At 74.2% G+C, this 113,052-nt stretch carries 90 protein-coding genes, 1 pseudogene and 1 riboswitch; of the genes and pseudogenes, 51 read left to right on the plus strand and 40 right to left on the minus strand.

The genetic code is table 11. The features are described 5' to 3' along the window. Window positions 1-314 (plus strand): Hsp33 family molecular chaperone HslO (locus tag IPL61_23180; protein MBK9034127.1); only part of this gene is annotated, 314 nt, incomplete at its 5' end. Here the strand turns inward: IPL61_23180 and IPL61_23185 are convergent. Then, on the minus strand, window positions 296-994 hold the full coding sequence (locus tag IPL61_23185; protein ID MBK9034128.1) for a hypothetical protein: 699 nt from the start codon (window positions 992-994) through the stop codon (window positions 296-298). The two genes, IPL61_23180 and IPL61_23185, sit on opposite strands and share 19 nt — an antisense overlap. Here IPL61_23185 and IPL61_23190 point away from each other — a divergent pair. Then, the gene (locus IPL61_23190; protein MBK9034129.1) at window positions 927-1,415 is read left to right on the plus strand and encodes a HupE/UreJ family protein; all 489 of its coding nucleotides are present in this window, start codon (window positions 927-929) and stop codon (window positions 1,413-1,415) included. The genes IPL61_23185 and IPL61_23190 overlap by 68 nt on opposite strands. A 65-nt stretch (window positions 1,416-1,480) precedes the next feature. After that, window positions 1,481-2,152: a hypothetical protein gene (locus IPL61_23195; GenBank protein ID MBK9034130.1), complete on the plus strand. Its 672-nt coding sequence runs from the start codon at window positions 1,481-1,483 to the stop codon at window positions 2,150-2,152. Window positions 2,153-2,161: 9 nt separating this feature from the next. Here IPL61_23195 and IPL61_23200 read toward each other — a convergent pair whose 3' ends face one another. After that, the gene (locus IPL61_23200; protein ID MBK9034131.1) at window positions 2,162-4,357 is read right to left on the minus strand and encodes a DUF1501 domain-containing protein; all 2,196 of its coding nucleotides are present in this window, start codon (window positions 4,355-4,357) and stop codon (window positions 2,162-2,164) included. On the opposite strand from IPL61_23200, the gene IPL61_23205 reads away from it, so the two are divergent. Then, window positions 4,338-4,577 (plus strand): hypothetical protein, encoded by a 240-nt coding sequence (locus IPL61_23205; protein ID MBK9034132.1) that lies wholly within the window; start codon window positions 4,338-4,340, stop codon window positions 4,575-4,577. The two genes, IPL61_23200 and IPL61_23205, sit on opposite strands and share 20 nt — an antisense overlap. Window positions 4,578-4,729: 152 nt before the next feature. Here IPL61_23205 and IPL61_23210 read toward each other — a convergent pair whose 3' ends face one another. The 4 genes from IPL61_23210 to IPL61_23225 form a co-directional block, all read right to left on the minus strand. Then, window positions 4,730-5,266: a hypothetical protein gene (locus tag IPL61_23210; protein ID MBK9034133.1), complete on the minus strand. Its 537-nt coding sequence runs from the start codon at window positions 5,264-5,266 to the stop codon at window positions 4,730-4,732. A gap of 479 nt (window positions 5,267-5,745) precedes the next feature. Next, window positions 5,746-7,368 carry a hypothetical protein gene (locus IPL61_23215; GenBank protein ID MBK9034134.1) on the minus strand — a complete coding sequence of 541 codons (1,623 nt, stop codon included), beginning with the start codon at window positions 7,366-7,368 and terminating at the stop codon, window positions 5,746-5,748. 313 nt (window positions 7,369-7,681) lie between these two features. Next, window positions 7,682-8,164: a hypothetical protein gene (locus IPL61_23220; GenBank protein ID MBK9034135.1), complete on the minus strand. Its 483-nt coding sequence runs from the start codon at window positions 8,162-8,164 to the stop codon at window positions 7,682-7,684. A 2-nt stretch (window positions 8,165-8,166) separates the two neighbouring features. Beyond that, window positions 8,167-9,156, minus strand: coding sequence for a hypothetical protein (locus IPL61_23225; protein MBK9034136.1), 990 nt, complete (start codon window positions 9,154-9,156; stop codon window positions 8,167-8,169). A 123-nt stretch (window positions 9,157-9,279) separates the two neighbouring features. Here IPL61_23225 and IPL61_23230 point away from each other — a divergent pair, with 123 nt between their 5' ends. Together IPL61_23230 and IPL61_23235 are read left to right on the plus strand one after the other, a co-directional pair. Then, window positions 9,280-12,309 (plus strand): EAL domain-containing protein, encoded by a 3,030-nt coding sequence (locus tag IPL61_23230; protein MBK9034137.1) that lies wholly within the window; start codon window positions 9,280-9,282, stop codon window positions 12,307-12,309. 946 nt (window positions 12,310-13,255) lie between these two features. After that, complete coding sequence (locus IPL61_23235; protein MBK9034138.1) at window positions 13,256-13,708, plus strand: GNAT family N-acetyltransferase; 453 nt, start codon at window positions 13,256-13,258, stop codon at window positions 13,706-13,708. 38 nt (window positions 13,709-13,746) lie between these two features. On the opposite strand, the gene IPL61_23240 is transcribed toward IPL61_23235, so the two are convergent. Beyond that, a complete protein-coding gene (locus IPL61_23240; protein MBK9034139.1) occupies window positions 13,747-14,529 on the minus strand; it encodes a hypothetical protein in 783 nt (260 codons plus the stop codon). A gap of 412 nt (window positions 14,530-14,941) precedes the next feature. Here IPL61_23240 and IPL61_23245 point away from each other — a divergent pair, with 412 nt between their 5' ends. The 4 genes from IPL61_23245 to IPL61_23260 all read left to right on the plus strand — a co-directional run bounded on the left by IPL61_23245 (window position 14,942) and on the right by IPL61_23260 (window position 21,050). After that, window positions 14,942-15,490, plus strand: a complete 549-nt coding sequence (locus IPL61_23245; GenBank protein ID MBK9034140.1) for a TIGR00730 family Rossman fold protein — start codon at window positions 14,942-14,944, stop codon at window positions 15,488-15,490. Between the two features lie 125 nt (window positions 15,491-15,615). Continuing rightward, window positions 15,616-17,412, plus strand: coding sequence for a hypothetical protein (locus IPL61_23250; GenBank protein MBK9034141.1), 1,797 nt, complete (start codon window positions 15,616-15,618; stop codon window positions 17,410-17,412). A gap of 168 nt (window positions 17,413-17,580) precedes the next feature. Further along, window positions 17,581-19,416 (plus strand): hypothetical protein, encoded by a 1,836-nt coding sequence (locus IPL61_23255; protein ID MBK9034142.1) that lies wholly within the window; start codon window positions 17,581-17,583, stop codon window positions 19,414-19,416. Further along, window positions 19,416-21,050 carry a hypothetical protein gene (locus IPL61_23260; protein ID MBK9034143.1) on the plus strand — a complete coding sequence of 545 codons (1,635 nt, stop codon included), beginning with the start codon at window positions 19,416-19,418 and terminating at the stop codon, window positions 21,048-21,050. The genes IPL61_23255 and IPL61_23260 overlap by 1 nt, the downstream gene beginning before the upstream one ends. Window positions 21,051-21,054: 4 nt before the next feature. Here IPL61_23260 and IPL61_23265 read toward each other — a convergent pair whose 3' ends face one another. Further along, on the minus strand, window positions 21,055-22,056 hold the full coding sequence (locus IPL61_23265; protein ID MBK9034144.1) for a cysteine synthase A: 1,002 nt from the start codon (window positions 22,054-22,056) through the stop codon (window positions 21,055-21,057). 149 nt (window positions 22,057-22,205) lie between these two features. On the opposite strand from IPL61_23265, the gene IPL61_23270 reads away from it, so the two are divergent. Next, entirely contained in the window at window positions 22,206-22,949 is a 744-nt protein-coding gene (locus tag IPL61_23270) for a hypothetical protein (protein MBK9034145.1), read from the plus strand. Further along, window positions 22,946-23,245: a hypothetical protein gene (locus IPL61_23275; GenBank protein MBK9034146.1), complete on the plus strand. Its 300-nt coding sequence runs from the start codon at window positions 22,946-22,948 to the stop codon at window positions 23,243-23,245. The genes IPL61_23270 and IPL61_23275 overlap by 4 nt, the downstream gene beginning before the upstream one ends. A gap of 13 nt (window positions 23,246-23,258) precedes the next feature. Here IPL61_23275 and IPL61_23280 read toward each other — a convergent pair whose 3' ends face one another. Next, window positions 23,259-23,690: a ribonuclease N1 gene (locus tag IPL61_23280; protein ID MBK9034147.1), complete on the minus strand. Its 432-nt coding sequence runs from the start codon at window positions 23,688-23,690 to the stop codon at window positions 23,259-23,261. Window positions 23,691-23,846: 156 nt separating this feature from the next. Here IPL61_23280 and IPL61_23285 point away from each other — a divergent pair, with 156 nt between their 5' ends. Next, window positions 23,847-24,587 (plus strand): DJ-1/PfpI family protein, encoded by a 741-nt coding sequence (locus tag IPL61_23285; protein ID MBK9034148.1) that lies wholly within the window; start codon window positions 23,847-23,849, stop codon window positions 24,585-24,587. Window positions 24,588-24,631: 44 nt separating this feature from the next. Further along, window positions 24,632-25,462 carry a GNAT family N-acetyltransferase gene (locus IPL61_23290; protein ID MBK9034149.1) on the plus strand — a complete coding sequence of 277 codons (831 nt, stop codon included), beginning with the start codon at window positions 24,632-24,634 and terminating at the stop codon, window positions 25,460-25,462. 565 nt (window positions 25,463-26,027) lie between these two features. Here IPL61_23290 and selD read toward each other — a convergent pair. The 4 genes from selD to IPL61_23310 form a co-directional block, all read right to left on the minus strand. Then, window positions 26,028-27,041, minus strand: coding sequence for a selenide, water dikinase SelD (selD, locus tag IPL61_23295; GenBank protein ID MBK9034150.1), 1,014 nt, complete (start codon window positions 27,039-27,041; stop codon window positions 26,028-26,030). Between the two features lie 94 nt (window positions 27,042-27,135). Further along, the gene (locus IPL61_23300) at window positions 27,136-27,873 is read right to left on the minus strand and encodes a hypothetical protein (protein MBK9034151.1); all 738 of its coding nucleotides are present in this window, start codon (window positions 27,871-27,873) and stop codon (window positions 27,136-27,138) included. Continuing rightward, a complete protein-coding gene (locus tag IPL61_23305; protein ID MBK9034152.1) occupies window positions 27,870-29,744 on the minus strand; it encodes a protein kinase in 1,875 nt (624 codons plus the stop codon). Before IPL61_23305 ends, IPL61_23300 begins: the two co-directional genes overlap by 4 nt. A gap of 34 nt (window positions 29,745-29,778) precedes the next feature. Continuing rightward, window positions 29,779-30,216 (minus strand): hypothetical protein, encoded by a 438-nt coding sequence (locus IPL61_23310; protein MBK9034153.1) that lies wholly within the window; start codon window positions 30,214-30,216, stop codon window positions 29,779-29,781. A 92-nt stretch (window positions 30,217-30,308) separates the two neighbouring features. Between IPL61_23310 and IPL61_23315 the strand changes: the two genes are divergently transcribed. From IPL61_23315 to IPL61_23325, 3 genes are read left to right on the plus strand one after another with little or no spacing between them, the layout of a single operon-like run. Beyond that, window positions 30,309-31,832 (plus strand): BamA/TamA family outer membrane protein, encoded by a 1,524-nt coding sequence (locus IPL61_23315; protein ID MBK9034154.1) that lies wholly within the window; start codon window positions 30,309-30,311, stop codon window positions 31,830-31,832. Further along, window positions 31,826-32,491: a hypothetical protein gene (locus IPL61_23320; protein ID MBK9034155.1), complete on the plus strand. Its 666-nt coding sequence runs from the start codon at window positions 31,826-31,828 to the stop codon at window positions 32,489-32,491. Before IPL61_23315 ends, IPL61_23320 begins: the two co-directional genes overlap by 7 nt. Then, window positions 32,488-33,957 carry a HAMP domain-containing protein gene (locus tag IPL61_23325; GenBank protein ID MBK9034156.1) on the plus strand — a complete coding sequence of 490 codons (1,470 nt, stop codon included), beginning with the start codon at window positions 32,488-32,490 and terminating at the stop codon, window positions 33,955-33,957. The genes IPL61_23320 and IPL61_23325 overlap by 4 nt, the downstream gene beginning before the upstream one ends. A gap of 286 nt (window positions 33,958-34,243) precedes the next feature. Here the strand turns inward: IPL61_23325 and IPL61_23330 are convergent, their stop codons facing one another. Continuing rightward, window positions 34,244-35,125 (minus strand): diguanylate cyclase, encoded by an 882-nt coding sequence (locus IPL61_23330; protein MBK9034157.1) that lies wholly within the window; start codon window positions 35,123-35,125, stop codon window positions 34,244-34,246. A gap of 102 nt (window positions 35,126-35,227) precedes the next feature. Between IPL61_23330 and IPL61_23335 the strand changes: the two genes are divergently transcribed. The 5 genes from IPL61_23335 to IPL61_23355 all read left to right on the plus strand — a co-directional run bounded on the left by IPL61_23335 (window position 35,228) and on the right by IPL61_23355 (window position 43,599). Continuing rightward, window positions 35,228-35,983, plus strand: coding sequence for an alpha/beta fold hydrolase (locus tag IPL61_23335; GenBank protein ID MBK9034158.1), 756 nt, complete (start codon window positions 35,228-35,230; stop codon window positions 35,981-35,983). An 11-nt stretch (window positions 35,984-35,994) separates the two neighbouring features. Beyond that, on the plus strand, window positions 35,995-37,470 hold the full coding sequence (gene glpK, locus IPL61_23340) for a glycerol kinase GlpK (GenBank protein ID MBK9034159.1): 1,476 nt from the start codon (window positions 35,995-35,997) through the stop codon (window positions 37,468-37,470). Window position 37,471: 1 nt separating this feature from the next. After that, window positions 37,472-38,047 (plus strand): hypothetical protein, encoded by a 576-nt coding sequence (locus tag IPL61_23345; GenBank protein ID MBK9034160.1) that lies wholly within the window; start codon window positions 37,472-37,474, stop codon window positions 38,045-38,047. Window positions 38,048-38,178: 131 nt separating this feature from the next. Then, window positions 38,179-39,576, plus strand: coding sequence for a hypothetical protein (locus tag IPL61_23350; protein ID MBK9034161.1), 1,398 nt, complete (start codon window positions 38,179-38,181; stop codon window positions 39,574-39,576). A gap of 111 nt (window positions 39,577-39,687) precedes the next feature. Beyond that, window positions 39,688-43,599 (plus strand): protein kinase, encoded by a 3,912-nt coding sequence (locus IPL61_23355; GenBank protein ID MBK9034162.1) that lies wholly within the window; start codon window positions 39,688-39,690, stop codon window positions 43,597-43,599. On the opposite strand, the gene IPL61_23360 is transcribed toward IPL61_23355, so the two are convergent. Further along, window positions 43,596-44,180, minus strand: a complete 585-nt coding sequence (locus tag IPL61_23360; GenBank protein ID MBK9034163.1) for a hypothetical protein — start codon at window positions 44,178-44,180, stop codon at window positions 43,596-43,598. The genes IPL61_23355 and IPL61_23360 overlap by 4 nt on opposite strands. A gap of 192 nt (window positions 44,181-44,372) precedes the next feature. Between IPL61_23360 and IPL61_23365 the strand changes: the two genes are divergently transcribed. The 3 genes from IPL61_23365 to IPL61_23375 are packed head-to-tail and all read left to right on the plus strand — an operon-like array spanning window position 44,373 to window position 45,535. Next, on the plus strand, window positions 44,373-44,729 hold the full coding sequence (locus tag IPL61_23365; GenBank protein MBK9034164.1) for a hypothetical protein: 357 nt from the start codon (window positions 44,373-44,375) through the stop codon (window positions 44,727-44,729). Between the two features lie 16 nt (window positions 44,730-44,745). Next, the gene (locus IPL61_23370; GenBank protein ID MBK9034165.1) at window positions 44,746-45,369 is read left to right on the plus strand and encodes a nucleotidyl transferase AbiEii/AbiGii toxin family protein; all 624 of its coding nucleotides are present in this window, start codon (window positions 44,746-44,748) and stop codon (window positions 45,367-45,369) included. Window positions 45,370-45,394: 25 nt separating this feature from the next. Next, window positions 45,395-45,535 (plus strand): hypothetical protein, encoded by a 141-nt coding sequence (locus tag IPL61_23375; protein MBK9034166.1) that lies wholly within the window; start codon window positions 45,395-45,397, stop codon window positions 45,533-45,535. Between the two features lie 200 nt (window positions 45,536-45,735). On the opposite strand, the gene IPL61_23380 is transcribed toward IPL61_23375, so the two are convergent. Continuing rightward, entirely contained in the window at window positions 45,736-46,365 is a 630-nt protein-coding gene (locus IPL61_23380) for a hypothetical protein (protein MBK9034167.1), read from the minus strand. Window positions 46,366-46,498: 133 nt separating this feature from the next. On the opposite strand from IPL61_23380, the gene IPL61_23385 reads away from it, so the two are divergent. After that, on the plus strand, window positions 46,499-47,029 hold the full coding sequence (locus tag IPL61_23385; GenBank protein MBK9034168.1) for a hypothetical protein: 531 nt from the start codon (window positions 46,499-46,501) through the stop codon (window positions 47,027-47,029). Window positions 47,030-47,036: 7 nt separating this feature from the next. On the opposite strand, the gene IPL61_23390 is transcribed toward IPL61_23385, so the two are convergent. Both IPL61_23390 and IPL61_23395 read right to left on the minus strand, forming a co-directional pair. After that, window positions 47,037-48,899, minus strand: coding sequence for a serine/threonine protein kinase (locus IPL61_23390; GenBank protein ID MBK9034169.1), 1,863 nt, complete (start codon window positions 48,897-48,899; stop codon window positions 47,037-47,039). Window positions 48,900-48,938: 39 nt separating this feature from the next. Beyond that, window positions 48,939-51,530, minus strand: a complete 2,592-nt coding sequence (locus IPL61_23395) for a neutral/alkaline non-lysosomal ceramidase N-terminal domain-containing protein (GenBank protein ID MBK9034170.1) — start codon at window positions 51,528-51,530, stop codon at window positions 48,939-48,941. A gap of 100 nt (window positions 51,531-51,630) precedes the next feature. Here IPL61_23395 and IPL61_23400 point away from each other — a divergent pair, with 100 nt between their 5' ends. Further along, window positions 51,631-52,683 (plus strand): DNA alkylation repair protein, encoded by a 1,053-nt coding sequence (locus IPL61_23400; GenBank protein MBK9034171.1) that lies wholly within the window; start codon window positions 51,631-51,633, stop codon window positions 52,681-52,683. Between the two features lie 37 nt (window positions 52,684-52,720). Here IPL61_23400 and IPL61_23405 read toward each other — a convergent pair whose 3' ends face one another. Beyond that, window positions 52,721-59,668: a VCBS repeat-containing protein gene (locus IPL61_23405; protein MBK9034172.1), complete on the minus strand. Its 6,948-nt coding sequence runs from the start codon at window positions 59,666-59,668 to the stop codon at window positions 52,721-52,723. 217 nt (window positions 59,669-59,885) lie between these two features. Here IPL61_23405 and IPL61_23410 point away from each other — a divergent pair, with 217 nt between their 5' ends. Both IPL61_23410 and clpP read left to right on the plus strand, forming a co-directional pair. After that, entirely contained in the window at window positions 59,886-60,311 is a 426-nt protein-coding gene (locus tag IPL61_23410; protein MBK9034173.1) for a helix-turn-helix domain-containing protein, read from the plus strand. Further along, complete coding sequence (gene clpP / locus IPL61_23415) at window positions 60,308-60,904, plus strand: ATP-dependent Clp endopeptidase proteolytic subunit ClpP (protein ID MBK9034174.1); 597 nt, start codon at window positions 60,308-60,310, stop codon at window positions 60,902-60,904. The genes IPL61_23410 and clpP overlap by 4 nt, the downstream gene beginning before the upstream one ends. Before the next feature lie 57 nt (window positions 60,905-60,961). Here the strand turns inward: clpP and thrC are convergent, their stop codons facing one another. Then, window positions 60,962-62,452: a threonine synthase gene (gene thrC / locus IPL61_23420; GenBank protein ID MBK9034175.1), complete on the minus strand. Its 1,491-nt coding sequence runs from the start codon at window positions 62,450-62,452 to the stop codon at window positions 60,962-60,964. Window positions 62,453-62,468: 16 nt separating this feature from the next. Here thrC and IPL61_23425 point away from each other — a divergent pair, with 16 nt between their 5' ends. The 9 genes and pseudogenes from IPL61_23425 (at window position 62,469) to IPL61_23465 (ending at window position 71,651) form a co-directional block, all read left to right on the plus strand. Next, complete coding sequence (locus IPL61_23425; protein ID MBK9034176.1) at window positions 62,469-64,202, plus strand: hypothetical protein; 1,734 nt, start codon at window positions 62,469-62,471, stop codon at window positions 64,200-64,202. A 189-nt stretch (window positions 64,203-64,391) separates the two neighbouring features. Next, the gene (locus IPL61_23430; protein MBK9034177.1) at window positions 64,392-65,195 is read left to right on the plus strand and encodes an SDR family NAD(P)-dependent oxidoreductase; all 804 of its coding nucleotides are present in this window, start codon (window positions 64,392-64,394) and stop codon (window positions 65,193-65,195) included. Window positions 65,196-65,425: 230 nt separating this feature from the next. Then, a complete protein-coding gene (locus IPL61_23435) occupies window positions 65,426-65,821 on the plus strand; it encodes a hypothetical protein (protein ID MBK9034178.1) in 396 nt (131 codons plus the stop codon). 61 nt (window positions 65,822-65,882) lie between these two features. Beyond that, window positions 65,883-66,536, plus strand: coding sequence for a hypothetical protein (locus tag IPL61_23440; protein MBK9034179.1), 654 nt, complete (start codon window positions 65,883-65,885; stop codon window positions 66,534-66,536). 357 nt (window positions 66,537-66,893) lie between these two features. Beyond that, window positions 66,894-67,364: pseudogene (locus IPL61_23445) on the plus strand (Hsp70 family protein). A 73-nt stretch (window positions 67,365-67,437) separates the two neighbouring features. Beyond that, complete coding sequence (locus tag IPL61_23450; protein ID MBK9034180.1) at window positions 67,438-68,022, plus strand: Hsp70 family protein; 585 nt, start codon at window positions 67,438-67,440, stop codon at window positions 68,020-68,022. A 175-nt stretch (window positions 68,023-68,197) separates the two neighbouring features. Further along, window positions 68,198-70,081: an iron-containing alcohol dehydrogenase gene (locus IPL61_23455; protein MBK9034181.1), complete on the plus strand. Its 1,884-nt coding sequence runs from the start codon at window positions 68,198-68,200 to the stop codon at window positions 70,079-70,081. Further along, a complete protein-coding gene (locus tag IPL61_23460; protein ID MBK9034182.1) occupies window positions 70,078-70,821 on the plus strand; it encodes an SDR family oxidoreductase in 744 nt (247 codons plus the stop codon). Before IPL61_23455 ends, IPL61_23460 begins: the two co-directional genes overlap by 4 nt. Continuing rightward, window positions 70,818-71,651 carry a sugar kinase gene (locus tag IPL61_23465; protein ID MBK9034183.1) on the plus strand — a complete coding sequence of 278 codons (834 nt, stop codon included), beginning with the start codon at window positions 70,818-70,820 and terminating at the stop codon, window positions 71,649-71,651. Before IPL61_23460 ends, IPL61_23465 begins: the two co-directional genes overlap by 4 nt. A 58-nt stretch (window positions 71,652-71,709) precedes the next feature. Here the strand turns inward: IPL61_23465 and IPL61_23470 are convergent, their stop codons facing one another. Then, window positions 71,710-73,833, minus strand: a complete 2,124-nt coding sequence (locus IPL61_23470; GenBank protein MBK9034184.1) for a carboxy terminal-processing peptidase — start codon at window positions 73,831-73,833, stop codon at window positions 71,710-71,712. A 292-nt stretch (window positions 73,834-74,125) separates the two neighbouring features. After that, window positions 74,126-74,200: riboswitch (cyclic di-GMP riboswitch) on the plus strand. A gap of 70 nt (window positions 74,201-74,270) precedes the next feature. Here IPL61_23470 and IPL61_23475 point away from each other — a divergent pair. Together IPL61_23475 and IPL61_23480 are read left to right on the plus strand one after the other, a co-directional pair. Then, on the plus strand, window positions 74,271-74,990 hold the full coding sequence (locus IPL61_23475) for a hypothetical protein (GenBank protein ID MBK9034185.1): 720 nt from the start codon (window positions 74,271-74,273) through the stop codon (window positions 74,988-74,990). Between the two features lie 260 nt (window positions 74,991-75,250). After that, window positions 75,251-76,606 (plus strand): sigma 54-interacting transcriptional regulator, encoded by a 1,356-nt coding sequence (locus IPL61_23480; GenBank protein MBK9034186.1) that lies wholly within the window; start codon window positions 75,251-75,253, stop codon window positions 76,604-76,606. A gap of 9 nt (window positions 76,607-76,615) precedes the next feature. On the opposite strand, the gene IPL61_23485 is transcribed toward IPL61_23480, so the two are convergent. After that, window positions 76,616-79,072: a YncE family protein gene (locus IPL61_23485; protein MBK9034187.1), complete on the minus strand. Its 2,457-nt coding sequence runs from the start codon at window positions 79,070-79,072 to the stop codon at window positions 76,616-76,618. A gap of 210 nt (window positions 79,073-79,282) precedes the next feature. Between IPL61_23485 and IPL61_23490 the strand changes: the two genes are divergently transcribed. Together IPL61_23490 and IPL61_23495 are read left to right on the plus strand one after the other, a co-directional pair. Next, window positions 79,283-82,663 (plus strand): protein kinase, encoded by a 3,381-nt coding sequence (locus IPL61_23490; protein MBK9034188.1) that lies wholly within the window; start codon window positions 79,283-79,285, stop codon window positions 82,661-82,663. Further along, entirely contained in the window at window positions 82,660-83,292 is a 633-nt protein-coding gene (locus IPL61_23495) for a 4'-phosphopantetheinyl transferase superfamily protein (GenBank protein MBK9034189.1), read from the plus strand. The genes IPL61_23490 and IPL61_23495 overlap by 4 nt, the downstream gene beginning before the upstream one ends. An 8-nt stretch (window positions 83,293-83,300) precedes the next feature. On the opposite strand, the gene IPL61_23500 is transcribed toward IPL61_23495, so the two are convergent. Together IPL61_23500 and IPL61_23505 are read right to left on the minus strand one after the other, a co-directional pair. Then, window positions 83,301-84,269, minus strand: a complete 969-nt coding sequence (locus IPL61_23500) for a VWA domain-containing protein (GenBank protein MBK9034190.1) — start codon at window positions 84,267-84,269, stop codon at window positions 83,301-83,303. Between the two features lie 53 nt (window positions 84,270-84,322). Further along, the gene (locus tag IPL61_23505; protein ID MBK9034191.1) at window positions 84,323-84,952 is read right to left on the minus strand and encodes a hypothetical protein; all 630 of its coding nucleotides are present in this window, start codon (window positions 84,950-84,952) and stop codon (window positions 84,323-84,325) included. A 152-nt stretch (window positions 84,953-85,104) separates the two neighbouring features. Between IPL61_23505 and IPL61_23510 the strand changes: the two genes are divergently transcribed. Further along, window positions 85,105-85,803: a pirin family protein gene (locus tag IPL61_23510; GenBank protein ID MBK9034192.1), complete on the plus strand. Its 699-nt coding sequence runs from the start codon at window positions 85,105-85,107 to the stop codon at window positions 85,801-85,803. 92 nt (window positions 85,804-85,895) lie between these two features. Beyond that, a complete protein-coding gene (locus tag IPL61_23515; protein MBK9034193.1) occupies window positions 85,896-86,615 on the plus strand; it encodes a hypothetical protein in 720 nt (239 codons plus the stop codon). Between the two features lie 76 nt (window positions 86,616-86,691). Here the strand turns inward: IPL61_23515 and IPL61_23520 are convergent, their stop codons facing one another. Then, window positions 86,692-87,939 (minus strand): D-alanyl-D-alanine carboxypeptidase family protein, encoded by a 1,248-nt coding sequence (locus IPL61_23520; GenBank protein MBK9034194.1) that lies wholly within the window; start codon window positions 87,937-87,939, stop codon window positions 86,692-86,694. A 450-nt stretch (window positions 87,940-88,389) separates the two neighbouring features. On the opposite strand from IPL61_23520, the gene IPL61_23525 reads away from it, so the two are divergent. The 3 genes from IPL61_23525 to IPL61_23535 all read left to right on the plus strand — a co-directional run bounded on the left by IPL61_23525 (window position 88,390) and on the right by IPL61_23535 (window position 93,031). Continuing rightward, window positions 88,390-90,396 (plus strand): VWA domain-containing protein, encoded by a 2,007-nt coding sequence (locus tag IPL61_23525; GenBank protein ID MBK9034195.1) that lies wholly within the window; start codon window positions 88,390-88,392, stop codon window positions 90,394-90,396. Between the two features lie 152 nt (window positions 90,397-90,548). Next, window positions 90,549-91,130, plus strand: coding sequence for a lysophospholipid acyltransferase family protein (locus IPL61_23530; GenBank protein MBK9034196.1), 582 nt, complete (start codon window positions 90,549-90,551; stop codon window positions 91,128-91,130). A 395-nt stretch (window positions 91,131-91,525) separates the two neighbouring features. Further along, window positions 91,526-93,031 carry a serine/threonine-protein kinase PknK gene (locus IPL61_23535; GenBank protein MBK9034197.1) on the plus strand — a complete coding sequence of 502 codons (1,506 nt, stop codon included), beginning with the start codon at window positions 91,526-91,528 and terminating at the stop codon, window positions 93,029-93,031. Between the two features lie 30 nt (window positions 93,032-93,061). Here the strand turns inward: IPL61_23535 and IPL61_23540 are convergent, their stop codons facing one another. From IPL61_23540 to IPL61_23555, 4 genes are read right to left on the minus strand one after another with little or no spacing between them, the layout of a single operon-like run. Further along, a complete protein-coding gene (locus IPL61_23540) occupies window positions 93,062-93,862 on the minus strand; it encodes a hypothetical protein (protein MBK9034198.1) in 801 nt (266 codons plus the stop codon). 46 nt (window positions 93,863-93,908) lie between these two features. Continuing rightward, entirely contained in the window at window positions 93,909-94,970 is a 1,062-nt protein-coding gene (locus IPL61_23545) for a nicotinamidase (protein MBK9034199.1), read from the minus strand. Window positions 94,971-94,978: 8 nt separating this feature from the next. Further along, a complete protein-coding gene (locus IPL61_23550) occupies window positions 94,979-96,670 on the minus strand; it encodes a hypothetical protein (GenBank protein MBK9034200.1) in 1,692 nt (563 codons plus the stop codon). Continuing rightward, window positions 96,667-97,518, minus strand: coding sequence for a protein phosphatase 2C domain-containing protein (locus IPL61_23555; GenBank protein ID MBK9034201.1), 852 nt, complete (start codon window positions 97,516-97,518; stop codon window positions 96,667-96,669). Before IPL61_23555 ends, IPL61_23550 begins: the two co-directional genes overlap by 4 nt. 120 nt (window positions 97,519-97,638) lie before the next feature. On the opposite strand from IPL61_23555, the gene IPL61_23560 reads away from it, so the two are divergent. Together IPL61_23560 and IPL61_23565 are read left to right on the plus strand one after the other, a co-directional pair. Then, window positions 97,639-97,812: a hypothetical protein gene (locus tag IPL61_23560; GenBank protein ID MBK9034202.1), complete on the plus strand. Its 174-nt coding sequence runs from the start codon at window positions 97,639-97,641 to the stop codon at window positions 97,810-97,812. Window positions 97,813-97,827: 15 nt separating this feature from the next. Next, on the plus strand, window positions 97,828-98,388 hold the full coding sequence (locus IPL61_23565) for an NUDIX domain-containing protein (GenBank protein MBK9034203.1): 561 nt from the start codon (window positions 97,828-97,830) through the stop codon (window positions 98,386-98,388). Window positions 98,389-98,585: 197 nt separating this feature from the next. Here IPL61_23565 and htpG read toward each other — a convergent pair whose 3' ends face one another. The 8 genes from htpG to moaB form a co-directional block, all read right to left on the minus strand. After that, window positions 98,586-100,472 carry a molecular chaperone HtpG gene (gene htpG, locus IPL61_23570; protein ID MBK9034204.1) on the minus strand — a complete coding sequence of 629 codons (1,887 nt, stop codon included), beginning with the start codon at window positions 100,470-100,472 and terminating at the stop codon, window positions 98,586-98,588. Window positions 100,473-100,553: 81 nt separating this feature from the next. After that, a complete protein-coding gene (locus tag IPL61_23575; protein MBK9034205.1) occupies window positions 100,554-101,102 on the minus strand; it encodes a hypothetical protein in 549 nt (182 codons plus the stop codon). Window positions 101,103-101,335: 233 nt separating this feature from the next. After that, a complete protein-coding gene (gene pdxH, locus IPL61_23580; protein ID MBK9034206.1) occupies window positions 101,336-101,977 on the minus strand; it encodes a pyridoxamine 5'-phosphate oxidase in 642 nt (213 codons plus the stop codon). A gap of 2 nt (window positions 101,978-101,979) precedes the next feature. Beyond that, window positions 101,980-102,423: a hypothetical protein gene (locus IPL61_23585; GenBank protein ID MBK9034207.1), complete on the minus strand. Its 444-nt coding sequence runs from the start codon at window positions 102,421-102,423 to the stop codon at window positions 101,980-101,982. A gap of 52 nt (window positions 102,424-102,475) precedes the next feature. Further along, on the minus strand, window positions 102,476-104,038 hold the full coding sequence (locus IPL61_23590) for a peptide chain release factor-like protein (protein MBK9034208.1): 1,563 nt from the start codon (window positions 104,036-104,038) through the stop codon (window positions 102,476-102,478). A 110-nt stretch (window positions 104,039-104,148) separates the two neighbouring features. Then, on the minus strand, window positions 104,149-105,231 hold the full coding sequence (locus IPL61_23595) for a hypothetical protein (protein MBK9034209.1): 1,083 nt from the start codon (window positions 105,229-105,231) through the stop codon (window positions 104,149-104,151). A 233-nt stretch (window positions 105,232-105,464) separates the two neighbouring features. Further along, window positions 105,465-105,797, minus strand: a complete 333-nt coding sequence (locus IPL61_23600) for a hypothetical protein (protein ID MBK9034210.1) — start codon at window positions 105,795-105,797, stop codon at window positions 105,465-105,467. A 405-nt stretch (window positions 105,798-106,202) separates the two neighbouring features. Continuing rightward, window positions 106,203-106,742: a molybdenum cofactor biosynthesis protein B gene (gene moaB / locus IPL61_23605; GenBank protein MBK9034211.1), complete on the minus strand. Its 540-nt coding sequence runs from the start codon at window positions 106,740-106,742 to the stop codon at window positions 106,203-106,205. Between the two features lie 106 nt (window positions 106,743-106,848). On the opposite strand from moaB, the gene IPL61_23610 reads away from it, so the two are divergent. Both IPL61_23610 and IPL61_23615 read left to right on the plus strand, forming a co-directional pair. Next, a complete protein-coding gene (locus tag IPL61_23610; GenBank protein ID MBK9034212.1) occupies window positions 106,849-107,100 on the plus strand; it encodes a hypothetical protein in 252 nt (83 codons plus the stop codon). Between the two features lie 211 nt (window positions 107,101-107,311). Next, the gene (locus IPL61_23615; protein MBK9034213.1) at window positions 107,312-108,289 is read left to right on the plus strand and encodes a glycosyl hydrolase; all 978 of its coding nucleotides are present in this window, start codon (window positions 107,312-107,314) and stop codon (window positions 108,287-108,289) included. 28 nt (window positions 108,290-108,317) lie between these two features. Here the strand turns inward: IPL61_23615 and IPL61_23620 are convergent, their stop codons facing one another. The 3 genes from IPL61_23620 to IPL61_23630 form a co-directional block, all read right to left on the minus strand. Then, a complete protein-coding gene (locus IPL61_23620; protein MBK9034214.1) occupies window positions 108,318-109,298 on the minus strand; it encodes a hypothetical protein in 981 nt (326 codons plus the stop codon). A gap of 148 nt (window positions 109,299-109,446) precedes the next feature. Next, window positions 109,447-110,292 carry a hypothetical protein gene (locus tag IPL61_23625; GenBank protein MBK9034215.1) on the minus strand — a complete coding sequence of 282 codons (846 nt, stop codon included), beginning with the start codon at window positions 110,290-110,292 and terminating at the stop codon, window positions 109,447-109,449. Window position 110,293: 1 nt separating this feature from the next. After that, on the minus strand, window positions 110,294-112,825 hold the full coding sequence (locus IPL61_23630; GenBank protein MBK9034216.1) for a leucine--tRNA ligase: 2,532 nt from the start codon (window positions 112,823-112,825) through the stop codon (window positions 110,294-110,296). Between the last annotated feature and the right edge of the window lie 227 nt (window positions 112,826-113,052).

The raw sequence follows: 113,052 nt of genomic DNA on the forward strand, positions 1-113,052 counted from the left end.
CGATGACCGACCACCTCGGCGGCCTGGAGCCGATCGGCATCCTGCTCGAGGGCCGCGGCAAGACCGCGCCCGAGCTGGCCAAGGCGGTGTTCGCCGGCTTCGAGTACGCGGACCTGGCGTCGTCCGAGCTGCGCTTCGGCTGCACCTGCAGCGAGGTGCGGGTGATGACGAGCATCCTGACCCTGCCCGACGGCGAGGTCGAGTCGATGCTGGGCGGCGATCCGCTCGAGGTGCGCTGCGACGCCTGCGGCCGGCAGTACCGGATCACGCCCGACGCGCTGCGCGGCTTCCGCGATCAGGCCGCCCGGGCGTGAGGCGCGCGGCGCTGGCGGCGCTGGTGGGGCTGGCGGCGCTGGCCGCCCCCGCCGCCGCGCACCAGGCCTCGGTCACCTACTCGACCGCCACCGTCGACGGCGCCGCGGTCGACTACCGGATCCAGATCGCCGCGGCCGATCTGGCCGAGCCGGCCGGCCTCGACCCGACGGCGCCGATCCGCGTGGCCGAGCTCGACCCCGCGGCGTGGCGGACGATCGCCGGGTACGTCACCGCGCGGATCGGGATCGCCAGCGACGCGGGCCCGTGCGCCGCCGGGCCCGCCACCGCCCGCGCCGACGGCAGCGACGCGCTGATCACGTGGCGCGCCACCTGCGCGCGCCCGCTGGCCACGCTGGCGATCACCTACGACCTGTTCTTCGACCTCGACCCCGGCCACGACGCCGCGCTGCGGGTGATCGTCCCCGGTCAGGCGCCGGCCGACACCATCCTGGTGGTCGACGCCAACCGCTTCGTCTGGGATCTCGCCGAGCCGCCGCCGTCGGGCGCGCTGGCGTTCGTCCGCGCCGGCGTGCACCACGTCGCGACCGGCCTCGATCACGTCGCGTTCGTGCTGGCGCTCTTGATCGCGGTGGTGATCGTCGGCGCCGGCGGTGGCTGGGAGCGGCGCGCGCTGGTCGCGGCGCTGCGCGCGCACCGCGGTGCTGGTGTCGGCGTTCACGATCGCGCACTCGCTGACGCTGATCGCCGCGGCGCTCGGCTGGGTGTCGCTGCCGGCGCAGCTGGTGGAGTGCGCGATCGCGGCGTCGATCGTATGGACGGCCGCGGCGTCGGCGATCCGCCCGGGCGCGCGCGGCGGCTGGGCGGTCGCGTTCGGCTTCGGGCTGATGCACGGCCTCGGCTTCGCGCGCATGCTCACGCCGCTCCTGCCGCCCGGCGACGTGATCGTGCCGCTGCTGTGCTTCAACGTCGGCGTCGAGCTGGCCCAGCTGACGATCGTGGCGGTCGCGTTGCCGGTGACCTGGGCGCTGGCCCGCGCGATCGGCGCCCCGGCCTACCGCCGCTACGCGCGCTGCCGGCGTTCGCCGCGGTGCTCGGCGCGCTGGGCCTGGTGTGGCTCGTCGAGCGGCTGTGCGCGGTGACGCTGCTCGGCCTGTAGCCATCGCCGCGCTGGCGCTCGCCACCGCCGCCGCGCTACCGTCGCGCCATGGCTCGTGCCCGTCGCACCCAGTTCGCCACGCCGCTGGTGATGGTCGTCGCCAGCGCCTGCGGCAGCAGCAAGGCGCCCGATCCCAAGCCCGAGCCGCAGCCGACGGACACGCGACCCCGCTGGACGCTCACGCGCCAAGGTGATCGCTGCACCGCGCTGCAGCAGCGTGACTGCCCCCCTGGCGCATCGTGCAACCCGCCGCCACCGTTCGCGATCGCGTGCGCGGACCTCCCCGAGGGCGCCACCCGCATCGTCGAGCTCAAGCCGGGGCGCTGCGTCGTCGACGGCGGCAACCGCCTGGTGACGTGCCCGGTCGAGCTGCCACCGCCGCCACCACCACCGTCGACCGTCGACGCCGGAGTCGCGGCCGCGGCGAGCGACGCGAGCGCCGCGGTCGCCGTCGCACAGGTCCGCTGGCAGGTCCAGCGCTCGCCCAAGGGCTGCGCCGCGTTCGAGGACGTGTGCAGCCAGGCCAACTTCCCGCCCGGTCAGCCGGTCCCGCCGTGCAACCCGCCGGCGCCGATCAAGATCGAGTGCCCGCCCGACGACGTCGTCGCGATCCGCGAGGTCAGCCCGGGCCGGTGCATGACCCAGGTCAAGGACGACTGCCCGCCCGACGTGAAGTGCAACCCGCCGCCGCCCGAGGACATCGCCTGCCCGAAGCGCTGAGCGCGCCGCTCAATCGCGCGTCGGCTGCTCGCGCGCGCCGGCCGCCACCAGCGCGGCCTTCTCGTCGGTGCTGACCGCGGCGGTGAGCCGGCCGAAGTCGGCGCCCCACACGCCGGTCCACGCGGCGACGCGCTCGACGGTCATCGCGCTGGCGCCGAGCGCGAGCGGGTACACCAGCACCGTGGCCGGGTCCTTGGTGCCGAGCAGGCCGAGGATCTGCGGGACGCTGCGTGCCATGGCCGGTTGAGTACCGCGCCGGTACGACATCGCGACGGCGACCTCAGCGGCTGACGCGGTACTGCGGTGATCGATCAGCGTTCGGTACAGCGCGCCCCAGTCGTAGCCGCCGGCGGCGAACGCGGCGGTCGCCTGCGGCATCCAGGTCAGCGTCTCGTCGGCGGTGAGCTCGCGGCCGAGCAGCGTCTGCGCCAGCGTGCGCACCGCGCACTCGCCGACCTTGGCCTGCTCGGCCGGCTCGTCGACCAGCCCGGCCGGGCCGCGATCGATCGCCATCGCCTCGGCGTCGCTCAGGTACGCGCGCGCCTGGGGCCAGCCCTTCCACGCGGCGAGCTCGTCGGGGTGGGTCGAGTTGCGGTCGGTGATGAAGTACGCGTCGCAGAACGCGCGGCTGCCGGCGGGGGTCGCGGTGGCGCACTCGGCGCGCGCCGCGGTGAAGTCGACGTCGGCCGGCGCCAGGTAGCCGACCTGCGAGGTGTTGCGCCAGCGGCCCCAATGCGCCGCGGCGCGCTCGATCGTGTCGTGGCAGCCGCCGCAGCCGTTGCGGGTGCGCAGGTTGGGATCGGGCAGGCCGGGCGGCTCGGGCGGCAGGCCGCCGGCCGGCGGCAGGAACGGCTCGCAGCGGAACGCGGAGTACCAGCGGTTGACCCGGGCCCGGTTCGACGCGAACCGCAGCATGAAGCCGGCCGTGGTGAGCGCGCCGGCGTGCGCGACGTCGCGCTCGACCGGCATCCAGGTGTCGCGCTCGGCGAACCCCAGCGCCGGCAAGGTGGCCGGCATCCGCCCGTCGTAGCCGATCGCCCCGCCCTGCCGCAGCGCCACCGCCGGCCCCGACAGCTGGCCGTAGAACTGCACCAGCGGGCCGTTCACGAACGACTGCCGGGTCGTGAACGTGTCGAAGTACGAGCCGCGCGCGCGGACCACGCTCTCGAAGATGCGCGGCGCCTCGTCGGCCAGCGCGGCGCGGACCGCCGCGTGGTTGGCGTCGCCGGCGCCGGGCAGACAGTGCCGCAGCCCCGCGCCGCAGCCGCAGCCGGCGTTGATCGTGTACGGCCCGCAGGTCGGCGGCGTCGCGCCGGTGCCGGTGGCCAGCGCCTGGGCGTCGAACGCGCACACCTTCACCGGCGTGGTCGCCCAGTACGGCGTGACCATCACGTAGCCCTCTTGCCGGCACGTGCCGCCGGCGCAGGTGGGATCGGCGAAGGTCGAGATCGGCAGCGGCCGGCCGGCCGCGTCGAACTGGATCTGGGCCTGGTCCAGGCAGGTGACGTCGGGCCGGCCGCGGAACGTCGCGCGCAGGTTGCCGGCGAAGTACAGGTTGGTCGTGGCCTGCCGGGTGATGACGCGCTGGGTGCCGACGACGCTCAGGTCGTCGGGCAGCCCGCCCCAGATCAGGTGGCGGAAGTAGTCGCGCGCGCCGACGAAGAACTCGTCGGTGGTGAACATCGCGTCGATCGCGGCGGCGTCGAGCGCGGGCCGCGCGGCCAGCGCCTGGTACTCCTCGAACGTCGGGATCCGTCCGTAGAGATCGAGCGTCAGCTGCCGCAGCAGGCGGAACTTGTCGGGCGGCGCGTCGGGCGCGCACACCAGCGGCGAGGCGGCGCGGCCGGGCGCGGCGGTGGCGGTGACGGCGACGAGTACGGTGCCAGCGTCGGACGGCGCGCCGGTGGCCAGATCGATCTTCTGGAGCCCGAGGTTGTCGGCGCCGGTCGCGCCGAACACGCCGGGCCGGAGCACGCCGCCGAACACCAGCAGCGAGTTGGCGAACCAGTGATCGCGCCCGCCGCGGCCGTTGAACTTGGGCGTGCGGGCGAACTCCGAGCTGACCAGCACGACGGTGCGCTCGAGGTCGGGGTCGAGCTCGCGCAGATCGGTGATCAGCGCGCCGACCGCGTCGAGCGCGGCCTTGAGCCGGGTCGGGTGCTGGGTGGCCCACTCGGCGCCGTGGGTGTCGAGGCTGGGCGCCATCGTCACGGTCACCGAGGCGGCTGACGCCGACCCGCACCAGCGGCGCCGCCAGCGCGGCGGTCATGCCGACGCTCAGCGGATCGGCGGTGACCGCGTTCGCGGCGAAGCCGAAGCGATCGCGGATCGCGACCATGTCGGCCGAGGCGCGCCGAAATCGAACTGCGCCGACAGGTTCTCGGCCATCAGCCGGCGCAGCCGCCCGCGGCTCGACGCCAGCTGATCGGCGGGGCGCGGCCCCGGTAGTGATCGGAGACGCAGCTCGCGGCCTGGTCCTGCGCGCTGGCCAGCAGCGCCTCGACGTCAGCGCCCAGCGGGGCGCTGGAGCGGCTTGAGCAGCCCCTGGATCTCCGACGCGGCGCAGCGACACCGCGGTCAACCTCGCGCGAGTACGCGGTGTTGTAGCTGGGGAAGCCGACGGTGACGTTGGGCAGGATCCGCTCGGCGGCCAGCTCTGCCGACGGCGGCCGCCGCGGTGGCCAGCGAGCTGCCGCGCACCACGGTGCCGGCCGGCGGGATGAACGAGTTCACGTAGGCGCGGCCGGTGGCGTGGGCGACGGTGTTCATGTTGACGCCGCGGAACACGGTGGCCTTGTCGGCGTGCGGCACCAGCCCGGCCATCGCCGCGCCCCACAGGGTCGGCGTCGACCCGACGGTGACGTCGAGCGGCGTCTGGAACTCGGGCGCGAGCCGGGCGGTGCCGAGGTCGAGCCCGGCGTAGGTGCCGGGCGCTCGAGTGTCGGGGCCTAGCGTCACGTCCCAGCCGCCGTTCAGGTACACGTGGACGAAGCGCAGCGACTCGTCGGGCGTCGCCGCCACCACGTCGCGGATGCGGCGGATGCCGAGCATGGCCGCGCCGAGGCCGAGCCCGCCGCCGAGCAACACGGAGCGTCGAGAGGGATGGAAGGTCATGGGTGCCTCGGGGTGGGCGTGATGGGGCGCATCAATACGTGACGAAGTCGGGGTGGGTGACCAGGCCGATGCACACCGCCTTCCAGCGGGTGGCCATCTCGACGTCGGTGGTCGGTGCCGGCGCGGCCTCGAGCAGCGTTAGCCACGGCGCCAGCCGCGGATCGTCCACCGCGTCGAGCTGCACGCCGAGGAAGCGCAGGAAGAGGTACTGCAGGTTCGCGACGTACTTCGCGTGGTCGCCGCGGTCGGCGGCGCGCGCCTCGCGCATGATCACCGTCGTGGCGGTGGTGCGATCGAGATCGACCGCGCGCCCGCAGGCCTCGCGGCCCGCGTCGTGGACCAGCTTGTCGAACGTCACCGAGAGGTCGGTGCCCTCATCGGTGAGCTCGCCGAAGTCGGGCTTGCCCAGCGCCTCGGCGTAGGTGGCGTAGCGGGTCCAGGCCTGGCCGGTCGCGACCTGCAGCGAGCGCGCGAACTGATCAGCGGTGAGGCGGCGGACCCGCCGGCCCGGCGCAGGGTCGGTGGGCCCGACCGGGTCGCGGTCGGGCGGATCCTCGGCGGCGCTGCCACAAGCGAGCAGGCCGAGCGCGAGCGCGAGCGTGAGTGGACGAACGATCATGGACGCATGCCTCCCTCGATCCAGTCGATGACGATGTCGATCGTGGCGCTGTCGAGCGGCGCCCGCTCGGCGGCATCTCGCCGCGCAAGAGCCGCTCGCGCACCCGACTGGCCTTCTGCCGCCAGCCCTCGTAGGTGGAGAGATCCACGCGGCCGCCGCCGGGGCTGGGGCCGTGGCAACGGCCGCCGGCGCAGCTCGCCTCGAAGATCGGCTGGACGTCGGTGGCCCACGACCGATCGGAGATCTGCAACAGGTTGTAGGCGAGCAGCCGCGACGCGCCGCCGGCACGGATCGTCAGCTGGTGCCAGCCGCCGTCGCCCAGCTCGACGTCGGCCAGCGCGGCCACGCCGTCGACCACCGGCGCCGACGCCACCGCCGCGCCGTCACGCTCGACCGCGACCTCGGCGACGCCGGCCGGCGGCGTGACCCGGAGCTGCGCCACCGACGCCACGCGCGGCTCGTAGGGGCGCAGGCCGTCGACGCGGATCGCCGGCGCCAGCGTCGCCCGGCACACCTGCGCGCCGATCTCGACCCACGCGCCGCCGCCGGCGTCGGGCCAGATCCGGGTCGGCGCGGCAGGCAGGCCGTCGACGATCGCCCACGCGCCGGCGGCCCGGACGAACGTCGTGCCGCCGGCCACCACCCACAGCCGCTCGCCGCCGCTGGCGACGTGAGCGACCGGCCCGGCGGTGAAGCCGACGCCGCGCCACGGCGGCCCGATCGTCAACGCGTCGCCCTGCCGGACCGCCGCGCCGAGCGCGGGCACGATCGCCACCTCGTCGACCGGCCCCGGCAGCGCCTCGGCGCGATCGCGGGTGATCCGCCACAGCGCGCCGTCGCCGGTGGTCAGCCACACGGCGTCGTCGGGGGCGGCGCACGCGCCGTCGACCCGGGCCAGGCCGCGCGCGCCGTCGAAGCCACCGCCGGTCGCCGCGGTCGGCGCCGACCACCTCCACCACAGCCCGGCCGAGCGCTCGAGCAGGCCGCCGGCGGTGGCGATGAACGTGCCGTGCTCGGCGATCGGCGGGCCGCACACCGCGGCGGCCGCGCCCAGCGTGGCCGGCGTCGGCACGAACTCGCGGGCGCCGTCGTCGAGGGTCCACACCTCGCCGCCGACGATCGCCGCGGCGGCGGTGGCGCTGCTCGGGTACAGCGCGGTGGCGTCGTCGATGCGCCACGGCAGATCGTGGCGCGCCCCGGTGGCGGTGAGCACGGTCGTCGTCGCGCCGCGCGCCAACCACAGGTCGCCGTCGGGCGAGTCGCCGCGCACGACCGCGCCGTCAGTCGCCGTGCAGGTCACGGTGGCCGCGACGTGCGCGACGTCGGCGCCGACCACCTCGTCGCCGCCGTCGCCGCCGCACGCGGCGCCCAGCGCGAACGCGGCCGTCGCGAGCGCGCCGGCGATGGGATGATGGAGGCGCAGCTCCGCTGGTGCATGGGGGACCACGCGAGCCAGAGCCGGGGGCGGGCCGAAGTAGCTCACGGCGCGAACGAAAGCACGGTGCGGGCCAATCCCGACGACGATCGCAAGCGCGCGACACCACGCCGGTCGAAACCGATCGGCGTTGCGCCAGCCGGCGTCGCGCCGGTGTCGATCGACCTGAGCCGCCGTGGTCTATCGACCCCGCTCAGATTTCCCTGGCCCGCCCACAGATCTTCGAGGGCCGCCGCGACAGTCGGTGTACCAACGATTCGGTGAGCCCGCGGATCCGACGACCGATCCGCGATGTGCGCTCGCACTCTGCGGGGCCCCACGTCTTGTGGGGGAGGGGCTTTGCGAAAGCCCCTCCAAGATCTCAGCGGCTGTCGCGCACGAACAGCAGGTACTGCTCTTCGAGATCGTCGACCTCCATCGGTCGACCGCAGCGCGGGCAGCGGGTCTCGGGCAGCTTGCCGCCGTTGGCGCGGCAGGCCGCGGTCTCGAACAGCTGATCGATCTGCTCGTCGCACTCGCTGCACACCATCGGCGCGAAGAACGACACCAGCGCGCCGTGGCCGAGGAAGCCCGAGACCATGTTGCACTGATCGACCACTGGCGGCGGGCACTGGACGAAGGTCAGCCGGGCCGACTGCGGCACCTTGCGGACCGCGTCGATCCAGGTGCGGACGCCGAACGAGTTGATCCGGCGGACCGCGCGCAGGTTGACCTCGATCGGGCGCTCGCCCAGCGTGGTCAGCGGCGTCAGGTCGGCGTTCTCGTCGATGATCCCGGCGATCGAGACCAGGTCGAGGTCGTCGCCGGCGACGATCTCGATCGCGAAGGTCGGACGCGCGGCCACGCTCAGGCGCCTCCCGGGGCGGCCGTCGGGTCCTGGATGAAGATGTGGAACGACTTGGCCTGCTGGCGGAAGCGCTTCATCGACAGCCGGAGATCGATCAGGCAGATGACCTCGGTCCGGCGCCCAGGCTCGACGTTGATCACGAACTTCGACAGCGACTGGAACACCCGGTACAGGCCGATGCCGGCGCCGCCCGAGGCCTCGGACAGCTGCTCGGGGCCCTTCACCAGGCAGCGGTTCAGGTAGCTGACGACGGTCTCCTGGGTCAGCGCGCCGAACGGATCGATCTGCGCGATCGCGATGTAGTCGCCGTCGCACGCGAACTCGAGGGTGCCGACCTCGTCGTCGGCCAGCTCGACCGGCTCGCGCCGGGACAGCCGCGCGTACTTGGGCTCGCCGCTCGTGGTCCGCGGGGCGTTGTAGATCGCGTTGGTGACCAGCTCATCGGCCACGGTCTCGACCAGCTCGACCACGCGCTCGTTGCACCCCAGCGCCTGGGCGTAGGTCGCGACCTCCTGCAGGTAGTCGAGCTTCTTGCGCGAGTCCCGGATCTCGATCCGGTAGGGCTCGACCCCCCACAGCAGGTACTTGCCGAGGCCGAACAGGTCCTGGCGCAGCAGCTTCTCGGCGGTGATGATCAGCTCGTCCGGCTCGATCGGCTCCTCGTTCTTGGCGATGATGTTGCGCAAGAACGGCCGCGTCGCCATCAGCGGCAGCGTCGCCTCGGTCGGCGCGGTCGCGTGCAGCACCAGCTTGGTGCCGGGGTAGCGCGCGTCGAACTGCTCGAGCCGCTCGGTCCAGCGCGGGTCGTCCCGCAGCGGCGGATCGTACGAGAGCATCATCAGGTCCCAGCGCTCGCTGTCCATCGCGGCCAGGACCGCCTCGCAGTCCGGCGCCGAGACGATGTCCGACCCGGTGGCCGCCAGGGCCCGCTCGGCGACGCGCCGGGCGCGCGCGTCGGGATCGAAGAACAAGATTCGCTTGCCGCGCATGAACTCTCGGAAAGAATCCTACCAGAATTCGCGCGCGCCTCGCGCCAGCGGCGCTGATCTCGACGGCGCGCACGTTCGCGCTTGCGCACCGCCCCGGCCCCTCCTCTATAATCGCCAGCGACATTGGCAGTATCTGACGATCCTCGCCCGACGCTTGAGGGAGCGTCCGACCCGGCTTCGACCGCGCCCGCGCGCCCGGTCATCCTGTGCGTCGACGACGAGCCCCACAACCTCGATCTGATCGATCGCGCCCTGCGGCGGCGGTTCGACGTGATCACCGAGGCCATGCCGGCGGCGGCGCTGGTCGCGCTCGAGCACCGGGCCGAGATCGCGGTGATCGTCGTCGACTTCCGGATGCCGGGCATGAACGGCGTCGAGCTCCTGGCCCGCGCCGCGCAGCTCCGCCCCGACGTCCGGCGCGTGCTGGTCACCGGCTACGCCGACGCCGACACCGTCATGGCCGCGGTCAACAACGGCGGCGTCCACTACGTCGTCCGCAAGCCGTGGCGGCCGCCCGAGCTGGTGACGCTGATCGCCGAGCTGGTCCACGCGCGCGACCTGGCGGTCGAGAACGCCCGCCTGGTCGAGGAGCTGCGCGACGCCAACGATCGCCTGCTCCTGCGCGAGCGCCAGCTGGTGCGCTCGCTCGAGAGCCAGGGCGCCGAGTTCGGCCAGACCGCGGCCCAGCTCGAGCGGGTGTCCGAGCAGCTCGCGACGGTGTCCTTCCGCGACGCCCTGACCGGGCTCTACAACCACGGCATCTTCCAGGAGCGGCTGCGCGAGGAGGTCGCGCGGGCCCAGCGCGGCGGCTCGACGCTCGCGCTCTTGCTGATCGACGTCGACGGCTTCGCCCAGGTGAACCACGCGCTCGGCTACCAGGCCGGCGACGGGATCCTGCGCCGGGTCGCCGAGCTGCTCACCGTCGGCGACTCGCCCGGACGGGTCCGGGGCAGCGACATCGCCGCGCGCTTCGGCGGCGAGGAGTTCGCGCTGATCCTGCCCGAGGCCAGCAAGGCCGGCGCGATCGCCAAGGCCAACCGCATCCGCGAGACCGTGGCGTCGGCGGATCTGGTCCGGGCCTGGGCCCGCGAGACCGGTGTGGTCGACGCCGGCGCCGACCGCGGGCTGACCGTGACCGTCGGCGTCGCCGCCATGCCCGACGACGCGACCGCGCCCGACGCGCTCCTGTCGGCGGCCGAGGCCGCGCTGCGGGCGGCCAAGTCGTCGGCCCGCGCCGACGGCGGCCGCGGCCGGGTCCACTTCCTCGCCGCCGACGGCAGCAGCCAGGCCGCGACGCTGGTGGCCGCGCCCGAGGCGCCGACCGACGCGTTCCGCGCCTACCACGACCGCATGAACGAGGTGATCGCGATCCTGCAGCGCGATCGGGCGATGAGCTGCCTGTACGTCGACCTGGCCCAGCTCGAGCGCGTCCGCGTCGAGCTCGGCGTCGCGTCCCACGCCGAGCTGTACGAGCGCGCCGGGCACGTCCTCGACCGGCTGCGCGGCCCGCTCCTGCGGCCCGGCGATCTGATCTGCCGCTCGAGCGACGACGACGCCTACGTGTGCCTGCTGTCGCCGCGCGACGCCAACCAGGTCGATCTCGAGCGCCTGGCCACCGCGGTGGCCGAGGCGGTGGCGGCGGCGCTGGCGCCGTCGGTGCGCGAGCTGCTCCGCGACGAGCCGCGGGTCCACGTCGGCTCGGCCCGGGTGCTGTCGAACCCGATGCTGCGCCACGAACGCCTGGTCGCCCGGCTGGTCAGCGAGGCCGCCTCGGCGGCGCGGCTGGCGCGCGAGCGCGGCGCGCTGCGCGACAAGGCGGTGCTGCAGGACATCATCCTCGGCGACGCCCTGGTCGCGGTGTACCAGCCGATCGTCTCGATCGAGACCGGCGAGATCTTCGGCCACGAGGCCCTGACCCGCGGCCCGCGCGGCACGCGGATGGAGTCGCCGGCGACGCTGTTCGCGGTCGCCGACGAGGTCGACCTGACCTTCGAGCTCGACCGCGCGTGCTTCCGCGGCGCCCTGCGGCGGGCGGTCGGCCTCGAGCCGATCCACCGGCTGTTCGTCAACCTGCTGCCGCTGTCGTTCTACGACGCCAGCTTCATCGAGCTCGAGGTCAGCCACCTGCTGGCCGCGGCGACGCTGACCCCGGCCCACATCGTCTTCGAGATCAGCGAGCGGCTGGCGATCGAGAACTTCGCCGCGTTCCGCCGCGCGCTGGCGATCTACACCAGCATGGGTTTCGGGGTGGCGATCGACGACGTCGGCACCCGCCACTCGAACCTCGAGACGGTGATGGCGCTGCGGCCGCACTTCATCAAGATCAGCGACGTGCTGACCCGCGGCGTGGCCCGGTCGACGGTCAAGCGCGAGATGTTGCGGTCGCTGGCCCACATCGCCGACGCGATCGACGCGGTGATCGTGGCCGAGGGCATCGAGACGATCGACGACCTCGTGGCGCTCCGCGAGCTCGGCATCCGCTACGGCCAGGGCTTCTACATGGCCCGCCCGGGCCCGCCGTTCCCGCGGATCAAGGCCAGCGTGCGGCGCGCGATCCAGGCCATCGGCGAGCGCCCGGCGCCGCCGCTGCCGGCCCCGCCGGCCTCGTTCGATCCCGACGACGGCGAGGACGGCGAGGACGACGACAGCGGCGATCTCGACGGTGATCTCGAGTCGGCGGTCGCGCGCGGCTCGGGCGAGGTCCGGCTCCCGAGCGCGGGCGACGGCGCCGCCCACACCCAGCCCCTGGTCGAGGCCCTGCGGCCCCTCGTCGCCCCCAATGACGCCGCCGCGGTCGAACCGATCGACGACGCCGACCGGGAGCCGGGCGAGGACACCCAGCCTCACCGGACGCCCGGCTGGCGCGAGCGGCGGGCCGCGGCCAGCGCGCCGCCCAGCCAGCGGCCCCTGATCGAGAGCTTGCGCCAGCGCGACGACGAGGTGCCCCCGGTGGTCGAGAATCCCCCCCAAGGGTGGGCTAAACTAGCCACGCGGCCTGCCGCCGCCGGGGAATCATGGACAAGGCGACCTTCCACAAGCTCCTTGCGTTCGGCATCGAGCGCGGCGTCTCGGACATCCACTTCGAGGTCGGCTACCCGCCCCACTATCGCCTGCACGGCGAGCTGCTCGGCGCGATCAAGGTCGCGCCGCTGACCGCCAGCGACACCGAGTCGATCGCGCGGCTGATCCTCGACGAGCGCTCGACCTCGATCGACTTCACGCGCCGGTTCGGCGAGATCGACGTGTCGTACGCGCTGGCCACGCGCGGCCGGTTCCGCGCGTCGATCTTCCGCCAGCGCGGCTCGGTCGGGATCGTGATGCGCCTGATCCCGGTGCAGGTGCAGTCGATCGATCAGCTCAACCTGCCGCCGGTGCTGGCCGAGATCGCCGACACGCGCCGCGGGCTGATCCTCGTCACCGGCGCGACCGGCAACGGCAAGACCACGTCGATCGCGGCGATGCTGCGCTACATCAACGACACCCGCCACGCGCACATCATCACGATCGAGGATCCGATCGAGTTCCTGCACGAGCCCGGCAAGTGCATGATCATCCAGCGCGAGGTCGGGGCCGACACCGAGAACTTCCGGGACGCGCTGGTCGCGGCGATGCGCCAGGATCCCGACGTGATCATGGTCGGCGAGATCCGCGATCGCGAGACCGCCGCGACCTGCCTCAAGGCGGCCGAGACCGGCCACCTGGTGATCTCGGCGATCCACACGCCCGACGCGGTCTCGACGATCCAGCGCTACGTCGGCCTGTTCGAGCCCGACGCCCAGGACGTGATCCGCGAGCGCCTCGGCGACTGCCTCCAGGCGGTGGTGTCGCTGCGCCTGCTCGTCGCCAAGGAGGGCCGCAAGCGCCTGCCCGCGGTCGAGATCCTGCGGGTCACCCGCACGATCCGCGAGTGCATCCGCGGCTCGGGCCGGCTCAACGACATCCCCGAGATGATCCGCAAGGGCCGCGACCTGTACTCGATGCAGCTGTTCGATCAGCACCTGCTCGATCTGGTCAACACCGGGCTGATCTCGATGGAGACCGCGATCTACGCCGCGTCGAACCCCGAGGAGCTCGAGCGGTCGCTGCGGATCGAGTAGCCATGACGACCTGGCGCTGCGAACCGTGGTCGCACCTGACCACCGACGAGCTCTACCGGATCCTGGCGCTGCGGCAGGAGGTGTTCGTCGTCGAGCAGGCCTGCCCATACCAGGATCTCGACGGCCGCGATCGCAGCGCCTACCACCTGTGGACCGACGCCAGCGACGGCGCGCGCGTGCTCGCCTACGCGCGGCTGTTCGGCCCCGGGGTCCGCTACGCCGAGGCCTGCATCGGGCGGGTCGTGACCGCGTCGGAGGTCCGGCGCAGCGGGCTCGGGCGCGCGCTCATGGCCGAGGCCATCGCTCGCCTGACCACCGATCACGGCCCGGTCGCGATCCGGATCGGCGCGCAGCGCTACCTCGAGCAGTTCTACCGCGACGCCGGGTTCGCGACGGTGTCGCCCGAGTACCTCGAGGACGGCATCCCGCACGTCGAGATGGTGCGGTCGGCGTAGGCGTCGGCCGCCGGCGCGCTCAGCGCACGCGCGGTGCCTCAGCCCCGGGCCTTCTTGCCGACGAGCGTCCACGCGATCGCGGCGCCGGCCATCGCCAGGAGCCCGCAGCCGACCCCGATGATCGCGAAGCCGGCGGCCGCCTTGTCGTCGTCGCCGGCGCTGGTGCCCGGCAGCTCGCGCAGCAACAGGTAGAAGCCCATGACCCCGGCCACGACGCCGAGCAGCGTCGCCACCAGCAACCGCCGCGGCGCCGAGGCCCCGACGGTCAGCCCGGTCAGGACCGAGCCCAGGGCCATCGCGCCGAAGAACAGCCCGGCCAGCGCGTCGTCGTCGGTCGCGCCGTGGGCCGCCCCGCCGACGAGCACCACCATGGCCACGATGCACGCGCCCAGCGCCGCGATCGCGATGTACACGGCCCACACCAGCGGGCTCGAGGAGTGTCCCGACCACAGCCGCTCGGCGCCGATCGCGCCGACGATCGCGCCGACCGCCGCGGCCGCCGCGGCGTAGCCCACGGTCTTGACGATCGCGTCCTTGGCGACGTGCCACAGGAGCTCGCCGATGCCGGTCCCGAGGAAGACGCCGACGAGGGTCGCGATCACCAGCACCGCGCCCAGCGCCGGCTCGATCACGGTCGAGCCGCGGCTGGCCCGGGCGGCGATGACGCCGCCGATCGCCCCGCCGAGGAACAGGACCCCGTACAGGCCGAGCTCGCTGGTCAGCTTGAGCTGGCCGGCCGCGAGCAGGCCGATGGCGATGCCCCCGGCGACCAGGAAGTAGCTGAGCAACACCGACGAGATCGAGAACCGCGATGAGGACATCGACCGATCCTACCCTCAGCGCTTGTAACTTTTTCGGTCGAGCACCGGTCGACGCGCCGGGAGTTTCGCGTCCTGGGTGGGGGCCCTCATCGGGGCTTGCCCCCGATGGGGGAGGGTTCGGCGACGACCCTCTGAAACTCAGCGGCGCCGGCCCGACCTCAGCGCGGTCTCAACTCGCGCGCGGATCTCGAGGTGCGGCGGCGCCGGCGCGCCGGCGGCACCGGCGCGCGGGGGAAAGCGATCGCGCGCACCGGCGGCCCCGACGCGTGCGCGATCAGGACATCGCGCACCGGCGCGTGCGCGACCAGCAGCGCGCGCGCCAGGGGGCCGGGCGCGTGCGCGGCCCGGCGATCGCGCACGACGGCGCCACGCGGCGGTCACCGCCGGCGAGCCCTGGGAGTAGAGTGCCGCCGTGCCCAGCATCTGTGTGTTCCTGGCCGGCAGCGTTGGCAACGATCCGATCTACGTCGAGGCCGCCCGCGCGACCGGCGCCGCGCTCGCCGCCCGCGGCTGGCCGCTGGTCTACGGCGGCGCCCACCGCGGCCTGATGGGCGCGCTGGCCGACGCGTGCCTGGCCGCCGGCGGCGAGGTCATCGGCGTCCTGCCGCGCGACCTCGAGGCCCGCGAGCAGGCGCACCGCGGCCTGACCCGCCTCGAGCTGGTCGACTCGATGGCCGAGCGCAAGGATCGCATGATGGCGTACGCCGACGGGTTCCTGACCTTGCCCGGCGGCTTCGGCACGCTCGACGAGCTGTTCGAGGTGCTGACCGCGGCCCAGCTCGGCTACCACGCCAAGCCGATCGCGGTCGCCGACGTCGGCGGCTACTACACGCCGCTGGTGGCGTGGCTCGACGGCGCGGCCGGGGCCGGGCTGCTCGCCGGCGCGCACCGGTCGTTGATCTCGGCCCACCCGACCCCGAGCGCCGCGCTCGACGCGCTCGGCCGCGCCCTCGGCGCCTGATCGGCCCGCCAAAAATCTGAGGCCGGTGTACCCTCGCGGTCACGGTCCTCGCAGCCGCGCGTCGACAAGTGCCTAGATCTGCGCACGCGACCCGCTGGCCGAGGTCTTGCTCGGAGGCGCCCCTGATGTCCTTGCCACGTCCGCTCTCCCTCGCCGCGCTCGCCCTCGCCAGCCTCACCCTCGGCACGCTCGCCTGCGGCGGCGGCGGCGAGCAGACCGTGGACGCCCGCGTGATCGACGCCGCGCCGCCGATCGACGCGCCGATGCTGCCGCCGTTCCGCAACCCGGTCGACCTCGCCGACCTGCCGCTGGCGCAGATGGCGGTCGCGCGCCTGGGCGTCGGCCCGCGCGACGCCTGTGACACCTGCCACGCGTTGACCCGCGAGCGCTTCCAGTCGTGGCTGACCGAGACCCGCGCCGCCGACGCGTGCATCCCCGCGACGACGCCGACGACGCCGGCCGAGGGGGTCGCGATCCTCGAGTGCCTGCGCGACGCGACCACCGGCCAGTGGGCGCCGGGCAAGCTCGGCATCTACACCACCGCCGCCGGGCTCGAGTACTTCTACGGCGTGGTCCAGCTGGCCTACGGCGGCAGCTTCGCGTCGGAGTGGATCACCTGGGCGGCGCGCATGCCGATGCCGCGCGGGGGCCAGCCGCTCCTGTCCCAGGCCGAGTTCGACATCGTCGCCGAGTGGTTCGCGCGCGGCCTGCCCGAGCTCGAGACGGTCGTGCCCGCGAACCCGGATCCGCCCGGCTGCACGCAGATGATCGGCGCCGAGGTCGGCGCCCACGTCGCCGCGATGCAGACCGACGGCTGGGCCGCGCGCAACAGCGACGCCGGCATCCTGATGCTCGGCTGCGCCGGCGCCACCGCGCCCGGCGAGTGCCTGAGCACGTTCCCGCTGGCCTCGACCCAGAGCTACGCGACCGGCTGGTCGGCCGCCGCGCCGACCACGACGCTGCGCCTGCTCCACACCTATCCGTACGCGTCGAGCTACTGGACCCGGTCGTCGGCCGACGGCCGGTTCGTCGCCCACGGCGGCGGCGCCGGCAGCGGCGCGACGATCATCGATCTCCAGGACAACCGGCGCATCCCGGCGGCGGCGAACTACGACCCCGGGTTCTTCCCCGACAACACCGGCTTCGTGATCCAGGGCGGCGCCAAGGCCTGGTGCCGGCAGTCGCTGCTCACCAGCAACCCGGCCCAGGTCACGTTCAACGAGCCGCAGTGCTCGGACGTCGCGGTGGTGGGCCTGTACCAGCACGTCGGCGCCGCCGCGGGCGGCGACTACTGGACCGTCAACGGCCAGTTCGTCAGCGACAACGCCGGCGGCGAGCCCCCGGCCTGGTTCGACGCCGGCTCGACCGACTACCTGACGCCGATGCTCTGGAACGGCACGGCCTACAGCGCGCGCGCGCACATCGCGGTCGGGGCGCCGTTCATGGGCGACACGATCATCTCGCCGTCGGCGAAGCTCCTGCTCAGCCGCGTCGCCGGATCGGGCAACTCCCAGAACGGGTTCATGCTGAAGAAGCTGGTCGCGACCCCGAGCGGCTCGACCTACACGATCACCACCCCGGAGGTCGGGCGCTACTGCGTCAACGGAGGCAAGCCGGCCTTCAGCTACGACGAGCGCTGGCTGGTCTATCACCACTGGGTCCAGGCCGGCGACTGGCAGGCCATGGGCTACGCCAGCGCCAGCGATCCCGAGTTCACGGCGCTGCTCGGCGCGTCGACCGCGAACGTGTTCTTGCTCGACATCACCACCGGGGTCTCGCGCCGGATCACCAGCATGGCCCCGGGCCAGGAGGCGCTGTTCCCGCACTTCCGCAGCGACGGCTGGATCTACTTCATCGTCAAGCACGCGACCGGCGGCGAGGTCGTCGTCGCCAGCGACGCCGCGCTGGTGTTCGGCACCTGAAGACCCCACTGGCGGGGGCCGCGCGCTGAGCGTCGGACGCCCGCCGACGTGTCGCACACGTCCGCACACCGATTGAGGCGGGAGGGCAGCATCGGGCCAGGCCCTCTCAGCCGGATCGGCTGCGGTTTTTGGTGACACCCCCGGGTCGCGGCGGGCACCCTTGGCCCCATGGTCTTTCGCACTGCGGTGTTCGCCGCGCTCGCGGCTTCGTTCCTGGCGTGCGGTGGCGGCGGCGGCGGTGGCATCGACGCGCCCCCGTCCGACAGCGCCCCGCCGGTCGACGCGCCGGTCGACGCGTTCATCATCCCGGTCCTGCGCAACCCGGTCGGGCTGGCCGACGATCAGCTCGCGATGCAGGCGTCGCTCTTGCTCGGCCAGGGCGGCTCGATGCGCTGCAACCAGTGCCACGCGATCAGCCGCGATCGCCTGCGCTCGTGGGAGACCGAGTCGAGCGCGGCGGTCAGCAACTGCCTGACCAACACCGCGCCGATGACCCAGGCCGAGGGCGCGGCGATCGTCGACTGCCTGCGCGCCACGCCGGGCGTCGTGACCTCGGGCTGGCCGCCCCACAACTTCGGCATCTACGCCACCGCGGCCCGCCTCGACTGGTTCCTCTACGTCTTCAACCTGGCGTTCGGCCCCACCGAGGGGCCGAACCAGCTCGCGATGTTCCAGGCCGAGACCGCGATGCCGCGCGGCGTCGGCGCGCCCTACACCCAGGGCGAGTTCGACATCGTCGCCGAGTGGTTCGCGCGCGGCCTGCCGATGCTCGACGTGGTCATCCCGGCCGACCCGCCGCCGACCGACTGCACGACCACCATCACCGCCGAGGTCACCACCCACGTCGCGACCATGGCGACCCAGGGCTGGCGCGCGCTCAACCGCACCAACGGCATCCTGATGTTCGGCTGCGCCGGCGCCGCCACGCCGCGCGACTGCCTGACCACCTACCCGAGCTCGAGCGCCAACGCGTGGAGCGCCGGCTGGGCGGCCGCGATGCCCAACCAGACGATCCGCGTGCTGCGCGAGAACAACTACAGCTCGAGCTACTGGACCCGCAGCTCGGCCGACGGCCGCTACGTCGCCCACGGCGGCGCGGCCGCGGCCAGCCAGACCTACCGCTCGACGATCATCGATCTGACGCGCGACGCCGAGATCCCCGCGGCGGCGCTCTACGATCCCGGGTTCTTCGCCGACAACTCGGGCTTCGTGCTCCAGGGCGGCAGCGCCAAGTTCTGCGAGCAGTCGCTCCTCGCCAGCGGCCCGGCGACGGTCGACTTCACCGAGGCCCAGTGCAGCACCACCACCGCGGTCGGGCTGTACCAGCACCTCGGCGCGGTCCACAACGGCGACTACTGGACCGTCGACGGCCAGTTCACCAACGACAACGGCGGCCACGGCGTCACGCTCGCGGATCCGTCGTCGACCTTCCAGTCGACCGCGTCGATCGACCTGACGCCGCTGGTCCACACCGGCACGGCGTACGTGCCCAAGCCCCGCACCCGGATCACGTTGCCGCGCGAGGGCGACGTCGTGATCTCGCCGTCGGCGCGGCTCCTGGTCAGCCGGGTCTCGGCCGGCGCCGGGCAGTCGCTGTACCTGATGCGCAAGATCGTCGCGACCCCCAACGGCACCGGCTACGACGTGCAGGTTCCGGAGATCGCGCGCTACTGCGTCCGCGGCGCCAAGCCGGCGCTCAGCTACGACGAGCGCTGGATGACCTGGGAGCACTACGTCGAGGCCAACGACTGGCAGGCGCTGGGCTACAGCAGCGCGACCGACCCCGGCTTCACCGCGCTGCGCGCCAGCGGCGCCGCGAACGTCTACGTCATGGACATCGCGACCGGGGCCATCCAGCGCGTCACGACGATGCAGCCGGGCCAGTACGCGCTGTACCCGCACTTCCGCAGCGACGGCTGGCTCTACTACCTGGTCCGCGACAACACCCGCGGCCGCGAGTACGTGGTGGCCAGCGACGCCGCGCTGGTGCTCGAGACCCAGTGATGCGTGGGGCGGTCGCGATCGCGGCGCTCGCGGCCACCGCCGCCTGCGCCGATCCGCCGCCGAGCTGCCCCGCGGACGGCACCACCGCCGCCGCGCTGACCGCCGCCGACCGCAAGCTGGTGGGCCAGGCGGCGCCGTACCCGGCCGACGGCGCGCTGCGCGGGCGCGACGACGAGCTGGCCCACGATCAGGCGGCGCGCCGGGCCGCGGCCTGGGCCGCGATCGAGCGCGCGGTCGCGCCGGTCGCGTTCGCGATCGCGCCCGGCCTGCCGAGCGGCGCGCTGCCGCGCTGGCACACCTGGTACGGCAAGGACGATCTGCGGCGCCTGTTCGATCACGGGTTCCGCGCGCTGACGCCCGAGGAGCAGCGCGCGCGGGCGCGCCTGTCCGACGAGCTCCTCGATCAGACCTTCGCGTGGAACCCGACCGCGGTCGACGAGCTGCCGACGTGGCCGCCCGAGCGCTTCGCCGAGTACGCCGCCGCGGTCGACACGCCCGAGGAGATCCACGGCGTCGGCGGGATCGACCGCGTCCAGTACAGCCCCGGCGCCGCCCGCCACCTGCTGACCAGCTACCCCGAGATCATCGCGTGCCTGGGCCAGCCGGCGCCGCCGGCGATCCTCGATCCGCCGACCGCGGGCCCCCGGCGGATGGTGCGTGAGCCGCTGGCGCTGGCCGCGTGCGCCGAGCGCGCCTACGGGCCCTACTTCGTCGGCGCCGGCGAGCGCCTGACCGCGCGGCTCGACGGCGCTGGCCAGGTCCGGGTCCGGGTCGGCGGCGCGCCCACCGCCGACACCTTCGACTGCGCCGGCGCCGTGTGCACGGTGGCCGGCGCCGGCCCGGTCTGGGTCACGGTCGTGGCTGACGGCGACGGCGGCGCGGCCACGCTGACGGTCGACTACCAGGAGGCCGACCCGACCTGGGCCGCGTGCCTGGCCGGGGCGTTCCCGCTCGACGCCGCGCTGGTCAAGGCCGACTGGCGCCGGGCCGAGCTCGGCTTCGGCGTGCCCATCGTCGACACCAGCGGGCCGGCCCTGGCGGCGATGCGCGCCGGCGACACCCGCGCCTGGATCGCCGACGGCGAGGCCGACCCCGGCCCCGAGCGCATCTACACCGCGGTCCTGCCCAACGGCAACCGCTACCGCCTGGCCGGGCTGCACCTGATGACCAAGGAGCTCGATCACTGGCTGTGGGTGACGCTGTGGTGGTCGGCCAGGCCCGACACCGACTTCGGCGCCGATCGCCCGGCGGCGCTGGCCGGCACGGTGTGGCGCAACTACAAGATGTGCGTCGTGACCGCGTTCGACGAGCGCGATCCCGATCCGCGCGGCGGCGCCGTCGATCCGTCGCTGGGCGACGCGCTGGCCGCGGTCCACGACGCGCCGTCGTGGTGCTCGAACCCGATGCTCGAGGCCGGCGCCCACAACGGGACCTCGAGCTGCGTCGGCTGCCACCAGCACGGCGGCACGACGCTGCGGGCCGAGGACATCCTCGCCGACGACGCGCGCTTCCCGCAGGACGGCCGCACCCAGCTCCGCAACAACTTCCCGACCGACTACTCGTTCGCGATCGTCACCGGCGACGAGGTCGGGCGGATGCTGGCCGACGAGGTCGAGTTCTGGACCCCGCCGTGACCGCTCACGAGACGAACGACAGATCGGTCGCGGTCGGCGTGAGGCCCTTGGCCGCCAGCCACTCGCTCGAGAACAGGCGCGACGCGTAGCGCTGGGCGCCGTCGCACAGGATCGTCGCGACCGTCGCGCCCGACCCGAGCACGCGCGCCAGCTTGACCGCGCCGACGCACGCGAGCGCCGCCGAGCCGCCGACGAACAGGCCGTCGTTAGCCAGGAGCCAGTGCACCATCTCGATCGCCTCGCGATCGGTGCCGGCGAACGCGCCGTCGAGCGTGGCGCCGGCGAAGTTGGCGGTGATCCGGCGGATGCCGATGCCCTCGAGGACGCTCGACCCGGCGGCGTCGAGGGTGCCGTGGATGACGTGGTTGTAGAGCGAGCTGCCCTCGCAGTCGATCAGCCAGCACTGCACGCGCGGCCGCGCCTCCTTGAGGTAGCGCGACACGCCGGCGATCGTGCCGCCGGTGCCCGCGCACGCGACGAAGCCGTCGAGCCGCGGCGCCTCGGCCAGGAGCTCGGGCCCGGTCGTGAGGTAGTGGGCGCGGGCGTTGGCCGGGTTCTCGAACTGATCGGCCCAGAACGCCCCGCGCTCGTCGGCCAGGCGCCGGGCCACGTGATAGTAGTTGCCGGGGTCGGCGAACGGCAGCGCCGGCACCAGGTGCACGACCGCGCCGAGCGCACGCAGGAGGTCGATCTTCTCGGGGCTCTGGGTCTCGGGGATGACGATGTGGCAGCCGTAGCCGCGGGCCCGCGCGACCAGCGCCAGGCCGATGCCGGTGTTGCCGGCGGTGCCCTCGACGATCTCGCGCGGCCCGCGGGCGCCGCCCAGCCGCCCGGCGGCCTCGGCGTCGAGGACGATCTGGCGCGCGGCCCGATCCTTGACGCTGCCGCCGGGGTTGAGGTGCTCGGCCTTGCCGAGGATGGTGCAGCCGGTCGCCTCCGACAGGCTGCCGATGCGGATGAGCGGGGTGGCCCCGACGGTGCCGACGAAGCCATCGCGGACGGGCATGGCGACAACCTACCGCAGGTGCCCGGGTTGGGCGCGCAACATCGCGAAGGGATTGGGCCATCGCCCGGTCGGCGGCCCGGACGCCCGAGCGAGCGTGGCGACCTGGCTTGACAGCGGCCGAGAGATAATGAAAATGACTTTCAATATCCATGAAGCGCCTCACCCTCGCCGCCGTCGCCCTCGTCGCCGTCCCCGCGATCGCGCACGCCGATCGCCGCTCGTTCAGCCGCACCTACGAGTACATGACCATGCCCGAGGGCCAGACCGAGGTCGAGGTCTACTCGACCTGGGCCCGGGCCACCTGGGACGACGGCGCGCTCGAGACCCACCAGCTGCAGCTCGAGATCGAGCACGGCCTCACCGACCGCTGGGACGTGTCGCTGTACCACGCGTTCGATCAGGCGTCGGGCGATCTCATGACCACCGTCCCGATGCACCTGTCGGCGATCAAGCTGCGCAGCCGCTACCGCTTCGCCGAGCGCGGGGAGCTGCCGGTCGACGTGCTGCTCTACGGCGAGGTCGCGCGCACGTTCGGCGCCAGCGCCTACGTCGGCGAGGCCAAGGCCGTCCTCGCCCGCGACTTCGGCCAGGTCACGGTCGCGGCCAACCTGATCGGTGAGGTCGAGTTCGGCGGCGAGGTCGACGCGACCGAGGTCGAGCTGGGCTGGGCGGCCGGGGCCACCTACGAGCTGTCGCCGACGTGGAAGGTCGGCGCCGAGAGCTGGGGCGACCTCGAGCCGACCGAGCTCGACGAGACCATCAGCGCCTACGCCGGGCCGGCGGCGTCGTGGGCGGCCAGCGGCGCGCTGTGGGTCACGACCACCGCCGGGTTCGGGCTCACCAGCAACGCCGACAAGTTCACGGTCCGCGCGATCATCGGGATGTCGCTGTGAGGGCGCTGGTGGTCATCGCGCTGGCCACGACCGCGGCCTGCCGCGGGCCGTGGCTGCCGGTCGCCACCGAGGCCGACGCCGTCCGGGTCCAGCGCCAGGTCGCCGACCTCAACCACGGCCGGACGCTGCTGATCCGCCACTGCAGCGGCTGTCACCTGACGCCGTCGCCGCGCGATCAGGCGGCCGGGGCCTGGCCGGGCGAGGTCGCCGACATGCAGGAGCGCTCGGGCCTCGAGCCCGGCGAGGCGTCGCTGATCACGCAGTACCTGATCGCGTTCGCGCCCACGCCGCGCTGACCTCGGGCGCCGGTCAGGGCGCGGCGGCGCGGACCGCGACGAACGCGCGGTAGTGATCGCGGGTGTAGTACAGCTCGCGCCGATCGCCCGCGACCAGGCGGCGCGCGCCGCGATCGTCCTCGGTCGGCGTCGGGACGGTGTACTCGCGCCAGTAGCCGCGCGCCCGGCGCGGCAGCCGTCCCTCGCGGTTCTCGAACACCGCGCCGTCCTTGCGGTAGGCGAACGGGCCGCCGCGATCGATCGCCGTGGCGACCGCGATGACCGCGGCGCGCTCCTCGGGGTCGGCGATCGAGCCGAGCGCGAGCGCGGCCGGCGTGGCCGGCGTGGGCGCGGCGATCGGCGGTGTCGCCGTGGGCGCGGCGCGCGGCGGTGTCGCCGTGGGCGCGACGCGCGGGCTCGGCGACGGCGACGGCGACGGCGACGCGCGCGGCGACGGCGTGGCCATCGGCGGCGCGGCCGGCGTCGGCGCGTCCGCGGGTGCGCCGCGCTGGGTCCACCACACCGCGATCAGCGCGACGACCACGACGGCCAGCGTCACCACCTGGTTGCCGCGACGTGGCGCCATCGCCGCGACCGTAGCAGATCGCGTAGCATCGCCGCGATGGCGCGCCTGTGGATGCCCCTGCCCGACCACGACTTCGACGTCACCGAGGTCGCGGTGCCGTGGAAGCTCGCGACCGAGGCCGGCCACGAGGTGGTGTTCGCCACCGAGGCGGGCGCGACGCCCGCCGCCGATCCGCTGCTCCTGCGCGGCGTGCTGTTCGGCAAGCTCGGCGCCTACCCCGAGCCCAAGGCGTTCTACCAGGAGCTGACCGAGGCCCCGGCGTTCATGCGCACCGTGCCCTGGGCCGACCTCGACGTCGCCGGCTTCGACGGGCTGATCCTGCCCGGCGGCCACGCGCCCGGGATGAAGCAGTACCTGGGCGCGCCCGCGCTGCACGCGCAGGTCGCGCGGTTCTGGCAGCTCGGGCGTCCGGTCGGCGCGATCTGTCACGGCGTCCTGGCGCTGGCCCGCAGCGTCGATCCGACCACCGGCGCCAGCGTGCTCGCGGGCGCGCGCACCACGTGCCTGCCGAAGTACATGGAGCGCTCCGCGTACCTGCTGACGTTCTGGAAGCTCGGGCGCTACTACCGGACCTACCCGGCCTACGTCGAGGACGAGGTCAAGGCCGCGCTGGCCGACCCGGCGCGGCAGTTCGAGCGCGGGCCGCGCACGACCACCCAGCGCGGCACCCGCGACGACGACGACGCGACGTTCGTGGTGGAGGACGGTCGCTACGTGTCGGCGCGCTGGCCCGGCGACGCCTACCGGTTCGCGCGCGCGTTCCTGGCGCGGCTGTGACCGCGGCGGTTGCATCGCGGCCGAGGTTCGACGAACCTCGGCCGATGTTCGTCGACGTCGCGCTCGCGGCCCGGATCGACGCGGGCGAGGCGGGCCTGGCGCAGGCGGTCGCCCACGGCGTCGCCTCCACCGGCGCGACCGTCGCGATCGATCCGATCGCCGGCGGCGTCGCCGTGCTGGCGCGCCCCGGGCTGCCGACCAACAAGGTCGCCGGCTGCGGCTTCGGCGCCGAGCTCGATCTCGACGCGCTGGCGGCGATCGAGGCCCGCTGGCACGCCGACGGCGAGCCGGTGCGGTTCGAGCTGGCGACGCTGGCGCCGCCGGCGCTGCACCAGGCCCTGCTCGGGCGCGGCTACCTGCTCGAGGGCTTCGAGCACGTGCTCGTGCGCCGGGTGCGCGCCGCCGACGCGGTGCCGGCCCTGGCCGCGGGCGTCACCGTCGAGCCCGTCACCGACGCCACCGCCGCCGACTGGCTGCGGGTGTCGATCGACGGGTTCGGCCACCCCGACCATGTCAGCCCGCTCGATCCGCCGATCGACCCCGCGGTCCTCGAGCGCATCTTCGCGGACCTCGGCACCGCCGCGGTGCCGCGCTACCTGGCGCGGGTCGACGGCGCGCCGGCCGGGATCGCCAGCGCGCGCTTCGCCGACGGCCTGGTCCAGCTGTGCGGCGCGGCCACCGCGCCGCGGTTCCGTCGCCGCGGCGTGCAGCGCGCGCTCCTGACCACGCGCCTGGCCGACGCGGTCGCCGCCGGCTGCGACCTCGCGGTGGTCACCACCGCGCCGGCGTCACAGTCCCAGGCCAACGTCATGCGGATCGGCTTCGCGCTCGCGTACGCCCGCGCGGTGCTGCTGCGGGCGCCGGTCGGCCGGTAGGCGCGGCCCGGGGACCCTGGCACACGCTTGCGGCGCGCGTGCAGGTCGCGTCGGCGTGAGCGTGAACGCGCAGGCGGGGGGCGGCCGCGAGCAGGACGCGGCCAGGTACCCCCGGCCGCCGGAGACACGACAGGGCGCCCCCGCGGACCGCACCTGGCCGACGAGCCGACTGAGAGCCGCACCCGGGAGAGGCGCCGAGACGCCGTGCCCGCGCCCAGCGAGGGGGCGCGGACGGCCGCGGGAGCGCGCCCTCCAGGGCTTGCCCAGACCGTAGCTTCTTCGGTCGAGCACCGGTCCACGCGCCGGGAGTTTCGCGTCTAGGACACCGACCGGTTTGAATGCTTTCGCGAGACGCGGACGTGCGAACGGCGACTGATCCGGCGCACGCCCGAAGCGCAGCGAGGAGCGTAGGGACCTACGTGACGAGCGAGCATCGGACGTACGCCCGGAGGTGCCCGCCAGGTCGCGTCGCAGCAGGCACTTCGACCCGGTCGGTGTTCTGGAGGGGAGGCGCGCCGGGCTTGCCCCGACGAGGGGAGGCCTGGCGACAGGCCGCCCAGGAGACTCAGGCGATCGCGATCGGCTGCGCGGCGTCGGCCGGCTGCGGCGCGTGCAACACGCCGATCGCCGCAGCCGGCAAGCCGCAGGCGCGCAGCGCCGCGACCGCGGCGTCGGCCCGGTCGGGCGGCACGCACAAGAGCAGGCCGCCGCTGGTCTGGGCGTCACACGCGATCGTCAACACGCGGTCGCGGTCGGCGTCGGGGCCGCGCCAGGCGACGCCGGGCTCGAGGAACGTGCGGTTGGTCTTGCTGCCGCCGGGCACGCGCCCGGCGACGATGTGGTCGTCCACGCCGGGCAACACCGGCAGCGCGGCGGCGGTCACGGTCGCCGCCAGGCCGCTGCCGCGGACGATGTTGCGCAGGTGCCCGATCAGGCCGAAGCCGGTGATGTCGGTCGCGGCGGTGACGCCGTGGGCGCGGCCGACCGCCGCGGCGTCGCGGTTGAGCGTCGTCATCGACGCGATCGCCGCCGCGGTCTCGGCCGCCGACGCGGCGCCCTGCTTGATCGCCTGGCCGAGCACGCCGGTGCCGAGCGCCTTCGTCAGCACCAGCACCTGGCCGGCCTGGGCCGCGGTGTTGGCCCAGATCGCGTCGAGCGCGACCTCGCCGGTGACCGACAGGCCGAACTTGAGCTCGGGATCGCGCACGGTGTGGCCGCCGACCACGGCCACGCCGGCGGCGCGGCAGACCGCGGCGGCGCCGCGCTGGATCGCCACGAGCACGTCGAGCGCGAGCTTGTCATCGGGGAAGAACGCCAGGTTGAGCGCGTATTTCGGCTCGCCGCCCATCGCGTAGACGTCGGACAGCGAGTTGCACGCGGCGATCGCGCCGAACGCCTCGGGGTCGTCGACCAGCGGCGCGATCACGTCGGCGGTCAGCACCAGCCCGTAGCCCGGGCGCGGCCCCGCCACCACCGCGGCGTCATCCTTGGCGCGGTGATCGACGACGATCCCGGACAGGGCTCCGCCGTCCGCGCCCGCGGGCGCGTCGTGATCGAGGACCTGCACGAGGTCCGGCAAGCGGAGCTTGGCGGCTCAACCACCGCCGCGCGCGAACTGGGTCAGGCGGATGGCGGCCTTGGCTTCGGCGGTCATGCGCGTGACGGTACGCCGATCAGAACGCGCCGACCACCGCCAGCCCGACCGAGTCGGCGGTGGCCGTCGGGGTCACCAGCACCGGCCGTCGGTGCCGCCAGCTCTGCTTGGGCAGCGTGTACAACGTCACGCCCGACACCACCGCGCCGAGCGCCAGCGACATGAGCGCGTCGCGCCACGAGTCCTCGACCACGACCAGGTAGGTCCCGGTCACGAGGTGCAGCGCGGCGCCGCCGCCGAGCTGCAGCCAGAAGGCGTTGCGCTCCTTGCGCCCGGCCACCGCGCGCGCGCGATCGATCGCGGCGGCGTCGACGCAGGCGTCGCCCGACGCGCGCACCCGCGGGATCCGCACCGGCAGGATCAGGCGCGACGCCATGCCGATCGCCGCCTTGCCGGCGCCGGTGTAGAGCGCCGCCGCCACCGGGGGACCGAACTCGCGTCCGGGCGAGAACTCGAGCAGCGCCAGTCCGACCTGGCCGACGGTGAACACGCCGAAGGCGATCGTCCAGCCCAGGTTCCAGTGGGCCGCGCTCGTGGCCTCGTCGTCGAGGATGCGGCGCTCGCGCTCGACGAGGTCGGGCTCACAGCCCACGCCCGCTGGCGGCGCCACCTGGGCCGCCGCCGGCGCGGCCGCCTCCGCTGGCGGCGCCACCTGGGCCGCCGCCGGCGCGGCCGCCTCCGCCGGCGGCGCCACCTGGGCCGCCGCCGGCGCGGCCGCGAGCACGAGCGCGGCCATGGCGGCCGCGACCGATCTCACGGCAACACGACGCTGGCGAAGAACCGCGCCCGGATCGCGCGCTGGCCGTCGAAGTCGCCGGTGACGCTGTAGAGCGCGGCGAGCAGCTGGGTCGAGCCGACGAAGAACCGCATCTCGACCCGCTCGCTGTCCTTGACCAGGATGCTGACGTAGCGGCCGGCGCCGTCGGTGACCGGGCCGTGATCGAGCAGCGTGGCCCCGAGCGAGGTCGCGACCGACTCGGCGACCGTCGCCAGCGCGTCGTCGTCCGCGCCGCGGGCGTCGCCCGGCAGGGCGTACATCGCGACGCCGGTGGCCGAGCCCTTGTGGAAGCCGGCGAACAGGCGCGTGCCGTCGGCCAGCACGTTCGGCGACGTCGGCAGGCCCGGCGGGACCTCGATCTGCCAGCCGGCGTCGGGATCGCGGAACGTGCCCCAGGCCGCCGCCGGCGGCGGTGGCGGCGGCGTCGGCCCCGGCCCGACGTTCCAGTCGTTGACGTCGTCGTCGTCGCCGTCGTCGGCCGTCGTCGACGGCTTGGTCGACCGCTGCTGGCTGATCACCACCGCCGCGGCGATACCGCCCGCGGCCAGCAGCCCGAGCAAGATCCACAGCCACAGGAGCGAGCCCCGGCGCGCGGGCGCCATCGACGGATACGGCGCCGGCGCCATCGGCGGATACGGCTGGGGCATCGGCCGCGGCGTCAGCACGCCCGGCGGGTACGACCGCGGCACGCCGGGCGGCGGACCGACCGGCGGCCCCATCATCCCCGGGCGGCTCGGCGCCGGCCCCGCTGGCGGCGGCCCGGGCGGCGCGGCCGTCGACGCGAACCCGGGCACCGGCGACGGCACCGCCATCGCCGTCGACGCGTGCCCCATCGGTCCGCCGAAGCCGGCCGCGGTGCCGCCGACGTGCGGCGCCAGCGCCGCCATCTGCTCGGCGTAGTGATCCATCGATGGTGGCCGCTGGCTCGGCTCCTTGGCCAGCGCCGCCATGATCAACGAGTCGAGCGCCGGCGCCAGCCCCAGGTCAGGCCGGCGCGCGGTCGGCGGCGGCGGGGTCTCGGTCAGGTGCTTCGACAGCACCGCCATCACGGTCGGCCCCTCGAACGGCAAGCGCCCGGTGACCATCTCGTAGAGCATCGCGCCGAGCGCGTAGACGTCGGTGCGGCCGTCGACCTCGTCGCCGCGGATCTGCTCGGGCGCCATGTACTGCGGCGTGCCGACGAGGTCGCCGGCCTGGGTCATCGCGTTGACGGTCTGGCGGTTGTCGTCGCGCAGCTTGGCGATGCCGAAGTCGAGCACGCGGACCACGTCGTGCTCCCGGCCGCGCTCGGTCAACATGACGTTGTCGGGCTTGAGATCGCGGTGGACGATGCCGTGGCCGTGCGCGTCGGACAGCGACGCCGCGATCTGCCGGCCGATCGCCAGCGCCCGCGCCGGCGGCAGCGGCCCCTCGGTGGTCACGACCTGCCGCAGCGATCGGCCCTCGAGGTACTCCATCGCGATGAACAGCGCGCCGGTGCCGTCCTGGCCGAAGTCGTAGATGTTGACGGTGTTGGGGTGGCTGAGCTTGGCCGCGAGCTCGGCCTCGGCGTTGAACCGCCGGACCAGCCCGGGGTTGGCCGACAGCTCGGGTCGCAACACCTTGATCGCGACCGTGCGCTTGAGCGAGATCTGCTCGCCGCGGTAGACCGCGCCCATGCCGCCCTCGCCGAGCTTGGACAGCACGCGGTAGCGCCCGGCGATGTCGCGCCCGGTGAGGTCGCCCGCGCCCGGCGGCCCCGGCGGGTTCAGGTCCTTGTAGGACGGCTCGGTCGCGGCGGTGGCGCGCCCGCACGCCCCGCAGAAGCGCGCGTCGGCGACGGTCTCGGCCCCGCAGTGCGGACACAGCACGCGCCGAGTATACGAGATCGGCGCGACCGCCGCGTCATCGGCGGAGATCGAAGATCGCGTAGACCGGCTGGCCGCCGCCCCGGATCAGCCGCACCTCGATCCGCCCGTCGTCGAACAGCGCGATGACGGCCAGCGCGTCGCCGCCGCCGTCGACGGTCGCGACCAGGCTCAGGTACACGCGCAGCGGCGCGCCGTCGAAGGTCAGGCTGGCCAGGCGATCGGCCTCGGCCCCGGGCAGCGGCGTGACCGCGGCCGCGGCGCACAACCCGGTGACCTCGAGCGTGCCGGTCAGCCCGAACCGATCGACCGTCGCGATCGTCAGCCGCGCCGTGGCGTCGCCGGCGACGCCGACCCGCACGACCGGCGTGTCGCCGACCCGGGGCCCGGCCCAGGCGCCGTCGAAGTCGCGGACGTCGGTGCAGGCGGTCAGCGTGATCAGGGCCACGACAGCGAGGCGCGCGAGGGTCGTCATGGCGCCAGGGTACCGCGCCGGCGGCGCGCCCGCGCACGGCGATTCCGGGCTGCGCGTTGGCGGCGGCGGCGCGCGCGCGTTACCGTACGCGGGTGCGGCGCCGCTCCTCGGTCTTCGCGTGCGCGGCCGCGATCGCCCTGGTCGTCGGCGGCGACCGGGACGCCCGCGCCCAGCCCGCCCCGCCGCTGGGCGCGCCGTCGCCGGGCGCGCCGCTGCCCGACGACGTGCTCGATCCCGAGGGCTCCTCGGGCGACATCGGCACCACGCTCGGCGCGTCGATCGGGCCCGTCGTCCAGATCGAGGACATCGTCGTGGTCGGCAACCGGTCGACCGCCCGGCGGGTGATCGAGCGCGCGCTGCCGTTCTCGCGCGGCGACATGCTGCGCCCGAGCGACCCGCGCCTGGCCCGCGCCCACTGGAAGCTGCTGGCGCTCGGCTACTTCCGCGAGGTCGACGTCGCGCTGCGCAAGGGCAGCGCCCACGGCCGGGTCATCGTCTCGATCACCGTGGCCGAGCGCGGCACCGTCGCGCTCAACCGGATGTGGTTCGGCTCGAGCGCGGTGGCGCCGTGGTGGCTCGGCGCCGACGTCAGCGATCGCAACTTCGCCGGCACCGGCCTCGTCGTCGGCGGCGGCGCGGTCTACGCCAGCCCGGGCTCGATCACCGGGGCGCGCGCGCAGTGGGCCGGCGAGCTGCGGCTGGCGGCGCCGGCGCTGCGCGGCAGCCGCTGGGGCGCCCACGTCGCGATGACCGGGCAGCACGGCAGCGAGCCGTTCCGCGTCACCGGCCCGGCCGGCACCGGCGAGCCCGACGACCTGCGCGCGTTCGCGTACCGGCGCCTGGGCGGGCGGGCCGGGCCGAGCCTGGCGCTGTCGGCGCTGACCTCGCTGTCCGCCGACGTCCGGGTCGAGGCCATCGACGCCGCGGTGCCGATCGCGCCGACGCGGACGCTGCCCGACGGCCGGGTCGCGGCGATCGATCTGGGCCTGCGCCGCGGCGACAGCCGGGTGGTGTCGTTCGGGTTCGGGCTGGTGCGCGACAACCGCCCCGATCCGGCGCTGCCGCACCGGGGCACCCGGGTCGAGGTGGTCGGCGAGCTGGGCACGTCGCTGCTCGGCGGCAGCTACGACTTCGCGGTGCTGCTGGGCCGCTACGATCGGTTCTGGCCGCTGACCCGGCGCCACGCGATCGGCCTGCGCCTCGCCGGCGGCACGGTCATCGGCGACGCGCCCCGGTTCGATCGCCTCCACATCGGCGACGTCGATCGGATGCTGTCGCCGCGGGTGCTGGGCATGACGACCGCGCTGACCGCGCCGCTCGATCTGCTGGGCACCGACAACGCCGACGCGGTCTACGGCGAGCTCGGCGGCTCGGTCGTGGCCGAGTACGCGTACCGGTGGTGGCGCCGGCCCAACCGGATCTACGGCGGCGACGTGTTCGTCGCGGTCGGGCTGTGGGGCCTGGCCACGACCGACGAGCTGCGGGTGCGCGATCGCGGCTGGTGGTCGGCGTTGCCGGTCGACGCCGTGGTCGACGTCGGCCTGCGCATCGACACCGAGATCGGCGTGTTCGAGTTCTCGATCGCCAACGGCCTCGGGCGCGTGCCGCGATGGTGACCGCGGCGCGGGCCGGGCGCGGCGCCGCGCTGGTGGCGGCCGCGCTCGCGGCGGCGCTGGCGACGGCGGCGGTCGCCGACGACGGCCCGGTCGTGCGCACGATGCGGTTCGGCGAGCGCGGCACGACGCTGTCGGTCACGACCGACATCACCAGCCTGTTCGACAAGCGCGCGTACGATCGGCTCGACGACGGGCTCCTGTCGACGGTGGTCATCCGGCTGTGGGTGTTCCCGAAGGGCAGCAAGCGGCCGATCTCGTTCCAGCTCCTGCACCGCGAGGTCGTCTACGACCTGTGGGGCGAGATCTACGAGATCGCGCTGAGCGGCCCCGGCGGCCGGCGCCTGTACCGGGTCAAGTACAAGGCCGAGGCGCTCAAGCTCGTGACCAACCTCGACCAGGTGGCGATCGCCGACGTCGCCAGCATCCCGTTCGAGCGCCAGTACGAGCTGGCGGTCGTGGCCGAGCTCAACCCGGTCAGCGCCGAGACCATGGCCGAGGTCCGGCGCTGGCTGTCGGACGGCGCCGGCGGCGGCCTCGATCGCGGCGGCTCGTTCTTCGGCTCGTTCGTGTCGGTGTTCGTCAACCTCAAGGTGCCCGACGCCGATCGGGTCCTGCGCCTGCAGTCGCAGCCGTTCTTCCGGCGCAGGCCGACGCCGTGAGCGCCAAGCCGCGGTTCGGGCGCGGGCTGAGCCTGCAGATCAAGCTGGTCGCGCTGTTGCTCGTGGTCGTCTTGATCCCGGCGGCGGCGTCGGCCTACCTGATCACGCGCGTGTCGCGCCTGGCCGCCAACTTCGCCGCGGTCGAGGCCGCGTCGCGCAACCGCTCGCTCGAGCGGGCGCTGCGCACCTACCGCGAGCTGATCGAGACCAAGAAGCTGCACCTCAACGAGATCGCGCGGCGGCTGGTCGACGACGACGGCATCGCGGCGCTCGATCCCGGCGCCCTCGAGCGGACGCTCGCGGCCGAGCCCGACGTCGCGCTCCTGGCGTACATCGATCGCGCCGGCCACGAGGTCACGCGGGCCCAGCGCGCGCCCCCGGCCGGCAGCGAGATCAAGACGATCAAGTTCCCGCTCGCCGCCGGCGGCTCGCTCGAGGTCGGCGTGCTGGTGCCGGCCGGGCTGCAGCAGGAGCTGCGGCAGCTGGCCGACTCGCTGGCGGCGGCCCGGACCGTGGCCAAGAACCGCAGCGCGCTGTCCGACGGGTACGTGCTCGCGTTCCTGGCGATCGTCGGCATCTCGGCGCTGGCCGCGATCGGGGTGGGCCTGTTCGCGGCCCGGCGCGTGACCGGGCGGATCGCGGCGCTGGTCGAGGTCGCGCGCGCGGTCTCGCGCGGCCAGCCCGAGGCCCGCGTGCGCCTGCACGGCGCCGACGAGATGTCCGAGCTGGGCACCGCGTTCGACACGATGCTCGACGACCTCAGCCGCCAGCGGACCGAGATCGAGTACCTGCAGCGCATCGGCGCCTGGCAGGACGTCGCGCGCCGGCTGGCCCACGAGATCAAGAACCCGCTCACGCCGATCCAGCTCGCGGTCCAGCAGTGCGTCGCGGCCTACCAGGGCGACGACCCGCGGATGAAGCGCCTGCTCGCCGACACCGGCGAGATCGTCGAGGAGGAGATCGCCAGCCTACGCCGGCTGGTCGACACCTTCCGCACGCTCGGCCAGCTGCCCCGGGTCGAGGCCGCGCCGATGCCGCTGGTCGAGCTGGTCGAGGAGCTCCGCCTCGATCCGACCGTGGCGACCCGGCTCGAGATCGTCGCGCCCGAGGCGCCGGTCCTGGTGCGCGCCGACAAGCTGCTGCTCAAGCGCGTGCTCGCCAACCTGGTCGAGAACGGCATGCACGCCGGCCAGGAGGCCGGCCGCGCCGGCGCGGTGACCGTGGCCTGGCGCGCGCTGCGCGACCACGTCGAGGTCACGATCGACGACGAGGGCAAGGGCGTCAGCGCCGAGGCCCGCGCCAAGATCTTCGAGCCCTACGTGACGACCAAGGCCACCGGCACCGGCCTGGGCCTGGCGATCGCCAAGAAGATCGCGCTCGAGCACGGCGGCACCCTCGACGTGGCCGCTGACCGCGCCCCGACCGGCGGCGCCCGGTTCGTGCTGACGATCCCGCTGGCGACCTGAGCCGGCGCGCCGCCTCACGCGGCGCGGCGCGCGGCCCGACCACGGGCCGCCGGGGCGAACCGCTGCGCCCACGCTCAGGTCGAGGTCGATCGCGCGGTCGCGGCCCAGGCCGCGTGCCCCCGCGGCTCAGCCGATCACGCGGTTGCGCCCACGATCCGGTCGAGCTCGATCGCGCGGTCGCGGCCCAGGCCGCGTGCCCCCGCGGCTCAGCCGATCACGCGGTTGCGCCCACGATCCGGTCGAGCTCGATCGCGCGGTCGCGGCCCAGGCCGCGTGCCCCCGCGGCTCAGCCGATCACGCGGTTGCGCCCCTCGCGCTTGGCCCGGTACAGGTTCTCGTCGGACATCTTGATGAAGCCGGGCGGATCGATGTCCTCGCCCTCGACGGTGGCGACCCCGACCGAGATCGTGACCGGGAACCGATCGCCCTCGTACTCGAACGGCTCGTCGGCGATCAGCCGGCGGATCTGCTCGCCGAAGATCATCGCGCCGGCGTGGTCGGTCTCGGGCAGGACCGCGGCGAACTCCTCGCCGCCGTAGCGGGCCAGCAGCTCCTCGCGCCGGACCCGCGCGAGCAGCCGCTTCGACAGCTCCTTGAGCACCGCGTCGCCGGTCAGGTGGCCGTGGGTGTCGTTGATGTTCTTGAAGTGGTCGATGTCGAACATCAAGAGCGACAGCGGCCGCCGGTGGCGCGCGCACCGCGCGATCTCGCGCTCGAGGAACTCGAGGAACGCCCGCTTGTTGTGGCACCCGGTGAGACCATCGATGATGGTCATCCGGTAGATCTCCTCGTAGTACGACGACTCGACGCCGGCGCCCGACAGGAACTTGAAGATCGCGGCGCCGATCTTCAGGAAGTCGTTGTCCTTGAGGATCGACCGCTGCACCGGCACGTCGTTGACGTAGCTGCCGTTGGTCGACTGCAGATCCTCGACCATCCACTGGTCGGCCTGGCGGAACACCCGCGCGTGGCGGCGCGACACCGAGTCGCGATCGACCTGGATGTCACAGTCGCTGCCGCGGCCGAGCACGATCTCCGAGCGCGACAGCGGGAACTTCTTGCCCATGTCCGCGCCCGGTGGATACACGAGCACGAGACACGCCTCGCCAGCCTCTGCTTTGGGCTTGACGACCTGGACCTTGGTGATGCGGGTCTTCCACTCGCTCATCGGAAGCGCGCGATTCTCCAGGGGATCAAAGCAACGCCGATCGCCCGTGTCAATGTGCGCAAGCAAACTACCGCGCGCGGACCGAACGGCTAGCATGCCCCCGTGCTCGGCGCCCCCTTCTTCCTCCCCGGCGATCGACGCGGCGTCCTTTGTATCCATGGGTTTACCGGGACGCCGTACGAGATGCGATACCTGGGCGACAGCCTGGCCGCCCGGGGCATGACGGTCCGCGGCCTGGCCCTGCCCGGCCACGCGACCCGGATCGACGATCTATACGGTGCGACCTGGCGGGGATGGAGCGACGCCGTGGTCGCGGCCTACGACGACCTCGCCGGGCGCTGCGACCGGGTCGCGGTGGTCGGGCAGTCGCTCGGCGGGCTGCTGGCGCTACACCTGGCGACGCGCCGGCGCCCGGCGGCGGTCGCGTCGCTGGCGGCGCCGCTGTGGCTCGAGGGTCTGGGCGGAGTGGTCGCGCGCGCGCTCACCCGCGGGCCGCTGGCTGGGCGCGTCCGGACCCTCCCCAAGCTCGGCGGCTCCGACGTGCGCGACCCCAAGGTCCGGGCCGAGAACCCGTGCTACCGCGGCTTCCCGGTGTCGGCGCTGGGCGAGCTGCTCACGTTCATGGAGGTCGTCGACGCCGCGCTGCCCGAGGTGCGGGCGCCGCTGCTGATCCTGCACGCGACCCACGACCACACCGCGCCGGTGGCGTCGGCCCACCGGATCGCGGCGCGGGTCGGCACGGTGCCGCGGCTGCGGATCCTCCCCGACAGCTTCCACCTGATCAGCGTCGACGTCGAGCGCACGATCGTCGCGGCCGAGGTCGGGACCTGGTGCGCGCGCTACCTGCGCGGCTCGTGATACACGACGTCATGCGGCACGTCATCGCGATCGACCAGGGCACCACCGGCAGCACCGTGCTCGTCCTCGACGAGACCCTGCGCGTGGTCGGGCGCGGCTACCGCGAGTTCGCGCAGCACTACCCGCAGCCCGGCTGGGTCGAGCACGAGCCCGACGAGATCTGGGCGTCGGTGGTCGACGCGCTCGGCCAGGCCCTGGCCGCAGCCGCGATCGCGCCGGCGGCGATCGCCGCGATCGGCATCACCAACCAGCGCGAGACCACGATCGTCTGGGACCGGGCCAGCGGCCGGGCGGTCCACCGCGCGATCGTCTGGCAGGATCGGCGCACCGCCGACACCTGCGCCGCGCTCAAGGCCGCGGGCCACGAGGCCGTGGTCCGCGCGCGCACCGGGCTCACGCTCGATCCGTACTTCTCGGGCACCAAGGTCGGCTGGATCCTCCGCAACGATCCGGCGGTCGCCGCGGCGGCCAAGCGCGGCGAGCTGGCGTTCGGCACCGTCGACAGCTACCTGCTGTGGCGCCTGACCGGCGGCGCGGTCCACGCCACCGACGTCACCAACGCGTCGCGCACGCTGCTGTTCGATCTGCACACCCGGGCCTGGTCCGAGGAGCAGTGCGCGCTGCTCGGCGTCGAGCCCAGCCTGCTGCCGACGGTCGTGCCGTCGGCCGGCGTGTGCGGCACCACCCGCGGCGTGCCGGGCCTGCCCGACGGCGTCGCGATCGCCGGCCTCGCCGGCGACCAGCACTCGGCGCTGTTCGGCCAGATCTGCTTCGAGCCCGGCCAGGCCAAGTGCACCTACGGCACCGGCGCGTTCATCCTGATGAACACCGGCGCGACCCCGGTGGCGTCGAAGGCCGGGCTGCTGACGACGATCGCCTGGCAGATCCCGGGCGAGCTGGCCTACGCCCTCGAGGGCTCGGCGTTCATCGCCGGCGCCGCGGTGCAGTGGCTGCGCGACGGCCTCGGGTTCTTCGAGTCGGCCAAGGAGGTCGAGGCGCTCGCGGCGTCGGTGCCCGACTCCGGCGGCGTCGTCGTCGTGCCGGCGTTCACGGGGCTCGGCGCGCCGCACTGGCGGCCCGACGCCCGCGGCCTGATCACCGGGCTGACCCGCGGCACCACCCGCGCCCACCTGGCCCGGGCCACGCTCGAGGGCGTCGCGCTGCAGAACGTCGACATCCTGCGCGCGATGGAGGCCGACTCCGGGCGCACGCTGACCACGCTGCGGGTCGACGGCGGCGCCGCGGCCAACGATCTGCTGATGCAGTTCCAGGCCGACGTGCTCGGCGTCGAGATCAGCCGGCCCGAGCTGGTCGAGACCACCGCGCTCGGCGCCGCGTTCCTCGCCGGCCTCGGCGCCGGGGTGTGGCCCGACAAGGACGCGATCCGCGCCACCTGGCGCGAGCAGCGCCGGTTCCACCCGACCGGCGACCGCGCCACCGTCGACGCCCACCTGGCGCGATGGAACGCGGCCGTGGCCAAGGCCTGACATGACCGACCAGCCCGACCCGCCCGCGCGACCCGACCCGCCCGCGCAACCCGACCCGCCCGCGCGACCCGACCCGCCCGAGCGACGCGACCCGCCGGTCAGCGGCCGCCGCCTGTCGCTGACGATGGTCGGCGTCACGCTGGTCGGCTTCGTCTTGCCGGCGGTCGCGATCACGATGGCGTACCGCTCGTGCCTGGGCACGACCGTGCGCGGCGCGGTGTCGATCAAGGGCCAGGCGATCGACTGGCGCCAGCGCCTGGGCAGCTGCGCGGCCGAGGCCGACGGCCGGGCGATCACGCTGACCAACGGCGGCGACGTGCTGGTCCGGGCCGCGGTCGATCCGATCGACGGCCCGCGGCTCGAGCTGGCGCCGCCCGGTCAGCCGCTGGTGGTGCTGGTGCCAGCGACCTGCCCGGCGATGCGGGTCGAGCTGCGCGCCGCCGGCAAGCGCGACGACGGCAGCGCGATCCTCGACGGCACGATGGTGGCGAACTGCCTGGTGCCGCCGGGCCACCCGCTGGCGGGCGCGGTGGTCTCGGTCGACGGCTGGTGGAAGCACTGCAAGCTGCCCGAGTGACCCGCCGGCGCGGGTGGGCCGAGCGCGACCCAGCGGCTCGCCCACCTGGGTCCGCCGCGGCCCGACACCGCGGCCCGGCCGGCCTGAGATCGAGCGGTTGCGCTGGCGTGAAGGTTGCTGTGGGTGCGGGCATGAAGTCGACCATCGCACTCTCGCTCTCGACGCTCACGCTCGCGGCTTGTGACATGAAGCTGCCCGGCGATGTCACCCTGCCCGGCGGCACGTCCTCAGGCGGCGCGCGCAGCTCCGGCGCCCCGAGCACCGCGGCCGCGCCCAGCCCCGACGCGCCGCCGTCGAAGCCGGTCGGCGACCTCGCGCCGTACTACTCGAGCCTGGAGCTCGCCGCGCTGTACCAGCTCATCGCCAACGAGCGCCAGGATCAGATCTACGAGCGCGCCAAGGCCGCGGTCGGCCGCGACCTCCTGTGGCAGAGCCCCAACCCCGATCCGACCTGGATCCTGTTCTGGCGCACCAAGGACTGGACCAACGCCAGCGAGAACGCCGAGGCCATGACCCAGGCGGCGTTCAACCGCTCGTGGGAGCAGAGCTGCGTGGCCGAGTTCGCGGCGAGCCGGAAGGCCCACGCCGACGCCGCGGCCCGGCTCGCCCCCGAGCTGGCCCGGGTCGACGGGCTCACCAACTACTATGAGCGCATGGCGGGCTACGTCGCTGTCGCGGCGCAGTTCGAGGACGCGATGACCGCGGCCGGCCTGCCGATCGACAAGGATCCGTTCGGCCCGGTCGGCTTCCGCGCCACCGTGATCGCCCACGCGGTCGCGTTCCACAACGGCTCGCCCCACGGCTGGACCGCGTTCCCGCGCGATCAGTTCCCCGCGCTGGGGCAGATGCGCGACGGCACCCGCGAGCTCAGCGACGACGTCGCGCTCGAGCGCAGCAGCTACTGCGCGCGCGTCGCCAGCCGCGGCGGCGTCGCGACGACGCCGTTCACCAGCATCTGGAGCGAGGGCCACATGTCGGCCAGCCGCGTGGCCTGGCCGACCGTGACCGGCGACGAGGGCGCCACCCGCGCCAAGCTGGCCGAGCTGACCAAGCGCACGTCCGCGCAGCTCGAGCCGCGCGCGCAGCTGCGGATCGAGAACGTCGAGAAGACCTTCGGCTTCGGGCCGCCGGCCGAGGAGCCCAAGCTGGCCGGCTTCCGCGAGTTCAAGGTCACCGCGGTCAAGGGCGACGTGATCACCGCGACCCGCACCGACGCCGAGCGCTACTCGTACGCCTGCCGCACGACCAACCGCATCGACCGCATCGACGACAATGGCCGGCTGATCTACCAGCAGAACTGCAAGTCCGGCGAGCGCGAGTTCAAGCTGACCGTGGCCGCGACGTTCGCCGAGCTGCCGCCGGGCGTGACGCCGACCGCGGGCGACGTCATCAGCTTCGCCGCCGACGTCGACGGCGACGCCAAGAAGGTCACCAAGAACTCGCCGGCCAAGCAGGTGACCGTGCGGACCTTCACCGCCACCGGCCGCCACCTGTTCAAGGTCAAGCGCGGCGCGACGACCGTCTGGTGACGGCCGGGCCGGCGGAGGGGGACGGGGGCACCTCGCCCCGGTGGACCGCGCGCGCGGCCGTCGACCTCGCGGGGTCGCCACCGACCCGACGGTTCCGCCATACTCGCGGTGATGGCGGATCCCGATCCTCCCGAGTCCGCGCGGACGCTCGACGCGGCGCTGCGGGCGGCGCGGCCCGAGCCCGACGAGGTGCTGACCCGGCGGCTGCGGCTCCACGGCGTGCTCGCCGCGGTGCTCGGCACCGAGGCCGCGCCGCCGGAGATCGACCGGTTCATCGTCGAGCGCAAGATCGGCGAGGGCGGCATGGGCGTGGTCTACCGGGCCCGCGATCGCGCCAGCGGCGACGCGGTCGCGCTGAAGCTGCTGGCCCAGGGCAACGACGCCGACGACGCACGGTTCGCGCGCGAGGCCCGGATCCTGGGCGAGCTGCGCCACCCGGCGATCGTGCGCTACGTCGCCCACGGGCGCACCGCCAGCGGCCAGCCCTACCTCGCGATGGCGTGGCTCGACGGCGAGGATCTGGGCGCGCGGCTGCGGCGCCAGGGCCTGACCGTCGCCGAGGCCGTCGTGGTCGCGACCCGGCTGGCCGAGGCGCTGGCCGAGGTCCACGCCCACGGCGTCGTCCACCGCGATCTCAAGCCGGCCAACGTCTTCCTGCCCGACGGCGAGGTCGCGCGGGCCACGCTGCTCGACTTCGGGGTCGCCCGGCGCGACGCCGTGAGCCTGGGTCGGCTCACCCGGACCGGCGCGGTCGTGGGCACGCCGTCGTACATGGCGCCCGAGCAGGTGCTCGGCGCCGCGCTCGACGGCCGCGCCGATCTGTTCGCGCTGGGCTGCGTGCTCTACGAGTGCCTGGTCGGGCGCCCGGCGTTCGTCGCCGAACAGGTGCTGGCGGTGCTGGCCCGGGTGCTGTACCTCGATCCGCCGCGGGTGCGCGACGCCCGCGCCGAGGCGCCGCCGGCGCTCGACGCGCTGGTCGGACACCTCCTGGCCAAGGCGCCCGACGATCGACCAGCGTCGGCGGCGGCGGTGGCCCACGCGCTGCGCGGGCTCGACTCGGCGACCGGCGCGGCCGCGCCCCCGGGCGAGGCCCCGGCGCTGTCGACCAGCGAGCAGCGGGTGGTGACGCTCGTGCTCGCGGCCCACGCGCGCGCGGGCGACGATCAGCGCGTGCGCGCGCTGGCGCGGCGGTTCGGCACGACGCTCGAGCGGGTCGCTGGCGAGACGCTGGTGGCCGCGCTGGTGGCGCACGGCCCCGCGATCGATCTGGCCGGCAACGCCGCCCGCCTCGCCCTCGCGCTGCACACGCTCGTGCCGGGCGCGCCGATGGTCGTGGCGACGGGCCCGGGCGTGGTCGGCGCGACGCTGCCGGTCGGCGAGGTCATCGACCGCGGCGCGCGCCTGCTCGGCGCGCACGGCGCCGGCGTCTGGCTCGACGACGTGACCGCGGCGCTGCTCGAGGGCCGGTTCGAGCTGGCGGTCGATCCGCGCGGCACCCGGCTGATCGGCGCGCGCCCGTCCGAGCTCGGGCCGCGCACGCTGGTCGGCCAGGCCACGCCGTGCGTCGGCCGCGCGGCCGAGCTGGCGCTGCTCGACGCCGCGCTCGCCGACGCCACCGCCCGCGGGCGGGCGCGCGCGCTGCTGATCACCGCGCCGTCGGGCGTCGGCAAGTCGCGGCTGATCCACGAGTGGCGCCGCCGGCTGACGGCGGGAGACGCGCCGGCGCGGATCCTGTGGTGCCGCGGCGAGCCGATGAGCGGGGGCGCGCCCTACGTGCTGGCCGCGCAGCTCATCCGCCACGCCGCCGACCTGCCCGAGGGCGCGCCGGCCAAGGTCCAGCGCGCGCTGCTCACCGCGGCGCTCGCGTCGCGCATCGCGGACGCCGAGCTGGGGCGCGTGACGACGTTCCTGGCCGAGCTGCTCGGCCTGACCCAGCCCGACGACAGCGACGAGCTGCGCGCCGCGCGCGCCAGCCCGCTGCTCATGGGCGACCAGCTGGCGCTGGCGTGGGAGGACTGGCTGCACGCCGAGTGCGCGAGCCACCCGGTGGTGCTGGTGATCGAGGACCTGCACTGGGGCGACGCGCCCAGCGTGAAGCTCCTCGACGCCGCGCTGCGCGCCCTGCGCGATCAACCGCTGGTGGTGGTGGCCGTCGGGCGCCCCGAGATCAGCGACCTGTTCCCGGGGCTGTGGGCGGCGCGGAGCGTCCAGACGATCACGCTCGGCGAGCTGTCGCGCGAGGCGTCCGAGGAGCTGGCCCGGGCGGTGTTGCGCGACGCCGCCGACGCGCCGACGCTGGCGTGGATCAGCGCGCGCGCCGGCGGGCACGCGCTGTACCTCGAGGAGGTCATCCGCGCGGTCGCCGCCGGCCAGCGGGCCAGCGTGCCGGCGTCGGTGGTCGCGATGGTCCAGGCCCGGCTCGCGGCGCTGACGGCGGACGCCCGCCGGGTGGTGCGCGCGGCCAGCGTGTTCGGCGACGTGTTCTGGCGCGGCGGCGTGCGCGCGCTGGTCGGGCTCGACGAGCGGGTCGTCGCCGAGATCCTCGACGAGCTGGCGTCCGGCGAGCTGATCAACCGGCGCCGCCCGGCGCGGTTCGCGGGTGAGGTCGAGTACGGCTTCCGCCACGCGCTGTTCCGCGAGGCGGCGGCGGCGATGCTCACCGACGACGACCGCGCCCTCGGCCACCGCCTGGCGGCCGAGTGGCTGATCGCCGCCGGCGAGCGCCAGCCGCTCTTGCTGGCCGAGCACCTCGCGCAGGCCGCGGATCCGCGCGCCAGCGAGTGGTTCGCGCGCGCCGCCGAGGACGCGCTCCACGGCAACGACTACGTCGGCGCGCTCGACCGCGCCGCCCGCGGCCGGGCGCTGGGCGCCACCGGCGACCTGCTCGGCCGGCTGCGGGTGGTCGAGGCCGAGGCCCACGTCTGGCAAGGCGCGACCGAGGCCGCCGAGCAGAGCGGGCTCGCCGCGCTCGAGCAGCTGCCGGTGGCGGGCGCGCGCTGGTACGACGCCCTCCGCCACACGATGAACGCGCGCACGCCGGCGCCGCCCGCGCTGCTCACGCGGCTGGTCGCCTGGCTCGAGACCCCGCCCGACGACCCCGCGGCGCGCGCCAGCTTCGTGCGCGCCGCGGCGATCACCGGCAAGCACCTGTCCTTCGCCGGCCAGCACCCCGCGGCCTGGCGCGTGGTCGAGCGGGCCGAGGCCGCCGCGGCCACGCTGCCCGCCGGCGACGTCCTCCACGCGTGGACCGCGCGCGCCCGCGGCTGGGCGCTGGCGTTCGACGGCTCGCAGGACGCCGCGCTGCGCTCCTACGCGCTCGCGGCGCAGCGCTTCGAGGCGGTCGGCGATCTGCGCTCGGCGTGCACGATGACGATCAGCGTCGGCTGGCTGCAGGCGACCGAGCTCGGCATGCACGTCGAGGCCGAGCAGGCGCTGCGCAAGGGCCTGGCGCTGGCCGAGCGCGTCGGCGTGACCCGCCTGGTGTGGTCGGCCAAGCAGAACCTGGGCGTGGCGCTCATGCACCAGGGCCGCCACGCCGAGGCCCGGGCGCTGCTCGAGGAGACGGTGCGCGCGTTCGAGGACATGCGCGATGGCCGGCTCGCCGGCGGCAGCCGGTTCTACCTGACGCTCCTGCACACCCGCGCCGGCGACCTCGCGCGCGCCGGCGAGGAGGCGCGGATCGCGATCGACCTCGCGCGCGACGTGCCGACCACGCGCGCGTGCGCCCTCGCCGCCTACGCCCGCGCGCTGCTCGCCGGGGGCCACGCCGACGACGCGCTGGCGCAGGCGCGCGCCGCCGCCGCGATCCTCGCCGAGCTCGGTAACATCGAGCAGGGCGAGGCGCTGATCCGGCTGGCGCTGGCCGAGGCGCTGATCGCGACCGGCGCCGCGGACGAGGCCCGCGCCGTGACGGCGGTGGCGCGGGCGCGGCTCGACGAGCGCGCCGCGCGCATCGCCGAGCTCGAGGTGCGGCGCAGCTTCCTCGAGCAGGTCGCGGAGCACGCGGCGCTCCGCGCGCTCTAGGAGACGCACATCTCGATGCCCAGCACGGTCACGCACACCGGCTCGGCCTCGCCGCCCTCCGAGCTGCCACCGTCGGTGTCGTCGGGCGGTGGCGTGCCGCTCCCGCCGCCGTCGTCGCCCCCGCCGTCGATGCTATCGATCTCGAGAAAGTAGTCGAAGCCGCCCCCGGTGGTCGTGGGCGGGACGCTCACCAGCGCGGGAGACGCGACCGCGATCGGCACGACGACCTGATAGATCAGCTGGGTCCGCAGCTGGATCGGCGCGACCGCGATCGTCGACCGCGACGCCGCCGCGCTGGCCCGCAGCCGGGTGACGTCGTCGGCGCTGGTGACGATCGCGCGGAGCGACGCGCGGCCGTCGGCGCCCACCTGGATCCGCGCCGCCTGGGCCGTGGCCGCGCCGCGATCGACGAGCGCCGCGCGCAGGAGCGACGGCACGCCGACGCACTGGTTGATCTCGCACAGCGCGGGCGCCGGCGCCGGCGTGGTGTCGGCGGCCGCGACCAGCGTGCCGCCCATGAGGGCGGCGCCGGTGCAGAGCTGGCGGGCGAGGACGGCGAAGCGACGAGCGATCCGTGACATTGATGACTCCTTGGACGTTGCGTTCATCGGTCATGTGTCGCGAGGGCGCGTTCGGTTCACGAAGATCGCCGATCGAGGTGCGCGCGATGCGCGTGACGCTCCGGGGTCGACGCGGCCGTCGTCGACGCCGGTCGAGCGCGCGGGTCGCGGGGTCGATCGCCCCGACGGGCGACGCCCGCTATGCTGTCGGCCATGGCGACCACGCGCAGAACCACCACGAGGGCCAAGGCCGCGACGGCGACCCCGGCCGCGCCGTCCCGCACGCTGCGCAAGAACCGCCGGACCGGCGCGGCCGCGGCGACCGCGGCATCGCGCGCGTTGCGCAGCACGAAGACCATCCCCTCGGCGAAGTCGGCCGCTGGCAGCGCGCTGGCGCAGTCGGGCCGGACCGCGACCACCAGCCCGCGGGTCGCGAGCTCGGCGGGACGGGCCCTGGCCAAGCCGAACACCAGCCGCGCCGGGCGCACCGCCGCCGGGAGCGCGCTGGCGCAGACCCGGCGCGCCGCCCCCAAGAAGCCTCCGGCCAAGCGGGCGCGGCCCAAGGCGTGAGCTGACGTCGCCCGGCGTGCGCGTCGGTGCCGGGTGGCGGGAAACAAGGGCGTTGGCGCAGGCCGATCGCCGAACGCTGCAGCAAAGGCTCGGCCGCGGCCGCGCGATCGGCCGTCGCGACCATCGAGGCGCCGGGCTGCGCTACCATCGGGACGTGGATCTGCTGGCCGAGGTCGTCGCCGTGACCGCCGCGCTCGACGCGGCGGCGATCGAATACGCCATCTGCGGCGGCGTGGCCCTGGCGATCCACGGTGCGCCGCGGGCCACGCGCGACATCGACCTGATGGCGCGGGGCGCGGACCTCGCCCGGTTGCGCACGACGGTGCGCGGGTGCGGCTTCACGGTCGAGGCGCTGCCGATGACCTTCCAGGCCACCGGCGTCTCGATCCGTCGGTTCACCAAGCTGGCCGCCGACCACAGCGCGCTCATGCTCGACGTGCTGCTGGCCGACGGCGCCCTCGATGAGGTGTGGCGGACCCGCACGCAGGTCGCGTTCACGAGTGACGACGCGGTGGCGCGGTCGCTGTGGGTGGTATCGCGGGCTGGCCTTATCACGCTCAAGCTGGCGGCGGCGCGGCCCCAGGATCTGGTCGACGTCCAGCGGCTCGAGGAGGTCGCCCGTGGCGAGCCCGACGCCTGAGCAGGTCAGCGCGCGGCTCCGCGCCATGCGCGATCTCAGCGCCCGCGCGCCGTCGCCGATGCCGCGAGGCGTCGACATGTCGCCGGGCGCGGTCGGCGCGCGGCTGCGCGAGCTGGCCGAACTCGCCAGGCTGTGCGCGCAGCTCGGCGCCGGCCGGATCGCCTGACTCTGGAGGGGACGGTGTCAACTTTGACAACTTTGGGGGAGCGTCCAGGTCGCGGCCCGATCGGAGCCGCTCGGAACGCGCGCGGGTCCTCGCCGGTCGGAACCCGCCATGGATCGCCATGGCCGCGAGCATCGTGGTGACGCTCGTCTGAGACGGGCGCGCGCAGGCGCATGACGCCGCGTCGACACCGTCCCCGGCGATCACCGCACCGGCGCGCGCAGCGGCGTCTCCCACGTGTAGCCGAGGACGGCCGAGGCCTGCCACTGGGTGTAGTCGGGAGCGCCGAACTGCCAGCGGCGCGTGACCCGGGCGTCGGCGCCGGCGTACCAGCCGCCGAGGTCGAGGTTGACCCGGGCGCCGGCCAGCGGCGCGTACAGGCCGAAGCCGGTGTCGTCGGCGACCTGGTCGACCAGCATCGCCTCGACGCCGAACAGCACGCCGGCGCGCAGGCCGGGCGCGCGCACGCCGAGCGTGAACGCGAACGGGACGCCGACGCCCCAGTCGTCGCCGGCTCGCCACAGCTGCAGCGCCGGCAGGAACCCGAAGAAGCCGCCGAACCGGCCGCGCGGGGTCAGCACCGGGAGCATCTCGTAGTCGATGCGCGCGAGCCAGCCGTCGTCGCGACCGCGCTGACGCTCGAACCCGAACGCCACGCCGCCGCCGAAGCCGGCGTGCGGGTGCCCGTGGGGCCGCGGCGGCGACGCAGCGGTGGCCGCGGCCGGATCGACCGCGACCGCCTGGGCCCGCGCCGTAGACGCGCTGGCCACGGTGGCCAGGGCGAGCAACGCGGCGAGCAGCGCGGGAGTGAGCCTGGACGAACCCGTGGACACGGCTACCCAACGCGCCCGCCCGCCGGCGCTTACACCCAGGCCGCCGACCGCGTCGCCTCGATTCGTTATTTACGAATGTTCAGTTGTATTATTTTTAATTGTTCACAGTTATCGCCGACCCACAATGGTCGCCATGGACCTCGACCTCTTCGACGATCTCCGCCCCGACCGTGATCGCCGCGCCCGCGACGGCCGCCGCCCCCGCGACGCCGACGACTCCGGCCGGTGGCGTCGCGACGACGACGACGACGACGACGACCACCACCGGCGCCGCGCCGGCGCCGCCAGGGACGCCGGCCGGTCGGGTCGCGGCGAGGACGACGACGACCGCGGCCGCTCGCGCCGCGACGACGACCGTCGCCACCGCCGGGACGACTACGGCCGCGACCGGAGCTACCGCCGCGCCCACCCGCACGTGTTCGCGTGGGCGCTCATGGCCGGCGGCGCGCTCGTCCTGGGCCTGCTCGCGATCGCGCTGATCCAGGCGACCGGCCTGATGGGGCCCGTCGCCGACCTGTACTTCACCGCCACCACCGCCGTCCTGCCCGGGGGCTGGCACGACGAGTGGACGGCGCTGCCCGGCGCGGTCCACGTGCTCCTCGCCGTCGCCGCGATCGCCGTCGTGGCCGGGGTCGCGGGCGAGGCCCTCGAGTTCCTGGACTGACGGTTGCTCACGCCGTGCGCGGCGGCGCGATCGCCAGCAGGCGATCGGCGCGCTCGGCGACCGCGTCGGCCCGGGCGTCGTCGAGGGCGCCGAGCGCGTTGGCCAGGTCGCGCAGGGTCTCGCCCAGGGCGCGCTCGCGGCCGACCATGCGCTCCCAGCCCGCGACCGCGCGCTCGAGCGGGCCGACCGCGTCGACCGGGCGGCCCTCGACCAGGCGCAGGCGGCCGAGCAGCCCGACGCAGCGCAGCCGGGTCGGCGTCGGCGTGTGGCGATCGGGCTGGCACACGACGACCGCGCGCTCGAGGGTGAGCGCGGCGTCGCGCAGCTGGCGGGCGGCGATCTGGGCCTCGGCCAGGTGCAGGAGCGACATCGCGACGAAGCCGTGGTTGGCGCCGTGAGTGATCGTGTCGAGCTCGACCGCGCGCGCGAAGCAGCCGGCGGCGTCGCCGTAGCGGCCCCGCGCCAGCTCGCACGTGCCCCAGTTGTTGAGCAGGCGCGAGCGCAAGGACGCGTTCTCGCCGACGCGCTCGAGCGCGACCTCGGCGGCCGCGACCAGGCCCTCGGCCTCCTCGAACCGGCCCAGGCCCAGCCCGACCACGAGCACCAGGAACGTCCACACGTTCGCGACCTGCCAGTCGTCGCGGGCCCGGGCCGCCTCGCGCGCGGCCTCGAGCAGCGTCGACCGGGCGCTGGCGGCGTCGCCGGTGCGGTACTGCAGGTTGCCGCGCAGGTAGCAGGTCGCGGCGCGCAGCGGCCGGTAGCCGATCGCGTCGACCTGCGGCCCCAGCTCGACGACGATCTTCAGCGCGCCGCCGAGGTTGCCGCGGCTCTTGTGCTGCCACGCGCGCTCGAGCTGCGTGCGCATCTCCTCGACCCGGCGCGCCACGAACAGATCGTCGGGCGGCGGGAACGCGGCGATCATCGGCTCGGTCGAGCCCGAGCCGTCGAGCGCGGCCCGGCGCGCGGCCTCGCGATCGCGCCCGAGCTCGGCCACGACCGCGTGCATCGACGGCCAGCGCGCACCCGCGTCGACCGCGAGCCCGCGCTCGATCGCCGCGCGCAGCCACCGGGGCGCCACGCACGAGGGCGGGAACGGCCGCACGTCGCCGGCGGTGACCGCGCGCATCAGCACCGCCATGTTGTCGCCGAGGAACGGCCGCTGCCCGGTGACCGCCTCGTACAGGCACACGAAGTACGAGAACTGGTCGGCGGCGGGTCCGACCGGGCGCGCGCGGATCTGCTCGGGCGACATGTACCGGGGCGTGCCGACCGCGGCGCCGGCCGGCGTGATGCTCTGGTCGAGCGCGAGGATGCCGGCCTCGGTGATCGGCGGCGACGCGTCCTCGTCCTCGGCCCAGCGCACCAGGCCGAAATCGAGCACCCGGACCCGGCCGTCGGCGCCGAACAGCACGTTCTCGGGCTTGAAGTCGCGGTGGACCAGGCCGGCGTCGTGGGCGGCCGCCAGCCCGCGCGCGCACTGCTCGAACACCAGCAGGATCTCGCGCAACGACCGCGGGCCCTGGACCATCCAGTCGCGCAGGCGCATGCCCTCGACGTACTCCATCGCGATGAAGACCTGATCGTCGACGAGGCCGACGTCGTAGATCGCGACGATGTTGGGGTGCGCGACCCGGGCGATCGCCTGGGCCTCGCGCAAGAGCCGGGTCGAGCGCGCTGGCGACGAGCCGGCGTGGACCAGCTTGATCGCGACCATGCGCCCGAGGTCGGGATCGTGGGCCTTGTAGACCACGCCCATCGCGCCGGCGCCGAGCTCCTCGAGGACGACGTAGCGCGAGATCTCGCGCAGCGGCGAGGCCAGCTCGAGGTCCTCGGGCACCTGATCGATCGTCGAGTCGGGCGGGCGCGGCACCGCGGGCATCCTACTCGAAGCGCGGCGCGGCGCGCGCGGTCACAGGGCGTCGTCGCCGTGGTTGCCGTCGCTGTCGGTGACCGTGACCGACACCACCTGGCCGGCCGCCGCGCCGAAGTCCACCGTGGCCAGGCCCGCGGCGCTGGTGGTCGCGGTCAGCGGCGCGCCGACCGTGGCGCCGCCGCCGTCGCGGCCGACGACCGTGACCGCGTTGTTCTTGAGCCGCACCGGCCGGTTCGAGGCGTTGGTCAGGTCGAGCAGGCGGTAGCCCTGGGGTGCGTGCAGCGACACCTCGACCGCGATCTGCGTGTTGGTGCGGGTCGCGGTCACGGTCAGCGGCGCCGGCACGACCTGGAACGGATCGCTCGACAGCTCCCAGCCGTCGCCGACGACGTGGAACCGGTAGTTGACCAGCGGCGTGGCGCCGCGGCGCTCGAGGCCGTCCGCGACCGCGCCCGAGCCGATCCACGGCACCGGCTGCCACTCGACCGCCCAGACGTGATCCTGCGGCGCGCTCTCGCGGATCAGCGGCACCGGCGCGTAGTAGACCAGCACGTCGGCGTCCGCGACCGGGCGGCCGCTGCGCCGCCGGACCGGCTGCCAGGCCGGCCCGACCTCGCGCTCGAGCGTGACGATCGGCGTCTTGACCTGCGGGTCGTCGCCGTACCACACGAACGTCGCCAGGCCGCTGACCCGCGCGACCGTCGCCGGCGGCTGGCTCGTGGCCGGGCGGCCGGCCCGCATCCACAGGTCCGCCGGCACCGTCGCCGGGACCGTGCCGCGCCGGGTCGCGGGGTTGTCGATCGGGAAGCCGTCGGTGACCGGCGGCGGCACGATCCGATCGGTGCCGGCGGCGGCGCCGTCGAGGCGCATCGGCATCATCGCCAGCGGCAGGAGCTCGGCCGAGCGCTCGACGATGTACTCGCTCTCGAGCGGGCCCCAGAAGGTCACGCTCGGCTCGTAGCCGCCGAGCAGCCAGTCCTCGGGCGTCAGCATGTAGCCGACGTGGCCCTGGCTGTAGCCGACGGTGATGGTGTGCGCGCTGTCGACCGGCGACGCCGCGCGCAGCTTGTCGGACAGGAGCACCGACAGCTCGCCCGGCATGGTCGCGACCAGGTAGTCGCCCAGGCGCAGCGCCGAGATCGTCGTGCGCGTGGTCTGGCAGGCCGGGCGGTCGACGCCGATGTCGGACAGGTCGAGGCGCAGCAGCTGGCCGATGACGTCGCCGGCGATGTCGAGCCGCACGCACGAGCCGTAGGTCTTGAGCCCGTCGGTGTTGGGCATCGCCGCGGCCGGGAACATCGCGGACTCGCCCTCGCACAGCGCCGCGCCGACCGGGGCGTTGTACTCGTCGATCGGCGACACCAGCGCGCCGTCGCCGTCGTAGACCGTGCGATCGGCCTCGCGCTCGAGATCGAACGGCGCGTAGGCGAGCGCGCCGCCGCGGATCTTGAAGGTGTCGGGCTTGGGGCCCAGCTCGATCGAGCGGGTGACCATCGACAGCGCCAGCTGATCTTGCATGGCGGCGCCGGCCTCGGTCCACGCCGCCATCAGGATCGGCACCGCGGCCCGGCCGTTGCCCTCGGTCGCGAGGAAGTTGAAGCAGGGGTCGCTGGGGTTGCCGGGGTGGACGTTGCAGTCGACCGAGCCGTGGCCCGACGGCGACACGTCGGCGCCGGCGCTCTGCACGTGCATGACGACGACCTCGCGATCGAACTGCTCCTCGAGCATGCGCTCGATCGCGCCCGGGGCGTCGGTCGACGCCATCGGGTTGTCGGCGTCGCCGATCGTGCCGTGCATGCCGAAGATCGGGACGATCGCGATCGGATCGCCGTTGGCGGCGTCGACGCGGATCAGGTGCAGGCGGTCGTCCTTGCGGTTGCCGCCCGGCAGCGCGTCGTTCTCGCCGCGGCGCTCGCGCGAGATCGCGTCGGTCGGATCGAAGTTGGTGTCGGTGGCGAAGCCGATCCGGGCCGGGCGCAGATCGGCCAGCGCGGCCCGGGCCGCGGCCTCGCAGCCGGCCAGGATGCGATCGCCGACGATCTTGCGGCGCTCGCTGGCGCCGACCTTGAGCGGCGAGTGCGAGGTGTACTGGGCCCAGGCGGCGTGGCTGTGCGAGGTCGACAGGATGATCTTGCCGCGGTACTCGGCCCCGAGCCGCTGCTCGAGATCGAACACGAAGCCCTCGTACGCGAAGATCGCGTCGATCTTGATCCACACCACGGTCTCGCCGCCGGCGCGCAGCGCCAGGGCCTTGGCCATCGGCCGGCTCTCGATGCCGACCGACGGGAAGAAGCCGCCGGCCAGGGGCACCTCGCGGTTGTCGACCTTGTCGGCCATGCCGAGGAACGCGCCGCGGGCGGTGTAGCCGCCGAGCGCGGTGCCGACCGGCACGTCGAGCGGGACCTCGCCAGCGCCAGCCGAGAGCGGCGCGGCCGCGGCCGAGGTGCCGACCGACGCGTTCGCGGCCACCGGCTCGAAGCTGCAGTGGGCGGTCGTCACCGACGGGCCGGCGTCGATCGGCGGCGGGTTGGTGCCGCCGTCGTCGCCGCACGCGGCCAGCGCTCCGACGACGACGAGCGGTGCGAGCGCGCGCGGGTACGCGCGACGGAGTCCCCAGGGTGCCGACATAGGCGCGGACGATACCGCAGCCGGCCCCGGGTGACAGCGGTTCGTGCGTCGGTGGCGCCCGGGCGTGACACGGCCCGCACCCCCGTGGCACGGTCACACCATGGACGTGGCCACCGCGCTCGCGGAGCTCGCCGCCGCCGGCAGCGAGCAGACGCGCAAGACCTACCTGCGGCACGGGGCGCCCGCGCCGCTGTTCGGCGTGTCGTTCGCGACGCTGCGCGCGCTGGCGAAGCGCATCGGCGCCGACCTCGACCTCGCGGTCGGGCTGTGGGCGACCGGTAACAGCGACGCGCGGACGCTGGCGGCGCTGATCGTCGACCCGGCGCGGCTCGACGCCACCACCGCCGACGCGTGGGCCGGGTCGTGCCGCTACCACGTCGTGGCCGATCTGGTCGCCGCGGCGGTCGCGCGCGCGCCGATCGCGATCGACCGCATGGCGCAGTGGGTGGCGTCGCCCGACGAGTACGTCGCGCGGTGCGGCTGGAGCGTGATGGCCAACCTCGCGCTGCACCACCCCGACATCGCCGACGCCGCGTTCACGCCGTACCTGGCGGTGATCGAGCGCAAGATCCACGACGCGCCCAACCGCGCGCGCGAGGGCATGAACAACGCGCTGATCGCGATCGGCGGCCGCTCCGACGAGCTGGCCGCCCCGGCGACCGCCGCGGCCCGGCGGATCGGGCCGGTGACCGTCGACCACGGCGACACCGCGTGCGCGACGGCCGAGGCGGTCGGGTACATCGCCAAGATGCGCGCGCGGGCGGCAGGCAAGACGACGCAGGCCGCGCCCGCCACGAAGGCCGCGCCCGCCGCGAAGCCCGCCGCGCCCGCGAAGCCCGCCGCGCCCGCGAAGCCCGCCGCGCCCGCGAAGCCCGCCGCGCCCGCGAAGCCCGCCGCGCCCGCGAAGCCCGCCGCGCCCGCGAAGCCCGCCGCGCCCGCGAAGCCCGCCGCGCCCGCGAAGCCCGCCGCGCCCGCGAAGCCCGCCGCGCCCGCGAAGCCCGCCGCGCCCGCGAAGCCCGCCGCGCTCACGAAGAAGGCGGCGCTCACGAAGAAGGCGGCGCCCACGAAGAAGGCCGCGCCCGCCAAGAAGCCCGCCGCGCCCGCCAAGAAGCCCGCCACGCCCGCCAAGAAGCCCGCGCCCAGGCAGCGGTAGCGGGCGCCGCGGCGCCACCCGCCACGGATCGCTCGCGCTACCGCCCGAACCGCCGGTTGGTCCCGTCGGTCTTGGCGCCGCCGAACATGTCGAGCGAGCCCCAGCGGTACAGGCCCTCGACCTGGCCCTTGAGCATGTTGCCGCCGCCGAGGAAGCCGGTGAGCCAGGCCCCGGCCGAGCCGCCGGCGCCGCCGAAGCCCGGGCCGGTCCCGAAGTCGATGAACGCGAAGCCGTAGCCGTCGTGGACGATGCCGTGCAGGCGCACCGACGGGATCCAGCCGACGGTCTTGTCGAGGATCGCGCCCATCACCGAGCCAGCCTGCGACGGTCCGAGCATGCCGGCCTTGAGGTCGTTGTTGGCGATGATCTTGTCGAGGATCGAGCGGACCGACATCGGGCTGCCCGACGCGTCGACCACGCCCTTGCTGCTGATCTCGTACAGGGTCGCGGCCGCCGAGTCGGGGTTCTCGAACTTCGCGAGCAGGTCCTCCGCGCCGCCGTCGCTCACGAGCTTGCGCCCGGCCGCGATCTTGTTCTCGATCTCGACCGAGGCCTTCATCTGCGCGCTCGCGAAGCTGGCGATCCCGTAGGCCCACCCCAGCGCCGACTTGACCTTGGGATCGAGCGGTGACAGCGGCGACGTCAGCGCCGCGACCGACGCGCCGAGGATGCCGCCGGCCATCCCGCCGCCGAGCAGCGTCCCGGCCGCCCCGGCCGCGAACCCGGTCATGACCCCGCCGATCGTCATCAGCAGCGGATCCTTGGTGATGTATCCGACGGCGGTGAACGCCAGGCCGATCCACGCCACCGTCGAGTTCACCGTGACCGCGGTGATCAGCGCCGCCACCACCGGTACGTGCCCGGTGGGGTCGGTGTTGCAGATCGGGTTGTTGTACCCGAACGCGTAGCGGTTCAACGCGGCCGGGTTGCGCGGGTCCGGAATCACCGAGTCGGGCGACAGGAACCGCCCCAGGCGCGCGTCGTAGTAGCGCGCGTTCATGTAGATGAGCCCGACGTCCGCCTCGGTCTCGTGGCCCTGGAAGCCGCGCTCGCTCGCGCCGCTGCCGCTGGTCGCGGTCGTGCGCCCGAACACCGAGTAGTCGAGCTGCCGGGACGGCACGCCGGCGGCGGTCGTGATCAGCTGGATCGAGCCCAGCCGATCCTGGTGCAGGAACGTCGTGCCGGTCAGGTTGGAGACCCGGGCCACCGGCATCGGGCCGGCGTAGATGTGCGCGACCGTGTGGCCGCCGGGCTGGACCTCGAACTGCTTGCCGTAGAAGCGCGTGAGCCCGGCGGTGCCGTCGCGCGCGACCCGCTGGCCCTCGGCGTCGTAGGCGTACGAGGCCGTGGCGGTCCCGGTCGACACCGCGACCAGCCGGTTCTCGCTGTCCCACGTCAGGGTGCGCCCACCACCGGTGAGCTGGTTGCCGTTGCCGTCGTAGGTGAACGTGTCGGTCCCGGCGCGGGTCACCGCGTGGGCGTGGGCCGCGTCGGTGTACTGGTACGCGCCCACCGCCGCGCTCGACGTGATGTTCCCGGTCGGGTCGTAGGTGAAGCTCTCGGGCTGGGCCCCGGCCACGCCGGTCAGCCGGCCCAGGCGGTCGTACGTGTAGCTGTTGTTGAACAGCGCGTCGGTGGTCGAGCTCGACGACGCGACCCGACCGGCGCCGTCGTAGGCGTAGCTGGCGTCGTAGAGCCGGGTCGCGCCCTTGGTCACCACCGACGACGCCAGCGCCGCGCGCTCGGCGGTGTAGCCGTAGGTCTGGACCACGCCGTTGGCGTAGGTCATCGACGTCAGCTGGTCGCGCGCGTTCCACGTCATCGAGGTGACGTAGCCCGGCACCGACGCCAGGCGCCCGGCGCTGTCGTAGGTCCAGCGCACGACCTCGCCGGTGGGATAGGTCGTGTCGATCTGGCGGCCGAGCGCGTCGTACGACCAGCGCTGGGTCTGGCACGCGCCGGTCACGCACCGCGTGCTGACGACCACGCGCCCCGCGGCGTCGTAGGTCAGGTGATCGGTGCCGCTGGGCCAGGTCACCGACGTCGGCTGATCGCCGCCCAGCGACTTGCCGTGGCCGGCCTCGTCGTAGGTCCAGGCGACGAACGTGCCGTCGGGCAGGTTCTTGCGGATCGGCCGGCCGACCGCGTCGCGCGCGATCGCGAAGGTCTGGCCCTTGGCGTCGGTGACCGTCGCGACCAGGCCGGCGGCGTCGTGGGTGTAGCTCCAGCACCCCGTGTCGGGATCGCAGGCGCGGGTCTGGCGGTCGAGCGAGTCCCACTGGTTCGACGACGTGCGCCCGACCGCGTCGGTCCGCCCGATCACCCGCCCGACCGCGTCGCGCTGGGTCAGCGTGGTGCGGGCCACCGCGCCGTCCTGCTCGACGACCTTGATCAGCCGGCCGGCGCCGTCGACGTACTCGAACGTCACGTCCCCGACCTCGTTGGTCTTGCGCGCGTAGCCGTCGCCGTAGCTGACCTCGGCGAAGGTGCCGTCGGGGTTGGTCGTCCGCACCATCCGGCCGGCGCCGTCGTAGGCGTGGATCTGCCAGCGCGCGGGCTCGGTCGCCGGCGCGTACCAGGCCGAGGCCTTCCACACGCGCGTCGTCATCGCCGAGTAGACGACCTCGCGCTGGGCCCCGCCCTCGCGCGCCCACTTGTACTTGCGCATCGCGCCGTCGAGGTACGCCTCGGTCCAGAGCCCGTCGCCGCTCCCATCCGGCAGGATCTGCCGGATCCGCTGCTGCTGCGGATCGCCCCACGCCAGGTACTGCCAGGTCATCGTGCCGCTGCCGGGGTTGGTCTCGGTCGCGACCCGGCCGAGCGCGTCGTAGGTGACCACGCGGACGCCGCCGCTGGCGTCGACCTCGGTCAGCGGCGCGGCCAGGGTCGAGTCGTACGTGGCCGACGTGCACCGGCCGAGCGCGTCGCAGCGCCGGGTCCGGAAGACGTGGTAGGTCCCGTCGTAGGCGAAGGTCTGGGTCCGCCCGAGCTCGTCGGTGTCCGCCGTCAGGTTGCCCCACGCGTCGTAGCCGTAGCGCCGGGTCGCGTAGCCGCCGGTGCGGCTGTCCCAGCGGTCCTGGCGGGTGACGTTGCCGGCCGCGGCCGGCGCGGTCGTGTAGCTGGTGGCGCCGTCGTAGTAGTGCAGCGTCTGCTTGAGCAGCGCGCCGCCGGTGCCGATGCCGGCGTAGACGTTCTCGTAGGCCGGCTTGGTCACGACGAACGTGGTCGGGTTGGGGTAGTACCCGCGCACGGTCGTCACCTCGTCGCCGGCGACGTCGTAGTCGCCCCACTCCTTGGTCGTGAGGGCGTTGCCGTACTGGTCGTAGCCGATCTGCGCCACGACCCGTCGACACGACGCGTCGAGGTTGCACTCGTACTCCCAGCGCTCGGTCATGAGCGACGTGTACGGCGGCGCCGCGTTCTCGGCGTAGACGTAGCTCGTGTAGCTGTAGATCTGGCCGGCGCCGGCGCGGAAGTAGGTCACCTCGGGCTTGGCGATGCAGCCGACGTGCTGGTGGTAGTAGGTCTCGGTGTAGCTGCCGGCGGCGTCGACGACGGTCGTGACCTTCCGGAAGCCCAGGAAGCTGCGCTCGGTGCTCGACCACAGCCCGCCCTGGTAGGTGTAGGAGGTCGTGGCGCTGGTGCCGCGGCCGTCGGTGGCGGTGAGGGTAGCGACGGTCTGGGCCACCAGGCCGGTCGGCATGAACGTGTTGCTCCACCGGGTCGAGGGCTGGTAGCCGATCGCGGTCGTGCCGCCGAGGCCGTTGTCGACCAGCGTCACCAGATCGCGGCTGGTCTGGTTGGCCTTCACCCGGTACCCGTTCACGGTGTAGGCGTCGTCGAGGTAGACCAGATCGACGAGGCCGTCGCCGGTCGCGTCGGCGATGCGGAAGGTCTGCCAGTCGTGGATGGGATCGTAGCTGCCCCAGTTCTGGGGCGGCGCGAAGCCCTCGGCGCTGCCGAGCATCACGCGGAAGCCGTTGATCGTGTAGTTGTTGTCCAGGTAGAGCAGGTCCTGGCGACCGTCGCCGTTGGCGTCGACGACCCAGGTCTGGGCCCAGCCGTTGACCGAGTCGTACGGGCCCCAGCTCACCGGCGCGGCGAACGAGGCGCCGGTGCTGAGCATGACGCGGTAGCCGTTGGCGTCGTAGGCGTCGTCGAGGTAGAGCATGTCGACCTTGCCGTCGCCGTTCATGTCGGCCATCCACCACGCCGACCAGCTGTTGAGCGCGTCGTACGCGCCCCAGTTGACCGGCGGCGCGAACGACGTGCCCCGGTTCACCATCACCCGCCAGCCGTTCACCGGGTACGCGTCGTCGAGGTAGACGATGTCGGGCCGGCCGTCGCCGGTGACGTCGGCGATGCGGGTCTGCGCCCAGCCGTTGACGCCGTCGTACGCGGCCCAGTTCTGCGGCGCGCTGAACCCGGTCCCGGTCGACAGCATCACCCGCCAGCCGTTCACCGTGTACGCGTCGTCGAGGTAGAGCAGGTCGGTCTTGTCGTCGCCGTTGACGTCGATGGCCCAGAACGCCGACCAGCTGTTGAGCGCGTCGTACGCGCCCCAGTTCTGCGGCGGCAGGAAGCTGGTGCCGGTCGACAGCATCACCCGGTAGCCGTTGGTCGGGTACGCGTCGTCGAGGTACAGCAGATCGGCCTTGCCGTCGCCGTTCATGTCCCGCACCCAGAACTGCGCCCACGCCAGGATCCCGTCGTACGCCGCCCAGTTCTGCGGCGCCCCGAACCCGGTCCCGGTCGACGGCATCACCCGCCACCCGTTCACCGTGTACGCGTCGTCCAGGTAGACCAGATCGTCCTTGCCGTCGCCGGTCACGTCGGCCGTGAAGAACCCCGACCAGCTGTTGATGCCGTCGTACGCGGCCCAGTTCTGCTCCGGCGCGAAGCCGTTGGTCGCGGCGGGCGTGCTGAACCGCGACGGCGGCAGGCTGGTGCCGCCGGTGACCGCGCCGGCGCCGTCGACCGCGGCGTCGCGGCCGAACGGCGTGACCGAGACCAGGACCGACCGCCCCGACGACCCGCTCGCGGCGAAGGTCGCGAGCTCGGCCAGGTTGCGCTTCACGCGGTAGCCGTTCACGGTGTAGGCGTCGTCGAGGTAGACCAAGTCGACGAGGCCGTCGCCGGTGACGTCGCTGACCTTGAACGTGGCCCAGTCGTGGATCGGATCGTAGGTGCCCCAGGTCGCGGGCGACGCGAAGCCGGCGCCGGTCGAGGCCAGCACCCGGAAGCCGGTGCTGCCGTAGGCGTTGTCGAGGTACAGCAGATCGGCCTTGTGGTCGCCGTTGGTGTCGACCACCCAGGTCTGGGCCCAGCCCGCGACCGAGTCGTAGTCGCCCCACCGGACCGGGGCGGCGAACGACGCGCCGGTGCTCAGCATCACGTGGTAGCCGTTGGCGTCGTAGGCGTCATCCAGGTAGAGCATGTCGACCTTGCCGTCGCCGTCCATGTCGGCCATCCACCACGCCGACCAGCTGTGGAGCGCGTCGTACGCGCCCCAGTTGACCGGCGGCGCGAACGACGTGCCCCGGTTCACCATCACCCGATAGCCGTTCACCGGGTACGCGTCGTCGAGGTAGACGATGTCGGGCCGGCCGTCGCCGGTGACGTCGGCGATGCGGGTCTGGGCCCAGCCGAGGATGCCGTCGTACGCGGCCCAGTTCTGCGGCGGCAGGAAGCTGGTGCCGGTCGACAGCATCACCCGCCAGCCGTTCACCGTGTACGCGTCGTCGAGGTAGAGCAGGTCGGTCTTGGCGTCGCCGTTGACGTCGACGGCCCAGAACCCCGACCAGCTGTTGAGCGCGTCGTACGCGCCCCAGTTCTGCGGCGGCAGGAAGCTGGTGCCGGTCGACAGCATCACCCGGTAGCCGTTGGTCGGGTACGCGTCGTCGAGGTACAGCAGATCGGCCTTGCCGTCGCCGTTCATGTCCCGCACCCAGAACTGCGCCCACGCCAGGATCCCGTCGTACGCCGCCCAGTTCTGCGGCGCCCCGAACCCGGTCCCGGTCGACGGCATCACCCGCCACCCGTTCACCGTGTACGCGTCGTCCAGGTAGACCAGATCGTCCTTGCCGTCGCCGGTCACGTCGGCCGTGAAGAACCCCGACCAGCTGTTGATGCCGTCGTACGCGGCCCAGTTCTGCTCGGGGGCGAAGCGGTTGGTCGTGGGCGGGGCCTGGCTGACGCCGGTCACGCCGCCGCTGGTGCCGTAGTCCAGCCGGTAGGCGCGGCTGCGCGCGCCGCTGACGGTCACGTCGATCGACCGCAGCCGGTAGCGGGTCGTGCCGAGCGCGCCGCCGGTCGCGAACGTGATCGGATCGGGCCGCGCCTCGCGGAACAACCGGATCAGCGCGCCGTTGTAGCTGATCTGATCCGGGTAACAGTCCTCGCCGGGATCGCACCACCACCCGTAGGTCACGGTGTTGCCGCTGCGGTCGGCGACGGTGCCGAGGCCCCAGCGGAAGGTGCCGCGCGCGGTCGTGTAGACCGCGCGGTAGGTGCGGGTCGTGCCGTCCTTCTCGGTGACGGTCCAGGTGTTGGCCCCGGCGTCGAACGCGATCCGCTGGTAGCTCTCGATCCGCGTCGAGTGGGTCCCGCCGGTCGTGCAGCTCGGGCTGGTGCTCCCGGCCGCGCAGGGAACCAGCTCGCCGCCCCCGAGCAAGAAGACGTCGCTGGCGTCGTAGCTGGGCGCGCCGCGCTTCGCGCCGGCGCGCTCGATCGCGCCGAAGCCCTCGAGCGACCAGCCGACGCCGACGAGGCCGTTGCCGCTCGACGACGCGTAGCTGAGCGACAGCCGCGGCTCGAGGCCGTGGAACGGTGGGGCCTCGATCTGGATCTCGGTCTGGAAGGTGCCGAAGAACGGGTTGACCTGCTCTCGCTCACCGCCCCAGGCCGTCGACGCGACCGCGCCGATGGCGACCGCCAGTGTGAGCGAGAACGTGATCCGACGCCGCAGCGACGTGACGACTTGCATCGAGGGCCCCTTCTCGACTTCGGTTTGCGCGTGATCAAGTTCACGATAGTCCAAGCGCGGATCCGAACTCCACTGCGCCGGTCCGGGGTGATCGCGCCCCTGGGTCGATTTTCTTCGTCGGCGCCGCTGTCGGGCGGCGACGCACGATGTGGGCGACGCGGTGCGCCGTCGCGTCACGGGGGTTGACGCCGATGATATCTGGTGCATATTTTAGAATATGTCGAAGAGACCCCCGCCCGAGACCGCGCTGTACGTGCGGCTGCCCGCGACGGCGGGCGCCAAGCTCGACCGCGCCGCCGAGGCGCTGCGGATCCACAAGAAGGATCTGGTCGCCGGCCTGGTCGCCCGCTATGTCGACCCGGACAGCCCGCAGGGGCTGACGGAGCTCGGCGCGCTGGCGCAGCCGCGCCGCAACAGCGACCGGGTCGGGGCCGGCGCGACCCTCGGCGCGTACTCGTTCCAGCCCTACGACCTGCCGGAGGTGATGAGCGCCGACCAGGCCGCGCAGCTCCTCCAGATCGACGAGGCGCTCGTGGTCGAGCTGGCCGAGGCCGGCACCCTGCCCGGGCGTAAGCTCGGCGCCGCCTGGCGCTTCTCCCGCGCCGCGCTGGTGGCGTGGCTCGCCACCCCGGAGCCCCGATGATCCGCCGCCCGGGGCTCGGCCTCGTCCCCACCGTCGTCGAGCAGACCGCCCGCGGCGAGCGCGGCTGGGACATCTACTCGCGCCTGCTCAAGGACCGCATCGTCTTCCTCGGCTCCGAGATCGACGACGACGTCGCCAACGTGCTCATCGCGCAGTTGCTGTTCCTCGAGTCCGAGGAGCCCGATCGCGACGTGATGATGTACATCAACTCGCCGGGCGGCGTGGTCACCGCTGGGCTCGCGGTCTACGACACGATCCAGCACCTGCGCTGCGACGTCGCGACCTACTGCATGGGCCAGGCCGCCTCGATGGGCAGCTTCCTGCTCGCCGCCGGCGCCAAGGGCAAGCGCTTCGCGCTACCGCACGCCCGCATCATGATCCACCAGCCCCTCGCCGGCTATCAGGGTCAGGCCACCGACGTCGAGATCCACGCCCGCGAGATCCTGCGCGCCCGCGACCTCGTCAACCGGCTGTACGCCAAGCACACCGGCCAGACCCCCGAGACCATCGCGCGCGACACCGACCGCGACAACTTCATGTCGGCCGACGAGGCCATCGCGTACGGCCTCATCGACGCGATCCTCGCGCGCTGACCCGCGTCAGCGACCGTCGGCGCGTGCACGGCCACGCACCCGCGCCGCGACCTGCGCTCACCGCTGCGCGTCGAGCCCGCGCCACAGCGCCGCGCGCACGTCGTCGTAGCGCGCCGCGACCGTCACCGGCTGGTTGCGCCACCGCGGCGCCGGCACCGCGGCCAGGCGGGCCTCGTGGTAGCCGATCTTGAAGTCGGCGAACTTCAGCCCGCTCGCCGTCGACACGACCACGACGCGCGCGCCGGGCGCGATCGTCCTGGCGGCGACCAGCTGCTCGAGGGCGGCCAGCGCGACGCCGGTGTGCGGGCACGTGAACAGGCCGTAGCGATCGGCCCGCCCGGCCGCGTCGGCCAGCTCGGCCTCGGTGGCCGCGGCGACCACGCCGTCGGTGCGCTCGAGCGCGCGCACCGCCTTCTTCCAGCTGACCGGGTTGCCGATCTGGATCGCCGACGCCAGCGTCGGCTGCGCCGGCACCGCGACGAACTGATCGAAGCCGCGCACGAACGCCTGGTGCAGCGGGCTGGCGTTGGCCGCCTGGGCCACGCACACCCGCGGCGCGCGCGTGATCATGCCCAGCTCGATCATCGTCCGGAAGCCGGCCTCGAGCGCGCTGACGTTGCCGAGGTTGCCGCCGGGGATGACCACCCAGTCGGGCACCTCCCAGCCGAGCTGCTGCGCGATCTCCATCGCCACGGTCTTCTGGCCCTCGAGCCGCAGCGAGTTCATCGAGTTCGCGAGGTAGACGCCCTCCTTGTCGGCCAGCTCCTGGACGATCGCCATGCAGCCGTCGAAGTCGGTGTCGAGCGCCAGCACCAGCGCGCCGTTGGCCAGCGGCTGCACCAGCTGCGCCGTCGAGATCTTGCCGGCCGGCAGGATCACGACCGTGGGGACGCCGGCGGCGGCGCCGTACGCGGCCAGCGCCGCCGAGGTGTCGCCGGTCGACGCGCAGGCGATCGCGCGGATCGGCGCGCCGTCGGCGATCATCTGCTTGACCGTCGACACCAGCACGGTCATGCCGAGGTCCTTGAACGACCCGGTGTGCGAGACGCCGCACTGCTTGACGCGCACGTCGCCGAGGCCCAGCGCCCGCGCGTAGCCCGGCACCGGCAACAGCGCCGAGCCGCCCTCGGCCGCCGACACGACGTGCTCGGGCCGCACGTGCGGCGCCACCACCTCGCGCTTGCCCCACACCCCCGACGCGTCGGGCCAGGCCGGGCCGCGCCAGCGCTGATCGAACAGCGCGCGCCAGCCGGCGCCGTCGTGGGCCGCCCGCAGCGCGGCGAGATCGTGGGCGACCTCGAGCAGCTCGCCGCAGGTCGGGCAGCGGTAGCGGACCTCGGTGAGCGACCACCGGCCGGCGCAGCCGGCGATGCACTGGAACCAGGCGGAGAACGTCACGTGCGCACGATCGCACGGGCGGTGGTCCGTCACCAGCGGTTGACGGCGACGGCGCGCGGCTGTGGCGTGAACGCGACGATGCCCGCGCACCTGCGCCAGCGACTCTGCGCGCTTGGGCCCTTGCGCCGGCGGCACGCCCCTTGCTGACATGGCAGGCGTCTTGCCTATGCTGACCTCGCCTCGCCTCGCCGCGCTGTCCACGCTGTCCACGCTGGCCGCGCTCGTCGCCGCCGCGCCCGCCCACGCCCAGCCGATCGCGCCCGCGCCGTCGATGCCCGTGCCGCCCGCCGCCGCGCCGACGCCGTGGTCGCCCGTCGATGACGACGGCTGGCCGCGGGGCGTGTCGCTCGAGTCGCTGCGCGGCCTGCGGCCGTGTCGCTTCGGCGAGGTGATGCCCGGCCCCGGCGCGCGCATCCCGTGCCGGCCGGCCGCCACCCCGGATCCGGTGCAGTGGCGGTGGGGCATCGACTGGACCAACGGCGTGGCGCTCGACAGCGACGTCACCACCGGCGCGGCGCAGGCGCTCGGGGTCGAGCTCGACTTCACCTTCGGCCACCACCTCGCGCTGGGCGCGCGCTACGAGCTGATGGGCGTCGGGCTGCGGACGACGCCCGACGACGTGACGATCGCGCGCGCCCAGCGCTTCTTCGCGCAGGCGCGGTGGCGGGCGTTCACCGACGAGGTCGATCGCGACGCGTGGGCGCTGGCGGTGGGCGGCGGCTACGCCCTCAACGCCGCGGCGCTCGGCGACGACGCGCCGCTGGCGCGGGTGGCGCTGGCGCGCGAGGTGGGCATGTACCTCGACGACGAGAACGCCGCCGTCGCCGCGCTCGAGGTGGCCTACACCCGCCGCCTGGGCCGCGACAGCGTCGACACGGTCGCGGCGTCGCTGCGGATCGGCTTCGAGTTCAACATCAAGGAGCCCGGCAACGTCGACCAGCCCGATCAGGTGTGGTCGCGGCGGGTGTGGACCGGCGCCGACGTGTTCGCGTCGCCGGTGATGTTCGGGATGGGCGCGTCCCTGGGCCTGCGGCTCGCCGACAACCTGCACCTCGTGGCCAGCGGCAACTACGTGTTCGGCCGCGCCCCCGACACCGTCGAGATCGAGGGCCTGCACGGCACCGTGGCCGCGCTCGGCGGTGTCCGCCTGGGCCCGGCGTGGCCGGCGCCGGCGCCGCTGTACCTGCAGGTGCAGGCCGGCCCCGGCCTGGTGGCCACCGATCGTGGGCTCGAGCAGCACCTGTTCGCCGACGCCGAGTTCGGGGTCGGGTTCCGCAGCTGCGGCGGCCGGGTGTCGCCGGGCGTGCGCCTGCGCGGCCAGCTCGACGACGGCGTGCGGGTGCTGACCGGCGCGTTCGTGCTGTCGGTGGCGTGGGGCGCCGGCGCGGGCGACGGCCACCGCGGCTGCGGCGGCCCGGCGATCGACGACCTCGGGCCGGTCGCGTACATGCCGATGCCGCCGCCGGAGCCGACGCCGATCGCGCCGCCGCCGCCCGAGCCGACGTCCCTGACCGGCGGCGGCACGCTCGACGGCAGCGGCGCGGTGGTCGGCGGCGGCGGCGGCACCACCGTGGTGAGCGGCGGCGCGCAGGTCGACGTGGTCGTCACGCCGCCGCCGCCGCCCCAGCCGTTCGAGCTCGACGTCAGCCTCGGCGCGGTGTTCCTCGGCGGCGCGATCCAGGTCCGGATCGATCCGCGGGTGCTGCCGCTCGCGCGCCTGCGCGGCGTCGACGTCGACGTGCGCGTCGAGGGCCCGGCCGCCCAGCTCGCGCGCTTCACCGGCGAGCTGTCGGCGGTGCTCGGGCGCGAGGGCATCACCGCGCGCGGCTGGGCCCAGCGCGCGACCAGCTCGACCGAGATCCACGCCATCTTCACGATCTACCCGCCGGGCTCGCGCTAGTACCTCGCCACAGGGGAGATGATTGGGCGCGGGCGCCGAGGCGCGCCGAGCGCAAGGCGCAACGACGACGGGCTCCTCGTTGGAACTCGAGGAGTTGCGACGCAGCGATCGGCGATGGATCGGCGTCCTCAACCGATCAGATTCCCTGTGGCGAGGGACTAGCAGCGCCGCCGTCGCTACACTGCGGCGATGCCGCGCCTGCGCAAGGACTTCGCGACTCGCTACGGGACCTGGGCCGTCGTCACCGGCGCGTCGAGCGGCATCGGCGCCGAGTTCGCGCGCCAGCTCGCCGCCGCCGGCGTGGCGGTGGTGCTGGTGGCGCGGCGGCGCGACCGGCTCACGACGCTGGCCGCCGAGCTCGCCCACGCCCACCGCGTCGACAGCCGGGTGCTGCCGCTCGATCTGGCCGACCCCGGCGCCGCGGCCGCGCTCGCCGACGGGGTCGCCGACCTCGACGTCGGCCTCGTGATCTGCAACGCCGGCACCAGCTGGAAGGGCGGGTTCCTCGATCACGACCCGGCCGATCAGCGCCGCATGATCGAGGTCAACTGCCAGGCGCCGGTCGCGGTCGCGCGCGCGCTCGGGCCGGGCCTGACCGCGCGCGGGCGAGGCGGGCTGATCATCGTGTCGTCGACCGGCGCGTTCCAGGGCCTGCCGTGGAGCGCGGTCTACGGCGCGACCAAGGCGTTCGACCTGCTGCTGGGCGAGGCGCTCGCGGTCGAGCTCCGCCCGGCCGGCGTCGACGTCGTGACCCTGTGCCCGGGCGGCACCGACACCGAGGGCCCGATGAACACCGGCGTCGATCCCGCGAAGTCGCCGGTGAAGCTGATGCCGGTGGGACCGGTCGTGCGCGCGGCCCTGGCCGGGCTCGGGCGCCGCACGCTGGTGATCCCGGGCGCGGTCAACCGCGTCGGCGTGACCGCGCTGCGGGTCGTGCCCCGCGGCGTCGCGGCCCGGACCGCGGGCCGCATCATGAAGCGCGTCACCTCGTAGCGCGCGTGAGGCCGCTCACCGCGCGCGCGCGATCGTCCGATTTCCGGACACCCGACGCACCAGGGTTCACCCGCGGTCGCAGCGGCCGAACGTCGGTTTCGGTGGGGAGCGTCGCGGGGAGCCGGCCCCCAGGTGGCGTCGACCGCGGGCAGCCAGCGACGGGGGATCAACCAGATCGCCCACGCGCGGGCCGCGCGGGCGGTGGCGCGGCGGTTGCACACCGGGCGCCCATGCTGCGCCTCGCCGCGATCGTCACCGTCGCCACGTCGCTGTGCGCGTGTGCGCACGTCACCCGCAACCACCAGCGCGGGTTCGCCGCGGTCGGCGCGGTCGCGACGCTGTTCGGGGTGACCACCCTCGCCGACGGCGTGTCGTGCGACACCCGCTACAACGCCCGCTCGACCTGCACCCACGACGCGGCCGAGCTCCGGAACGGGGCGATCATCACGACCGCCGGCGCGGCGCTGCTCGGGGCGGCGCTGTGGCAGCTGGCGCACATGCCCGACGACGAGGCGCCGCCGCCGCGCAGCCGCCTGGCCCACGCCACGCCCGCGCCGGCCCCCGCACCCACGCCCGCGCCCGCTGGCGCCACCACCTCGGCGCCGGCCTCGGCCCCGGCGCCCTGACCGCGCGGGGTGCGACAACGCCGCGCGCCGCGGCCGCCACCAACCTCGGTACGATCGAGCCATGACCGAGTCGTCCCGGCGAGCGCTCGAGGGGCTGCGCGATCCGCACACGCTGCAGTGGTACGTGATCCCGCTGCTGGCGCTGCTCTTCTACATCTACGCGATCGAGATCAAGAAGGCGCGCGCGACCGGCGACTGGAACGCGGTGCTGGCCGGCCTGACCTTGTTCGGGATGGACTTCGTCAACGAGTCGATCAACGGCTGGATCCTGGTCCTGACCGATCGCTCGGCGCTGTGGACCGCGCCGGGCCCGACCGCGCTGCGCACGATGGTCGGCTGGAACGTCGAGATCATGTTCATGTTCGCGATCGCCGGCATCATCTTCTACCACTCGGTGTCGCCCGACCCGCGCGCGCGCCTGCTGGGCCTGCCCGAGCGCTGGCTGATCGCCGCCCTCTACGCCGCCTTCTGCGTGGTGGTCGAGCTGGTGCTCAACGCCGGCGGCCTGCTGGTCTGGGAGTACCCGTTCTGGAACGGCACGCTCGGCGGCGTGTGGCTGATCTTCGCGCTCGGCTACTTCCACTTCTACGCGGCGACGATCCTGGTCGTCGGCGCCGCCCGGCTCCGGACCAAGCTGGTGGCGATCGCGGCGATCTACGGCGTCGCGATCGCGCTCGACGTCGTCGGCCTCGGCCTGCTCGGCTGGACCTACTGATCGCCCGCGGCCAGTCCAAGCTCGTGGCGATCGCGGCGATCTACGGCGTCGCGATCGCGCTCGACGTCGTCGGCCTCGGCCTGCTCGGCTGGACCTAGATCGATCGCCCGCGCCACCCGCGCCATCCGCGCCATCCACACCTCCCGAGCGGCTCCCCGAGATTAGGGATCCTCCGCCAGCTTGTAAAGCGCGATCAGATGCTCACAATCGGCGGCTCGCATGCGGAGCCCCATCGCCCTCGGCCTCGACTTCGGCACCACCAACAGCGCGCTGGCGATCGTCGACGGTGACGGCGCGGCGCGGGTGCTGCCGCTGCCCGGCAAGGACGGCGCCGTCGCCAGCTACTGGCGCACGGTCCTGTGCTTCGAGCCGGCCGCCGACCGCGAGCCGCTGCGCACCAGCGCCGGCGCGCCGGCGATCGCGCGCTACGCCGCCAGCGAGGGCGTCGCGCGGCTGCTGCAGTCGATCAAGAGCCACCTGGCCGCGGCGTCGTTCACCGACACGACCATCTTCGGCAAGCGGTTCCGGGTCGAGGACCTGGTCGCCACCTACGTGCGCGCGCTGCGCGCGGCGGCGCCGGTCGATCTGGGCCGCCGGGTCGTGTGCGGGCGGCCGGTCCGCTACTGGGGCGCCGAGACCGCCGCCGACGACGACCGGGCGATCGCGCGCATGCGCACCGCGCTCGAGCTGGCCGGCTTCGACGAGGTCACGTTCGCGGCCGAGCCGATCGCCGCCGCCCACGCCTACGCCGCGCGCCTCGATCGCGACGAGCGCGTGCTGATCGCCGACTTCGGCGGCGGCACCAGCGACTTCTCGGTGGTCGAGGCCGGGCCCGACGGTCGGCGCCCGGGTGCTGGCGCAGAGTGGCGTCGCGCTGGCCGGCGACGCCTTCGACGCCCGGATGATCGACGCGGTCGTCGCGCCGGCGCTGGGCAAGGGCACGAAGTACCAGGTCGAGTTCGGCCACGAGGCGCCGGTGCCGTCGTGGATCTACAACCGGCTGCGCCGCTGGCACCACCTGTCGATGCTCAAGAGCGCCGACACCGTGACGCTGCTCGAGCGCATCGCCGACGGCGCGCGCGATCAGGACGGCATCGCCCGGCTGGTGCGCGTGGTCGACGAGGATCTCGGCCTGCCGCTGCACGGCTCGATCGAGGCCGCCAAGCTGGCGCTGACCGCCGCGCCCGCCACCGCCTTCGACTTCGGCCGGCCCGGCATCGCGATCCGCGCCCCAGTCGAGCGCGCCGCGTTCGACGCGTGGATCGCGCCCGAGCTCGCGGCCATCGACCTGGCGATCGACGAGGCCCTGGCCGCCGCCGGCGTCGCCGCCACCTCGATCGATCGAGTGTTCGCGACCGGCGGCTCGTCGCTGGTGCCGGCGGTGCGCGGCGCGCTGATCGCGCGGTTCGGCGCCGATCGCCTGGTCGGCGGCGACGAGCTCACCTCGGTGGCGGCCGGCCTGGCCGCGATGGCCGCGCGCGCGTAGCCCGGCCGCCGTCACCGCGCGAACGTCCGCACCTGTCGAAGATTCACCACCCCCGCCGCGCACACGCGCGATCCATCGCCGTCGTCGACGGCACGCGCGTTGCTGGCCTTCCCGGGGCAGGCTTGACCCACCCGAGGGTGGGTGTTACGAGGCCTCGGTCCGTCAGGAGTCACCCATGTCCATCAAGCGCGTGCTCATCCCTGCCGCTGGCCGCGGCGCCCGTCTCGACCGCCCCGGCATGCCCAAGCCGCTGGTCTGGGTCGCCGGCCTGCCGATGATCGTACGGACGCTGGTGCAGTGCGAGGCGGCCGGCGTCGAGGAGGCGGTGGTCGTCGTCGGCTACGAGGCCCCGACGATCGTCAAGGCGCTCACCCACCACCCGCGCCTGACCAAGATCAAGGTGCGGTTCGCCGAGGCGCCGAACTGGCAGGAGGACGGCCTGGTCGCGTCGCTGCTGGCGGCGCGATCGCTGCTGCCCGACCGGTTCGTGATCGCGATGGGCGATCACGTGTTCGACGCCGGGCTGATCGAGCGCATCTGCGCCCAGCGCCCCGGCGACGGCGAGGTCGTCGCGATGGTCGACTCCGACCTGGCCGAGGTGTTCGACGCCGAGGCCGCGGTCAAGGTCAAGCAGCACCGCGGCGCGATCCTCGAGATGGGCTGGCAGGTCCCGGGCTTCGACGGCGTCGACTGCGGCCTGTTCGCGGTCGGCCCCGAGGTCTGGGCGACCTTCGCCGAGGTCTACGCGGCCTCGCCCAAGGCCAACCTGTTCGACGCGATCAACCTGCTGGCGCCGCGCGGCCTGGCCCGCGCGGTCGGCGCCGACGGCCTGCCGTGGGACGACGTCGACACCCCGGCCGCGCTGATCCACACCGAGATGCGCTACCGCAAGCAGCGGCGCGAGCAGCACGTCCGCACGATCACGCCGCCGCCGGGCGCGGCGCCCGGGCAGGTCTACGCGTTCCAGACCGGCGCGCCGGCGACCACCGAGGTCGTGGTCGGGCGCGGCATCGCCACCGACCCGGCCCGGCTCGATCTCGGCATCCCCGCCAGGAGCGCGTCGTCGCCCATCTTCGTGTTCACCGACACCACGGTCAACGGCCTGTACGGCGACGCCTTCGTCGGCGCGCTCGAGGCCCGCGGCTACCTGGTCCACCGGATCGTCATGGAGGACGGCGAGGTCAGCAAGACCATCACCAACTACGCGCGCCTGGTCGATCACGTGCTCGAGCAGGGCATCGACGAGCGCAGCGTGCTGGTGTCGCTCGGCGGCGGCGCGGTCTGCAACGTCTGCGGGTTCGTCGCGTCGACCCTGTACCGCGGCATCGGCCTGATCCACGTGCCGACCACGCTGATGGCCCAGTGCGACGCGGCGATCAGCCACAAGCAGGCGCTCAACGGCACCCGCGGCAAGAACCTGATCGGCGCCTACTACCCGCCGATCCGCGTCGTCGTCGACGTCAACTTCCTCGCGACCCTCGAGGACTGGCTCATCCCCGACGGCCTGGCCGAGGTCGTCAAGCACGCGCTCGGCCAGGACCCGCAGTACCTGACCGACCTGCTGGCCTACGAGGGCGACCACCGCGACCCCGAGTTCCTCGAGCGGGTGGTCAAGCGCAACATCGAGCTCAAGTGCGAGCTGATGGCGGTCGATCCCAAGGAGCACGCCGCCGGCATGGTCCTGCAGTACGGCCACAACGTCGGCCACGCGGTCGAGTACCTGTCGGCCTACGAGCTGTCGCACGGCGAGGCCGTCGCGATCGGCATGATGGTCGCGGCGCGGATCGCGCGGCTCCTGGGCGGCTGCGACGACGAGCTGGTCGAGACCCACCGCCGGCTGATCGCCAAGTACAACCTGCCGACGACGATCCCGGCGTCGATGCGCATCCCCGACATCATCGACGCCATGCGCTACGACAAGAAGTTCCTGACCGAGGGCGTGCGCATGGCGCTCGTGGCCGAGCCCGGCGCGCTGTGGCAGGTCGGCGGCGACTACGCGATCCCGGTGCCCGACGACGTGCTGATCCCGGCGCTGGAAGCGACGATGGAGCCGGCGTGACCCGACTGGCGGCGGTCACGGGCGCGTCGAGCGGCATCGGCCTGGCGGTGGTCGAGCGGCTGATCGCGCGCGGCGATCAGGTGGTGGCGATCGCGCGCCACGCCGACGGCCTGGCGGCGCTGGTGGCGCGCCACGGCGACCGGGTGCGGCCGCTCGCGCTCGACGTCGGCGACCACGGCGCGCTCCACGCGGCCCTCGCGGCCCTGCCGCCGGTCCACACGCTCGTGCTCTCGGCCGGCGTCTGCAAGCAGGCTCGCCTCGACGAGGAGGCCGACGACGCGACCTGGTGGGAGACGCTCGCGGTCAACCTGCACGGCAGCTACTTCGCGATGAAGGCGGTGGCGCCGACCATGCCCGCGGGCGGCCGCATCGTCGCGGTGGCCTCGGGGCTGGGCAAGCTGGGCCGCCCCGGCTACGCCGCGTACTGCGCGTCGAAGCACGCGCTGCTCGGGGTCGTGAAGTGCGTCAGCAAGGAGCTGGCGCCGCGCGCGATCACGGTCAACGCGGTCTGCCCGGGCTGGGTCGACACGCCCATGGCCCAGGCCGACGTGACCAAGACCGCCGCCGAGCGCGGGCAGCCGCGCGCCGCCGTGCTCGACGGGATCCACGCCGGCATCCCGATCGGCCGGATGGTGAGCGCCGACGAGTGCGCCGCGCTGATCACCTGGCTGGCCTCGCCCGAGGCCGCCGCGGTCACCGGCGAGGCCTACAACATCTCGGGCGGTGAGTTCTTCGCGTGAGCGCGACCCAGATCGTCATCGCCGGCCACGTCACCCACGACCGCTACGGCGCCGAGATCGTGCCGGGCGGCTGCGCGTTCTACGGCGCCCGCACCCAGGCCGCGCTCGGCGCCGACGTCCACCTGGTCACCGCGGTCGGCGCCGACTTCGCGTGCGAGGACGCGTTCGCCGGGCTGACCGCGACCGTCGCGCGCGGCGGCGTGACGACGCTGTTCACCAACCTCTACCCCGAGGGCGCCCTGCGGGTGCAGCGGATCGAGGCGACCGCGCCGGCGGTGGCGCCGCCGCCGCGCCTGCCCGACGGCGCGCTGGTCCACCTGGCGCCGGTGCTGCAGGAGCTCGACCTGGCCGCGTGGCTCGACGCCTGCGCCGGGCACCAGGTGGCGATCGCGATCCAGGGCTGGATCAAGGATCGCGGGCCGGGCGAGGCGGTCGTGCAGACCCCGTGGGACGTCGACGGCGCGCTCCTCGCGCGGGTCGCGTTCGCGGCCTGCGGCGAGGAGGATCTGGTCGAGCAGGGCGATCTGCTCGACCGCCTGTGTCGGCACGTGCCGATCGTCGCGTTCACCCACGGCGCGCGCGGCTGCGACGTGATCGTGCGCGGCACGACCACGCGGGTCGGGATCTACCCGCACGCGACCGAGGTCGATCCCACCGGCGCCGGCGACACCTTCGCAGCCGGGTTCTTCCTGGGCCTGGCCGAGGGCCGCGATCCCGTGGCCGCGGCCAAGCTGGGCGCGGCCGCCGCGTCGATCGTCGTCGAGGGCCGCGGCGGCGCGACCTTGCCGCGGGTCGGCGAGGCCCGCGCGCGCGTGGCCGCGATCGGGTAGCGCCCCGGTCGAGCGCGCGACCGCCGCGCCCCGGGGCCAGCGACGCGCGCGACCGCGATCAGCGGCTCATGTCGGCGAGGACGCGGACGGCCTCGTCGAGCCACGGGTCGCGCGCCAGCGAGTCGCCCCACTTGGTCATGCGATCGTCGACGCGCTCGCCCGCCACCGGCGGCGGCGGCGGATCGAGCAGCTCGACCTTGAGGCCGGGCGGCACCTTGGTCAGATCGATCGTGACCGCGTCGATCGCGGCCTGCTGCGCGGCCCGCCGCGCCTCCCACGCCGGCCGCGCCAGCGGCACCAGGGTGTCCTCGCGCCGGGCCTTGAGCAGCACTACCGACGCGTCGACCTTGGCGAACAGCGGCTGCTTGGCCACCCGGGCGGCGCTCTTGGTCCGCAGCGCCGGGACGTCGGCGCTGGCGGCCCAGTCGGCGTGATCGGCCGCGTCGATGCGCGACGCCGCGATCGCGTGCGGCAGCGAGCCCTCGCGGCTGTCGACGTACGCCGTCGGATCGGGCAGCCCGATGTCGGGGCTGACACCGTCGAGCTGCGTCGACGCGCCGTTGACGCGGTAGAACTGCTGGAACGTCAGCTTGAGCGAGCCGAGCTGCAGGCGGCCGCCGGCGTCCCGATCGAGGCTGACCAGCGACTGGACCGTGCCCTTGCCGTGGGTCGCGCTGGTGCCGACGACGACCGCGCGCCGGTAGTCCTGCAGCGCCGCGGCCACGATCTCGGACGCCGACGCGCTGAAGCGATCGACCAGCACGACGACCGGGCGATCGAACGCGGTCCCGGGCTCGTCGTCGTCGAGGACCTCGCGCTCGCCGGCGCCGTCGGCGACCTGCACCACCGGGCCGCGATCGATGAACAGGCCCGACATCGTGACCGCGTCCTCGAGGTAGCCGCCGCCGTTGCCGCGGAGATCGAGCACGACCCCGGCCACGTCGCGCTGGCGCAGCCGGGTGAGCAGCGCGCGCACGTCGGTGGCCGAGTCGTGGGCCTGGCCGCCGTAGAAGCTGGGCAGGTACACGTAACCGAGCTTGGGCAGGCCCTTGCCGGTCATGATCGCGCCGCGGGCGTAGGTGGCCTCGAGCACGACCACGTCGCGGGTGATGTCGATCACCTGCTCGGCGCCGCTGTCCTTCTTGACCTTGAGCCGGACGTCGGTGCCCTTGGGCCCGCGGATCATCTTGACGACGTCGTCGATGTGCATGTCGGCGATGTCGACGACGTCGCCGCCGGGCGGGGTGACCGCGAGGATCAGATCGCCGGCGGCGAGCTGGCCCTGGCGCCAGGCGGCGCCGCCGGCCACCAGCTCGGCGACCTCCACGTAGTGATCGCGCTCGCGCAGCACCGCGCCGATGCCCTCGAGCGAGCCCGACATGTTGATGTCGAAGTTGGCCTTGTCCGACGGCGGCAGGTACTCGGTGTGGGGATCGAACACGCTCGCGACCGCGTTGAGCAGGTCGGCGCTGGCGTCGATGGGACGGACGTTGCGCAGCCGCGCGAACCGCCCGGCGTACGAGGTCGCCAGCGCCGCCCGGGCCTTGGCCTCGCGCTCGGCCAGCGGCGCCGGCGCCGGATCGCCCTTGGCCGGCTTGAGCGGCAGCGCGGTGCGCTCGAGCAGCTCCAGCTCGAGGCGCTGGCGCCAGCGCTCGCGCAGCTCGGCGTCGGTGGCCGCGGGCCGCAGCTTGTCGGGATCGAGCTCGACCACCTCCTCGTCGTCGTGATCGAGCGGCGCCGCCAGCAGCTCGGCGACGATCTTCTCGACCACCGCGACCCGCGCGACGAACCGGGCCGCGCCCTCGTGGGCCAGCGCCAGATCGCCGGCGTGGAGCTCGTCGTCGATCCGCTGGGCGTGGACGGCCAGCGCCTCGCGATCCGCGGTCAACAGGAACAGCTTCCCGAAGTCGAGCTGCTTCAGGTACGCGTCGAAGGCCTCGGCCGAGATGGTGTCGTCGAGCACGTGGTGGCGCAGGTGATCGCGCTCGAACCGGCGCACGAACGCCCCGGCCAGCGCGGCCTCGCGCAGCTGATCGGCCGTGAACTCGGGCGAGACCGCGGGCTCGCCGTCGCCCGCCCCCGACCGCGCCGGCGGCGCTGGGGGATCGCTGGCCGGCGCGCCCTTCTTGCCCGAGCACGCGACGACCGACACGAACAGGGAGAGCGCGAGGGCACGACGCATGGGCTTGAAGCTAGCTCGACCGGCGCTGTTGTGCGACCCGCGATCCATGCGGAAGTGCTGGCATCGCCTCCAGGAATAGTCGGTCGCCGGCAGCGGTTTTCGCGCTCCGCCGCCCGGCGGCACGCGCCGCGGGCGCATGTGGGGACGAGGGATCCGGCGTACGGCATCGCGCCCCGACCTGCGTTGGCGTGGGCTGAAGGCGGACATCTGAACCTGAAAAATGTGCAACGAATCTTATTGTTTTTTCGTCTGGCGAAGCAGTAGATGGATCGGAGCAGGAGGGGTCTTCTCTCCTCGAAAAAGGCAAACGCCGGGCAATCGGCGGACGCAAAGCCACGGGGCTCACCGAGCCAGCCGGGCTACCGAAGGAGCGCGCTATGAAGCTTCCCTGTGGACTTGCGATCTTCGTCGCGGCGGCGGGTCTGAGCGTCGGGTGCATGTCGGACGAGCCCACGGCTCGCAGCTTCGAGCTGTCGCGGCTCGACGGCACCACGGTCGCCGGCGCGCTCGACAACGGCGAGTCGGTCGTGCTGTTCGAGAGCACGTCGCTCGATCAGCGCACGGTCGCGCTCCACCTCGAGGTCAACGGCGCGCCCATGGACTTCACGTACGACGTGCAGGGCGTGCTGACCGAGGACGGTCACCTCGCCGAGCTCGCGCCGCGCGACCTGACCGCGCTGCTCGATCTGCGCGACGCGATGAACACCCAGTACACCGACGTCGTCGAGAACTCGCTGCAGGGCATGTTCCTGTCGCGCCACGCCGACTGGCTGGCCGACGCCCCGGCCGGGTACACCGTCGAGACCCGCGAGGTCGACGTCCGCGACAAGCTCGCGGTCGCCAACACCACCAACGACGACAGCATCTACAACACCTGCCTGCGGCCCGGCTACAACTACACCGCCTACTACGACGCCGGCAACGGCGGCCAGCAGTGGCAGTGGACCCGCACCGCCAACTCGGGCAGCTGCCTCGGCCGGTGCGGCGCGGGCTGCAACTTCCTCGACACCGACCTCATGCTCGACTGCTTCGAGCACGACACCTGCGTCGACCACTTCGGCGGCAGCTCGCTCGGCGGCAACGCCAACTGCGGCGACGAGTTCAGCCACGCGGTCGCGGAGTACACGGCGACGATGGGCGCGTGGTGCCCGTACTGATGAGCTGACGCGCGCGGCGGGGGTGAGGGCGGCGGGTGCGACGCGCTGGCGCGACGGGCGGCGGTGTGAGGCGGGCGGCGGGTGCGACGCGCTGGCGCGACGGGCGGCGGCGCGAGGGGCGACGGCGCGAGGGGCGACGGCGAACGTCGCTCGTCGCTCGTCGAGAGTTTCGAGTTCGAGGCCCGCCGCCTCCTGAGGCGAGCCGGGCACGTGGCAACGGCCCTGGCCTCGACGGCCGCGGCGCTGGTATGAACGCGCGGATGTGGGACACCGCGCGCGACAGCGAGGTCGAGTCGAGCGGCGACAGCGCGCCCGTCCCCGGCGTCGTGGTCGTCTGGAGCGACCGCACGCCGCGGCTGATCGCGCTCCGCATCCCGGCGGCCGGGCTGATCCTCGGGCGCGAGCCCCTGGCCGCCGCCAGCGATGACCGCATGAGCCGGCAGCACGCGCGCATCACCGGGGCCGGCGACCAGGTCCGGGTCGCCGATCTCGGCAGCCGCAACGGCACGTTCGTGGGCGGGCGCCAGATCGCGTCGATCGAGGTCGCGGCGCCGGTGCCGACGGTGGTGCGGGTCGGACGCACCGTCGTGATCGCGGTCGCCGACGTGCGCGCGTTCGAGGGCGCCACGGTCTCCGTCGAGGCCGGCGTGATCGGTCCCACCCTGCGCGCCGCGTGGACCGCGGTCGAGCGGGCCGCGCGCGGCGGTCGCTCGCTGCTGGTCACCGGCGAGAGCGGCGTCGGCAAGGAGCTGGCCGCGCGCGCGTTCCACCGCGCGTCGAACGTCAGCGGCGAGCTGGTCGCGGTCAACTGCGCGGCGATCCCCGCCGGCCTGGCCGAGCGCCTGCTGTTCGGCACGCGCAAGGGCGCCTACTCCGGCGCCGATCGCGACGCCGACGGCTACCTGGCCGCCGCCGACGGCGGCACGCTGTTCCTCGACGAGGTCGCCGAGCTCGACCTCGACGTGCAGGCCAAGCTCCTGCGCGTGCTCGAGACCGGCGAGCTGCTGGCGCTGGGCGCGGCGCGCCCGCGGGCGGTGCAGCTGCGGATGGTCGCCGCGACCTTGCGCGACCTGCGCGCGGCGGTCGCGGCCGGCAGCTTCCGCGACGACCTGTACTACCGCATCGGCCGACCCGAGGTCCGGCTGCCGGCCCTGCGCGATCGGCTCGAGGAGATCCCGTGGCTGATCGCCGAGGCCATCAAGGCCCGCGGCCTGCCCGCCCACCCGTCGCTGATCGAGGCGTGCCTGCTGCGGCCGTGGCCCGGCAACGTCCGCGAGCTGATGGCCGAGGTCGACCGCGCCGCCCACGCGGCGCTCGAGGCCGACCGCCCGGCGGTGCGGGCCGAGGAGCTCGACGAGCAGGCCGGTCGGGCGCACGTCCCCGCCGCGCCCGCCGCCGAGGCCGAGGCCGCGCGCCCACGCTCGATCGGGCTGCCTGACGACGACGCGATCCTCGCGGCGCTGCGCGCCGAGGCCGGCAACGTCAGCCGCGCCGCCCGCCGCCTCGGCGTCCACCGCAACCAGCTGCGCCGCTACCTCAGCAAGCACCCCGACGCCGCCGCGCTGGCCGCGCCCGAGGGCGGCGGCGGCGCCGGCAGCGACGACGCCGACGCGTGACCACGTCGGCTACGGACAGCCGTCGAAGCCCGCCGGCAGCGGCTGCTCGCCCGTGGTGGCGTCGATCGACAGCAGGAACGCCGCCAGGTCCGCCTTCTTCTGCGCGAGCTCGGCCGGGGTCCCCGACGCCAGCCAGATCGGGTTGCCGGCGGTGGCGTGGGCCTGCCAGGCCGGGTCGTCGAACAGGTCGGCCAGATCGCTGCCGCCGCCGTGGTGGAGGTACGGCGCGCCGACCGCGAGGCCGTACAGCGACGGCACGTTGTAGCCGAGGCGCCCCTGCGCGCGCACGAGGTTGCCGTTGACCAGCCGGCGCTCGAGCGCGTCGTTGCCGAACGTGCCGACGTTGCGCAGCACGCACGCGACCTGGTTGGGGGCCGACCGGTTGGCGTTCTCGAACCCGTCGAAGAACGTCGACGACGGCTGGGTCGCGATCTGGGTGGTGTGGAAGTTCCAGCCGGCCGCGCTCGTCGCCGGCGCCCACAGCGCCGGCGGGGTGAACGCCGCGCTCGCGAGCGGCGACGGCTCCGCCGCCGCCGGCGTGAACGCGACGCGCGACGCGGTCCAGCCGGGGCCGCCGTGGCACTGGACGCAGCCGGCGTTGTTCGCGGTCGCCGTCGCGAGGCCGAACAGCGCGGCCCCGCGCATCGCCGCCGCCGGATCGACCTTGCGCAGCGCCAGCGGCGGGCGGATCGTGCGGGCGAACGCGTCGATCTTGTCCCAGTCGTGGGTGCAGGTGCCGGCGCCGTCCTGGTCGACCTTGACCGCGCGCCCGAGGCCGTCGCCCGAGATCGCGACCTGGACCTCCTGCGCGAGGTTGCCGCAGACCGCGCCGGCGATCGCCGGGTCGGGCCGGGTCACCGCGCCCTTGCCGCCCGACACGCCGCGGGTGTTGCGCTCGAAGTCGTGCATCTCGTCGAAGATGCCGGTCCAGTTGAAGACCCGCTGCTTCTGCACGCCGGGGCCGTGGCTGTAGGCGCCGTCGACCGAGGTCGACTGGCGCGGCCCGGCGGCGAAGCTCCAGGTGATGTTGTCGGTGAGCCCGTCGGGGTGGCACGACGCGCAGTCGCTCCAGCCGCTGTTGGACCAGCGCCCGCGGCCGGTGAAGAAGAACCGCCGGCCGTCCTGAGCGTCGCGCTCACCGGCGATGATCGTGGCCGAGCCGACCGTCGCGATCAGCCGCTGCTGCGACAGGTCGATCACGCCCAGCGAGCGGGTCACCCAGCAGTTGACGAACGCGCGCGCGCCGACGTGCGCGGTGACGATGCCGGTCGGCGCCTGGCACGGCCCCGGCGAGCTGGCCGGGGTGGTGTTGAGCTCGATCTGCTTGTTCTGGGCCGAGCCGAGCTGCGGGCCGCTGGCCGGATCGAGGACGACCCGCTGGACCGTGTCGGTGCCGCGCGCCAGCACGTAGGCGACGCCGGTGCCGACGAAGTCGAGGTCGACGATGTCGGCCAGGAACTGCCGGCCCGTCGGATCGGGGATCTGATCGCGCACCAGCCGCGGCAGCACCATCGTACCGTTGAGCCCGCGGTCCTCGGCGTGGGCGGTCAGGTCGCCGACGTAGAGCACGGCGTGGACGTTGGTCTGGAAGTTGACCGGCGCCGCGGGGGCGGCGGAGATGCTCGGCACGTAGATCTTCGCGCCGACGACGACGGCGCCCCAGAGCTGGTTGGGCGCGGTGATCGCGGTCGGCGTGCCGGCGGCGGCGCCGGCCGGCGCGAACCCGGTGTCGATCGGCGCGAACGTGATCGGCGCCTCGGGCGCGAGATCGCTGGTGCGGTACAGGCGGACCCGGCCGGCGCGGCTGCCGTCGGCGCCCTCCTCGCCGGTCGGCTCGCCGAAGAACTCGGGCACGACGATCAGCTCGTCGCTGTCGTCGGCGTCGCCGTCGTTGGTGACGGCGAGCCCGCGCGGGTTGCGCGGCGCGGTGATCGCGCCGGTCTCGATCATGGTCGCGGTCGCGACCACCGCGATCCGGCCCTCGGCCCACTCGGCGACGTACAGGGTCGCGCCGGTCGGCGACAGCGCCAGGCCGGTGGGCTCGGAGCCGACCGCGAGCGGGCCCGAGACGGACGGCGCGGCGCCGTCGACGTTCGAGATCTTCACGACGGTCGCGTCGCCGCGGTTGGCGACGAACGCGGTCTTGCCGTCGGGGTGGATCACGACCGCGCTGGGCTCGCGCCCGGTCGGCACCTCGGCGATCCGCGCGTTGGTCGCGGTGTCGAAGATGCTGACGGTGCCCGCCTCCGGGTTGACCATCAGCACGCGGGTGTCGTCCTCGGTGATCGCGATCGTGCCGGACTTCGACGGCCGCGACGCGGTCACGGTCGCGACCGGCGCGTCGACGTCGACCGCGGCGTCGACGCCGGGCGGGGCGTCGGTCGAGGGGGTGGCGCCGTCGTCGCTGCAAGCAGCGGCCGCGAGCGCGGTGGAGATCACGAAGTAGGGCAAGCTCGAACGAGTCAAGGGGTCCTCCAGGGCGATGAGGTGACGACCCATTGCCAGCGGCGTGCCGCCCCCGCGCCACGACATCCCGCGCACTTGCCGCCGCGACCGGCCGCCGCGGGCCGGCACGTGCCGGCACGTGCCAGCGCGTGTGCCTGGCCGCGGCTGGGCCCGGCGAGGCCGTCGCCGCTGGCCCTGGCGGCATCCGCGCCCTCGTGGTTCGATCGCCGGATGGCGGCGCCGTCCGCATCCTCGCTCGCCGCCGATCACGTCATCGATGGCCGCTACGTCATCGAGCGCCTGCTCGGGCGCGGCGGCATGGGCGAGGTCTACGCCGCGCGCCGGCGCAGCCTCGACGACCTGGTCGCGCTCAAGCGGCTGCTGCCGGCCCAGGACACGCCCGCCAACCGCCAGCGGTTCGCGATCGAGGCCCAGGCCGCCGCGCACATCCGCCACCCCAACGTCGTGCGCCTGTTCGACTACGGCGTCGATCCCGCGGTCGGACCGTACCTGGTGATGGAGCTGCTCGAGGGCCCGACCCTGGCGGCGCTGTGCGACGGCCAGCGCCTGCCGCTCGCGCGCGCGCTGAGCGTGTTCGCGGGCGTGTGCGCCGCGATCGAGGCCGGGCACCGGCGCGGCATCGTCCACCGCGACATCAAGCCCGCCAACGTGATCGTGGGCGCGGCCGACGACGGCCGCGAGCTGGTCAAGGTCCTCGACTTCGGCCTCGCGGTCGACCTGCGCCTGGTCGAGCGCGCCATCACGACGCCCGGCACGATCATCGGCACCGTCGCGTACATGGCGCCCGAGCAGACCGACGGCCGGGCCGCGTCGCCGGCGACCGACGTGTTCGCGCTCGGCGTGCTCCTGTACCAGCTCGTGACCAACGCGCTGCCGTTCGGCGGCGCGACCGCGGTCGAGACCCTGCTAGCGATCAGCGGCGGCCGCTACCCGAGCCCGCGGGCGCTGGTGCCCGACCTGCCCGAGCGCGTCGTGGCGGCGATCGACGCCGCGCTCGCGCGCGACCCCGCGGCCCGGCCGAGCAGCCCCGAGCGCCTGGCCCAGCTCGCCACCGGCGACGCCGCCGGCGCGCCGCCGCCGCTGGTCGCGCCGACGCGCGCGCGCCGCCCCAGCGCGGTCACGGCGGTCACGCGCTCGGACGGGCCGTCGTTCGGGCACTTCGTCGGGCGCGCGCGCGAGGTCGCTCAGCTCGAGCGGACGCTGGCCGAGACCCGCAGCGGTCGGCCGCCGCTCGCGGTGATCACCGGCGACGCCGGCGTCGGCAAGTCGCGCCTGGCCGAGCGGATCGCCACGACCGCACGGCGCCAGGGCGCGCTGGTGCTGTCGGGCCGGTTCTACGACTACGTCGGCAGCCGGCCGCCGCCGCTCGAGACGTTCCTGGCGATGATCGACGACTGCACCCGCCCGGCCAGCACCAACGACCCGCGCGGCGGCCTGGCCGAGGTCGGCTCCGGTCAGCGCTGGTCAGCGTTCGCGGCCATCGCCGACGAGCTCGCCGGCCAGGCCGCCGGTCGCCCGATGGTGCTGGTGCTCGACGACCTGCACTGCGCGACCCGGCTCGATCTCGAGCTCCTCGATCACCTGCACCGCACGCTGGGGCCGCGCGGCACGATGCTCCTGACCACGGCCCGGACCGCCGACGCCAGCCCCGACTTCGCCGGCTGGCGGGCCGGCCGCGGCGCCGATCTGCTCGAGGTGCCGCTGGGCCGGTTCGGCGAGGACGAGGTCCGCGCGTGGATCGACGGCGCGTTCCACGGCCTGCGGGTGACGCCGATCGAGACCCGGCAGCTGCTGCGCGCGAGCGGCGGCAACCCGTTCGCGCTGGTCGAGATCACGCGCCAGCTGCTCGCGCGCGGCGACCTGGCGCGGGCCGGCGACGGCTGGCGGCTGCGCCTCGACGGCGACACCGCGCTGCCGGCGAGCGTCGCCGCGATGGTGTCGGCCCGGCTCGACGAGCTGGCCGCCGCCGACCGCGCGATCCTCGAGTACGCGGCGGTGCTCGGCGACGAGTTCCGGGCGGCCACGGTCACCGCGGCGGCGGCCGCGACCGAGGCCGCGGTCGACGACGCGCTCGACGCCGCGCTGGCGCTGCGGCTGCTGTCGGATCGCGAGCTCACCGTGGGCAACGACCTGCGGTTCGCCAGCCCGATCGTGCGCCAGTGCGTCTACGACCGCATGCCGGCGCGCGCGCGGCGGCGGGCCCACCGCGCCGTCGTCGACGCGCTCACGGCGATCTACGGCACCGGCGATCCCCGGTTCGCGCACGTCTTCGCCTACCACCACCACGCGATCGGCGCGTGGCCCGAGGCGTTCGGGTTCGCGGTGGCCGCCGCGACCGCGGCGCTGAGCCGCGGCGATCTCGACCTGGCCCACGCCGCCGTGGTCCGCGCCGACGGCGCCGCCCAGGAGCTCGTCGCGATCGGCGGCGCGCGCGACGCGACGCTGGCCGCGCGCCTCGAGCTCGTGGCCGGCACCGTCGCCACGGCCCTGGGCGAGCCGACCACCGGCGCCGCCCGCCTCGAGCGCGCCGCGGCCCTGGCGCCGACGGCGGACCTGGCGATCGACGCCCACATCGAGCTGGCCCGCAACCTGGCCGCCCGCGGCGAGCTGGTCGCCGGGGTGGCGGTGGCCGAGCGCGCCGCGGCCACCGCCGGCGCCAGCGATCCCGTGCGCGCGCTCACCGCCCGGACGATGGCCGCCGACATCGGCGGCCGCGCCGGCCTGGTCACGATCGAGGTGCTCGACGCGCTGGTCGCCGAGTGCGAGGGCCAGCGCGATCGCCGCGGGCCCGAGCTGCTGGCGCGCGCGCTGCTGGTGCGCGCGTGGCGGCACATGAAGGCGGGGCGCTTCGGCGACGCCGACCGCGACAGCGCCCGCGCCCGCGACCTGGCCCGGGCCCGCGGCCTGCTCGAGATCGAGCTGCGCGTCGTCGGCAGCCAGGCCGCGATCCGCAGCGAGGCCGGCGACCTGGCCGGGTCGCACCAGTTCGCCGAGCAGGCCCTGACGATGGCGCGCCGGCTCGGCGATCGCCGCCGCGAGGGCATCGCGCTGGCGAACCTCGGCGAGGGCTACGCCCAGGACGGCGACCCCGCCCGCGGCCAGGGCCTGCTCGACGACGCGCTCCGCATCTTCGTCGCGATCGGCGACCGCGCGTGCGAGGGCGACTGCCGGGTCAACCTGGGGCGCGCGCTCCTGGCCCTGGGCCGCACCGACGACGCGATCGCGATGCTCGCGGCCGGCGCCGAGATGTGCGCGCGCGCGTCGCGGACCGAGTACGAGGGCATCGCGCGCACGCTGCTGGGCGAGGCCCAGCGTGGCCGCGGCGATCTGGCGGCCGCGGCGGCCGAGCTCACCGCCGCGGTCGAGCTCTTGCGCCGCATCGATCTCAACACCCGCTGGCGCGCCGAGCTCGAGCTGGCCCACGTGCTCACGGCCCAGGGCCACGACGACCACGCGCGCCCGCACGCGCGCAGCGCGCGCGATCAGCTCGCGTGGCAGCGCGCCCACCTGGCGCCCGGCACCGCCACGACCGCGCTCGACCTTGCCCTGGCCGACGCGACCGAGCTGCTCGCCCTGCTGGCCGAGGCGTGACCGCGCTCCTGGTCGGCGCGGTCGCCGGGGTGATCGTGGTCGAGGCCCGCGACGACGCCGCGCCGCCGCTGCACCCGCGCGAGGCCGCGGCGATCGCCGACGCCGCGCCCATCCGGCGGGCCGAGTTCGCCCGCGGCCGCGCCTGCGCCCACGCCGCGCTGCGCGCGCTCGGCCGCCCGACCGAGGTGATCGCCCGGGCGCCGTCGCGGGCGCCGGTGTGGCCGCCGGGCGTGGTCGGCAGCATCACCCACTGCGCCGGCCTGGCGGCGGCCGCGGTCGCCGACCGAGCGCGCCTGCGCGGACTCGGCCTCGACGCCGAGCCGAACCGCCCGCTGCCCGACGGGATCCTGGCCACGGTCGCGTCGTCGACCGAGCGGGCCTGGCTCGAGACCGCGCCGCGCGGCGACCTCGCCTGGGATCGGCTGCTGTTCTCGGCCAAGGAGAGCGTGTTCAAGGCCTGGCACCCGCTGGCCCAGCGCTGGCTCGGCTTCGAGGACGCCGAGGTCGAGGTCGACGTCGCGGCCGCGACCTTCACCGCGACCATCGCGGTGCCCGGCCCGGTCCGCGCGCTGCGCGGCGCGTTCGCGTCCGACGCCGCGCACCTGGCCACGCTCGCGTGGATCGACTGACGGCGCGCTCAGCCCGGCATGCGGACGCCCGCGACGCCGGTCACCGGCGGGCGCGCGGTGGGCGGATCGCCGCCGCCGCCGGCCACCGCCCGCGCGTACGGCTCGACGGCGCGCACGACCCGGGCGACGGTCGCCGGTGGCAGGTTGAGCTCGCCGGCGAGCTTGGCCGTGATCGCGGCCGCGTCGACGAGCTGGCCCTCGCGGATGCCGATCAGCATCGCCGCCGCCAGCGCCGTGTCCTCGGCGGTCTCGAGCACGATCACCGCGTCGCCCAGCAGGCGGCGCCAGTTGGCCTCGACGCGGTCGTTCGCCGCGCGCGCCGGATCCGGGATCAGGAAGAACGGGTGGTACCGCCGCGCCAGCGCGTCGACGATGTCGTCGATCGGGACGTGGGCGGGGACCTCGTCGCCGATCACCTCGGCCAGCTTGGCGCGATCGGCGTAGAGGTACCAGACCTCGTCGCCGGTCATGAAGAAGTAGCCCTTGTCGCCGCGCCGCTCGAAGCAGTCGAGCGCGGTGTGGTGGGCCGCGAAGTACATCGGGAGGTCGTAGGACTCGCCGCGCCACTCACCACCACCCTCGAGATGGATGTCGCGCAGCCAGCGATCGATGAGCGCGTCCTCGCTCTCGAACTGACCGACCTGGAGCGGCGACCGGCTCTCGAAGGCGTTGCCGACCGCCATGAACATCACCTGCGGGTCCGGCAGCACCGTCAGCACGCTCTTCATGAACGCCGGCAGGGTCTTCTGGGCCAGCTCGAGCGGGATCTCGCCCATCGAGCCGCTGACATCGAACGCGAAGACGATGCCGCGCGAGGCCGGGTGCGCGGCGCTGTCGCGCGCCTCGCGCACCGTCACCCCGCGCGGGTTCAGGTCCGGGTGGCAGCTGCCCTGCGCGAACACCTGCGCCTTGGTGAGCCCCGCGCGCGCGCGCGTGGCGGCCTCGTGCTGCTCGTAGCTGTAGCGTCCTCCGCCCATGCGAACCTCCGTGGTGGAGGCCCGAGCATATCCCCGGTCTCGTGCGCGCGGCGTCAGCCCCGGCGCGCGCGCGCCGCCATCGCCGCCAGGCACGCGAGCCACGCCGCCGCGACGCCCGCGGTGACCACCGGCCCGAACTGCGCCGGCAGCGCGACCGCGCCGATCGTCAGCACCAGCGCGACCACGCTCGCGCCCGCGCCGAGCCGGCCCCAGGTGCCGGCGCGGGCCAGGATCGTCGCGGCGGTCGCCGCGGTCGCCCCCAGCGCCAGCCACTTGACCGCCGTCACCCACGGCAGCCGCGCCAGCCACGGCGAGCCTGGATCGAGCCCGGGCGTGAGCGCGAGCAGGCACACGTCCTCGAGCAGATCCGCCAGGAGCGCCAGCGCGACCAGCGCGACCCCGACCTGCACCTGCCGGCGCGACGCCCGCGCCGACGACGCGAAGAACGCCACCAGCAACAGTCCGTACGCGGGCATGAACAGCGCCAGGTCGACGAGGTTCGCGGTGTCCATCGCCGTGACCAGGCGCTCGCGGCACGGCCCCGGCGGGCCGAACAGCGCCGCCAGATCACCGCCGTCGCGCGCCAGCTCGAACGCGATGATCGGCGGATAGCGCTCGGCCAGCCCGCCGCACGCTCGCGGCCGCGCCAGGATCGCCGACGCCGCGGCCAGGGCCAGCACCACGGCGCCCGCGCCTACACCGATCCGAGCCCATCGACGACGGCGCGCGTCCATCGGCCGATCGTCGGCGCCCGGGCCGGCGTGGTCAACCGCCGGGATGGACTGTTGCGCCCACGCCCCTTCCGCGGGCGCGAGGCGGCGTTAGCGTAGTGGCCATGCCCGCGACCATCCGCCGAGCCCACGAGCGCGGCCACGCCGACCACGGCTGGCTGTCGAGCTTCCACACCTTCTCGTTCGCCGACTACCACGACCCCGCCCACATGGGCTTCCGCGCGCTGCGCGTGATCAACGACGACACCGTCGCGCCCGGGCGCGGTTTCGGCACCCACCCCCACCGCGACATGGAGATCGTGTCGTACGTGCTGTCGGGCGAGCTGGCCCACCGCGACTCGATGGGCAACGGCTCGGTGATCCGACCCGGCGACGTCCAGCGCATGAGCGCCGGCACCGGCGTCCGCCACAGCGAGGAGAACCCGTCGCGCACCGCGCCAGTCCACTTCCTGCAAATCTGGATCGTTCCCGACCAGCGCGACCACCCGCCCAGCTACGAGCAGATCCACGTGCCGCCCGAGGCGCGCCGCGGGCAGCTCCGGCTGGTGGCGTCGCCCGACGGCGCCGATGGCTCGGTCAGCATCCACCAGGACGCGCGGATGTGGGCCGGGCTGTTCGACGCCGGCGAGCGCGCGATCCACACCGTCGCGCCGGGCCGCCACGCCTGGATCCACGTCGCGCGTGGCCAGGCCACGGTCGGCGACCACGTGCTGGGCGCCGGCGACGCCCTCGCGACCAGCGACGCCGGCGACGTGACCATCACCGGCGACGGCGCCGAGGTGCTGGTGTTCGACCTCGCCTGACGCCTGACGCCTGACGCCCGACGTCTGACGCCTGACGCCCGACGCGGGTTCACGTTGGAGATCGCGGGGCGCTGCCGTTACGCTCCCGCCCGATGCGCAGGCTGGTGCCGCTGGTGCTCGCGACCGCGTGCTCGTTCGAGCCGACCGGCACCCGTGACGGCGCGCCACCCGGCGAGCTCGACGCGCGCGCCGCGGTCGACGCCGCGGTCGACGCCGCCCCGCAGGTGTGTCGCGTCGCGGCCACCACACCGACCGCGACCGGCACGACGCTGGGCTCGACCGGTGGCGGCAGCGCGCGCGACCCGCTGGGGTGCCCGCCCGGCGAGCTGCCGATCGGCGCAGCGTTCGACCTCACCGACAACCGGATCACGAACCACGGCAACCAGCGCCTGGTCTCGGGCATCCACCTGCGCTGCGGGGCGATCGATCTCGTCGACGGCGTCGCCCTGGTCGCGCCGACCGGCGAGGTCGTGCTGCGCGGCGACACCGGCGGCAACTGCTCGAACTACCTCGCGTTCACCACCAGCGCTGAGGCGGCGTGCCCCACCGGTACGGTGCTGGTCGGCCTCGACGGCAACCGCCCCGACGACGTGCTGTTCAACAACGTCAGCCTGCGATGCGCGCCGCTGTCGGCCGCGGCGGTCGTCGGCACCGACGTCACGCTGGTCGCGGTGACCGGCACCGGCACCGACGCCAACCAGCCCCAGACCGCGGCGTGTCCGGCCGGGACCGCGGTGGTCGAGCTGCGCCCGAACTCCGGCTGCGGCATCGACGGCGTGACGCTGCAGTGCGCGCCGCTCGCGTGCCCGTGATCGCTCCGCGCAGTCGGCGCGCGCGCGTGCCCGGGAGCGCTACTGGCAGTCGGCGCGCGCGCGTGCCCCGGGAGCGCTACTGGCAGTCGGCGTAGCCCTCCTCAGGATCCAGGCCGCACGCCTGGCCCGAGGCGGCGCAGTCGACCTGCACCAGCCGGCCCGCCGCGCAGTGGCGCACGGTCGCGCCGTCGCAGGTGCCGACGTCGTCGACACCGCCGCAGTCGTCGACGAGCTCGGCGGTCGCCGCCGGCGCGGTCGCGCCGAGGCCCTGCCGCGCGGTCGCGCTCGACGTCCGGGTCAGGCTGACCGAGCCCCAGTTGTCGACGCCGGTCGCGATCACCCGCTGGACCGAGGCGGTCGTGTAGCCGGTCTTGCGCGCGGTGATCGTGACCGCGCCGACCGGCACGCCGGTCAGCGTGTAGACGCCGGTCGCGGACGAGGTCGCGGTGAGCGACCCGACGGTGATCGTCGCCCCGGCGATGCGCGCCGAGGTGTCGCTGCCCTGGTAGATCACGCCGGTCAGGTTGGCGGTCGCCGGGGCGGGCGTCGGGGTCGGGGTCGGCGTCGGCGTCGGGGTCGGCGTCGGCGCGCTGCTGCACGACGGGCCGGCCGCGAACCCGCCCGCCGGCGCCCGGTCCATGCGGCTCGCGGTGGCGTTGCCCCAGACGCCGTCCTCGGCGATCCGGTCGCCGGGGTTGTTGCGGTTCCACAGCCGCTGGAACGCCTTCACCGCCAGCGGCCGGATGTCGACGGCGCCGACGCCCTGGTAGTCGAAGTGGACCACGTCGCTCGAGCCGAGCCAGCGGAAGCCCTGGCCCTGCAGCCGGGCCTTCCACGTCGAGTACGCCGGCACGTCGATCGCGACGCCCGACTCGTGGTTCGAGCGGCCGGGCCGGGCCGCCAGGCTGACGACGCTGGTGCAGCGCCCGTGCGTGTACCAGTAGTAGAGGACGTACTGCTGCGCCGTGGCGCGGGTGCTCGAGGAGATCGTGATCGGGCTGCCGCCGGTCGCGGCCCGGAGCCCGCGCGCAGCGCCGACGTTGAGCTGCGGCAGCGCGCCTGCGCCGAGGCTGACGCCCGGGATGTCGGCGATCGACGTCAACGTGTCGGGCCGCAGGCAGTTCACCTCGGCCAGGAGCTGCTGCGCCAGCGGCTTCACGCCGGCGGTGCTGCACGCGGTGCGGGCCACATCGCCGACGGTGGCGCCGACCGCGAACACGTTGCGATCCGGCACGTCCGGATCGCTGAGGAAGATGTCCTCCTCGTTGTCGTCGTCGACGTAGCCGTCGACCGTGACGTCGGTGGCGCAGGCGGTGAGGGACACCAGCAGGAGGGCGAGAGCGCGACGAGCGAGACGCATCCCGGGCCCTATCGCAACCCGAGTGCCAGCGGTAAGCGCTCGGAACCCCGTCGGAGCCGATGTAGGCCTGATGTGCACTGTCTGCGATCGTCGGCGATCGGCGCGGACGATCGTGTGCAGGTGACGAGGTAGGACAGGGTGCGCATGGCCGGGCCTTGAACCAACGTTCGCTCGACCGACGGACGCGACGCGCAGCGTCGAGCGCTCGCTGCCACGCTGGCCGCGCCGACCTGGCACACCGACGACAGTTGACCCCGGACAGGTGACCCCACCGCGGGTGGTGGGCCATGTCGTACACGTGGAATCGCGCGCCGAGATGCCAGTCAGCGATGGTCGCGACCCGAGGCGGCCCTTTCGTTCGTGGCACGGATCGTGATTCAATAAGACTGTCGACTCTTTTTCGGGGGACCCAACATGAAGTTTCGCCGCGTCCTGACCGCCGTCCTGTTCGTCGCCCTCGCCGCCTGTGGCGGCACCGGCGACGACACCACCAACCCGCCCGCCACTGACACTGACGGCGACGGCATCTCCGACGCCGACGAGGGCGCCGCGACCAACATCGACACCGACGGCGACGGCACACCCGACTACCAGGACGCCGACTCGGACGGCGACGGCATCGAGGACTACCGCGAGGGCGGCGACGCCGACCCGGCGACGGCGCCGGTCGACTCCGACGGCGACGGCACCCCCGACTTCCGCGACACCGACTCCGACAACAACGGCCGCCCCGACGGCGTCGACGGCGCCGGCGACCTCGACGGCGACGGCCAGGCCGACTTCCAGGACCCCGACGACGACGGCGACGGCATCCCCGACGGCGTCGAGCTCGGCTCCGACCCGCTCAACCCGGTCAACACCGACGGGACCGACGCGCCCGACTTCCAGGACACCGACTCCGACAACGACACCATCCTCGATCGCGACGACGGCGTCATCGACTACGACGGCGACACCATCGGCAACTGGCGCGACACCGACTCCGACGGCGACTGCCGCAGCGATCAGGTCGAGTCGGGCGGCGTCAGCCCGCCGCGCGACACCGACGGCGACAGCCGCCCCGACTTCAACGACCTCGACAGCGACGACGACGGCCTGCTCGACAGCGCCGAGGATCTCAACTGCAACGGCGTCCGCGACGGCACCGAGACCGACGCCGGCAACGCCGACACGGACGGCGACGGCGTCAGCGACCTGATCGAGGCCGCGGCCGGCACCGACGCCAACGATCCGCTGGACAACCCCCAGGCCAACGGCGACTTCGTGTTCATCGAGCCGTACCAGGCGCCGCAGTTCCCCACCGACGACGACCTCGACTTCTCCAGCCGCCTCCAGGCGCTCGACATGTACGTCATCATCGATCGCTCGGGCTCGATGTCGACCGAGATCGCCGCGGTCCGCAACAACCTGGCGACCGCGGTGCGCAACCTGACCTGCCCGCCGCTGGGCACCGGCGACCCCGCGACCTGCATCCCGGATCTGTGGGCCGGCGCCGGCACCGTCGGCTACTCCGGCAGCGGCGCGAACACCTACAGCAACCACGTCGATCTGCAGCCCCTGCCCAGCTTCGCGGCGATCCCGACCACCGAGCCCGCCGGCTGCTGCGCCGAGCCGCTGAACTTCTCGGTGTTCGCCGCGATCACCGGCAACGGCACCGCCGCCGCCACCGGCTGCGGCCTGTCGGGCGTGAACCCCCGCGCGACCTGCGCCGGCTCGCCGGCCGCCAACGCTGGCTACCCGACCTTCGGCTACCCGTGCTTCCGCGAGGGCGCGCTGCCGGTGATCCTGCTCGCCACCGACGAGCAGCCGCTCAGCGCCGGCGACACCAACAAGTGCCCGAACTGGAACACCGTCGTGCTGCCCCAGATGACCAGCCGCAGCGCGCGCCTGGTGGGCATCCTCGGCAGCGGCTTCGCCGCCAACACCGACGTCGACCTGCGCGCCATGGCCACCGCCACCGGCGCGGTCGACGCCGCCGCCGGCAACGCGCCGCTGGTCTTCGACGGCGCCGGCGCCAACGCCGCGACCGCGATCGAGAACGGCATCCGCACGCTCGCGAACGGCGTGCCCCTCGACCTCGCCGCCGGCACCAGCGACGACCCGTCCGACGCCGTCGACGCGGTCGCCGCGTTCGTCGATCACCTGGAGACCCTGCAGCTCGGCACCGCGGCCTGCGCCAACATGCTGACCGATCGCGACAGCAACGGCGACGGCTTCCGCGACGCCTACGACAACGTCCGCGCCGGCACCCCGGTGTGCTGGAAGCTGTTCTCGAAGGTGAACAACGCGGTCCCGGCCACCGACCAGCCGCAGCTGTTCAAGGCCACGGTCACCGTGACCGGCGACGGCGTCACGGTGCTCGACACGCGCGACGTCTACTTCCTGGTGCCGCCCGAGCCCCAGGATCCGCCGATCAACTGATCACAGCGGCGCCGTCCGACGCGGCTGGGCGGGACGCGCGGGCTGGGCGGGACGCGCGGATGGGCGGGCTGGGCGGGACGCTCGGCATGGGCGGGATGCTCGGTGCGCCGCGGGTCTGTCGCCCGCGGCGAGGCGATGGCACACTGCCGCCGATGAAGGCGAAAGACATCGCGACGCGCCTGCTCCGGCTGGCGGGCTGGGAGATCGAGGGCGAGGTGCCGCGGGTCGCGAAGTGCGTGGCGCTGGGCGTGCCGCACACCAGCAACTGGGACGGCGTGCTGATGATCGCGATGGCCGTCGCCGGTGACATCGACATGTCGTTCATGATCAAGGACGACTGGCTGCGCGGCCCGCTGGGTCCGCTCATGCGCAGGCTCGGCGCGATCGGCATCGATCGCACCAAGGCCAACAACGTGGTCCAGGGGATGATCGACGAGCTGCGCCGCCGTGACCGGCTGTGGCTGGTGATCCCGCCCGAGGGCACGCGCGGCCACACCGACTACTGGAAGTCGGGCTTCTATCACATCGCGCTGGGCGCCGGCGTCCCGATCCTGCCGGGCTACATGGACTACAAGCGCAAGCGCATGGGCATCGGCGCGCCCATCGAGCTGACCGGCGACATCGGCCTCGACATGGATCGGATCCGCGCGTTCTACGCCGCCAAGGCCCCGACCGGCCACGTCCCCGCCGACTTCGGCCCGATCCGGCTGCGCGACGAGCCCACGATCAACTGAGTTCCAGAGGGTTCGTCGCCGAACCCTCCCCCGTCGGGGGCAAGCCCCGACAGGGCCCCCACCCGAGGCGCGAGACTCCCGGCGCGCGGACCGGTGCTCGACCGAAAAACTACAAGCTCTGATTCTGAGCTCCCGAGAGTTCGTGGCCGAACACCCACGACGCGAGACGCCCGGCGCGTGGACCAGGCCGGGGCACGCCACGGTCGGCGCGCTCGACCGGGCCAGCCCACCGACGACCACCCACGACGCGAGACGCTCGCCGCGTGGACCGGCGCTCGACCGAAAAGTTGAAGCGCTGCGTGTCCGGGCCGGCCGGTCGCCAGGCCGCCGGTCGTCGCCCCGCCACGACATCGCGATCCCCGCCGGCCCGGAGTTGGGCTACCGTCGGGGCGGGGATGATGGCAGACGAAGAGCGTCCGGCCCGCAGTCGCTACGAGCACCGCGGACACCTCGGCAGCGGCAGCTTCGGCACCGTCGACCGCGTCTACGACCGCAGCCGCGGTCGCGAGGTGGCGCTCAAGCGCCTGCACGGCACCGACGGCGCCGCGATCTACCGGTTCAAGCGCGAGTTCCGCTCGCTGGTCGGCCTGGCGCACCCCAACCTCGTCGACCTCTACGAGCTGGACTGCGTCGACGACGAGTGGCTGTTCACGATGGAGCTGATCGACGGCGTGCGCTTCGACCAGTGGGTGCGGCCCGATCCCGAGGCGCCGCTCGACCGCGCCCGCGCACTCGACGCGTTCGGGCAGCTCGCCGACGCGGTGCTGGCGCTGCACCACCTCGGCAAGCTCCACCGCGACCTCAAGCCGTCGAACGTCCTCGTCGACGTCGCCGGCCGGGTCGTGCTGCTCGACTTCGGGCTGGTGTCCGATCCCGACACGCCCGAGCCGCCCGCGACGCGACCGGTGGGCACCGCGGCGTACATGTCGCCGGAGCAGGGCGCCCGGATGCCGTTGACGCCGGCCAGCGACTGGTACGCCGTCGGGGTCATGCTGTACGAGGCGCTCACCGCCCAGCGCCCGTTCCACGGCCGGGCCGACGAGGTGCTGCTGCGCAAGGTCACCGAGCCGGCGCTGCCGCCGCGCCACCTCGTCCCGACCGTGCCTGCTGATCTCGATCGGCTGTGCGTCCGGCTGATCGATCGCGATCCCGACCAGCGCCCGGGCGGTGAGGAGGTGCTGGCCGCGCTCGGACGGGCGCCCTCGGCGGCGACCCGGAAGTATGCAAGTCCCGCGACGCCCCGCGTGGGTCTGTGTCGCGATCTCGCCCGCTTCTGCGACCTGCTCCGCCAGGCGTTCGTCGACAGCCGCGACCACGCGGTCGTGTCGGTCGTGCTCGGCCCGGCCGGCTCCGGCAAGACCAGGCTGCTCGAGTCGTTCCTGGCCGAGGTCCGCGCGAGCCACGCGCCGCTGGTGGTGGGCGGTCGGGTCACGCCCGGCGACCGCACGCCGTTCCCGGTGCTCGACGCCGCCGTCGATCAGATCGGCAACTTCGTGCTCACCTTGCCCCCGCTCGAACTGGCGGCGGTCGTCGGCGACGTGCTGGAGATGCTGCCGATGTTCCCGGCGCTGGCGCGCTTGCCGCTGCTCGAGCGCCTGACGCCGCTGACCGCGACCGAGCTCGATCCCGACCAGCTCGAGCAGCGCGCGTTCACCGCGCTGGCGCGCCTGAGCGGGCGCCTGGCGGCCCACCGGCCGGTGATCGGCTGGGTCGACGACGCCCACGCGACGATCGGGCGCGGCTTCCAGATCCTCGACGCGCTGCTCGGTCCGGGCCACCACGTCCACCTGATCTACCTGCACCGCAGCGAGGTCACCGACACCCCGGTGCTGCGGGCGCTGCGCGACCTGCCCGACGGCGCCGACGTGCGCTGGCTCGAGCTGCCCGCCGCGCCCGCGTGAGCTCCGCGGCGGCGGCGCCGCCCGGGCACGTCAATTCCCGAAGCCGCCGGCCCAGGCGCCGGCCGAGACCGCCGCCGCCGACTGCGAGAACACCTGGAACGCCTTGCGGATCTCACCGGTGGTGTTGCCCGGCGTCAGGATCCACCGATCGACGATGCCCATGTCGCGGAACACCTTCTTGAAGTCGGTGGTGCCGTCGCTGATGCCCATCGCCGCGACGACGTGGTTCTCCTGCGCGACCATGTCGGCGACCAGCGCGCGCACCTCCTTGGCGGTGGCGCGCGTCGAGCCGTAGTCGCCGCCGTCGGTGATGAGCAAGGTCACGGTGCGCACCGGGACGCCAGCGGCGGCCAGCTCGGCGCTCTTGGCGATCACCGTGCCGAGCAGCACGATCGTCTGGTCGTAGAGCGGCGTCCCCAGGTGCGGATCGTAGTTGGCGGCGTCCATCGCGACCGCGTCGTCGAGGCCGACGTACGGGTACAGGATCGTGCCGTTGAGGTAGCGCGTGTGGACGAACACGTCGCCGGCCTGGCGCGAGCGCTTGAGCGCCTCGATCACCAGGTTGTGGCCGTCGCGCACCGCCGCGGTGTTGCCGGCGGCCGAGATCGACTGCGAGTCGTCGGGCATCATCGTCACCAGCACGACCTCGCTGGCGGCGACGTCGTCGACCGCGATGCCGAGCCCGGCCTGGATCTGCGCGCCCAGGTCGACCACGTCGAGCGCGGCGGCCGAGGCCGCGGACAGCGCGCCCTGCTTGCGGGCGTCGTCGAGGAGGCGCTGGGCGGTGCCCTTGGGCCGGTTGGTGTTGTCGTCGTCGTTGCGGTTGGACATGAGGAGCTCCTTCAGAGGTGAGCGGGGTGAACGGGCGGCGCGCCGGTCAGGCCAGGCCCGGCCACGCGGCCAGCGGGTCGGTCGAGCGCACCAGGTGCATGCCGGCGTCGGCGAAGCGCTGCAGCGCGTCGGTCGCGGCGCTGGTGAAGTCGACGGCGCAGCCGCCCTTGCCGTCGGGCACGGTCACCGCCGACATGCAGTCGGTGAGCAGGTAGACCTTGCGCGCGAGGGCCGGATCGATCGTCACGATCTCCGTCAGCAGGTCGTCGATCGTGCTCTTGACGCAGTGGCTGGCGGCCTGGCCGCCGATGACCACGGCGTCGGCGCCGAGCAGGGTCTTGACGAAGCTGGTGTTGCGCTGCGCCAGCGGCGCGCCGTCGAACCGCGCCAGCACCTCGGGCCGGAGCACCGAGTAGTTCTCGGTCAGCGGGTTGCCGCCCTTGACCTCGACCCACGACTGCGCGCCGCGGGCGAACGCGTGGAACAGCCGCGCGGCGTGGACCACGCCGGCCAGGGCGTGCCCGTCGGAGCCGAGCAGGCAGTGCGGCGGCCACAGGTACAGCTGGTACTTGCCGGCGCGCTCGAGCTCCTCGCAGTAGAACCGCACCTGCTTGGTCAGCCAGGCGTAGTTGCCGCCGCACAGCCACTTGGCCATCGCCGGGTTGGGCCGCACGTCGCCCTTGGCGAGATCGTCGGACGTGACCACGCGGTGCGCGGTCAGGGGCGCGTCGTCGCGGTCGAGCCAGAACGACGGCGAGAAGATCTGGAACGCGAAGTGGGTGTCCATGGTCGTGGTCACGTCGGTGATCGCGCCCAGGTTGCGGTAGACGAACTCGGCGATCCGGCGTGAGTCGTCGACGGCGCCGGTGCCGCTCTGGCCGGCGACGTAGAGCGAGCCCTCGGGGAAGCAGAAGTCCTTCTGCACGTCGATCAAGAGCAGGTGCACGCGGCGCTCGTCCGACGCGGCCGGGCGCAGCCCGTGGGCGCGGCGCCAGTCGGCGGCGGCGGTCGCGAGCGCGGTCTCGTCGGGGCGGTAGCCCCAGCGGCCGGCGTCGGCGGGCTGGTAGTGGGACGGCAGCGGCAAGGTCGGGACGGTGCGAGTGGCCATGACTCCTCCTAGCCCGCGGTGCGGGCGGTGAACGTGAGCGCGACGGCCGGCGCCGGGCCGGTCGGCAGGGACAGGGGCGCGCCGGCCTTGCGGATGGCGAGGCCGTCGCGGGTGACGAACAGGTCGTCGGTGACCGCGCACAGCGGCGCGGTGTCGACGAAGCGCCGGGTGACGCGGACCTCGCCCGCCTCGGCCTCGACCCGGACGACGCCGGCGTCGGTCGGCACGAACAGGTACGGCCCGGCCGCGCACGCGCCGGCCAGGCCCGGCATCCAGTCGGCGTCGGCGACCGGCGCCTCGGCCACGCCGACCACCGCGCCCGCGCGCACGCACGCGATCAGGTAGCGCTCGCGGGCGCCGTCGGCCTCGCGCCACCACAGCCACGCGCGGTCGTCGGCCAGCGCGCAGCCGTGGTCGACGACCCGGCCGCGCAGGGCCGGCAGCCGGGCGCGATCGTCGAGGCCGCGGCGCCCCGGCGCGAACGTGAACGCCACCGCGAAGCCGCCGGCCCGCCAGTAGCCGGCGCCGAGCTGGGCGCCGACCCACGCGTGCGAGACGCCCGGGACGATCTGGCCGATGACCTCGGGGCCGTGGGCCCCGGCCCGCATCAGCGCCGCGCCCGCGCGCCAGACCGCGGGTGCGCCCGGCTCGGCCGCGGTCGTGATCGGCCAGGTCGCCCGCGCCAGCGTGTGCGGATCGATCGCGCGGGCGCTGATCGCGCGCGTGATCGCGACCAGCGGCGCCGCGTGCAGACAGGTCGGGCACCGGCCGCGGCCGTGGTCGAGGGCGCAGCGCGGGCACCGCGTGAGCGTCAGCTCGTCGAGCAGGCCGCGGGGGCACGGGCCGCGGCCGCCGCCGTCGAACACCTGCCGGAAGTAGCGGGTCAGTCCGTCGGGGAGGCCGGCCAGGGGCGCCGCCGACCGCGGGTAGATCACGTCGGGGCCGAACACGCTGGGGCCGCGCAGCGGCCGCGCAGCCGGGGCCACGCGCGCGGCCGCGTCGGCCGGCTGGTGGACGCCGCCGAACGGCCCGACCCACGCCAGGGCCCGGAACAGCATGACCGCGTACGCGAACCAGTCGCTGGCGCGGTCGTGGGGTGCGGTGAGCGCCGGCGCCGACGCGGATCGATCGCACAGGCGCGGGTCGACGTAGCGATCGGTGAACATCGCGCACCGCCACGGCCCGTACTGGAGGCTGTCGGCGTCGATCAGGTGGCAGCGCGGGCCGTCGACCAGCACGTTGCCGTCGTTGAAGTCGCCGATCACCACGCCGGCGGCGTGAGCGGCCGTGACCGAGGCGTGGAGGTCGACGAACGCCGCCACCAGCGCCGCCAGGTCGACCGCCGCGCCGCGCCGGTGCTTGGGCTCGCCCAGCGTGAACATCGGCGCGCCCGCGACCTTGGGCATGACGTAGCCGACCACCGCGCGCCCGCGGCCGGCGCGGGCCAGCGCGGTCGGCGCCACGAACGCCGCCGGCAGCCCGCGCGGGAACGCCCCGAGCTTGGCCTCGACCTCGGCCAGGCGCGCGGCCACCGCGGCCTCGCGCGCCGGGTCGCCGGCGACGTCGGGGTGATCGACGCGCTTGTAGAGCTTGAGCGCGCGGCCGTCGCCGAGGTCGTAGACGTCGGCCTCGCCGCCCTGGCCGAGCACGGCCAGGCGGGCGACGTCGACCCGCGCGCCGTCGACGACGACCGTGGTCACGCCCGGCTCCAGCGCACGATCACCGCGGTGGTGTCGTCGTCGAGGTAGGCCGCGCGCCGGGACGTGCGGTGCGCCTCCCAGTCGATCTCGAGCCCGTCGTCGGCCAGCAGGCGCAGGCGTCGCTCGAGCGCGAACGGGTTCTTGTAGATCGCCTCGATCCCGGCCAGCTCATCGAGCGTCGGCGCGGCGGCGCGGCCATCCCGGGGCGCGACCAGCGGCACCGCGCCGTCGGTGGCCAGCACCAGCCGGTCGATCTCGGCGCGGCCCCGGACCCAGGTCGCGAGCGTGCGCGGCGGCCCGAACCAGGCCTCGGTCAGGTACGGCGGCGCGTTGTCCTCGAACGGGCCCAGGACGTGGACCACGTCGCCGAGCGCGACCACGCCGTCGCCGAGCGCCGCGACCGCGACCTGGTCGTCGGTGATCGCCGCCACCAGCGACGTGAACAGGAGGTGCTCGCGCGTGACCTCGGCCAGGTCGCCGCCCATGGCCGCGGCCACCACCGCCAGCCGGTCGAGCACGGTCGCCGCCATGGCCTGGAAGTCGCCGGCGGCGATCGGACCGCCGTCGCGCAAGCGCTCGGCCACGATCTGGGTCCACAACCGCGCGCCGATCGTCGCGCCGATCTCGCTGCGGCTGCCGCTGCCGCAGCCGTCGCAGACCGCGATCGCGACGCCGCCGGCGGTGCGCAGCACCCGGGCCGCGTCCTGGTTGGGGCGACCGATCCGCCGGTGGACCCAGCCGGCCACGCTGCCCGCGGCGATCTCGAGGTCGCCACCCACGGCGGCCTCGGGGGCTCGGGCGATGCGGCTCGGCACGGCTTCATCGGGGACGGTCGTGATCGTGTTCATGTGACACTAAGATGGTGTCCAATGGACACGATGTCAAGCCCGGCCGCGACGATCAGCCGCCGGTCACCGCCAACCCCGCGCGCGCACGGGGCGCGCGGCGCGGGTGTACGCTCGTCAGTGATGACGCTGCGGGTCGCGCTCGACGGGCTGGGCGATGCCGGCGGGCTGCACGCCCGGGCCCGGTTCCGCGCCCGGGCGCCGGTGCCCGCGGGGCGTGCCCGACGTCGCGTCGCAGGAGCCGTGCGCATCTGTACGTCGGCCAGCGCGTCGCCTGCGACGACGCGCGGCGACTGACCCCGGAGGAGTGCCATGAACCCGATCCGCGACAAGTTCTGCTCCGCCTGCGGCACCGCGTACGCACCGCCGCTCGCCTACCCGCGCCTGTGCGCCAACCCCGCCTGCCGGATGATGGTGTGGGCCAACCCGATCCCGGTCGCGGTCACGCTGGTGCCGGTGGTCCACGGCGCCCGCACGGGCCTGCTGGTCGTGCGCCGCGGCATCGAGCCCCGGCGCGGCCTGCTGGCGCTGGTCGGCGGCTTCGTCGAGGATCACGAGCGCTGGCAGACCGCCGCCGCGCGCGAGGTCCGCGAGGAGGTCCACGTCGAGATCGACGCCGACTCCGTGACGTTGCGCGACGCGGTCTCGACCGAGCCGCGGCCCAACCGGATCTTGCTGTTCGCGACCTGCGCGCGGGTCGACGCCGCCACGTTCCCGCCGTTCGCCGCCAACACCGAGTCGATGAGCCGCGGGGTGATCTTCGGCCCCGACGGCCTCGACGACGCGTTCGCGTTCCCGCTCCACGCGGCGGCCGCCCGCCGCTGGTTCGCCGAGCGCGGCGCCACCGGGAGCCTCGATCATCTCGAGCTCTGACCCCACGGCCGCCGGCGCCCCGCCGCGACCCGATGGCGTCGCCCGGTTCGAGCGCCACGACCGCGGCACGCACGGCACCGCGCCGATCTGCGCGCGGTGGCAGGCCGTCGACGGCTCGCCCCTGCCCGCCGGCGCCGCCAAGACCCGGCCGCGGCTGCGGCCGGATCGCTAGCGCGGCTCGGACCGCGCGCTCAGAATCAGACCGCGCGCAGCATCAGCTCGGCGACGGCCTGGTTGTAGGCCTCGGGCTCGGGCAGCTCGCCGGTGTCGGCCAGGTGGGCCTGGCCCAGGAGCACGCGGGCGCACCAGGCGATCCGCGGATCGTCGGCGCGCTCGAGGTGCACGACCCGCAGCTTGCCGATCAGCGGGTGGTCGCCGTTGACCTCGAGCACCGGCTTGACCTTGGGCACCGCGTGGCCGAGCTGCGCCATCATCCGCTGCATGCGTGGGGTCATGTCGTCGGCGTCGGCCACCAGGCAGGAGGCCGAGGAGGTCAGCCGGGTCGACAGCCGCACGTCCTTGACGTCCTCCTGGATCCCGGCGCGCAGCGCGGTCAAGAGCTCGCCCAGCTCGGCCTTGCGCTCATCGAGCTTGGCCGCCTCCTGCTTGCGCTCGTCCTCGGAGCCCAGCGCGATGTCGCCGCGGCCGATCGACACCAGCGCCTTGTCGCCGAACTTCGGCGCCTGCTCGAGCCACAGCTCGTCGATCGGATCGCTGAACAGCAGCACCTCGTAGCCGGCGCGGGCAAACCGCTCGAGCAGCGGCGAGCGCGCGACCGCCTCCTTCGACGGACCGGTCAGGTAGTAGATCGCGTCCTGCCCGTCCTTCATGCGCGCCACGTAGTCGCCGAACGAGACCAGCCCGTCGGCCTCCTTGGTCGACGCGGTCACGATCAGGTCGAGCAGCTTGTCCTTGTCGGGCGTGTCCCACCCGGCCAGGCCCTCCTTGAGCACCGGCCCGAACGAGGTCCAGAACGTGCGGTAGTCGTCGGGCTTGTCGCGCTTCATCTCGTCGAGCGCGCCCAGCACCTTCTTGACCAGCTGCTTGCGGATCAGCTGGATCTGCCGGTCCTTCTGCAGGATCTCGCGCGACACGTTCAGCGACAGATCGTGGGCGTCGACGACGCCGCGCACGAACCGGAGGTGCGTGGGCAGGAGCTCCTTGCACTCGTCCATCACGAACACGCGCTTGACGTAGAGCTGCAGGCCCCGCTTCATCTCGGGGTTGTAGAGATCGAACGGCGCCTTGCTCGGCAGGTACATGAGCGCGTAGGCCTCGAACGTCCCCTCCATGCGCACCGGGATCGACCGCAGCGGATCGGTCCAGTCGTGGGACACGTGCCGGTAGAAGTCCTTGTACTCCTCCTCGGTCACCTCGGCCTTGGGCCGATCCCAGATGGCCTTGCGCGAGTTGAGCGGCTCGCCGTCGCCGTCGGCGCCGGCCAGGCGGATCGGGTACGCGACGAAGTCCGAGTAGCGCTTGATGATCGTGCCCAGCATCGACGCGGCGGTGTAGTCGTGCAGGCCGTGCTCGGGGTCGGCCGGCTTGAGGGTCAGGGTGATCGTCGTGCCGGCCTCGGGCCGCTCGGCGTCCTCGATCGTGTAGGTGCCGTCGCCGGACGACTGCCACCGGGTCGCGGCGTCGGTGCCGGCCTTCCGGGTCACGAGCGTGATCTGATCGGCGACCATGAACGCCGAGTAGAAGCCGACGCCGAACTGGCCGATCAGCCCGGGCGCGTCGGTGGCCTGCGCGGCGGCGAGCTGGGCCAGGAACTCCTTGGTGCCCGAGCGCGCGATCGTGCCGATGTTCTTGACCACCTCGTCGCGGGTCATGCCGATGCCGTTGTCGCTGATCGCCAGGGTCCGGGCGTCCGGGTCGACCGCCAGGCGGATCTGCAGCTCGCCGTCGTCGGCCAGCTCGGGCTGGGCCACCGCCTCGAACCGGCGCTTGTCGAGCGCGTCGGACGCGTTCGACACCAGCTCGCGCAGGAAGATGTCCTTGTCGGAGTACAGCGAGTGGACCATCAGGTCGAGGAGCTGCTTCACCTCGGCCTGGAACTCGTGGCGTTCGGCAGTCTGGATCATGGGCCACTGCGATAATTTCGCTGGGGCCCGGGCGCAAGGCCCCAGGGCGGTATTCCGGTGGCGAGGCGGCCCGGCGACGGATCAGAACGCCCCGACCACCCCGAGGCTCACCCCGCCCGGCGCCGCCGCGACCGTCGGCGTCCACGTGCGGGCCGGGCCCGGACGGCGCTCGCGCGCCAGGACCACCGCGTCGATCAAGACGGCCGCGCCGTAGCCGATCGCCGCGCCCGCGAGGGCGCCCCCGATGTGGCAGTTGCGTTCCTCGCCGCCGCCTTCGCACGGGAGGGTGCCGCCGATGAGGAGCCCACTCCACAACAACCCCTGCCGCAGCGCCAGGCTGGCGACCGCCCTGCCCGGGTTGCCGTGGAACGCATGGATCGCGGGCACGCCCAGGGCCCAGGCCCCGGCGCCGACCGTCACGACGGTGGTCGACCCGGTCACCGCGGCGACGCCCACCAGCGCGACCCCGGCGAACTCCCCGAGGACGATCTGGTAGCCGTAGCTGGCCGTGACGGTCGGCGCCGACTCGGCCGGCGGCGGCGGATCGGCCGGCGGCGGGTCGGCCGGCGGGTCGGCCTGAGCCGCGCTGGCGGCGACCAGGATGGCGAGCGTGGCGAGGGCGGTGCGCATGACCGCGGGTACTGCGACTCGCGCGCCAGCGGCGACGACTGCGAAATCGATTGCGCACCTCGCGCGATCGTCAGAGGTTCATCGCGGCGCCGCGCAGATCCGACCAGCACTGGTGAACCTCGCGCGCGACCGTCGTCACGTCGCGACGGTCCAGTGGTCGTGCCGCGCGCCCGCGACGAGTTCCGTGGTCGCCGCTCGTCGACGACACGCCCCGGGCGAAGCCGGCGCCGACCCTACGGCGCCAGGCGCGCGCGCGTCCAGCCGTCGGCGCCGAGGCGGTACTGCACGCGATCGTGCAGCCGCGACGGCTGGCCCTGCCAGAACTCGACCGCGTCGGGCAGCACGCGGTAGCCGCCCCAGTGCGCCGGCCGCGCCGGATCGGCCCCGGCCAGCTCGGCCTCGATCGCGTCGATCCGCGCCACCAGCGCCGCGCGCGACGGCAGCTCCTGCGACTGCGGCGACGCCGCCGCCGCGACCCGGCTGCCGCGCGGGCGCACGGCGAAGTACGCGTCGGACTCGGCCGAGGTGACCTGCTCCACCGCGCCCTCGATCCGGATCTGGCGATCGAGCGCCGGCCAGTAGAACACCAGCGCCGCCCGCGGCCGGGCGGCGAGCTCGGCGCCCTTGCGGCTGGCGTAGTTGGTGTAGAAGACGAAGCCGCGCGCGTCGAGCTCCTTGAGCAGCACGATCCGCGCGTCCGGACGGCCGTCGGCGTCGACGGTGGCCAGCGTCATCGCGTTGACCTTGTCGGGCGCGATCCGCTCGGCGTCGCCGAACCAGATCCGGAACAGCGCCAGCGGATCCTCGGGGCACCCGGCCGGGTCGAGGCCGTCGCCCTGGTACTGCGCGCCGTGGTGCCAGAGTCGTTCGGCCATGGCTACTTGTCGGCCATCGGCAGGAGCCCGATCAGCTCGTGGAAGGTGTCGTGGACGGTCGTGAACTTCTCCTCGAAGTTCGCGCCGTTGGTCGCCGTGCAGTCGTCCGCCAGCAACGTCCACGCGACCCGCAGCGCGGTGACGCGCCCGTCCCACTCGGTCGCCTCGACGTTCGCCGGCGCGCCGGCCTGCTCGACCTCCTCGAGCAGCTGGTCCATCGAGCCGGCGTCGCCGCACGTGCGCTCGGTGCGCTCGGGCCCGGCCGGCGCGTGCCACAGCGGCGACAGCTGTTCGTGGAACGCGGCCACCGCGGCCGGCATGGCGGGGTGGTCACCCTCGTGGGGCTGGGCGTGATCCATCGTGTCGACGTGCTCGACCGAGCCGGTCTTGGACTTGCCACCGCAGGCGGCGACGGCGACGAGGGCGACGAACGCGAGGCGCTTCATGGCGCTTGCTTCCCACGGGCCCGGGGGCCTGTCAAACCGGTGCGCCCGGGCGTCACCGCAGCGGGCGCAGCCCCCGCTGGGCGCGCTCCTGGTTGATCGTCCGCAGCACCTGGGGATCGCACGTCAGGAACCGCGCGACCGCGCCGCTGCCCAGCCCGACCCGCGCGCCGGTCGCGGCGACCTCGACGCCGCACGCGAACGCGACGTCGAGCAGCTCGGCGATCGCCGCCCAGAACTCGGCGGTCGCGCGGGTCTTCTCGCCCAGGCGCGCGGCCCCGCCGTCGAGCAGGGCCCGCAGGCGCGGGCTCGGCGCGTAGCTGGCCAGATCGAGCGGCGCGCGCAGCTCGAGCGCCAGGTGCCCGCGCAGCCGCCGCACCGCCTTGACGCGGTTGTCGTGCTGGGAGCGGCTGTCGTCGGCGTGGGCGATCACCCCGGTGGCGCGGTGCCGGACCCGGACCGCGCTCTCGGTCTTGTTGCGCTTCTGCCCGCCCGGGCCGCTGGCGCGGTAGCGATCGACCTCGCACGCGCGCACCAGCTCGTCGTCGCTGGCCAGGATCGCGGCGTCGCGCGCGCGGGCGTCGACCGCGGTCACGTGCGCCGCGGTCAATTGCGCTGGGCCGGCTCGGGCGGCGCGGTGCCCGGTCGCGTCGGCGGCCGGGCCTCCCCCGGCTCGACGTAGACGTCGACCCCGCCCTTGTCGCCGGCGCGGCCGACCTCGACCCGGGCGATGCCCTCGTTGGTCAGCGCGTTGATCAGGCGCTCGAGCTTGTCGTCGCGGTCGGACTTCATGCTCAGGCACAGCCGATCGAGCAGATCGAGCGGCATCCCGGGCGCGATCGCCGAGGTCCGCACGACCTGACCGCCGCGGACGCGCATCGCCACGGCGAAGCCCGGCGTCGGCGCGCCGCGGAACAGCTCGATCGTCTCCGGCGGCAGCGGCGCCCCGGCGAAGTGGACGAACGCGGTCTCGAGCGCGTCGACCTGCTCGTCGACGGTGGCGCCCGGGATCGCGAACTCGAACTCCGAGTAGGCGCGCTCGCCGATGGCCTGCGCGAACCGCTCGAGGCGCTCGACCTTGTGATCGGCCACCCACTGCTTGATCTTGAACTTGGCCTCGTGGGTGCCGAACAGCGGCTCGATCTTGTCCCACGGCTGCGGGTCGACGAAGTGCCAGCCGGTCGTGACCTTGCCGCCCCAGACGCCGACCCAGGGCCCGACGAGGCGCGGCTCGAGCTTCTCGCCGATCGTGTCGAGCGCGGCCGCGTCGCTGGGCGCGATGTTGCACAGCTTCAGGTAGTCGGCGAGCTTGGGCACCATGCCGGCCGGATCGCCCCAGGCGCCCCACCACAGGCGGCGCAGATCCGAGCCCAGCATGGCCAGGTAGCTGACCATGTGGCCCGCCGGCATCTCGGGCGGCGTCGGGAGATGCTCGAGGAAGCGGTCGAGGTGGATGTCCATCCACTCCTCGACGATCGGCAGGTTCGACAGCGTGATCTGCAGGTTCAGACGGATCGACAAGGCGCGATTGAGCGCGCTCTCGAGCGGATGGCTCATGGGTCCCCGGCAGGCAATGGGCCTGTCGACAGGATGCCACGCCCGGCGCGCGCCACGCCATCGCCGCGACCGGGTTCGACGACGACGCGGCCGCCCGCGCTCGTCCGGCCAGGTCGAGGCGCCGTCCGCGGCCCGGGCCGATGCGGAACCGCGGACGCCCAGCCCTGGCCGTCACTCGCGTGCGCCGGCGAAGGTCGCCGCCGCCGGCCGCGCGCCGTGACCGAGGTCGAGCTGCGCGGTCCACACGCCGTCCTCGATCGCCCCGGCGAAGCCATCGCTGGCGGCGGCGCGGACCAGGACCGCGGCGCCGGCGTCGAGCGCGATGGGCTCCACCGCCTGCGCCTCGACCCGCTCGCGGAGCTGCGCCACGGCCTCGTCGAGGGCGCCCTCGCAGATCGCGCGCAGGTCGCTGCGATGACCGACGCACACGCTGAGCACGCAGCGGTTGGCCACCGACGCCGCGAGCGCGTCGCAGCCCACCGCATCGCCGAGCAGGCCGCGCAGATCGCGGCCGTAGCGCGCGCGCATCGCGCCGTCGAACGCTGCCCACGCGATCCGTCCGTACGGCAAGCCGAAGCCGTGGTCGCCGAGCGTCAGCGTGGCGCGGTCGCCGTCGAGGGTCACCGCCGCGGCCACCGGCACGTCGAGGGCCGCGCCGACGCCGGCCAGCGGCGCCACGTCGAAGCGCATCGCGTGCCCCGCGACCTCGAGGCCCACGGTCTCGAGGCGGTGCCGGCTGGCCGCGCCGCGCACGGTCAGCGCCGACTCCAGCTCGATCGCGCCGATCGGCGCACGGCACACCCCGACCACGGCGTCGATCACCTGCGCCACGGTGCCGTCGCCGGTCGTGACGCTCTGGACGTAGCCGTCGATCCACCCGTCGAGGCGCGACGCCAGGACCGATGGCAGCGCGTCGCGGATGGTCGCGACCGCCGGCACGCCGGCGTCATCGGCCAGCGCGAACAGCGTCGCGGCCGGGTGGTCGCGCAGGCCCTCGAGGGTCTGCACCGCGCGGTCGGCGGTCGGCGGCAGGAGCGCGCCAGCCTCGACCACCAGCGTCGACTGCACGCGGTATGTCCCCGCGGTGCCGAGCGCCTGCGCGTCGGCCTCGATCACCTCGGCGGGGGCCATGTCGGCGCCGGTCGCCACCTCCGCGGCCTCGACCTCCGCCGGCTCCATCTCGGGCGCCGACTCGACGCACGCGGTGATCAGGCCGGCCAGGAACACCGTCGCGATTGAGGTTTCGATGCGCATGCCCCGCGTCAGTGCAGCGGTCGGGCCATGCGGCAACCAGCCGAGATCACGGCGACGTGAGGGTCTCGGCGTCCGGTCCTCGACACCCTCGATGCCCGACGGCTGACGGCCTTGCGCTGGAACCGACGGCGGCATGCGACCACATGCGCGTACCCGGCCGTGATCCGGGTGCCCCGCGATCGGCGCGCCGCGATCGGCGCCGGCGAGTTCGGGTCAGCGCTGCGCGCCGGCGCTCACGGCGCGCCGCAGGTCAGCCACTGGCCGAGCTGCGTGCGGGCCTCGTTGGTCATCGAGCCGTCCTGGGGCATCGACGACCGGAACACCGCGACGTCGATGATCTTGTTGGCGTTGGCCTGGACCCGGGCCTGGGTGTCGAGGGCCGGGCGCTCCCGGGTGGTGTGGCACTGCAGGCACTCGGCGTCGATCACCGCCGCGCCGAAGTTGGCGTAGGTCAGCGTCTGGGTCGGCGGGCACGCGATGTCGGCGTCGGTGATGCCGGTCGAGTCGTCGCACGCGCCGAGCGCGAGCGCGCCGAGGATCAGAGCCGAAACGAGCGGGTACTGCATGACGATCATTGCTCCGGGAGGTGGGGCGCGCGACGACCGGTCGCGCGCATGTCCCGTTGGTGGCCGCCGCCCGCGCCGACCTTCACGGCTGTGAGGTCCGCGTCAGGAGAAACTCGCCGCTGCGCGATCGAGCGCACACCCGCGGCGCCGCGCGCCCGGCCGAGGCAACCCCAGGCACGTGCGACGCGTCCTCGCGCTCGGCGCGAATCCGCCGCACCGACGCCGGCGACGCGTCCGCGCGCTCGGCGCGGATCCGCGGCAGCGACGCCGGCGACGCGTCCTCGTGCTCGCGCGGATCCGCGGCAGCGACGCCGGCGACGCGTCCTCGCGCTCGGCGCGGATCCGCGGCAGCGACGCCGGCGACGCGTCCTCGCGCTCGGCGCGGATCCGCGGCAGCGACGCCGGCTACGCGTCCTCGCGCTCGGCGCGGATCCGCGGCAGCAGCGTCACGAAGTTGCACGGTCGGTGGCGGGCGTCGAGCTGCGGGATCAAGATCTGCTCCATGCCCAGGCGCACGCCGCCGGTCGAGCCGGGCAACAGGAACACGAACGTGTCCCCGCACAGCGCGGCCTCGGCCCGGCTCTGGATGGTCGACGTGCCGATCTCGGCGAACGACAGCCACCGGAACAGCTCGCCGAAGCCGGGGATGACCTTGGTCACCAGCGGCGCCATCGCCTCGGGCGTCACGTCCCGGGGCGTGACGCCGGTGCCGCCGGTCGCGATCACGACGTCGACCCCCGGGTCGTCGATCCACGCCTGGAGCTGGCCGCCGATCGCCGCGCGGTTGTCCTTGACGATCACCCGCGCGGCCACGCGGTGCCCGGCCGCGGTCAGGAGCTCGGCGATCAGCCCGCCGCTGCCGTCGTTGGCCTCGGTCCGGGTGTCGGACACGGTCAGCACGCCGACGTTGACGGGGATGAACGGGCGCGAGGTGTCGATCGGCATGGCCGACACTGTACGCCCAACCCGCGGTCACGCCGCCGCGCGACTGCGGGCGAACCCCGCGCGGCGCCCACGCGCCGACGTGACCGCGATGATAATCTCCGCGACGATGAAGCTCCTCACGTCGCTCGCCCTGACCGTCAGCCTCGTCGCCGCCGCCTGTGGCGGCAAGGCCAAGCCCGCCGCCGATCCCACGCCGGCCGAACCCGCCACGCCGGCCGAGCCCGCCGCGCCCGCGATCGGGCCCGACGAGTGCTGCTGCCCCTTCGCCTCGGCCGAGGGCATGAACTTCAACGTCTCGCCCCGCGAGGCGTGCGAGTCGGCCGGCAGCGAGTGCGTCGACGCGTCGAGCTGCGAGTAGCCGGCGCGCGAAAATCGACCGGGCGCGGTGACCCGATCGGCCGGGCCCTGACCTCCATCGACGCATGACCCGTCGCTCGGCCGCCGCCCTGTTGTTCGCCGCGCTCCTCGCGAGCTGCGCTGATGATCCCACCACCGGCGACGCTCCCGACGCCGGCAGCGCCGACGACGACGCCGGCGGCCCCGACGGCGGCGGCCCGCCGCCGAGCGGCCTGGTGTTCAGCCCCTACAAGGACACCAGCATCCACCTCAACTGGAACACCAACGTCGCGTCGACCGAGGTGTCGGGCGCGCCGACGCCGCTGGTCGACGATCTGATCGCGCACGGCGGCCGGGCCGTGACCCTGGCCTTCGCCACCGGCGCCTGCGGCAGCGAGAGCTGGGGCGGCGTCCCCGGCGCCGCGATGGCCGCCGCCAACGTGCCCCGGTTGACCGCCGCCGGCATCGACTACGTGCTCGCGACCGGCGGCGCCGCGGGCGCGTTCACGTGCACCAGCGACGCCGACTTCGCGACGTTCATCGATCGCTGGGCGTCGCCGAACCTGCGCGGCGTCGATCTCGACATCGAGGCCGGGCAGTCCCAGGCGACGATCACCGAGCTGGCGCGCCGGATCGCTGGGGCCCACGCGCGCTACCCGACGCTGCGCTTCAGCCTGACGCTGGCCACCCTGGCCGCCAACGACGGCGCCGCCACCGCCCACAGCCTCGGCGCCGCGGCGCCCGACAGCTTCAACGTGCTGGGCGTGTGGACCATGGCCGCGGTGCGGGCCGAGCTGGGCTGGGACGGCACCGAGGCCACGTGGCCGAGCTACGTGACGATCAACCTCATGACCATGGACTACGGCGGGCCCAGCCCGGGCGTGTGCGTCGTCGCCGCCGGGCAGTGCGACATGGGCGCGTCGGCGCTGCAGGCCGCGTACAACCTGCACGATCACTGGCAGGTGCCGTGGTCGGCGACCGAGCTGACGCCGATGATCGGCGGCAACGACGTCCAGGGCGAGGTGTTCACGCTGGCCGACGCCGACGTCGTGACCGCGTTCGCGCGCAGCCAGGGCCTGGCCGGGGTGCACTACTGGTCGTACGACCGCGACGTCGACTGCCCGCCCGGCGCGGCGTCGCCGATCTGCAACTCGATGGGCGGCGCCGGCGCGCTCGGCTTCCACGCCCGGTTCGCCGCCGGGCTGCGCTGACGCGGCCCGACGCTCGACGCCGCGGCGCTCACTCGCCGAGCCAGCCACACACCGAGTCGGTCGTCGCGAGGCCGCTGAGGTCGGCGCTGGCCGAGCCGCACACGTGCGCGCCCTGGCACCATGGGCCGCCGGTCGCGCACGCGACCTCGCACCGGCCCGCGTCGGTCGGCGTCGCGGCGACGCAGCGCAGGCCCGGCTCGCAGTCGGCGTCACACCCGCACGGGTGGCGGCTGCCCTGCCCCAGCACGAACGTCGGCGCGCACGTCCCGGCCTGGCACGCGAAGCCCAGCGGGCACGCGACGGTCGCGCTGCACTCGGGCGCGAGGTCGCTGCAGGTGTCCCACAGCCCGTCGGGGATCGACGCGCAGGTGGCGCCGCCGCCGCAGTCGCGATCGACCTCGCACGGCCGCGCGCACGCGGTGAAGCCGCCGCCCAGCCCGACGCCGCCGAGGCAGCGCTCGCCCGCGGCCTCGTCGCAGTCGCAGTCCATGGCGCACGCGCCGGTGGTGCCGCACGGGCGCAGCGGCGCCGGCCCGATCGTCAGCGCGACCGTCGGCGGCGTCGGCGCGACGCCCTCGATCCGCCAGACGCCGACCGGCAGCACCAGCGGTACGATCAGCCGGCGGGTCTCGATCGGGCCGCCGGCCCCGCGGTCGGGCGCGAACACCATCGGCTGGATCGCGACCACGCCGGCGCCGCGGGTGACGACCGGCATGGCCGCCAGCTCGGCCGCGGCCGCCGGGTACTCGACGACGATCCGCACGGTCCGCGCGCTGGTGAACGGCCCGGGGTCGTCGTGGATGGCGATCGCCGTGGCCGGGCGCGCCGCCGGGCTCCAGGCCACGCACGCCTGCGCACCGTCGGGACCGCCGCCGTCCGCGTCGCCGCCGTCCGCGCTCACGGCGCCATCGCCCTGGGCGTCGCTCGCCCCGGCGTCGACCGCGCTGCCGCCGCCGCCGCACGCGCCCACCGCCAGCGCGCACGCGATCACCAGGGTGCGGCTCACCATGCCGCGACGGTACCACCGACGTCCGCGCCGCCGCGGACGATCCTCAGCGCGCCGCCAGGCCGAGGGCCTCGAGACCGCGCCGCACGCGCACGGCCGGGGACGGTCTGTCGGTCGCGCTGGCTGGACTGCGCGGGTGGCCGCCCGCGGCTCACGAGCACGGGCCGGGGACGGTCCGTCGGTCGCGGTAGCAGAACTGCGCGACGGCGGTCGCGGTGCCGTCCACACCCGCCCGCGCGCCGAACGTGACCGCGCACGGCGTGGTCGACGGCGGGACCCGCTGGTGCAGCTTGATCTGCGCGGCGTGGAACGCCTCGCCGGCGCGCAGGCCACCGGCGGCCTGGTGCGAGACCTCGTCGGCGGCGCCGTTGGCGCACGCGATCGTGACGTGCATCCAGGTGTCGGCGGGCTGATCGCGGTGGGCCTGCACGGTGTAGCGCAGCACCAGCTGCTCGCCGCTCAGGTACACGCCGTCGGGATCGGGCTCGACGTGCTCGATCTCGAGCGCGGGCACCGACCAGCCGCCGCCGGTGCCGTCGCCGTCGACCAGGTTGGGCGGGCACCGCCCCGGGGTCGGCGGCTGCCCCAGCCGCGCGCACACCTCGTACAGCGGCCGGGGCGCGCCGCGGTACCCGAGGTGCTCGGTGATCTGGAGGTCACACAGCGACGGCTTCGCCGGCAGCTCGGACAGCACGAACGGCGTGCTCACGTACCAGCCCGGGCGCTCGCCGCGCAGCTGCGGGCGGAACCTCGGGTACTCCGGCGCGTCGTCGACGAGGCGCAGCGCGCCGACCTGGCAGGCGGCGCGCACCTGGAGGTGGACCTCGTCGCCCTTGGCCGGCGGCGCGTAGCGGTAGCGCGCCTCCAGGTACCACTCGACCTTGCCGTGATCGTCGCGCGACCGCACCCGGACCTCGATGCCCGCGCGCGGGTCGGCGGTCCCGCCGCCGCCGCACGCGCACAGCGCGACCGCGATCCCGACCGCGGCGCGCGGCACCTCACACCACCAGGTTGACCAGGCGACCCTTGACGTAGACCTCGCGCTTGAGCGCCTTGCCGGCGATGAACTCGGCGACCTTGGGCTCGGCCTTGGCCGCGGCGAGGACGTCGGCCTCGGGGGCGTCGGCGGCGACGTCGACGGTGCCGCGCAGCTTGCCGCTGACCTGCACCGCGATCGTGATCGTGTCGCGCTTGAGCTTGGCCTCGTCGAACGCCGGCCACGACGCGAACGCCAGCGACTCGGCGTGGCCGAGCCGACGCCACAGCTCCTCGCCCAGGTGCGGCGCGAACGGCGCCAGGATCTTGACGAAGTCCTCGAACCACGCCCGCGGCACCGCCAGGGCCTTGGTGGCCTCGTTGACGAACACCATCATGTCGGAGATCGCGGTGTTCAGGCGCAGGCTGTCGACCGCCTCGGTCACGCGCTTGATGGCGGCGTGCAGCGCCCGCTCGACCTCGCGCAGCTCGGGGCCGCCGGTGCCGTCGATGAGCCGCGACGGCGCGCCCGACTCCTCGTCGCCGACCGCCAGGCGCCAGGTCCGATCGAGGAACCGGCGGCAGCCCGAGACGCCGTCGGTGGCCCACTCGGTGCCGTCCTCGAGCGGCCCCATGAACAGCTCGTAGAGGCGCAGCGCGTCCGCGCCGAACTCGTCGCACATGTCGTCGGGGTTGACGACGTTGTAGCGCGACTTCGACATCTTCTCGTTGCGGGTCTCGACCTCGCCGCCGCCGTCCTTGATCACCCAGCGGCCGCCGATCTGCTCGACCTCGTGGTCGTAGTAGTACTTGCCGCGGGCGTCCTTGAACGACGGCTTGTGGATCATGCCCTGGTGGACCAGGCGCGCGAACGGCTCCTTGGTGTGGACCAGGCCGCAGTCGTAGAGCACCTTGTGCCAGAACCGCGCGTAGAGCAGGTGCAGCGTCGCGTGCTCGCTGCCGCCGACGTAGAGGTCGACGTTCATCCAGTACTGCTCGGCCTCGGGCTCCCAGGCCACGTCGGCGGCGTGCGGCGACAGGAACCGCAGGTAGTACCAGCACGAGCCCGCCCACTGCGGCATCGTGTTGGTCTCGCGGATCGCCGGCGCGCCGGTCTCGGGGTCGGTCGTCTGCATCCACGCCTCGGCCCGGGCCAGCGGCGGCCGGCCGTCGGCGGTGGGCTTGTAGGCGTCGAGCTCGGGCAGCACCACCGGCAGCGCGCTCGCGGGCAGCACCTTGACGGTGCCGTCGGCCAGCTCGATGGTCGGGAACGGCTCGCCCCAGTAGCGCTGGCGCGAGAACAGCCAGTCGCGCAGGCGGTAGCGCACGCTCTGCTCGCCCTTGCCGCGCTCGGTCAGCCAGGCGATCACCGCGGTCTTCGCGCCCTCGATGTCCTGGCCGTCGAGGAACTCGCTGTTGACGTGCGCGCCGTCGCCGGTGTACGCGGCGGCGTCGACGTCGCCGCCCGTGACGACCTCGACGATCGGCAGCCCGAACTTCTTGGCGAACGCGTGATCGCGCTCGTCGTGGGCCGGGCACGCGAACACCGCGCCGGTGCCGTACGACGCCAGCACGTAGTCGGCGATCCAGATCGGGATGTGCTTGCCGTTGACCGGGTTCATCGCGTACGCGCCGGTGAAGACGCCGGTCTTGGGCGCGTCGGCGGCCTCGGCGGTGCGGTCGCGCTCGCTGCGCTTGCCGGCCGCGGCGCGGTACTCGTCGACCGCCGCGCGCTGGGCCGCGGTCGTGACCGCGTCGACCAGCGCGTGCTCGGGCGCCAGCACCGCGTAGGTGCCGCCGAACAGCGTGTCGGGCCGGGTCGTGAACACGGTGATCGTTGCGTCGGCGCCGACGACGTCGAAGTTCACGTTGGCGCCGATCGAGCGGCCGATCCACTCGCGCTGCATCGCCAGGGTGCCGGCCGGCCAGTCCAGCCCGTCGAGGTCGTCGATCAGCCGGTCGGCGTAGGCGGTGATGCGCAGCATCCACTGCTTCATCATCCGGCGCTCGACCGGATCACCGGTCTCGATGTAGACGCCGTCCTTGACCTCCTCGTTGGCCAGCACCGTGCCCAGCGCCGGGCAGAAGTTGACCGCGACCTCGGCCTGGTAGGCCAGGCCGCGCTCGAACAGCTTGAGGAAGATCCACTGGGTCCACTTGTAGTAGCTGGGCTCGCTGGTCGCGAGCTCGTGGTCCCAGTCGTACGACAGCCCCAGCCGCGACAGCTGCTGCTTGAACGTGGCGATGTTGCGCGTGGTGATCACGCGCGGGTGGATGTTCTCGCGCTCGGCCTGGCGCTCGGCCGGCAGGCCGAAGCTGTCCCAGCCCATCACCCGCAGCACGTTGAGGCCCATCATCCGCTTGGCGCGCGCGACCACGTCGGTCGCGGTGTAGCCTCGGGGCACGATGCGCAGCCCCGACCCGGACGGGTACGGGAACATGTCGAGCACGTAGTACTTGGGCTTGGTGCGGTCGGTCGGGGTCGCGAACGTGCGCTCGCGCTCCCAGTAGGCCTGCCAGTGCGCGTCGACGGTCTTGTGGTCGTAGGAAGCCATGACGATTCCTGCCGCGCTGCGGGCGTGGCGTGCGAGAGGGCGTGCGTGCGTGCGTGCGTGCGTGCGTGCGTGCGTGCGTGCGTGCGTGCGTGCGTGCGTGCGTGCGTGCGTGCGTGCGTGCGTGCGTGCGTGCGTGCGTGCGTGCGTGCGTGCGTGCGTGCGTGCGTGCGTGCGTGCGTGCGTGCGTGCGTGCGTGCGTGCGTGCGTGCGGCGGCGGGGCGGCGGGG

The organism is Myxococcales bacterium, from assembly GCA_016717005.1.
Lineage (GTDB): Bacteria > Myxococcota_A > Polyangia > Haliangiales > Haliangiaceae > UBA2376.

Bases quoted from the DNA above. Each gene is read 5' to 3' on its own strand.
- IPL61_23235 (MBK9034138.1), top strand. From the start codon at position 13,256: ATGACGACCTGGCGCTGCGAACCGTGGTCGCACCTGACCACCGACGAG.
- IPL61_23480 (MBK9034186.1), top strand. From the start codon at position 75,251: ATGTGGGACACCGCGCGCGACAGCGAGGTCGAGTCGAGCGGCGACAGC.
- IPL61_23310 (MBK9034153.1), bottom strand. From the start codon at position 30,216: ATGACGACCCTCGCGCGCCTCGCTGTCGTGGCCCTGATCACGCTGACC.
- IPL61_23435 (MBK9034178.1), top strand. From the start codon at position 65,426: ATGCTGCGCCTCGCCGCGATCGTCACCGTCGCCACGTCGCTGTGCGCG.
- IPL61_23400 (MBK9034171.1), top strand. From the start codon at position 51,631: ATGGACGTGGCCACCGCGCTCGCGGAGCTCGCCGCCGCCGGCAGCGAG.
- IPL61_23535 (MBK9034197.1), top strand. From the start codon at position 91,526: ATGATGGCAGACGAAGAGCGTCCGGCCCGCAGTCGCTACGAGCACCGC.
- IPL61_23450 (MBK9034180.1), top strand. From the start codon at position 67,438: ATGATCGACGCGGTCGTCGCGCCGGCGCTGGGCAAGGGCACGAAGTAC.
- IPL61_23560 (MBK9034202.1), top strand. From the start codon at position 97,639: ATGACGCTGCGGGTCGCGCTCGACGGGCTGGGCGATGCCGGCGGGCTG.
- IPL61_23440 (MBK9034179.1), top strand. From the start codon at position 65,883: ATGACCGAGTCGTCCCGGCGAGCGCTCGAGGGGCTGCGCGATCCGCAC.
- IPL61_23515 (MBK9034193.1), top strand. From the start codon at position 85,896: ATGCGCAGGCTGGTGCCGCTGGTGCTCGCGACCGCGTGCTCGTTCGAG.
- IPL61_23490 (MBK9034188.1), top strand. From the start codon at position 79,283: ATGGCGGCGCCGTCCGCATCCTCGCTCGCCGCCGATCACGTCATCGAT.
- clpP (MBK9034174.1), top strand. From the start codon at position 60,308: ATGATCCGCCGCCCGGGGCTCGGCCTCGTCCCCACCGTCGTCGAGCAG.
- IPL61_23510 (MBK9034192.1), top strand. From the start codon at position 85,105: ATGCCCGCGACCATCCGCCGAGCCCACGAGCGCGGCCACGCCGACCAC.
- IPL61_23540 (MBK9034198.1), bottom strand. From the start codon at position 93,862: ATGTCCAACCGCAACGACGACGACAACACCAACCGGCCCAAGGGCACC.
- htpG (MBK9034204.1), bottom strand. From the start codon at position 100,472: ATGATCCAGACTGCCGAACGCCACGAGTTCCAGGCCGAGGTGAAGCAG.
- IPL61_23280 (MBK9034147.1), bottom strand. From the start codon at position 23,690: ATGGCCACGCCGTCGCCGCGCGCGTCGCCGTCGCCGTCGCCGTCGCCG.
- IPL61_23195 (MBK9034130.1), top strand. From the start codon at position 1,481: ATGGCTCGTGCCCGTCGCACCCAGTTCGCCACGCCGCTGGTGATGGTC.
- IPL61_23285 (MBK9034148.1), top strand. From the start codon at position 23,847: ATGGCGCGCCTGTGGATGCCCCTGCCCGACCACGACTTCGACGTCACC.
- IPL61_23355 (MBK9034162.1), top strand. From the start codon at position 39,688: ATGGCGGATCCCGATCCTCCCGAGTCCGCGCGGACGCTCGACGCGGCG.
- glpK (MBK9034159.1), top strand. From the start codon at position 35,995: ATGCGGCACGTCATCGCGATCGACCAGGGCACCACCGGCAGCACCGTG.
- IPL61_23610 (MBK9034212.1), top strand. From the start codon at position 106,849: ATGAAGCTCCTCACGTCGCTCGCCCTGACCGTCAGCCTCGTCGCCGCC.
- IPL61_23290 (MBK9034149.1), top strand. From the start codon at position 24,632: ATGTTCGTCGACGTCGCGCTCGCGGCCCGGATCGACGCGGGCGAGGCG.
- IPL61_23565 (MBK9034203.1), top strand. From the start codon at position 97,828: ATGAACCCGATCCGCGACAAGTTCTGCTCCGCCTGCGGCACCGCGTAC.
- IPL61_23395 (MBK9034170.1), bottom strand. From the start codon at position 51,530: ATGTCGGCACCCTGGGGACTCCGTCGCGCGTACCCGCGCGCGCTCGCA.
- IPL61_23320 (MBK9034155.1), top strand. From the start codon at position 31,826: ATGGTGACCGCGGCGCGGGCCGGGCGCGGCGCCGCGCTGGTGGCGGCC.
- IPL61_23555 (MBK9034201.1), bottom strand. From the start codon at position 97,518: ATGAACACGATCACGACCGTCCCCGATGAAGCCGTGCCGAGCCGCATC.
- IPL61_23590 (MBK9034208.1), bottom strand. From the start codon at position 104,038: ATGGCGTGGCGCGCGCCGGGCGTGGCATCCTGTCGACAGGCCCATTGC.
- IPL61_23525 (MBK9034195.1), top strand. From the start codon at position 88,390: ATGAAGTTTCGCCGCGTCCTGACCGCCGTCCTGTTCGTCGCCCTCGCC.
- IPL61_23600 (MBK9034210.1), bottom strand. From the start codon at position 105,797: ATGCAGTACCCGCTCGTTTCGGCTCTGATCCTCGGCGCGCTCGCGCTC.
- IPL61_23210 (MBK9034133.1), bottom strand. From the start codon at position 5,266: ATGACCTTCCATCCCTCTCGACGCTCCGTGTTGCTCGGCGGCGGGCTC.
- IPL61_23365 (MBK9034164.1), top strand. From the start codon at position 44,373: ATGGCGACCACGCGCAGAACCACCACGAGGGCCAAGGCCGCGACGGCG.
- IPL61_23200 (MBK9034131.1), bottom strand. From the start codon at position 4,357: ATGGCGCCCAGCCTCGACACCCACGGCGCCGAGTGGGCCACCCAGCAC.
- IPL61_23500 (MBK9034190.1), bottom strand. From the start codon at position 84,269: ATGGGCGGAGGACGCTACAGCTACGAGCAGCACGAGGCCGCCACGCGC.
- IPL61_23585 (MBK9034207.1), bottom strand. From the start codon at position 102,423: ATGAAGCGCCTCGCGTTCGTCGCCCTCGTCGCCGTCGCCGCCTGCGGT.
- IPL61_23545 (MBK9034199.1), bottom strand. From the start codon at position 94,970: ATGGCCACTCGCACCGTCCCGACCTTGCCGCTGCCGTCCCACTACCAG.
- IPL61_23405 (MBK9034172.1), bottom strand. From the start codon at position 59,668: ATGCAAGTCGTCACGTCGCTGCGGCGTCGGATCACGTTCTCGCTCACA.
- IPL61_23475 (MBK9034185.1), top strand. From the start codon at position 74,271: ATGTCGGACGAGCCCACGGCTCGCAGCTTCGAGCTGTCGCGGCTCGAC.
- pdxH (MBK9034206.1), bottom strand. From the start codon at position 101,977: ATGGCCGAACGACTCTGGCACCACGGCGCGCAGTACCAGGGCGACGGC.
- IPL61_23630 (MBK9034216.1), bottom strand. From the start codon at position 112,825: ATGGCTTCCTACGACCACAAGACCGTCGACGCGCACTGGCAGGCCTAC.
- IPL61_23270 (MBK9034145.1), top strand. From the start codon at position 22,206: ATGAAGCGCCTCACCCTCGCCGCCGTCGCCCTCGTCGCCGTCCCCGCG.
- IPL61_23430 (MBK9034177.1), top strand. From the start codon at position 64,392: ATGCCGCGCCTGCGCAAGGACTTCGCGACTCGCTACGGGACCTGGGCC.
- IPL61_23255 (MBK9034142.1), top strand. From the start codon at position 17,581: ATGGTCTTTCGCACTGCGGTGTTCGCCGCGCTCGCGGCTTCGTTCCTG.
- IPL61_23250 (MBK9034141.1), top strand. From the start codon at position 15,616: ATGTCCTTGCCACGTCCGCTCTCCCTCGCCGCGCTCGCCCTCGCCAGC.
- IPL61_23240 (MBK9034139.1), bottom strand. From the start codon at position 14,529: ATGTCCTCATCGCGGTTCTCGATCTCGTCGGTGTTGCTCAGCTACTTC.
- IPL61_23360 (MBK9034163.1), bottom strand. From the start codon at position 44,180: ATGTCACGGATCGCTCGTCGCTTCGCCGTCCTCGCCCGCCAGCTCTGC.
- moaB (MBK9034211.1), bottom strand. From the start codon at position 106,742: ATGCCGATCGACACCTCGCGCCCGTTCATCCCCGTCAACGTCGGCGTG.
- IPL61_23260 (MBK9034143.1), top strand. From the start codon at position 19,416: ATGCGTGGGGCGGTCGCGATCGCGGCGCTCGCGGCCACCGCCGCCTGC.
- IPL61_23470 (MBK9034184.1), bottom strand. From the start codon at position 73,833: ATGCGTCGTGCCCTCGCGCTCTCCCTGTTCGTGTCGGTCGTCGCGTGC.
- IPL61_23455 (MBK9034181.1), top strand. From the start codon at position 68,198: ATGTCCATCAAGCGCGTGCTCATCCCTGCCGCTGGCCGCGGCGCCCGT.
- IPL61_23410 (MBK9034173.1), top strand. From the start codon at position 59,886: ATGTCGAAGAGACCCCCGCCCGAGACCGCGCTGTACGTGCGGCTGCCC.
- IPL61_23620 (MBK9034214.1), bottom strand. From the start codon at position 109,298: ATGGTGAGCCGCACCCTGGTGATCGCGTGCGCGCTGGCGGTGGGCGCG.
- IPL61_23350 (MBK9034161.1), top strand. From the start codon at position 38,179: ATGAAGTCGACCATCGCACTCTCGCTCTCGACGCTCACGCTCGCGGCT.
- thrC (MBK9034175.1), bottom strand. From the start codon at position 62,452: ATGTCAGCAAGGGGCGTGCCGCCGGCGCAAGGGCCCAAGCGCGCAGAG.
- IPL61_23225 (MBK9034136.1), bottom strand. From the start codon at position 9,156: ATGCGCGGCAAGCGAATCTTGTTCTTCGATCCCGACGCGCGCGCCCGG.
- IPL61_23330 (MBK9034157.1), bottom strand. From the start codon at position 35,125: ATGAGCGAGTGGAAGACCCGCATCACCAAGGTCCAGGTCGTCAAGCCC.
- IPL61_23345 (MBK9034160.1), top strand. From the start codon at position 37,472: ATGACCGACCAGCCCGACCCGCCCGCGCGACCCGACCCGCCCGCGCAA.
- IPL61_23595 (MBK9034209.1), bottom strand. From the start codon at position 105,231: ATGCGCATCGAAACCTCAATCGCGACGGTGTTCCTGGCCGGCCTGATC.
- IPL61_23575 (MBK9034205.1), bottom strand. From the start codon at position 101,102: ATGCGCACCGCCCTCGCCACGCTCGCCATCCTGGTCGCCGCCAGCGCG.
- IPL61_23385 (MBK9034168.1), top strand. From the start codon at position 46,499: ATGGACCTCGACCTCTTCGACGATCTCCGCCCCGACCGTGATCGCCGC.
- IPL61_23265 (MBK9034144.1), bottom strand. From the start codon at position 22,056: ATGCCCGTCCGCGATGGCTTCGTCGGCACCGTCGGGGCCACCCCGCTC.
- IPL61_23425 (MBK9034176.1), top strand. From the start codon at position 62,469: ATGCTGACCTCGCCTCGCCTCGCCGCGCTGTCCACGCTGTCCACGCTG.
- IPL61_23530 (MBK9034196.1), top strand. From the start codon at position 90,549: ATGAAGGCGAAAGACATCGCGACGCGCCTGCTCCGGCTGGCGGGCTGG.
- IPL61_23375 (MBK9034166.1), top strand. From the start codon at position 45,395: ATGCGCGATCTCAGCGCCCGCGCGCCGTCGCCGATGCCGCGAGGCGTC.